Origin of the sequence: Hydrobacter penzbergensis (assembly GCF_900106985.1) — a bacterium.
GTDB lineage: Bacteria > Bacteroidota > Bacteroidia > Chitinophagales > Chitinophagaceae > Sediminibacterium > Sediminibacterium magnilacihabitans.
This window is the reverse complement of the sequence record NZ_FNNO01000014.1, coordinates 1-108,990: the sequence shown is the minus strand read 5'-3', so window position 1 is coordinate 108,990 and position 108,990 is coordinate 1. Positions and strand designations below refer to the sequence as shown.

Below are 108,990 nucleotides of genomic sequence, written 5' to 3'. Positions count from 1 at the left end.
GTATGATAACCTATATCTTTTTATTCACCTCCATTGTGCACAAACCCACCCTTAAAAATAAAAAGAGGCTGCCCTTTTGAGACAGCCTCTTTTATATCGTATCTCTATTGATTTTTATTCTGCTTCAGCAACAACTTCTTTCACTTCAGGAATCATGCGCTTCATCATGCCTTCAATACCGGCTTTGAGCGTGATCATAGAAGAAGGGCAACCACTACAGCTTCCCTGCAGCATCAGGTTCACCACACCATCGTTGTAGCTTTTGAACTGTATCGCACCGCCATCCATTTCAACAGCGGGCTTCACATAATTTTCCAGCAATTCTTTTACGCGCTTTACTACATCATCGTCATCGGCGCTTACCGCATTGCTGGCTTCGTGTTTTACTTTCGCTACTTCTTCTTCGTTCACCACTACACCGCCGTTCTCCAGGTATTCTTTCAGGAATGTTTTGATGGTAGGTATAATATCCTGCCATTCTTCTGTATCGGTTGTTTTAGTAAGCGTTACGAAATTGCTGGCAATGAAAACACTTTTAATGAAAGGAAAACTGAACAGCTCTTTCGCCAAAGGAGACGGAGCTGCTTGTGACTCATCTGCAAAGTCAATGCTCTTGCCCGGATACAACAATTTGTTGGCCACAAACTTCATGGTTTCGGGGTTGGGCGTCATTTCAGTATAGATACTGATCACCGGGTTGCCTGTCTTAATCATACACTTCAATTTTATGGTGTGCAGGGAGCTTATCGAAGTACAAAAATAAACAAAAACCGCGGCTTCGCTGAGGCTGCGGCTCGCGGAAATCAGTGTACATGCCTTTTTTTCGCAAATCGTAAGCTCTTACACGCTTATTGCAATGGCAAAATACATATATGAAAACAGAAAAAATGTAAGCTGCTCAACGATATTACAGGCGTATACCAGCGCTAACCGTTACGTAGAACATGTTCTGTCCGCGCTCTGTAAGGTCGGGCCTTCCGGCTACCGTTGCCAGGTTCTGCGGCATCACATAGGCGGGAATAACGGCCGCATTGAATTTACCCACTACCAGCACCACAGGCATAGAAGCCTCGTAAGACAGGATGTTGAACTGGGTAACATGTTCTGTTACATTTTGCTGCGAAACAGGAAATCCAAAAACATTTTCTTTCTGCAGGTACGTATTGCTGAATTGTTGCGTGCCCGCATAGGCATAAATAGAAGGATCTATTGCGATGGCTGAATTCTTCATCATGCCCTTTGTGATGATAAAGAGATGATCAAGCCCAAAAGTAGCGCCAACGTCTGTTTTGTCGCTGAACTTCAAATCACCTCCAACATTGATGTTGAGTATTTTGTTGGTGTACGCCAGGTTGATCCCGGTCTGCGATTTCAGCGCCGATTGCACCAATGCGCTCTTGTCTTTATAAAGGAACTGGGTATAAAAAATATTCCCGGAAAAATGATCTGACTGAGGAAAGCGGTAACCGCCTTCTACGGTAGCACCTGTGTAAGTTGTCGGCTGGGCACTATTCTGAACAAATATGAAGTTTCCTTGCGCATACAAGCCGCTCTTGTGGCGGAAGCCAACGGTAGGAAAAATACCACTGCTCTTCAAACTATCTGTTCGCCCAAAGTAATGTAAATAAGACTGGTAATTGATTGCAGCATTGAATTCGTTCTTGGGTGCCTGTTTGCTACCGGCAGATGGTCCCTCTTGTGCCCGGGAAAATACCGGTAAGCTTATTGCCATCAACCATAACCATTTCGTGATAATTCTTTTCATACCTGTCTGATTTATCATGTCATTCTAATCCCAGCCAACAACTTACGTATGGTGCCTTAAAAAAGGATACTGGAGTTTAACTGTGCTATAAACAGCACTATATATTGGATATAAAAATTACTGCTTATTGCTTGCTTTCACTTTTCCCTGTGCTTTTACTTCTGTGCTTGCACTCACTTCGGGTTTAGCTTTTTCTTTTGCTTCTTTCATTTCATGGTGAACGGCTGCTTTTGCCCTGTCGGTTTTCGCTTTTACTCTTGCATTGGTCTCATCGGCATCTTCTTTCATTTCTTTTGCTTTGCCTCTTGCATCTACATTCGCGTCTCCATGTACTTCAGACTCTGACCTTTCAGCTGCCCTTACCTGTCCTTTGTCTTCACCACCGGCATTGGAATTGGCATTTGCTTTTGCTCTAACTTTTATGTGGTGATCCTTGTCCTGGTCCTGGCCTTGTGCATTGTCGGCATCTCCATGTACTTCAGATTCTGACCTTTCAGCTGCCCTTACCTGTCCTTTGTCTTCACCGCCGGCATTGGAATTCACATTTGTTTTTGCATTAACGCCTACTCCTGCATTTAACTGTGTATTGCTTTGCAATTTGGAGGCGGTATTAACGGTGGTATTAACAGCTGCATTCGTAGCGTGTGTAGCAGCGGCGGACGCTTTTGCGGCGGCATTGGTGCTTGCATTCACCGCATTGCTGGTAGCTGCTGATGTACGGGCTGCTACCTGGCTTGCCGCACTTGCTGCCTTTGAAGCATTTACTGTGGCGTTGGTAGTTGTTTTAAGTCCTGCCGCAACCTGGGCCTGCGCCGCATTGAAAAATAAAACTACTGCCAGTGCTGCTGAAGACTTGATAATGGTTTTCATGTTGAGTTGAAATTTTGTTTTACAATCTGATTTTAAAAAAACATTTCAAGTTCCGTGCCAATCTGTTCACCTCCAGATAAATCTTTTGATAACTGGTTGTATATAAGTTGTTTATGTTATGCTAATGGTAAAACGTACCTTGTAATTCATGTTATCGATTCCGCCTTACCAACTGCGCAGCATCGGCGATCATGCCCTGCTCATCGACTTCGGTCAATGCATCGATGAACATATCCACCAATGGGTCATGGCCATCTACGACTATTTTCAGCAGGAGCCGCTTGCCGGACTGCTCGATTGTATTCCGGCATACAGCAGTGTCGCATTTGTTTATGATTTGGTATTTTGGCGGAACAAAACAGGCAACTCAACTGTTGTTGATTACCTGGGCAGGATCATCCTCGAAAGGCTCTCCCATGTACAACTGTCCGCCCGCCGGAAAATAAACAGGGTGGATGTTCCCGTCTGCTACGATCCTGCCCTGGGCATCGATATCATCAACCTGGCTGCTGCTCATGGATTAACAGTTGAACAGGTGATCAATATGCACGCTTCAAAATCTTACCACGTATATATGCTGGGATTTCTTCCCGGCTTTGCATATATGGGTAAGGTAGATCCCCGCATCGCCACTGAACGGTTACAGCAGCCAAGAACCCTTGTAAAAGCAGGTAGTGTAGGTATTGCAGGCGAACAGACCGGCATCTACCCGGTTGATTCGCCGGGTGGGTGGCAACTGATCGGACAAACACCTTTGCGGGTATTTGATCCGCGCAAAAAAAATCCCTGTTTTTTCGCACCGGGCGATGAAGTGCTGTTCTATCCCATTACCCTTTCCGAGTTCCAAAAAATCAAAGAGCATGAGTCTGCACATCGTTAAAAAAGGCATACTCGACAGCATACAGGATGCAGGGCATTATGGCCGGCAACACCTGGGTATTGGTCCGGGCGGGGTGATGGACTTTATCGCTTTCCGTACTGCCAACGCACTCGTAGGAAACAGCAAGGGTGAAGCCGTGCTGGAAATGCATTTCCCCGGCCCTGTTATCCACTTTACAGCAGATTGTTTGATTGCACTGAGCGGAGCCGATTTTGGCGCCGTGATCGACGGGGTAGACATCAACATCAACCAGCCACTGGTAGTGAATAAAGATTCCATACTTCGCTTTCAACAAAAAAGAAACGGGGCGCGTTGCTACCTGGCGGTCAGGGGCGGACTGAATAATGAATTGTTCCCTTATCATTTTTCCGGTGAAAATGAAGTGGTGGCTTTACCCTGGAAAGCCGATCTGTGCGGACTGTACAACAATGACCGCATTCGATTCGTTCAGGGTTCTTTTTTTTGTCAACTCTCCGAATCGAGCCGGCAGCATTTCTGCAACAGCCCTTTCAGTATCACAACCCAAAGCAACCGTATGGGTTACCGGTTGAAAGGAGAAGCTTTGCAATTAACAGAAAAACAGGAGCTGGTTTCCGCTGCCGTAACAAAAGGCACCATCCAGTTATTGCCCAATGGTCAGCTCATTGTGCTGATGGCCGATCACCAGACTACCGGCGGATATCCTTGTATCGGTCACGTGATCAGCGCCGATATTCCTTCACTCGCACAGTCAGACAGCGGCCAGGCGCTTGCTTTTGAATCCGTTTCCATTGCCGAAGCAGAAACGCTGCGACTCCACCAGGAGCAACATTTGCAACAACTGCAATATTCCTGTACCTTCCGTATGCAAGAATATTTTTCATTGTAATGATGACCATCGACCTCAATTGCGACATGGGCGAAGGTATGCCGCATGATGCCGGACTGATGTCTTTTATCAGCAGCGCCAATATTGCCTGCGGCTATCATGCCGGCAATGCCGATACCATGAAACGCACTGTTGAACTGGCTTTGCAGCATGGGGTGGCCATCGGCGCCCATCCGGGTTTCAAAGACGCGGCTAATTTCGGCAGGAACGAAATGCATTTACCGGAACAGGCGTTGTATGAATTAGTAGGCGAACAGTTAATGCTGTTGAATCGAATAGCCTGGAATTTGGGAGCCCAACTGCATCATGTGAAGCCGCACGGAGCACTTTACAATATGGCGGCCAAAGATCTTTCCATGGCTGAAACCATTGCAAACGCTGTTAAAATGGTGGATGCCTCCCTGGTATTATACGGACTCAGTGGTAGTAACCTCATTTCGGCAGCACGTGCGGCAGGATTGAAAACAGCGAGTGAAGTGTTTGCCGATCGCAGCTACCAGGACGATGGGAGCCTTACACCCAGGAGCCGCTCCGGCGCTATGATCAAATCAGAAGAGGAGGCGGCAGCACAAGTGCTGCAGATGGTGCGGCAACAAACCGTTACCAGCGTGAACCGCAAACCCGTTACCATCCTGGCAGAAACCATTTGCATACACGGCGATGGCGAGCACGCCGTTTCTTTTGCAAAACATATTCATCACGCGTTAGAACAAAACAACATTGAGATCCGGAAAATTTAAACCCACTTTATTCAGCGGCGTTGGCCTGGGCGCGGCATTTCTCATGGCCAACTCTTCTATCGGACCGGGTTTCCTCACCCAAACAACTGTTTTCACCCAGCAGTTGTTGTACAGTTTTGGTTTTGTGATACTGGTCTCATTATTACTCGACATCGGCGCGCAACTGAATACCTGGCGCATTCTTACCATCAGTGAATTAAGGGCGCAGGACCTGGCCAACAGGTTGCTTCCCGGTCTCGGCTATTTGTTGTCTGTGCTGGTGATATTGGGAGGCTTCGCCTTTAACATCGGCAATATTGCCGGATGCGGACTCGGCGTTAACGTGCTCACCGGGCTTTCTTTTCAACACGGCGCTATCATTAGTTGCGTGGCTGCATTGGTGCTTTTCTGGATACGCGAAATCGGAAAAATGCTCGATCATTTCACGAAGATCGTGGGATCAATTAAAATACTACTGACCCTTTTTATCGCCTTCAGTGCGCATCCGCCGCTATTGCAAGCGATTCATCGTACTTTCATTCCAGAGACCATCAGCTCACAGGCCATTGTAACCATTGTGGGCGGTACAGTGGGCGGTTATATCACATTCTCCGGCGCACACCGGCTGCTCGATGCCGGTATCAAAGGGAAAGAAAGCATGCAGGAAGTGAACCGCAGTGCAATGAGCGGTATCATTATATCAGGACTCATGCGTTTCATTCTCTTCCTCGCTACAGTGGGCGTATTGGTACATGGTGCGGTACTTGAGCACGATAATCCTCCCGCGGGTGTATTCCGTTTTGCAGCAGGCGAATTCGGTTACAGGGTATTTGGTGTTGTATTGTGGAGCGCAGCTATTTCTTCCGTCATTGGCGCTGCATATACTTCTGTTTCTTTCATGAAAACCTTTCACCCTTTGCTGGCAAAATATGAACGCCTTTGTATTTCCATTTTCATCCTGTTGTCAACCGCTGTATTTGTTTTCATTGGCAAGCCAAGGCAGTTGTTGCTTTTTGCCGGTGCCATCAATGGGTTCATCCTACCACTGGCACTCGCCATCATATTGGTTGCCGTTACACGAAAACGGTTGATGAATGGCTACCGGCACCCGCTCTGGATGCAGGCAGCCGGTTGGCTGGTTGTACTGGCCATGGGGTGGATGAGTGTCGACGCTTTTATCAGTTGGGTCAGGTAAACTTTCTAACTTCGTATCAGCAGCTATGAAAACATTATTGGTTATCCGGCACGCAAAAAGTAGTTGGGATAATGCTTCCCAGGACGACTTCGACAGGCCCCTCAACAGCAGGGGTCACTACGATGCACCTGAAATGGCCCGGCGGCTGCTCGCAAGACAAATGCAAATAGACACATTCATTTCCAGTACTGCCGTTCGCGCTTTTACCACAGCTACCTATTTTGCAAAAGCTTACCGCTTATCCGAGAAGAAGATCATCGCTGTTCCGGAGTTGTACCATGCATCTGTTGCAGTTCTCTTCCGTACCATTTCACAGATCGATAATCATTATCAGTCTGCCGCTATTTTTTCGCATAACCCCGGTATCACTGCATTCGTTAATGAACTCTGTTCCGTGAAGATCGACAACATGCCTACCTGCGGCATTTTTGCCGTAGAATCCGATACCTTACAGTGGAAGGATTTTCAATGGGCCGAAAAATCTTTTTTGTTTTTCGATTATCCCAAACTTTAGGCGCGCTTTCTGTTTACCAGGTACACTCCGGAAAAGATCAATGCAGTTGCTGCGGCTTTTATCAAAGTAAAATGATCTCCCAGGAAAAGAATGGAAACAATAGCCGCAAAAACAGGTTGCGTATAGATATAGCTCCCTGTAGCAGATGGCCCGATGATGGAAAGCGCATACACGCTCATCAAATAACCAAGGAAAGTGCCTGCAACTCCCACAAAGCCCAATGCCAGCCAATGACTTGCATGAAATGCCTGCCAGTTGGTATGCACAAATGGTCCCCATCCTATAGGCAAAATGCCCAGCGCACCTATTGTAAGTACCCACCTGGTAACATGCAGTGCGCTGTATGATTGCATCAATGGTTTTGCCAGCACCAAGTAAAAAGCATAAGCGATAGCTGCCATCAGCGCCAACATATCTCCCAGCATATTATTTGTATTGTTGCCGGTGGTATCCTTGATCATAATCAGTATAGCAGCGCCACTGATACCGCAGGCGAGTCCTGCTAACCTGGTCAGGTTCATTTTTTCTTTCAGCAACCAAACAGCGAAGATGCTGATGAAAATGGGTGTTCCCAGGGAAAGCATAGCGCCATGAAAAGAAGAGGTCATGGAAAGCCCTTTGATCAAACAGACCTGGTTCAGTGTAATGCCGGTGAGGCCGCAGAGAATAAAACGGGGAATGTCTTTTTTCTGAATGCCGGCGGCGGTACCGGGCTTCATGAGAAACAATGACCAGAACAGCGAAACGCTTACCAACACCCTTACCACATTTACCGCAAGGGGTTGTATATAAGACGGTGTAACGTATTTGATAATGGCATAATTAATACCGAAAATAAAATTGGCTCCCAATCCGGCCAGGTGCGCTTTGGTGTTCTTGGTCATCGCTCCGGTAAAATTAATCCCTGCGATTGATTTAAAGTGCCGTTTTCAAAAGGTCTGGCAGATCTTTTTCGCAGAACCTGTGCAATACCGGCCATTGATAAGGAAAAGCCGCTGATGCACGGAGAGCATCAGGCAAGCGAAAATCTGTTTGTTTTTCACTGTAGGCGTATTGCTTCTCTTTCAACAACCCGGCCAGGTATTCCTGTTCTGTTTGACCAGGTGTGGGAATCAGTATCGATTTTTTTTGCAAGACCATCAGTTCCATGATGGTGGTATAGCCACTCCTGCATATAATCACGTCGCTTTGCAATATAGCAGCCTGCAATGCAGTAGTAGACAGATGGTTTTCTATCCTCACGCCATTGATCGGCGCTAATTTTTCATCGTTGCCCGGTTTTCCACGAAGCAACAGCGTTTCGCCGCCGAGCGCTGTCAGACCCGGCAAGATCTGTTGTTCCAGCAGGCTGCGCTGGGGTTCGGGGCCCGACAAAAGGATGCAGCGATCATACCTGTGTTCTGTCTGCGCCGCCTCAAAACGGGTAAGCAGGCCAATATAATGAACCGGTATCCGTGGCAATTTGCGGGGATGGGATAAACTGCCGCCAATATTGTTCTCTGAAGCATCATCCGGCACCCAGCAAGTTTTGAACCGTTCAATATAATGGTAGTTGATCTTTTGTATCAGCGATTCCAGCCAATTATAAGGCGCTTTGATCCGCAACTGGTGCGTCATGAACACACAGGGTACGCGATTACTGTAAAGGCCATACCGGTTATCAGCTATCACCAGGTCTATCGCATGCGTTTCAACAACCTGTTCCAACCACCGGTGTTCCCGTGCAATGGTCTGCAATAACCCTGGCAGTTGCGCCAGCAGTTTAAATGGCAACCAGCTCATTTTCCTGCTGTACCGCACACGATAGCCTTTGAGTGGGAGCATCGTCAGTTCCGGGAATTCTTTCTCCAACAGCGCTCTTTGTGCGCCTTCCGCTGCTATGAATACCTTAAAACCCTGCTTGTTCAATGCATCAATGATGGGTATGCAACGGGTAGCATGTCCCAGGCCCCAATCGAGCGGGGCCACCAAAACCCGTTGTATGTTAAAAGTTCCCGGCACGCTGTCCGATTTGATTTATTTTAAACTGTAAAGTAGTAATTTAGATGTCAGATTATGCAAAGGAAAATAAACCGGTTATTCATTTTACTGTTATTGATAACGGTGATGGGCTCATGTGGTGTGTTCAATAAAAACAAGAAACCCGCATTTTGTGGTTGCCCTTCCGCACACAGGTAATCAGCGTGATTAATGAAAAGCGTCAACAGAGATATCCTTGTCCTCACCAATCAGTCGCACCTCAGCCGGCAAGAACTGGAGTTGCACGTTGCACAATTGAACGCGCTTTTATATCATGTAGAAAGCTGGAATAATTTCTGCACTGCTAACGAGATCATTGATATCAACCATCGGCGCATCCTTTGCAAACCACACCTGATTCAAAAAGCCATCCGGGATACCATTGCTGTTGATAAACCCTTTGTGTTCATAAACAATAAAAACTGAACTTACTTCAGCGCAGCAAGGGCTTTTTCCAGTTTTTCAAACACTTCCCCAATCTCCTCTTTCTTACAGGTTCCTACGCTCAGGCGATACCAGGGACTGTCGGCTCCTGCGCCAAATGCAGAAAAAGGAACCACTGCCAGTTTGGCTTCGTGCAGTATATAAGAAGTAACGTCTGACTGTTTTTGTAAAACAGCGCCCGCAGTTGTTGTTTTACCTGTAAGATTTATTTTAACGGTAAGATAAATCGCAGCCTGTGGTGCAACAGCATCTACCGCGTATCCTTTTTCTTTCAGTGCAATGAACCCTGCATATATTTTTTGAAGCCGTTCATTGATCTCTGCTTTAAAATGAGCGAGATAATGATCGATGGCTTCTTTCTCTCCCAGGAATTTCGCAACAGCGTTTTGCTCGGGCATGGGCGCCCATGCGCCGAGGTGACTCAGGATCGCTTTCATTTTTGCAATAACGGAAGCGGGTCCCATAGACCAGCCCACGCGCACACCTGTTGCCGCAAATGCTTTTGAAATACCATCTACAAAAACAGTATAGGCTTTCATTTCGGGCCTCAACGTTATGGGGTTGTAATGCCGGGTATTACCAAAAGTCAGCGTCCAATACATCTGGTCGAACATCAGGTACAATTTCTTTTCGCCTGCAGCCCTTTGTTTGTTTTCTTCCAGCACCAAATCACAGATCTCTTCCAGCGCCGTTTTGGTAAGGGTGGTACCGGTAGGGTTCTGCGGGGTGCAAATGCAAAGCAGCGCTGCACCTTTGATATGGGGTTTGATATCGGCCGCCGTAGGCATGAAATCATTCTCGGGATGGCATTCGATCACACAATGCTCGCCGGCCGTCATATGGGCATAGTGATTGTTATTCCAGGAAGGAACGCCATAGATCACTTTATCGCCTTTGTCTACAATCGCCCTGAAAATGGTATAGATCAATGGCCTGCCGCCCGAAGCTACCTGTATTTCCTGCTCGGTATAATCAAGCCCTTCACGTTCTTTCAAAAACAAACTCACCGCCTTGCGCAGGTCCAGTATCCCTTCCGCTGCAGGATAGTTGGTGTAGTGTTCCTTGTAGCAGCGGATGATCTCTGCTTCCAGTGCTGCCGGAATGGGAAAGATAGCCGGGTCGAAGTCCCCGATGGTAAAATTGTAAATTTTTTCGCCTGCCCTGATCCTTTCGCTGATGGCATTGCCCAGCTTCACGATCTCACTGCCGATGAGTGTCTCTGCAAGGTGGCTCAGTTTCGGTTGATTCATACGTATCATTTAAAATGTGCCCGCACGCAAAGTAACTCATTATTTATGCACCATCGTTTTACTCGGATTTCTTTTTCTCGGTATAGTGCTTCTCCGCTTCTTTCGCCTTTTCAAAATCAAGCACCACGCCATTGATACAATAACGAAGACCGGTGGGCGGGGGACCATCTTCAAACACATGGCCCAGGTGCGCTTTGCAGCGGCCGCATTCCACTTCGGTACGGCTCATACCCAGGCTATTATCCGGTAAATAAATAACGGAACTTTTGCTGATGGGCTCGTAAAAACTCGGCCATCCGCAACCGCTTTCGAATTTGGTATCGCTTTTAAACAGCGCATTGCCACATGCTGCGCAATAATAAGTGCCCACTTCTTTCAGGTTTTCAAACTTGCTGCTCCAGGGTCGCTCAGTACCCTTTTGCCTCGCGATATAATATACTTCGGGTGATAATACGCGTTTCCAATCTTCATCTTTCATCACCGCTTTACCTGTATCTGTTCTCGAATAAACAGGGTTATCGTTTTTCTTGTGCTGGTCCATATCGGTCTTTTGATTGTTTTGAGAATAACAACCTTGCCCCAACAAGCAGGCCAAAGTCAATGAAAATATCCATTTCATTTGATGTGAATTTGATACGTTAAAGTTACGAGTCATGCCCCGTTATGGTTTACTCCTGTGTACAAACAATCGTTTGTTTCACGCCAGGATTCAGTCTTTTCAAAGGTTTTCGTGATCTGTTAAACATTTTTTAAAACACACATACTATCTTTGCTCCTCACTCAAGGTTAGCACTTACATGTTTAATATTATTTTGTTCGGTCCTCCCGGAAGCGGAAAAGGTACACAAAGTGAAAAACTGATCGCTGCTTATGGATTGAAACATTTGTCAACCGGAGATCTGTTGAGAAGTGAAATTGCCGGCGCCACTCCATTGGGACTGGAAGCCAAAAAATTCATGGACAGAGGGGAACTGGTACCGGATGAAGTGGTCATTGGCATGATCAGCGCAGCGCTGGACAATAATCCCCAGGCCAAAGGCTTTCTTTTCGACGGTTTTCCCCGTACCAGGGCGCAAAGTGAGGCCCTTGACCAGCTATTGACGCAAAAACACACTTCTATTGGTGTGGTACTGGCGCTCGAAGTAGGTGAGGAAGAGCTGGTTAAGCGGTTACTCAACCGGGGACTCACCAGCGGCCGGAGCGACGATAACAACGAAACCGTGATCCGGGCCCGGATCGTAGAATACCATAAAAAGACTTCCGCAGTAGCCGATTATTACCAGGCTTTTGATAAAGTGGTGAAAATCAAGGGAGAAGGAACTGTAGAACAAATATTTGACGCTCTTTGCAGCGAAATTAACAAACGGTTGTCTTAAATATAACAAATGGTTTAAACAACCAATAACCAACTGCAATCCCGCCAAGTACCCTATGGCGGGATTTTTTTTGTAATATCTGAACGATTTGTTAAAGGAAACCCCATATTTCCCCTTTTCCCGTTTCGGTCTTATTTTTGCTGCCCACTTGGGGACTATTAAATAACCACTACCCGTTTTCGAACAATTCTACTTAGTTCATCTTTTATTCATTCACCGATCAAACGTTGTAATTGCATGGGTAGATCATTCATCCGGTCTTTCGGGGTATTTGTGTTGATTATTTCGGCCTCCCTGGCCTTTATGAGTTTTGTTGTTGCAAACAGCAGCGGCAGTCTGCTTCGGGTATCCGCTCCAGATACAGTTCCGGTTATTCAATTCACGGCAAACGAAGGAGATGCCCGGCTTTCCCTTTACGAAAAGCTGGCGCTCGATTCACTGGGTCTCTCACACGAAGCATTTGAATATGCTTTGAAAGGGCATGACCAGCTACAGAGCGATGGAAAAATTGAAAAGGACAATCTGCTTTCGATCATCGACTTTTCCCTTCCTTCCGGTAAAAAACGGCTTTTTGTTATCGACCTGGAATCGGAAGAGCTTTTGTTCAATACCTACGTAGCACATGGCAGGAATTCTGGTAAAGACATTGCCACCAAATTCTCTAACAAACCCAACAGCTTCAAAAGCAGTCTCGGGTTTTATGTAACCGGCGATACCTATACCGGCAAACATGGCTACTCTATGCGTCTCAACGGTGAAGAATCCGGTATCAACGACAGAGCAGAGGGCAGGGGCATTGTAATGCACAGCGCCGCTTATGCCAATGAAAATTCCATAGAAGAACGTGGCTTCATTGGCCGCAGCCTGGGCTGCCCGGCCATTCCGAAAAATGTACACCGGCAGATCATTGAAACCATCTGCCACGGCAGTTGTTTATTTATGTACAGTCCGGATGCTTATTATTTAAGTCATTCAAAACTGATTTGATAAATCACTGAAATAAAAAGCCTCCCGCAACACAATTACGGGAGGCTTTTTTATAGCGGAACAATTTATTTTTTCGTCTCCAGTAATTTAAAGAACTGGTCGAGTTGCGGAAGAATAACAATCCTTGTTCTGCGGTTAGCAGCACGTCCTCCGGCGGTGTTGTTATCTGCAAGAGGCAGGTATTCACTTCTTCCTGCTGCAGTCATGCGTTTAGGATCGAGACCATAGGTATTTTGCAGGATGCGCACCACGCTGGTAGCGCGTTTTACGCTGAGGTCCCAGTTATCAACAATACCCGCGCTGTGAATAGGGTTTGAATCGGTATGGCCTTCCACCATGAACTCGATCTCAGGCTGGTTCTGCAACACTTTGGCTACTTTGCCCAGTACTTCCTTCGCTCTTTCCGTAACATCATAGCTGGCGTTTTTGAAAAGGAGCTTGTCTGAAATATCTACATATACCACCCCTTTATCTACTTTGATATTAATGTCTTTGTCATCCAGGTTGCCGATGGCTCCCTTGAGATTCATCACCAGCGCCATGGCAAGGGAATCCTTACGTGCAATAGAACCCTGGAGGTCTTTGATGTACATGTCTTTCGCCCCGATATTGTCCAATGATTTGCGGATGCTTTCTGCCTGCGCATTCGTTACCACCGACATATCCCTCAATTGGTTCAATACCGTATTATTGTTCTGTTTGAGGTAATCGATCTGTTTTTTGAGATCATCTACCTGTCCATCTGTGTTTGTTTTCGCGGACTGCAATGCTGCATTTTTGTTGTTGGCTTTGTTCAGTTCGTCCTGCAATGCGCGGTATTTCGACTGCAGATCGAGGTAAGTACCGCTAAGCTGGTCGTACTTGGCTTGCGACTCTCTTAATTTTTTTGGACTCACACAGGAAAACAATACCGCTGAACTCAATAGCGCTGTTAAGTAAATCTTTACTTTCATAATTGATGCTGTTAAAAATTAAAAAATGACGGACTCCTAACGTTGGAGCCGCTAAAAAATTGTATCTGCGCCAGAGTGTAGAGGGGTAAAGAGGCGTAAAGGTAATAAACAAAGCGCTCGCAAACTCAATGCTGTGGGCACTTTGCTTTTATTAATCCGTTCTTAATAAATTTATTTCCAAACTACGCGGAAGTTGCCGTTCCTGGTATTGGTTGATGTAGTAGCAGAAGTAACCGTTACCGCTACGGTACAAAATACTTGTCCCATTGGAAGCGGTGAAACCGTTACGCTGTTCACAGCTGTAGACGAACTGAGGTCCTGCGTAAAAACAACCGTACTGTTGTCTTCTCTTTTCGCAGTGATATTGATCTTAACGCCGGCTGCGGGCATTCTGCTCAATACTTCTACCGTGAACTGGTAAGAACTGCTGGTAGAGGTGGCGGGGTTAGCCGTATTCAATTTTATATTCAGGTTTTCTTCCGATGGTGCTGTGTCGGGCCCTTTGCCACAAGAGATGAGACTGGTTATACAGAGAAGGAAACAGCATATAGTTAACAGCTTGCGCATTACGGTTACTTTATATTCGGTACAGGTTTTACACTGGCTAATATAAGATTATTCCTTCAATTCCGTCTTTACCTGATCGCTTCCAGTTCTTTTTGCAGCCTGAACATTTCATCGCGCAGGCGGGCCGCCTCAATAAAGTCCAGATCGCGGGCTGCTTTTTCCATTTCTTTCCGGGTCTTTGTAATGGCTTTTTCGAACTGGGGAATCGTTTGATAGGTCTCCTGTTCCTCCGCCGCTTTCGATACAAAAGGATCTTCGGTCTGCACGGCATACGCGTTCGAAGGATCATACCCTTTGATATCAAGTACCGATGTTTGTGCAAAAACCTGCTCTTTGCTCTTGCTCACCGTTTGCGGAATAATACCATGTTCCTGATTATACGCTAACTGTTTTTCTCTTCTGCGGCCGGTTTCATCAATTGTGCGTTGCATGCTCATCGTCATCTTATCGGCATAAAAGATCACCAATCCATCCACATTACGCGCAGCGCGTCCTGCCATCTGGGTCAGCGACCGCTCATTACGCAGGAAGCCTTCTTTATCGGCATCCAATATGGCCACCAACGATACTTCGGGCAGATCGAGTCCTTCCCGCAGCAGGTTCACCCCAACCAGCACATCTATCACACCCAATCTTAAGTCGCGCAGTATTTTCACACGTTCCAGCGTATCCACATCACTGTGTATGTATTTCGATTTGATGTTGATGCGCGCCAGGTACTTGTCCATCTCCTCCGCCATACGTTTGGTAAGCGTGGTCACCAGCACACGGTCGCCCTTTTTCACACGCTTGTCTATTTCATCGAGCAGGTCATCAATCTGGTTCACACTCGGACGTACTTCTATCGGTGGGTCCAATAAGCCTGTAGGTCTTACTACCTGCTCCACCACTACACCGCCTGTTTTCTCCAGCTCATAATCACCGGGGGTAGCGCTCACAAAAACGGTCTGGCCCACGAGCGACTCAAATTCCTGGAAGCTCAGGGGCCTGTTGTCGATCGCACTCGGTAACCTGAAGCCATATTCTACCAGCACCAGTTTACGGCTGCGGTCTCCTCCGTACATACCCGCGATCTGCGGTATGGTCTGGTGGCTTTCATCGATCATACATAAAAAATCTTTGGGAAAATAATCCAGCAGGCAGAAGGGCCGCGTGCCGGGTTTGCGCCTGTCGAAAAACCTGGAGTAGTTCTCAATGCCATTACAATAACCCAGCTCACGGATCATTTCAAGGTCGTATTCCACCCGCTCTTTGATGCGATGCGCTTCTTCGTTTTTTCCAATGCCCTTGAAATACTCCACCTGCGCCATCATTTCATCCTGTATCTCATAGATCACCTGTTGTATGATATCGCGTGGCGCCAGGTAGAGGTTGGCGGGGAAGATGGCGGCATTCTCCATCAGTCCCATCCGTTTGCCCGTATCCGTATCGATGCTTTCTATCTCTTCTATTTCATCCCCCAAAAAAGTAACGCGGTAACCGAAATCAACATAGGGCAGGTTGATGTCAACCGTATCGCCCTTTACCCTGAACGTACCCCTCGTGAAGTCGCCCTGGCTTCTGTTATACAATGAATTCACCAGGCTGTGCAGGAATTTTTGCCGCGGTATCACCTGTCCCTTTTCTATCCTGATGATCCCGTTCTCATACTCCGTAGGGTTACCCATACCGTAGATGCAGCTTACACTTGCCACCACAATGATATCGCGCCGGCCACTCAGCAGTTGCGATGTAGCTTGCAAACGCAACTTGTCCAATTCTTCATTGATGCTCAGGTCTTTTTCTATATACACATTCGTCACCGGCATATAAGCTTCCGGCTGGTAATAATCGTAGTAGCTCACAAAATAACCAACGGCATTCTCCGGGAAGAACTGTTTGAACTCGCCGTACAATTGCGCCACCAGTGTTTTATTGTGTGTGAGTACCAGGGTAGGCCTTTGCAGCTCCTGTATCACATTGGCCATGGTAAACGTTTTACCACTGCCTGTTACGCCCAGCAATGTCTGAAACTGTTCGCCGCTTTGTATTCCGTCGATCAGCTGGCGTATGGCCGAAGGTTGGTCTCCGGCCGGTTCGTATGTTGTGTGAAGTTTGAATGGCATGATGCAAACAGGCAAATGATGCGGACCTGTTTGGCGAAGTTAACAACAAAATCAGGGCATCACTTCAAAGAGGAAAAGCTGTGTTTTTTCCAGTTGGGAAAAATTATTGTCCGACACCATCAAAAGGGTTCTGTGGCCATTGGGAAGTGTGGGGCCGAAAGTCATGCCCTCCACATTATCCACATAAATACCCAAGTCATCCATGTTCAGCAATAATTTTTTCTGCAAGGGCCTGGTTGGTGGTTTTCGTTTCAGTGAATTCACTTTGGAAATATCTTCCGCTTTACTGCAATCTGTTAAGAAAATTTTGATGGTACAAGGCATGCGGCCGGTTGAAAAAGACCTTTCCATTACCAGTAACCTGGTTCCTCCGGCAGAAAGTATATCGGGTATTCCGTTTATTTTAAATGCATCCGCAGGAAATGCCGGATAAGCAATGGGTTCCAGTTTATAGGCATACTGCGCGGTGTTTCGCAAGCTCTCCCTATTGAAACGGTAAATTCTCACCCATGCATCATTCGGTCGGATATCTGCACGCTCGCCATCTTCATAGCGGGGTTCTTCGAGACTTACATAAAGGGTTTTATAGCCATTTGCATACGTGATGCCTTCCAATACACCATTACGTCTCGGACCCTTCTCGGTTGCATGCATCCATAAATTGCGCGGCAGCGGAATACTATCAATAAATTTTCCGTCAGGCTCAATGAAATGGATAGAAGGGTTTTCCAATACCGTGTCTTTGTTTGAAACAATCCTTTCCCCCTCGCTTGTCCACACCATTTGTTTTCTCACCGGGTCGTAGCGCAGCGCTTCCGGGTCGGGCGTATGTGCGGGATCCTGCTGGGTGTTGGGAAAGGGATAACCATCGGGTTGGCGTAGCGTAACTACATCCGTTATACGTAAGCTGTCGAATCCCTGGTTATTAAGGTAGACCTTCATCGTATAGAACCTCGCCGGCTGAAGCGCCGATCTGTCGTCGCTGATAAGATAATATGATTGTTGTGTGCTGTCATAATCGATGCCAGAGAGTCCGCCTACCGTAGTTCCTTTAAACCGGGCATCATAAGGTATTTCCTGAACCGCCAACAATTTCAATGCACTGATCGGGGTGATGGGCGTTGTGTGTGTTTGCGCAGAACAGGCCGTCATCATTCCGGTGAGCACTATCAATCCAATACTTTTTCTCACTATTGTTTTTTATGTTTCTTTTTATTGGAAAACAACCAGGGCAATAATTTGGGTTCTGCAAATGCCGCATCCCAACTGTTATGGTTGAGGTTGGGGTACTCTGTATACATCACGTGCTGGTCGCCCGATGTCATCAACGCTTTGTAAAGCTCGCGGTCGGCAATCGGCGGAACTACATTATCCTGGGCTCCATGAAAGATCCAGAGTGGCAGGTTCCTGGCTTTTTGCATCATCTGCGGAATATCTGCCACCCCGCAGATCGAAAAGGCCGCAGCGAAATAATCCGGATAACGGGTGATCATATCATAGGTACCAAAGCCACCCATGGAAAGACCGCCGATATATATTTTGCGTGTATCTACTACGCCGCTCTCCGATAAGCTATCCAATAATTGCTTCAACAGTCTCTGAGTTAAAGGTGGTTCCGCTTCTGTAATGATGTTAAAGTTGCCCGATTTCGGGTGATGGTCCCTTTTATAGTGCGACCAGGTACTTCCGGCAGGACATTGCGGAAAAACAACGATTGCCGGGAAATAATGCCTGATAGCTTCCCTCGTAAAAATCTCTCCGCCATGTGCGAGCTGGGCGTTGTTGTCGTTTCCTCTTTCGCCCGAACCATGCAGGAAAACCAGCAATGGGTATACTCGGTTGGGTTTGAATTTTTCGGGAAACATAACCCTGTAACGCAATGTATCATTCCCGCGGATGAACCATTTCTTTTCGTACAGGTTGAGGTTTTGTGCGGCAAGCTGTTGTAATGCGCACAACAGACACAGTATCAGGAGGAACTTTTTCATCTGCTGTTTTTTTCTATGCGGGGTTCAGTCTTGCTATTTTAAAGATACAAAACAAGGGATGATTTGTGATGGTTTATTTGAATTGTGGCGGATGCATTTCATCCCAGGGTGTTTGATCCTGATAAGCTTTTGCAACAGCCAGCAATGTGGCTTCGTCGTATAATTTTCCTATTAAAGTAATACTGGTGGGTAAATGATACTGTTTATCGAACCCGGTAGGCATACATACAACAGGATGACCGGTCAGGTTGGTGATGGCCAACTGGTTGCCGCTGCCACGGGTGGGACAAATCAATACATCCACTCCTTTCATGGTCTCATTCACTTGCTGCATCAGCAGGTAACGGTGCCGGTTGGCATTGATGTATTCCACCGCTGGTATCAGTCGCGATACCCTGAAAGTATTCGGCCAGTCGTTTTTTCCCTGCCTGGTCATTTGATCATCCAGTCCGCTCCTGGTAAATTCGTCGAATGCGGCAGCACATTCGGCGCTGATGATCACTTCCATCATGTTGAAACGATAAACACCACTGTCTGGGAAATCAATGGGAATAAGGGTTGCACCCATTTTTTTATAGGCTTCCAGCACCTTCCATTCGTTCCTGGATGTATCGGTTATCTTGTCGAAATAGTTTTTAGCATAGCCTATTCTCAACTTGGGTATTGATACTTTGTTTTGATAGTTGAACGGCCTGTTCACCGCACTGCCATCGTATCCGTCTGTTCCATGGATGCACGAAAAGACCACGGCGGCATCTTCTGCATTACGACAAATAGGGCCTACTTTATCCAGGCTCCAGCTCAATGCCATGGCGCCGGTTCTGCTGATGCTTCCGAAAGTGGGACGCAAGCCGGTAGCGCCGCAGGTGGAAGATGGTGAAACGATCGATCCCCAGGTTTCTGTTCCAATGGCAAAAGGAATGAGCCCTGCAACGGTGGCCGATGTAGAGCCGGCCGATGAGCCCGAAGAGCCGAACTGGGTATTCCACGGATTCCTGGTTCTTCCACCATACCAATAATCACCCATGGCCAATGCCCCGAGCGTAAATTTTGCTACCAGTACAGCGCCGGCCTCTTTCAGTCTTTGATAAACATACGCGTCTTCTTCTATCACCTGGTCTTTATACGGCGCAGCACCCCAGGTTGTTTTGGTACCTTTTACAGCGAAGAGGTCTTTCAGTCCGTAAGGAATACCATGCAGCGGCCCGCGGATTTTTCCGGCAGCGATCTCTGCATCTGCTTGTTCCGCTTGTTGCATCGCAATAGATTCTGTCAGCGATATCACACACTGCAGACTGTCGTCATATTTTTTGAGCCGGTCGATGAAAAAGCGGGTCAGCTGTACGGAGCTGATCTTTTTATTCCTCAGCAGGGATGACAGTTGAAGCAGGTTATAATAAGCAAGATCATTGAGATCTTTCGGTAATTGGATATTAGGAATATAATTCCATTTGATCTCCGCCTGTTTTTGATCGAGGCGCATATTCGGTAATACCGGGTTTTGCCACAAACTCATCGGAACACTGTTGTTGAGCGATTGTTTGTGTTGCAGCTGGTATATCAACCAATTGTCTTTCACACCATCATACATGCTGTCTATCTCGCTGGGGGTAAAGCTAAGATCCTGTATCCTGGCGGCGGATTGTATATCCTGCTTAGACAACGTATCCTGTGCAAAGGATGTGATGGCTAATAGCAACGCAACTGAGGAAAGTAATTTTCTCATAACAACAGTTTAATAAGTGAAGCATGTTTGTTATTTGCTACTCAGAGGTCAGGCGCATTAAAAGTATCGCCCTGGTTAAGATCACCGGTATCGTATCCTTTTTTAAACCAGTACATTCTTTGCTTCGATGTGCCATGTGTAAAAGCATCCGGCACTACGCGTCCCTGTGCCTGTTGCTGCAGCCTGTCGTCACCAATCGCATTGGCAGCATTGAGCGCCGATTCAATATCTGCATCGTCCAGGTTCTTTTTCATCTGTTGGGTATAATGTGCCCACATGCCCGCGAGGAAGTCGGCTTGCAGCTCCAGCTTCACAGACATTTTATTGTATTCCGTTTCACTCATCCTGGCCCGCAGTTGTTCCATCTTGTCAGATATGCCCATTAGTTTTTGGATATGATGGCCTACTTCATGTGCAATCACATAAGCCATGGCAAATTCACCCTCCACTTTGAACCGTTGTTGCAGCTCGTTGAAAAAAGAAAGGTCGAGGTATAGTTTTTCATCGGCCGGACAATAGAATGGGCCGGTGATGGCACTCGCAAATCCACAACCCGATTGTGTTGATTCTGTGAATAAAACCAAAGTAGGCTTACGATAATTTTTTCCTGATGCGTGGTACAGTGAATCCCATACGTCTTCCGTATACCTCAGTACCACTTTGCTGAAAGAAGCAAGATGTTCTTCTTCAGGGCTCCGGTTTGCGGTGGTTGTTTGTTGCTGTTGCTGGAACGACTGCGTTTGTTGCAGCACATCGGATGGGTTTCCGCCCAACAATACGTAGATGATGCCGATGATGATGGCGCCAATACCACCACCTGCGGCAATGGTTCCGCCACTGATGCCACGGCGGTCTTCTACATTATCGCTTTCCTGGTCACCTTCCCAACGCATAAAAATGATTTTACGATTAAATATATACAAAGCCCGCTAGAAATTATTTTTCTTCTTTGATGGGGCGCTTGAGATATCCCGTATAATCCGGAAGTAGTGCGTCATAGGGTTCGTGCATGAATGGAGAGGTGATCAGGAAATCTGCCGTGGCCCTGTCACAGGCCATGGGGAGGTTCCATGCAACACAGAGACGTAGTAAGGCTTTCACATCGCTGTCGTGCGGCTGCGCTTCCATCGGATCCCAGAAAAATATCACCATGTCTATTTCTCCGTTCGCAATCATCGCGCCAATTTGTTGGTCACCACCAAGCGGACCGCTTAACAATTTAGTAACGGGTCTTCCCAATGATTTTTCCAGCATTTTTCCCGTTGTCCCCGTAGCAACCAGGCTATGTGATGAAAGAACGGTTTTATTGAAAACCGCCCAATCGATCAGGTCTTTCTTTTTATAATCGTGCGCAATCATTGCGATGCGTTTATCCTTACCGAGGCTCTTGATATTTTCCATTTTCAGGTCTATTTTTAAAAGGGTAAGGTAAGCATTGTACCGCATACCAGGCTGCAAGCAGGTGTAATAAAATCATCAACACTATCCACGTGAACGGTAAGTGCAAAAAATGAAACAGCCAGGTGATTAACAATAAATAAACAGGGTATAATAATAATATGGTTGTAAAAAGCACAGAGTCATAAAAAACAGTATTCCTGGTCTTGTTGTGTACTATTTTTTGAATTATGCTATAGGGCAAAATGTACAGTAAACAAGCAACAATAGAAATCAGCTTGGCTCCAAGATTAAGTTCTTTTGAAAGTGGCCTCGTTCTCTTCTGCAAAACCCCATTGATATAATTAAAAAGCGCTTGGTTAAAATATTGGATATTCTGCGGAGCATTATTTTGGAAAGGCAAGAGCGCTGTTTCCGGTAGGATCGTTCCAGCTTCAAGGCAAACAGTTTTTCCTGGTCCGTTCAGAGAATCGTAAGTAATTACAATGGGCAAAACAGAAAGCGGTATCTTTTTTTCCTGGCAGCGAAGCGCAATCCTCGCGGCAGTCTTTTTAAAGGGTTGCAGTTCGTGTTTGTTCACACAAATGCCTTCTATAAAAACAAGTAGTATTCCGTTTTGTGAAAGAATTGCTTCTGCCTGTTCAAACGAATGGTTGTTCAGTTCCTTGTTTTTTTTTCTTTCATTCTGTTTGAACACCGGCATCATGTTCAGCAGACGGAGTAATTTATATTGCCAGGGTTTTGAAAAAAAATCGCCTCTTGCCAGGAAATACACACGGTGTTTACAATATGCAGCAATGATGATGGCGTCGAGGAATGCGTTGGGATGGTTGGCTGTGATCAACATGGGACCCTTGCTAGCTAACGCTTCTTTATTCCGTATTTGTATTTGTTTACAGAATAATGGCAGTCCCAGCCTGACAAATATTTTCAGCAACGCGTACAACAAGATGTCAAAGGGTTTTCCCAAAGTAAAGCATTACCTGATAATCTTCATCATGTTCACAGCATGCAGGTGTATAAAAAGCGAAAAGCCACGCGCTATTCGTGACTTTCCATACTTACTAACCCATCAAAAAAACAAGTATCTCGATAATCTTTGTTATACTTCTGCGGCGGCTTTTACTTCCGATACCTTGGCCCGTATTTTAGCTTCCACTTCGTTGGCCAGTTCGGGATTATCCTGCAACAGTTTCTTTACTGCATCCCTGCCTTGTCCCAGTTTGTTGTTATCATAGCTGAACCAGCTTCCGCTTTTCTGTACGATACCCAGTTCAACACCCATATCGATGATCTCTCCCAGTTTGCTGATACCTTCACCGAAAATGATATCGAATTCTGCGGCGCGGAAGGGTGGCGCCACTTTGTTTTTTACCACTTTTACCTTCACGCGGTTACCAATGGCTTCGTCTCCGTCTTTGATCTGTGTCATGCGGCGTATATCCAGCCGAACGGATGCATAGAATTTCAAAGCATTACCCCCGGTGGTGGTTTCCGGGTTTCCAAACATCACCCCGATCTTCTCGCGCAACTGGTTGATGAAAATACAAACCGTATTGGTTTTGTTGATCGTAGCGGTGAGCTTACGCAATGCCTGGCTCATCAACCTGGCCTGCAGACCCATTTTACTGTCGCCCATCTCACCCTCCAGTTCTCCTTTGGGCACCAATGCCGCTACAGAATCTATCACTACTACATCCAATGCGCCTGAAAGAATAAGGCGGTCGGCAATTTCAAGAGCCTGTTCTCCATAATCCGGTTGAGAGATCAGCAGGTTATCCACATCTACACCCAGTTTCTGGGCGTAAGAACTATCAAAAGCATGCTCGGCGTCAATGATGGCGCACATGCCTCCTTTTTTCTGCGCTTCGGCAATTACATGTATCGCAACGGTTGTCTTACCAGACGATTCAGGGCCGTATATTTCCACGATCCTTCCCTTGGGCAGTCCTCCTACACCCAGGGCCGTATCCAGCCCTATAGAGCCCGTAGAAATCACTTCCATCGGCTCCTGGCTCCGCTCATTCATCAACATCACACTGCCTTTGCCAAAATCCTTGTCTATCTTATCGATCGTCAGCTTAAGCGCCTTCAGTTTTTCTACGTTACTCATGTTTTCTGTTTTATACTTTGAAGTTAATGGTACATAAAGGTAAAAGGTATTTTTGGAATAAACTAATTTATTTAGTATTTTTTAGCTAAATCGGTTAGTTTATTAAATACGGTCTCTTTCCGCAGCTAAAGTAGGGCTTCCTCCCGAGGTTTTTCAAGGGTATTAATACCTGATTTTGAACATTCAGGTCACATGCTTATCAACCAATCAATCCGGCAGCTTTGCTGATCTCCATCATGCGGTCCATCGGCTTTTTGGCCGCCAGCCTTAATTCCTCATCCATGAGAATTTCGGGCTTTTCATACATCATGCACAGGTAGAGCTTTTCGAGGGTGTTCAGCTTCATATGCGGACAATCATTGCAAGCGCAACTATTATTCGGCGGAGCGGGGATAAATGTTTTTCCGGGCATAGCCTGCTGCATCTGGTGCAGGATACCCGTTTCAGTGGCCACAATATATTCCATCGCTGTATCGGTCTGCGAGTACTTAAGCAATTGGGTAGTGCTGCCAATATAATCGGCAATCGCCAGCACGGGTTCCTCACATTCGGGGTGCGCAATCAATTTGGCATTCGGGTGGCGCATTTTCAGTTTGGTGATCTTTTCCAGGCTGAATATCTCGTGCACCATACAGGCGCCATTCCACAATACCATGTTACGGCCTGTTTTCTTGTTGAGATAGGCACCCAGGTTCCTGTCGGGCGCAAAAATGATCGGCTGGTCCTTCGGAACGCTTTCAATGATCTTCTCTGCATTACCCGAAGTACAGATAATATCAGACAAAGCTTTGATCTCCGCAGTACAGTTGATGTAGGAAATAACGATATGATTGGGGTGCTTCTCTTTAAAAGCCCTGAAAGGAGCAGCAGGCGCACTATCGGCCAGGGAACAGCCGGCCTTGAGATCGGGCAGGAGTACTTTTTTGGAAGGGTTCAGGATTTTAGCAGTTTCCGCCATGAAATGAACCCCGGCGAAAACAATGATATCAGCATCGGCCTGCCGGGCTTTCTGGGCAAGCCCCAGGCTATCCCCAATATAGTCCGCCACATCCTGTATATCAGGCTCCTGGTAATAATGCGCCAGCAAGATCGCGTTCTTTTCCTTTTTAAGCCTTTCAATTTCCGCAAAAAGATCCAGCTTCACATCTACTTCCAGATCGAGGAATCCTTTCTGCTCAATATTTTTTTCCGCTTCTTCAATGTTCATAATCATCGTAATAGTATTTAATAATACCTATTTATATAAATCACCTACTATTATTAGGGGTGTGTATATCGGGATAACTTACTTATCCCCACCATGCAAAGTTAATCAGCCCACCCGTATCCACAGTTATCAACAATTATATTAACAGATGAAATCTTTGTAACGACTGTAAATAATTGTGTTTTGAACAGTTGGGGATAGTCTATTCCACAACCCCTATTTTTAACAATCCACTTTTCATGCACTGTTGATCAACATGGATAAAGGAGTCGCGCCGGACTGGTAAAGTGCCAGTAGCATACCAACGAGTGAAATTTATTCGAGCGCTTTCCACAGTTAAAAGGTCAAAAACCTGGGTTTTCCACCTGAAATGGAGGTTGTTCACAAGCCGGTGTTAATTGTTCAAACCCTTTACCTGCCGGATATTGAACCTGTTTTCCACAATTTGTTCTAATGTAGGTTTACCCCTATTTTTGCCTCCCGCGAAAAGCTGGACTAAAAACTCATTCTAATTACATTATTATGTCTGTCATTCAAAGAATTCGTGACAAAGGAGCCTGGATCGTGTTTGCCATCATCGCCCTGGCTTTGATCGCCTTTATATTACAAGATGGTGTGGGACGTGGAAGCCGCGCTTTTTCCAGCAATACAATCGGTAAAGTGAACGGTGAAAAAATTACCCGTACCGAGTTTGAAGAGAAATTGAATATGCAGGAACGTTATGCCGCACAACAAGGCATGGGCAGGGAACAGCTGGTTACTGCCGTATGGAACCAGGAAGTGGAAAGACTGGTGTTGAACCAGGAATTCGATAAACTGGGACTCCAGGTGGGGGCCAAAGAACTGAGCGATATTCTCTTTGGTGAAAATTCACCCCTTCGCCAGGAATTCACCGATCCTAAAACCGGTGTATTCAATGCCGATGATGCACGCAGGGCTTTTGCACAAATCAAGAAAAGCAGGAACAAAGAGCAACTGGCGATGATCCAGAACGGATATATCGATCCTACGATCGAAAGTGCGTTGAGGAATAAATACCAGGCCCTGGTTCAACAAGCAGTCTACATACCAAAATGGCTGGTAGAAAAACAGGAGGCAGACAATAATGCGATTTCCAACATTTCTTATGTATATGTACCCTATGCTTCTGTGTCCGATAGCCTGGCAAAGGTTTCAGACGATGATATGATGGCTTATGAGAAGAAGCACAGCAAGCAATTTACAAAGGATGAAGAAAGCAGGTCTATCAGTTATGTTAGTTTCAGCGCCGCGCCGAGTTCGGCTGATTCAGCAGCAGTATTAGGACAAATAACAGCATTAAAGAATGATTTTGAACATGCTGAAGATGTTGGCGCATATATCAGCAGGGTAGGAAGTGAAATTCCGTTTTACAATTCCTATTTCAGCAAGGCGAAAATGCAGCAGCCCAATAAAGATTCTTTAACTAAGATACCGGTAGGGTCTGTATACGGTCCGTATATCGATGCACAGAATTATACACTGGCTAAAATGGTAGGGATCAAACAGTGGCCCGACAGTGTGAAAGTTCGCCACATACTCATTGCCACCGCAGATCCCCGCGCAGGCCAGGTGATCAGAGAAGATTCTGTTGCAAAGAAACTGGTTGACAGTATTGAAACCGCCGTAAAAGGAGGAGCAGATTTCAACGCCCTGGTACAAAAATATTCCGATGATCCGGGAAGCAAAGAAAAAGGCGGCGTTTATGAATATTTCCCACAGGGTCAAATGGTTGTTCCATTCAATGATTATGTATTCGATCATCCCGTAGGAAGCAAAGGCGTGGTAAAAACAGATTACGGATACCATTATATAGAAATACTGGGTCAGAAAGGAATGAATCCTGTTTACAAAATTGCCTACCTGTCAAAAGCCATTGTTGCCAGCAATGAAACGGTAAGTAACGCCAACACACACGCAGCGCAGTTTGCAGCGAGCAGCAAGAACGGAAAGCAATTCAATGAAAATGCGTTGAAGTCGGGTCTTTCTATCATGCCGGGAAATGATATCAAACAGAATGATTTTGCTGTACCGGGCGTGGGGCAGAGCAGACAACTGGTTCGCTGGATCTATGAACATGGTGTTGGCGATGTGTCTGATCCTACAGAAGTAGGAGACCGTTATGTGGTTGCGATCGTAACTGCAGTTAACAAAGCGGGACTGATGTCGCCAACAGAAGCAAGGGCTTTTGGCGAAGGACTGGTGCGCAATGAAAAGAAAGCAGCGCAGATCATCAGTACTAAATTCAAAGGCAATAGCCTGGAATCTTACGCCAGCAGCGCAGGAACAACCGTAATGAAGGCAGACAGCATCGGCTTCAACGCGCCGTTCATTCCGAATATTGGAAATGAACCTAAGATCGTTGGCGCTGCATTCAATAAATCATTGAATGGTAAAGCAAGTGAGCCCATCGCAGGCGGGACTGGCGTATTTGCTGTACAGGTAGTGAATAGTGGAGCAAGGGCTGGTGTGATGGATCCTGCTGCTATCAGGCAGAACCTGTTGCAGGGTGCAAGAATGGCTGCCTACCGTAGCCTGGAAGCACTAAGAAAAGCGGCGTCTATTAAAGACAACCGATCCAAATTTTATTAATCAGCATTTTATATTGTTATGATAGAGGCCCGGTAAATTATGCCGGGCCTTTTTCTTTGCCCCTGGATTAAGCCAGGGGCAAAGGTTTTTCATATACAGAAAATGAATGTTGCAGGATAGTGCTAATTTTGTGTAGTAAATAGATATAGTATGTCAGATCTGATTGTGAATAAAGTGGTAGAAAGCGGACTGATCAGCATGGACCTTGAAATATATTATCCCAAAGAGGAAATAAAGGTCTTTGACCTGAAGGACCATCTTTTTATGGGATTGATATTGAAAGAAAAAGATTTCCGTGCAGCGCTGCAAGCGATGGATTGGAGCAGCTACGCGGGGGTAAATGTTGCAGTTACCTGTTCGGCAGATGCTGTGATCCCTATGTGGGCATATATGCTGGTAGCAAGTTATTTACAGCCGGTGGCAAAAGCTGTTGTTTTGGGAAATGAAAAACAAACGATCGAAAACCTTTTGCTCAGGAACCTGGAAACGATAAAGGGAGAAGAATATACAGATAAGCGGGTGGTGATCAAAGGTTGTGGCGAGTTGCCCATTCCAGAAAGTGCATACCTCACCATTACAAACAAACTAAGGCCATTTGTAAAAAGTATCATGTATGGTGAGCCGTGTAGTACTGTGCCCATTTATAAAAAGAAATGATTTGAGCAAAAAAAAGCGACCGTGAAATTTACGGTCGCTTTTTTAATGATTTATTTGAGCAGTGTGTTGTCAAACAATTTGAGGATTCGTTTGTACTCATCGGTCCAGCTGCTGGGTTCTACAAAACCATGGTCTTCCATGGGATAGGGCGCTAATTCCCAATTGTCTTTACCGAGTTCAATGAGGCGTTGTGTGAGACGAACGGCATCCTGGAAATGAACGTTCACATCTACCATTCCATGACAAATGAGCAAATGATTTTTCAAACCGCTTGCAAAATTGATGGGCGATGAACGCGCGTAAGCGATACTGTCGGTAAAAGGTTCATTCAATATATTGGAAGTATAACCATGATTATAATGCGCCCAGTCGGTTACGGGTCTTAATGCGGCGCCGGCCTTGAACACATCGGGTTTGGTAAACAACGCCATCAGCGTCATGAAGCCACCATAGCTTCCACCATAGATACCAATTCTTCCCGGATCAATGCCTTTTTGATTCACCAGGAATTTTGCTGCATCTACATGATCGTCGATATCTTTACCGCCCATAAAACGATAGATACCGGTGCGCCAGTTTCTTCCGTATCCGCTGCTGGCGCGATAGTCGATATCGAGTACAGTGTATCCTTTATCGGCGAGCAGGTTGTTGAACATGTATTCGCGGAAATACTGGCTCCACCAATAATGTACGTTTTGTAAATAACCTGCGCCATGAACGAAAATAACGGCGGCGTTATTTTTTTTGTCACCGGCAGGTTCGTAAATCCTGGCGTACACCTGTTCACCGTCGCTTGCGGGAATAGTAATGATAAGGGGCTCTTTCCAAGGATAAGCTTTGAATGCATCACTCATTGATTTAAACGTAACCTGTACGGGTTGTTTGCCCGGCGCATTTTCCTGTACGTATAATTCCCATGGTTTGTTGATATAAGAGTAACGATAAGCAATCCACTTTTCATCGGGAGAAAGACTCACGTCATACCCGCCAGTCATGGATGTGATCTTTTCTTTTTTCGATCCATCGGTTTTAATGCGGTACCAGTTTTGTTTTCCGGGATGCTCTTCGTTGGTAAGCAGGTAAAAGAAATCTTTGTTCTTGCTGAGTACAAGATCCTGTACTTCATACTTGCCGGATGTCAACGCATTTTTAGTTTGTGTAAGCGTGTTGTAAGTATAGAGATGTGCGTATCCGGTTGCTTCACTCTGGAAATAAAACAATGCATCGTTGATCCATCCGAGCCTGGCGCCGTATCCAACGCCGGGCCCGCCAATCCAGGCTTCATCACGTTGCCGGTCGATCAGTTTCAATTTTCCGGTAGCGGCATCGAGTTGCATCAACCAGCGATCTTTATTGTCCTGAGAACGGATATCAACAATTGCATAAGTCCCTGCTTCATTCCAGTAAGGTCCGTTGACATACACAGCGCGTGGAACAGGTTTTTTGTTTGCGTATTTTGAAGGATAATCTTTTACATAATCAGGCAGATCTGTGATGCCGGGTATGGAATCAGTGAGCACCTGGTAAACAGAGTCCCTGGATTTGTCGAAAACAAAAAATTCATACTTGCCCATAGGCGCGCCTACTTTTGTTCTTCCGGGGATCGCTGCTGTGAAACCGCTTTCGGTAACATATTCCGGAACGATTGTATTTTTTGAATTTGCAGGAGGCTGATACAAGCGATACGTAACATAACGGCCGTCCGGACTGATCTGTATATTTTGCAATCGCTTTTCTCCTATAACTATATCTTTTAGTGTGTCAACCTCTTTATTTAATGCAGTGAAAGCATCGCGTTGTTCTTTTTTGTGTTTGCGTTCTTTGAGTACCTGCATTAATTCGAGCTGCTGCTGTTGCAGCCAGGGTTCCTGATGATTCTTGTCAGAAGATAGATGTGCCGGTGCATTTTCAGTTGATTTAACAAAGTTGGTCAGTTGCCTGGTAACACCGGATTTGATGCTCCATGCATAAAGGTTTTGATTGCGTAAATAAACCACCCATTCGTCTTTTTGTAGGAAGCCGGGATTGCTTTCGGTTTCTTCTGTTTGTGTAATGCGGGTGATGTTTCCGGATTTGAGATCCTGCAAAAAAATATCGCCATGATGGGTATAGAGTAAAAGTGTGCGGGAAGTATTATAAACCCCGTTGTTGCGGGAGACTAGCATTTGTGATTCGAGGAATGAAACTTTCGTTATTAATTGTGGTCCAATTAAATACGAATAAACAGAATCAGATATGTTTTTATCAGGATTCCAGTCAAAATAGACTTTCTTACTATCGGTACTCCAGAATACATTGGAAGGAGAAGTGCCGATCCATTTGGGATCCTGCATGATTTTTTCAACAGTCAGGTTTTGTTGTGCATGTACAAAGCATGCAAAAGACAAGCAAATAGACAGTAGCCGTATTTTCATTCGTACAGTTTTATCGGATAAATCTATCACAATGTGGCGAAGGGAAAAACAACCAACTAGAGATTTTGATGAGCGGATCGGTATTTACCGGTAATAATGATTCCTTTCAATTTCTTCACGCACTTTATCGTGAACAAGGTAATGGATGGATTTGCCGGATTTGATATTGTCGCGAATGACTGTAGCAGACAGCTCGAGCAATGGAGCATCCAGGATCGTTACCCGGGCATCTTGCGGTGGGGTTACATCGAACCTGGGTCTTTTATAAATAATGAAGGAATAGTGCTTGATCAGTAGTTCATAATTTTTCCAATGTTGCAAATTGGAGAAACTGTCGCTTCCCATCACAATGGAAAACTGATGCTGCGGATATTTTTCCTGGAGATAAGTAAGGGTGTCAATAGTATAGGAGGGACGCGGCAACCGGAACTCTACATCCGACACCCGCAACCTGGGATCATCATCGATGGACAGGTGTACCAGGTGTAAGCGCTGGTGTTCATTCAACAATAGGGCCGAAGGCTTCAATGGATTCTGGGGTGATACCACAAACCATACCTGGTCAACCCCGCCATGATTCGCAACATGACTGGCAATGATCAGGTGCCCGATGTGAATGGGATTAAAAGAGCCGAAGTAGAGACCTATTTTCATCTATTTTATATCTGAAGGTCTACAAAGATACTGTTGGCCTCGTTCAGGCGCAGGCTGAGGTGGTAACCGGCAACCGATATGGAGATGGGGTCTCCCAAAGGCGCTACCTGTTCTACCGTTACCAGCTCTCCGGGAACACATCCCATTTCCATGAGCTTGATAAAAATATCGTCTTTCTCAAAAGAATGGATTACCGCTTTCTGTCCTGTTTCCAGCTCTGACAGTCTTATCATAACCAAAGATGAATGTACAGGGTAAAGGTAGGTGGCTAAACGGTGACTGGGTTACGAATTTTGGAGTATTCGCCTGAATTAGAGAGACAATATAAATGGCCTTTTCACGTTATCCATTCTTGCAGGAAAAGAAAAACCATGGTATCATTTCACTCGGCAGACAGGACCCTTACATTAAAGGGAAGAACAAAACTGAAGCCTTTCATAGAAGGGATCTTCAAAAGGGAGGGGAAGAGGCTTTCCCTCATCAACTATGTATTTTGTTCGGATGACTATCTCCTGCAGATCAACCGGGACTTCCTGCAGCATGACTACTATACCGACATCATCACATTTAGCCTTTCTGCTCCCCGTGCCCCCATCGAAGCGGAAGTCTATATTAGCATAGATAGGGTAAAAGACAACGCCCAAACCCAGGATACTACATACCAGGAAGAATTGCTCCGGGTAATCTTCCATGGAGCCCTCCACCTCTGCGGATACAAGGATAAGACCGGGAATCAAAGCAAAATAATGCGGGAAAAGGAGGATCAGTACCTCAAACTATTCAAAAAGCAGGGACAATAGGTTCCACGAATCCCAGTTTCTCCCCGAAACACACAAATAGTTAAATGTTCCACGAATCCCAGTTTCGGGAAGGAACATGCTTAGCTTTGCAGTATGGCAAGAAAGAAATGGACACCCCAAACGGAGGTAACGGAATCCCTGCTGAAATTCAGGGAGAAAAGAAAATGGCAGTTGGGATACCGCAGGTATGTACTGGAGGGTAAGCCCAGCGAAGCCTATGCCCGGTACTTTGGTCTCAGCGCCGCCCAATTAAGGGAATGGTTTGAGTTGCAGTTCAGCGAAGGACTGAACTGGGAGAACTTTGGCAAAGCCTGGCAGTTCGATCATATTGTGCCAGCCACCTACTTCGACTATTCCAATGAAGAAGACCTTTTCTTGTGCTGGAACTTCATCAATATGCGGGTAGAAAGGATTGATGAAGCACCGGGCGTTGCCCGTAGTGGTAAAGGCGATCTGCTGGCCGCCAGGGCGTATTTTCAGAACCTGCACCAAAAGACCGGCTTCTCTCTTTGTAGTAAAATGCTCGACAAGATTGAAAGCATAGAGGCTGCTGGCATAGAAACCAATCCCAGATCCGAGGTTTTCATCAAACAGAATATTGACTGGCTGGAAAAAATGCGCGACTTGAACGCAGAAGAATTCTCCAAACTGAACAATGGCATGAGCGTGTCGGATATTTTGCTGGAAAGAGAAATCCTGAAGAAGTTCGGTAAGGAAGCGCTTCAATAGGGAATGTTATAACTTTACAATAAGATGCTTACAAAAGAGACAATATTAGATACCATAAAGGTCCATATGCCCTATTTCAGGGAATCACTGGCGTACGCAGTATTGGCTTATTTGGTAGTTATGCCAATGGATATATGAAGGAGACCAGCGATGTAGACTTGTTGATAGATATGCCTGCCGATTTCTCGAACGAACCTATGTGCTGTAAGGAATTTGTTGGAGCAAGAATTTAATACAAAGGTTGACTTGGTAAGACGAGGATCTCACCTGCGGTCCTCTTTTTTGAATGTGATTGAAACAGAGATCATTTATGCGTGAAGGGATTATCCTTGAAAGGCTGAATGGTATATCTGAGCATATACAGCCGCTAAAAAAAGGCGTTGGTCAGTATCTTGATCGAAACAAGACGAGCTAAAATCTATGAACTATCTTTGCGCATTCATTTAACAGAGTGTACATGTTTCCTGAGTATGATGTGATCGTTGTGGGGGCCGGACATGCCGGGTGTGAGGCTGCAGCTGCGGCTGCCAACCTTGGCAGTAAGGTATTGCTGGTAACCATGAACATGCAAACCATCGCCCAGATGAGTTGCAACCCGGCCATGGGTGGTATTGCGAAAGGACAGATCGTTCGTGAGATTGACGCATTGGGTGGATACAGCGGTATGGTGAGCGACCTGAGTACAATACAGTTCCGCATGCTCAACCGCAGCAAGGGCCCGGCTATGTGGAGCCCCAGAACACAGAACGATCGTATGCTCTTTGCCGCCAAATGGCGGGAGATGCTGGAGAATACCCCCAATGTTGATTTTTACCAGGACATGGTAAAGTCCATCATCATGAAAGATAACAGGGCTTGTGGCGTGGTAACCGGCTTGGGCCACGAGATCAAATCGCGCTCGGTAGTGGTAACCAGCGGCACATTCCTCAATGGCATCATTCATATCGGCGAAAAACAGTTTGGTGGCGGAAGAGTAGCAGAAAAAGCGGCAACGGGTATTACCGAACAACTGGTTTCCTTAGGGTTTGAAAGCGACCGGCTGAAAACCGGTACACCGCCGCGGGTAGATGGACGTAGCCTGGATTACAGCAAGATGGAAGAACAGAAGGGCGACGACGAAATCATCGGGTTTTCTTATACCAACACACCACGCATCCGGGCGGACAAACAACTGAGCTGTCACGTTACCTATACCAACGATACTGTACACGAGATGCTGAAAACAGGTTTCGATCGCAGTCCCATGTTCCAGGGCAGGATTGAAGGTCGCGGACCCAGGTATTGTCCGAGTATCGAAGACAAGATCAACCGCTTTGCCGATCGCGACCGGCACCAACTCTTTATCGAACCCGAAGGATGGAATACCGTAGAGATCTATGTCAACGGGTTCTCTACCTCCTTACCGGAAGAAGTGCAATACGAAGCTATTCGTATGGTGCCTGGATTTGAAAATGTCCGCTTTTTCCGTCCGGGTTACGCAATCGAATACGATTTCTTTCCGCCTACGCAGCTGAAATATTCACTGGAGACCAAACAGATCAGCCACTTGTTTTTTGCAGGCCAGATCAATGGTACCACAGGATATGAAGAAGCGGCTTGTCAGGGTTTGATGGCCGGCATCAATGCACACCAGAAAGCACGCGAACTCGAACCCTTTGTATTGAAACGCAGCGAAGCTTATATCGGCGTGCTGATCGATGACCTGATCAGCAAAGGAACCGATGAACCTTATCGTATGTTCACGAGTCGTGCTGAATTCAGAACCTTATTGCGCCAGGACAATGCCGACCTGCGTTTGACAGAATTGAGCTACCGCCTGGGCCTCGCTTCGCAGGAACGCATGGACGCAGTGATCGCGAAGCGCGAAGGTGTTGCCGAAGTAAAAAACATACTCAAAGAATTCAATATCGAGCCCGATGAAGTGAACGGCTATTTCAACGACATTGCATCGGCGCCGCTCACAGAAAAACAAAGAGCAGCGAAGATCGTGTTGCGTCCGAATGTAACACTGGAAGATCTCTCCAAAGCAGTACCACGCCTGGCTGAAGCGCTTGCCGCCATTCCTGCCCAAACCCGTGAGCAGGCAGAGATACAGATCAAGTATGAGCGCTACATAGAAAAAGAACAGGAGATCGTTGATCGCATGAGCCAGCTCGAAAACCTCGTCATTCCCGATAGTTTCGATTACGATCGCGTAGCTGCTTTGTCGAACGAAGCGCTACAGAAATTCAAGCGCATCAAGCCCCGTACACTGGGACAGGCCAGTCGCATCAGCGGCGTCAATCCCAGTGATGTGCAGATACTCATGGTATATATGGGCAGATAACCTTTTGCCATAGCTTCTCCAACCATTCATCAAAAAAAACACACCAGTTTTTTTGCACGATAGGCTTATTCAGTAGCTTTAAGACTTTTCAACATTAACTGAACACAATGAGAAAAATCAAGCTGCTGTTATCCGGGCTCTTGCTGGCTTCCCTGCTGCAAGCACAGGAAACATTCCCCGTGAACGGGTTGGCCGACAAGCGCAACGGATGTTACGCTTTTACCCATGCCACCATTGTACAGAATGCACAAAACAGTTTACAGAATGCAACCCTTGTTATCCGCGAGGGTAAAATCGTTGCTGTAGGCGCCAGTGTAACTGTACCCCAGGATGCCGTAGTGATAGACTGTAAAAACAAGTACATCTATCCTTCCTTCATCGACATCTATACCGATTATGGTATCACCACACCCCAACGGCAGCCTTTTGTTTTCAACTACAATGCACCTGCACAGTTGAATTCCAACACCAAAGGCGCATACAACTGGAACCAGGCGATCAGGCCTGAAGTGAATGCGTATCAGCAATTCACTGCCGATGACGCCAAGGCCAAAACTTTCCGTGAGCTGGGCTTCGGTACTGTTCTCACGCATGTGAAAGATGGTATCGCACGCGGAACCGGCGCCGTGGTTTTACTGGGAAAGGATAAAGACAACCTGATGCTGGTTAAAGAAAGAGCATCTGCACATTATTCTTTCAACAAAGGCAGTTCTACACAATCATATCCGAGCAGCCTGATGGGAAGCATTGCACTGTTGAGACAAACTTATCTCGATGCACAATGGTACAAGAACAAACCTTCAACAGAAGGGGTGAATATTTCTCTACAAGCTTTTAATGATAACCAGAACCTGCCGCAGATCTTTGAAGCGGAAGACAAGTGGAATGATGTTCGTGCCGATCGCATCGGCGACGAGTTCGGCGTGCAATACATTCTCAAAGGCGGTGGCAATGAGTACCAGCGCATCAAAGAAATGGCTGCCACCAAAGCGGCTTTTATCCTGTCGCTCAATTTTCCCCAGGCCATGGATGTGGAAGACCCGGCCGATGCAAGGTTGGTATCCTTGTCGGACATGAAAAATTGGGAACTCGCACCTACCAATCCCGGCGCTTTGGAAAAAGCCAACATTCCTTTTTGTTTAACCACTGCCGACCTGCACGATACCAAACAATTTTATACCAACCTGCGCAAAGCGTTTGAGAATGGTCTTTCCGAAGCCAAAGCCCTGGAAGCCCTGACCAAAACGCCGGCTACCTTGTTGGGTGTATATGATAAAGTAGGCAGTCTCGAAACCGGAAAGCTGGCCAACTTCATCATTACCAGCGATTCTGTTTTTTCTGAAAAAGCAGTGATCCTGCAGAACTGGATACAGGGAGCAAAATATGGTGTGAAAGAAGATGCCTGGAATGATATCAAAGGCGTGTATAACCTGGTGCTCAACAGCGAAAACGGCACTTCTAATTATACACTGGATGTAAAGAATAACAACACTGCAAATGTGATTGGAAAAGATACCCTCACCGGTAAATTCAGCTACGATGGCAAACTGGTGAAACTCAGTTTCTCTGCAACACCGGCTAAAAAGCCGATGGTAGCTGCCATAGGTGGCATGAATAATGGTGTTGGTGCGCAGTATCGGCTGAGCGGTACCATTAACGGCGACACCTGGAATGGACTCGGAGAAGATACCGCAGGAAACAGGATCACCTGGACAGTAACATTTGTCCGCGCAGCGGCCCCGGATACTGCGAAGAAAAAAATGACACCGCACCAACAACTGGGCAAAGTAACTTATCCCTTCGATGGTTATGGATGGGAAGAAGCACCTAAGCAGGAGAACCTGCTGATCAAAAATGCGACCGTATGGACCAATGAAAAAGAAGGCAAACTGGAAAATACCGATGTACTGGTGAAAGACGGTAAGATTGCCAAAGTGGGAAAGAACCTGAGCGATGGCTCTGCAAAAGTGATCGATGCTACCGGTAAACATGTTACGGCAGGTATCATAGACGAACACTCGCATATCGCAGCTATGTCCATCAATGAAGGCGCGCAATCTGTTACTTCCGAAGTGCGCATTGCCGATAACCTCAACCCCGAAGACATCAACATCTATCGCCAGTTGAGCGGCGGCGTAACATCATCACATATTTTGCATGGATCGGCCAATACCATTGGCGGACAAACCCAGCTGATCAAATTGCGCTGGGGTGTGGATGATGAAGCGCTGAAATTCAAAGGCGCCGATCCTTTCATCAAATTTGCATTGGGTGAGAACGTGAAGCGGACAACTTCGATGGCCAACAACCGTTTCCCCGATACGCGGATGGGTGTGGAAGAAGTGTTGAACGATGCTTTTACCAGGGCAAAGGATTACGAGCGTGAAATGAAAGCAGATCCCAAAACAACCAGGCGCGACCTGGAACTGGATGCGCTGGTAGAAATACTGAACAAGAAAAGGTTCATCACCTGCCACTCTTATGTACAAAGCGAGATCACTGCCGCCATGCGTATCGGTGATAAATACGGTTTCACATTCAACACCTTTACGCATATCCTGGAAGGATACAAAGTGGCGGATAAAATGAAAGCGCATGGTTCCAATGCATCTACCTTCTCCGACTGGTGGGCTTACAAAACAGAAGTGCAGGATGCGATTGCTTACAATGCAGCCATCATGTACAAAGTGGGACTCAATGTTTGTATCAACTCAGACGATGCCGAGATGGCGCGCCGCCTGAACCAGGAAGCCGGCAAGACTGTGAAATACGGTGGTGTTCCCGAAGAAGATGCATTGAAAATGGTGACCCTTAACCCGGCCAAAGCCCTGCATGTAGATAATAAGGTAGGAAGCATCAAAGCGGGTAAAGACGCAGACCTTGTGATCTGGAGCGATCATCCGCTGAGCATCTATGCAAAATCTGAAAAGACGATCGTAGATGGTATTGTTTATTTCGATCGCGAAAAAGACCTGGAACAACGCAGGAAGATCACAGCAGAACGTACGCGGCTGATCAACAAACTACAGGCTGAGAAAAGAAGCGGCGCTCCTATGAGACCCGCTGAACCCAGCTACCAGGTATTGTTGGGCTGCGGCGACCACAGTGAGCGCGGAGGCCTGATCACGATTGAACAGGATGATATCGAAACCCTTAACCAGTAAAAGCATTAGCAATGAAAAAATTTGTCACTCCTATAACAGCTCTCTTACTGTTCACCGGTTTTGCAAAAGCACAGGAAACAGTATATCCCACAAAAGAATACAAAGGCCAGCTGTTCATAACCAACGGCACGGTGCATGTAGGTAACGGACAGGTACTGGAAAACGCCACTATTGAAGTTAACAATGGAAAAATTGTGCGTGTTGGAACAGATATACCTGTTTCGCAAAACAATGCAAAACTGATCGACGCGAAAGGGAAACAGGTATATCCCGGACTGATCTTACCCTCCTGCGATCTCGGACTCAAAGAGATCGCCAATGGTGTAAGAGGCAGCAACGATTATTACGAGCTGGGCGATTACAATCCCAGCGTTCGCTCCATTGTTGCTTATAATACCGACTCCAAGATCACCGGCACATTGCGCGCCAACGGCATATTGCTGGCCAGCATTACACCCGAAGGCGGTGTGATCAGCGGTTCTTCTTCGGTAGTACAACTGGATGCGTGGAACTGGGAAGACGCCGCGTATAAAATGGACGGCGGCATTCACCTTAACCTGCCCAGTTTTCTTCCCCGTCCAACGGGCCGCAGGGCTTTCTTTTTTCCCGGCGCTCCTCAACCGGCAGATCCTGTTAAACAGGCGCTGGACAAGGTAGATGAGATCAAAACCTTTTTCCGCGAAGCCAAAGCATACGAGCAGGAAACAACCCATAAACAGACCAACCTCAAGTTGGAAGCGGTAAAAGGGTTGTTCAATAAAACACAGAAACTCTTTGTACACGGCGACCAGGTAAAGCAAATGCTGGTGGCCATTGATTTTGTAAAAGAGTTCGGATTTGATGTGGTGATTGTAGGCGGAAGCGAAAGCTACCAGATTGCCAACCTGCTGAAGCAAAACAATATTGCCGTGATATTGGGTTCGGAACACGAGCTTCCATCGATGGAGGACGACGATATCGATCAGCCGTTCAAAACACCGGCTGCTTTGCAAAAAGCAGGCGTACTGTTTGCGTTGAATGATGCGTTTACCGAAGCCCGTTACCGCAACCTTTCATTTAATGCAGGAACGGCTGCAACATACGGGTTGAGCAAAGAACAGGCATTGCAGGCCATCACGCTGAATACAGCCAAAATATTGGGCATCGATGACAGGACCGGTTCACTGGAAGCCGGCAAAGATGCCAATATCGTTGTATGCGACGGCGATATACTGGATATGAAGAGCAGCAATGTTTCCTATGCCATTATACAAGGCAGGAATGTGAGTCTCGATAACAAACAAAAGCAATTATACGAGCGGTACCGTTATAAGTACGGCATTCAATAATCAGCCTGAGGTATAACAAGGGAACCGCCCGTCCGGAAAATTCCGGGCGGGCGGTTTTTTTGTAAAAGGGCCCTTCTTTAAAACCGTTCATAAACCCCGGTTTCCGCTTATCTCGCTTTTTTCAATTTAACAATGTTCTGCATGTAACCTTTCTACCTTTACTACGTTATGCTTCGTACATAATGTACCGTACCGCTATGAAAAAACTAATGCTGAGTATCTGCGTTTTAGGAATAAGTCACCTGGCAATGGCACAGAAAGAGCAGATTGTAAAAAAAGTACCGGCTGTTCGTACCACGCAGAAAATTGTAATTGATGGAGATATCAGCGATGAAGCCTGGAAATCTGCGCCGGTTGCTACGGATTTTGTGGAATGGAGGCCTTCTTATGGCACGCATGAACGCAACGACAACAGAACGGAAGTCCGCATATTGTACGATAACAATGCCATTTATGTAGGCGGATATTGCTACGAACGCCGCGATAGCATTTCAACCGAACTGGTGGGCCGCGATGTGATCAACTCGAATGATTTTGTAGGGATATTGTTCGATACTTATAAAGACAAGATCAACGGTTTCGGGTATTATGTTACCCCGCTGGGTGAGCAGTACGATGCAAAATATTCTTCCACCGGAGAAGATGCAAGCTGGAACAGCGTATATGAATCGCAGGCGAAGATCACAGACAGCGGCTGGACCTTTGAAATGCGCATTCCTTATTCGGCTATCCGTTTCAGCAATAAGAAGACACAGGACTGGGGATTGAATATCACGCGCAGGAGAAGCAAGAGCGGAAAGCAATTGATGTGGAACCCCACCGATCCTACTTTCGGGGGAAACTTTTTTGCACTTTTTGGTGAATGGACCAGCATACAAGACATCAAACCACCGGTAAGGCTGTCTTTTTCGCCGTATCTCTCTACCTACGTAACCCATTATCCATACAACGACCCCACTATAAAAGATACGCGTACTACGGTGAACGGTGGTATGGATGTGAAATACGGTATCAACCAGGCGTTCACGCTGGACATGACGCTTATCCCAGATTTTGGCCAGGTACAAAGTGATAACCAGGTACTCAATCTCACGCCGTTTGAAGTGAAATACAATGAGTACCGCACTTTTTTCACAGAAGGTACCGAACTCTTCAGCAAGGGTAATCTTTTTTACAGCAGGAGGATTGGTGGTCAGCCCATCCATTATAATGATGTAGCCAGCCAGTTACAGCCAGGGGAAACCATTGCCAGCAATCCCGGAGATACCAAGCTGATCAATGCTACCAAAATAAGTGGCCGCACATCATCCGGATTGGGTATTGGTTTTTTCAATGCGCTTACACAACCACAGTATGCCTCCATTGCAAAAGACGGCAAGGAAGTACGAAAGATAGAAACGGAACCGCTTTCGAATTATAACATCATTGTGTTCGATCAATCGCTCAAACACAACTCCAGTGTATCGTTCATCAACACCAATGTTACGCGTGCCGGTGGCGACCACAATGCCAATGTAAGTGCTGCATTGTTTGATCTCTATGATAAAAAGAGTATGTGGAACCTGTCCGGCAAAGTATCAGCAAGTGAATTGGCGGGCGTTGATTCAACAAAGAAGTCCATCTTTGGTTACAACCATACAATTGGTTTTGGAAAAACGGGTGGCCGCTTCAATTTCCAGATCAACCAGGACTTTGCCGATGATAAATACAGCAGCAACGACATGGGTTATTTTACGAATAACAATTATATGAACCATTATTTGTGGCTGGGGTATAAATGGGTAAAGCCGACCAAATGGTTCAACAGGATGTATTATAATATCAACCTGAATTCATCGATGCGCTACAAAGAATGGGATTACCAGAGTTTCCGAATCAATACCAATATGAACGGCCAGTTGAAGAACCTTTGGTTTGCACTCATATACATCAACATCGATCCCGAACAACATGATTATTATGAGCCCAGGATAGCAGGAAGATTTTTTAAAACCCCATCTAACTGGCAAATAGGTGTAGCCACAGAAACCAACAATGCAAAAAAATATTCTGCTTATGTTGAATTTTCCGGAAAGTGGGCAGGTCTTTATTCGGGAACCGAGTACGATTTCTGGACCCGCAATTCGTATCGCTTCAACAATAAATTAACCATTGGTTTTAATTTCAACCCGCAGTTCAGGAACAATGATCTTGGTTTTACCACCCTGGTGAACGATAGCAGCATTTTTGCACTCCGCAAGCGTTATACGGTGGAGAATATTTTCAACGTGAAGTATAATTTCACCAACAAAATGGGGCTGAGTTTCAGGGCCCGTCACTATTGGAGTAAAGTGATCAATAAACAATATTTCAATCTCAATACCGACGGCGGACTTACTCCCATAGCAGGTGTAAGCACCAAACCCGATTACAACGTGAATTATTTCAACATCGATATGGTATATACCTGGCAGTTTGCATTGGGCAGTTTCCTGAATATCGTGTGGAAGAATTCTATCAATACCTACGACCAGAATGTTATGGATGGTTATTTTAAAAATGCGGGCAATACCTTCAATGCATCGCAGCTCAACAGTCTTTCGTTGCGCGTGATTTATTTCCTGGATTACCTGTCCATCAAAAAGAAAAAATAAGCTCGTTTAGCTTTATTACCTTAGCTATATGAGTAAAAAGTTGTTTCTGCTCGATGCCCTTGCATTGATCTATCGGGCTTATTATGCACTCATCCGCAACCCGCGTATCACATCGAAGGGAATGAATACCAACGCGCAGTTTGGCTTCACCAATACCCTTTTTGACCTCATCAATAAAGAAAAACCCACGCACCTGGCTGTGTGTTTCGATACGCATGCGCCAACGGAACGCCATACCGATTTTACCGATTATAAAGCCAACCGGCAGGAAGCGCCGGAAGACCTGCTGGCTTCTATTCCCGATATACAGCGCATCATACGCGCCTTCAACATTCCCGTTGTGGAAATGGATGGATACGAAGCAGATGATGTGATTGGCACCGTTGCCTGGCAGGCGGCAGACAAGGGTTATGAAGTGTATATGGTAACGCCCGATAAAGATTATGGCCAGTTGCTTATACATCCGCATGTGTACATTTATAAGCCACCATCTTTCGGTAACCCGGAAGAAATATTGACAGCGGAAAAAGTTTGTGCCCGCTGGGATATCCAACGGGTACAACAAGTAGTAGACATGCTGGGCATGATGGGTGATGCAGTGGATAATATTCCAGGCATACCAGGTGTGGGCGAAAAAACAGCGGCCAAGTTGCTCAAAGAATATGATACGTTGGAGAACGTACTGGAGCATGCCGATCAGATCAAGGGCGCTCTCGGCGAGAAGATCCGCAACAACAAGGAGCTGGCCATCATGAGTAAAAAACTGGCCACCATTATTACCAATGTTCCTGTAGAATTCCATGAAGAAGATTACAGGCTGAAAGAATGGAATAAGGAAGCGCTCACGGAAATATTCACCGAACTCGAATTCAAAACACTGGGTAAAAGGGTACTGGGCGAAAACTTCAATGCATTCCATTCGCCCCAGCAGGCCACACAGACCGACTTGTTCGGTAATGCGGTGGCGGCGCCAGCTGCCGGTAAATCTTCCGGCAAAAAGACTACGAAGAAAGACAGTTCAGCAGTGCCATTGCCCGACTGGACTGCTGTGGATGCAACGGAAACTGCTGCGGAAGAAAGTGGGGCCACGACAGAAACAGTGGGATTGGTTGCCAACAAAAACATTACCAATACGCCACACGATTATGAGCTGGTAGAAACAGATGAACAGATCAAGGCATTGGTAAAAAAATTGCAGCAGCAAAAAGAGATCTGTTTTGATACTGAAACCACCGGTACCGACCCTAACAATGTAGAACTGGTGGGCATGAGCTTTTCGTATAAGGCAGGGGAAGGATATTATATTCCCTGTCCGGCCGATCAAAAAAGAACGCAGCAGCTATTAGAGCTGGTAAAACCTCTTTTCAACGAACCCTCCATTACCTGGATCGGTCAGAACATCAAATACGATCTGCTGGTGTTCAAATGGTATGGTATAGAACCGAAAGGACAACTCTTTGATACCATGCTGGCACATTATCTCATAGAACCGGAAGGCCGCCGCAACATGGACCTGCTGAGTGCACAATACCTCGGCTACGAACCGGTTCACATAGATGAACTGATTGGTAAAAAAGGAAAGAACCAGGGCACGATGCGCGATGTGGAAATTGAGAAAGTAAAAGAATACGCGGCAGAAGATGCCGATATTACTTTCCAGCTCAAGCAGGTGTTTGTTCCGCTGATGAAAGAAAAAGAAGTGACCAGCGTTTTTGAAACAGTGGAAAATCCATTGGTACGGGTGCTAACCGATATGGAGTTTGAAGGCGTTAAGATCGATGTGGAGTTTTTGAAGAGCTATAGCAGGGACCTGGAAAAAGATGCGAAAAAATGCGAGGAAAGCGTGTACGACCAGGCGGGTGTACGGTTCAATCTCGCATCGCCCAAACAGTTGGGAGAAGTGCTGTTTGAAAAATTGAAACTGGATCCCAAAGCCAAGAAAACCAAAACAGGTCAGTATGCAACGGGGGAAGATGTGTTGCTGAAACTGGCCAACCAGCACAGGATTGTAGATGATATCCTCAGCTTCCGTGAACTCACCAAGTTGAAATCTACTTATGTAGATGCGCTTCCCGAAATGATCAACCCAAAAACGGGCCGGGTGCATACCAGTTATGCGCAGGCGGTGGCGGTTACGGGAAGGTTGAGCAGCAACAACCCCAACCTGCAAAATATTCCCATCAGAACAGAACGCGGAAGAGAGATCAGAAAAGCATTCATACCCCGTGAGGAAGGACGTTTGTTGATGAGCGCCGACTACTCGCAAATTGAATTGCGCATTGTAGCGGCCATCAGCGGAGACCCTAACATGTGCGAAGCGTTCAGGTTGGGAAAAGACATTCACACAGCTACCGCCGCCAAAGTATATGGCATTGCCGAATCGGAAGTAACGAAAGAGCAACGTTACAAAGCCAAGAGTGTGAACTTCGGCATCATATACGGACAAGGCGCTTTCGGTTTGGCCGATAACCTGGGCATCAGCAGAACAGAAGCCAAGCAGATCATCGATAATTATAAAAAAGAATTTCCCAACATCCAGCGTTACATGGATGAGCAGATCAACCTGGCCAAGGAAAATGGTTATGTGCAAACACTGGCCGGCAGGAAGCGCTGGCTCAAAGACATCAACAGCAGCAATTTCACGGTGCGTGGTTATGCAGAACGCAACGCCATCAACTCACCCATACAGGGCACTGCGGCCGATATGATCAAAATGGCTATGATCAAAGTGCATCATGAAATGAAGCAGGGCAAGTGGCAGTCGAAAATGATCCTGCAAGTGCACGACGAATTGGTGTTTGATGCAGTGGCTGATGAAGTGGATAAACTGGAAGAACTGATCATCCGTTGCATGACCACCGCCATGCCGTTACCCAACGATGTACCGGTGGAAGCGGAAGTAGGCAAAGGCGTTAACTGGTTGGAAGCACATTAGGAACAAGAACAGATGAACACGAACGAACAAACGATACACCGTTTTTATTCGGCCTTTCAACAAAGAGATTATGCAGGTATGAATGCCTGTTACGACGCAGAAGTGGTGTTCAGCGACATGGTATTCGGATTGCTTAACAGCCAGGAAACACGGGCCATGTGGGAAATGCTCTGCAAGAACGCAAAAGGCCTTACCATCAGGTTCGATAATATTCAACTACTGGATGAAGAGTATGCTACCTGCGATTGGGTAGCCACTTATACATTTACCCAAACAGGCAGAAAAGTAGTGAATAAGGTAAAGGCCCACCTGCGGTTGAAAGACGGACTGATCACAGAACACTCCGATGCATTTGACATATACAAATGGTCGAGACAGGCTTTTGGTTTAAGGGGCTGGCTTTTTGGCTGGACCAACTTCATGCGGAACCGGATACATATCAATGCAAAAAAACGGCTGCTTCTTTTTATGGGGCAACAGTAATACTGTTATCGGGCACACGCCAGTTGTACAATTGCAAACCGGTTTTACCCTCAACACGAATGGTTTTTTCGGCATTGCCCAACCGGAGCCTGATGTCGTTGGCTCCTTTTTTCAGCGGAATGCGCACATACTGGATATAAGCGGGCAATGATTGCCAGTTACGGGTATCTGCTTTTTCCGTTGCAGTATTGAACATGTTTACCACCAATCCGGTGACCAGGGCAGCAGCTTCTGCATTTCTTTCCTTCTTACCCTCATCTTTTTCTTTGCTGTTGTTTTTCACCGCTGCTTTAGTGGCTTCTGAAGCGCCTTTCTCCATGCCCAGTTTAAACGCCTGTCTTAATAGAGCATTGGTAACTTCCTTCACTATCCGTTCTTTCAATACCGCCGGTGCGATGGTATTGATATCTTCTGCCAGTTCTGATGAATAAGCAGCTCCATCGGCTGTAGCGGTGCCCTGCACATTATTGTAAGACCTGGGTTCGTAAATGGGAATGGCCACGCGAATGGTCCTGAAATTTTTTAATGAAGCAGAAAAGGAATTGGCAGAAGAAACATCGAAAGTACCATAGGGTCCGTTGAAAACAAAAACGCCGTTTCCATCACCGGACTGTGCAAGGATAAAGTTTTGTTCCGTTTTGGCAGGAGCCATTCCCCGTTCAAAAAACACCACCAGTTCTCCGCCGGCATTGCTGGTGTCGCGGGTTTTGTAAGTAGTGTTGAATTTTTTTCCGTAAAAATCCAGCTGGTCATTGAATCCCATCAACGCAGCGGTTCTCAATACATCCTGCTTCAATTGCGAGGGCATGGAAACACCGTAGTACCTATTGTTCGGCTCTTTGAGGTAAACATCGGCGGCATTCCGGTAAGCGATGAATGCATCATTGATCATGCCAGCAGCTTCATAGATCATTCCCTGCACATTGAGCGCAAATGCATCTTTGGTATAACGATTGGCGCCCGGTTTAAATTTATCTTCCTGCGTTTGGGTGCTCAAACTGATGCGGCGGGCTTCTACCAGGGCGTCGTCTGTTTTTCCGAGGTAGAGATAGTTGAGCGCCTTGTAATAATGAACCATGAAACGTTCAAAGTCTTCACCCAGGTAAGGAGCGGTCATTGGGTTGAGCATCAAGCTGGTAATCGCATTCCCTAACGATTTGTGTTTGTTTTCTATATAGCCGTCGGCAAGGTTCAGGAAGAGGTTGCTGCTGTCGTACAGGCCCTGCAGGTGCAACATTTGTCCCCGTTCCATATAATACAAGAGGCTGTTCCTGGGATGTTGCAGGTAACCATTCTGCTCCAGCATATGATCGGCATGCCTGTAATGCGATGCGCTTACCTGGTTGTAATAAGCAGACATTTTGCTGTTGTAAGTAGCACAGGAAAACAAAACAGGCATCAATAGCCAAGCTACCCATGCCCGTTTTATACAATGCTTCATGCGGAAAAATTAAACAGCACTTAGTTGTTGACGAATTTGGCAATCTTTTTATCGCCTATCCACACCACTTCATTGGTTTCAATGTTGGTGAGCTCCAGGTTTACCTGGTAAGTAACGGTTTTCTTCCTGCGATACGCATCTACGATGGAGTTGATAGAACCTTGCAGTATGTAATCGGCGCCACGCTCCAACCCGAATTTTTTCATGGTGCTTTGTGTGGCGTTGCTCTGCTGGTCTGCTTTTTCGGCCCGCATTTCTTCACGTTTTTTACCACTTTGCACCAATCCTACCCTGCTGGTTTGTATGAATGCACGCTCGAGGTCGTTCATGAAAGTTTCTGCTTCAATGTGTTCATGACTTTTATTGGTAACCATGCCTACCACTACTACAGGCTTTTTGCCTCCTTTGGCAGCCAGGTGATCGTTGAGCCATTTGGCATTCAGTATCTGGTTGGTCATTTCTTCCGCAGTGAGGCGGCTGTCGGTGTTGTTCCAGGTTCCGTTGATATCGATCTGTGTTGCAGGATCAATGCGGGTAACCATACGTGTTGCGCAGGAAGTAACAAAGAGAGAGAACGATAAAATTCCGGCGGCAAAAAGTAAAAATTTGCTTTTCATAGTATGCGATTGGTTTTAAAAAGAGAACCACCAATTTCCCGTGCGGAAACCGATGTTGGGTCTGAGTGCATTCCAGCTGCCCCAGTTATTGTAATAACCATACTGGTTCCAGCCGTTATAATATTGGTTGTAATACGGATAGTAGTATCCGTTGTAATAGGCAGCATACCTCCTGGCTTCTCTCCGCTCGTTGCGGCGTTCCATTTTGGCTTCGTACCAATCGTAAGCCTTATAGGTTTGCTGCACGGTGGTGTTGGAAGCAGAGAGCAGGGAGTCTTTCTGGCTCATGTATTTCTGCCTGCTGATGTTGAAGTTGGGATTTTGGTCGGGAGCGGGTGACTGGCCGGCCTCCTGTGCCATTAGGGTTGTTGCCAGGCAAATGCTCAGAAGGGTCAAAAATGAACGTATCATGATTCCTCCTTTTTTAAATTATAACCAAAGCTAATACCAAAACGATTAAAAAGAATCCTATGAATCGTTAAAATACTGTAACGGTTTTATCCTCGCCCGCAACCGTCATTTCACCAATGATGGTGTGGTAAAGACCATGCGATTTCAGTAGATCACCGGCGTCTTTTACACAGTCTTTTCCTACAGCCACCAACAACCCGCCATTTGTTTGCGGATCGGCCAGTATGGAGATGGCTTCTTCGGGTTGAATCGTATCGGCGAACTGTACTTTGTGGCCGTAACTTGCCCAGTTGCGTTTGGTGCCACCCGGTTGTATTTTTTGTTGCAGGTATGGATCGAGGCCCGGGATAACAGGAACCTCTTGTAATTGTATCTGCGCGTTCAACCCGCTTCCTTCACACATTTCAATCAGGTGACCCAGCAATCCGAAGCCGGTTACATCTGTCATAGCGTGTACAGATGCCAGTGCAGAAAGTTCTTCGCCCACTTTATTCAGTTGCATCAATTGGCGAAGCATGAGATCGTGGTGTTCGCTGCTGAGCGCATTGCGTTTTTGCGCAGTGGAAAGAATGCCCATGCCCAGCGGTTTGGTAAGGAATAAAACATCTCCTTCGCGGGCGGTGCTGTTTTGTTTGAGGCGGGGGATATCTACCAGTCCGTTTACTGCGAGGCCGAAAACGGGCTCGGGGCAATCGATGCTGTGCCCGCCTGCAAGCGGAATGCCCGCTTCGGCACAAATGCTCCGCGCGCCTTCAATAACTTGTTGAGCAACTTCTGCCGGCAATTTATCTACCGGCCATCCCAGGATGGCAATGGCCAGGATGGGTTTTCCTCCCATGGCGTATACATCGCTGATGGCGTTGGCGCCGGCAATTTTACCGAATGAAAATGCATCGTCTACGATGGGCATGAAAAAGTCGGTAGTAGAGATCAATGCCGTGCCGTTGCCAAGGTCATAAGCGGCGGCATCGTCTTTACTGCTATTGCCTACGAGTAAGTTTTGCTGATCGGGTGATGAGAGATTGGTCTTTAAAATGGTGTCGAGTACCTGCGGCGCTATTTTGCAACCGCAACCGGCGCCATGGGAATATTGCGTAAGCCTGATGGCTGTAGATTCATTGTTCATGCATGCTGTGTTTGAAGAAGGTTCACCAGTTTACCGGCATTCTGCTCGGCATCCACCTGGTCAACGGGAATTTTACAGGTAAGCGTTTCGGCGTTTTCGCGATTATACAATCCTTTGATGTAAAGCTTATCGTAGTATTTCAACAATATGCGGAAGCATTCTTTTACATCGTCTTCCAGCAGGTAATTGATGGCTGTTTTGGTTTCGAGTCCGCCCAGTCTTTTTTTGATGCGGATAATGGCGTTCACCAGTTTTTCTTTCTCAAATCCTCCGTATTCTTTTATGATGTGGTTGAGCCTTTCTTCGAAAGGAACATCGAGGAAGAAAACAGGTTTGGTGCGCATTTGTTTAAATAGTACGATGGGTATGTTGACGAGGCCGATGCGCTGGCTTTCATCTTCCATCCATATCCGCGAAGCTTGTTCGTGTTTTTGCAATTCATGCGCCAACAGGTTCTCAAACATCTCCTGGGAGGGCTGTGGTATTTTATCAAGCGCACCGAAAGCCGATCCTTTATGCAGAGCCAGCGTTTCGAGATCGATCACGGCTTCCTGTTGTTTGGTGAGCTCATGGAGCAGATCGGTTTTGCCGCTGCCGGTATAACCGCCAACAATATGAATGGGATAATTATTTTCCAACTGCGCCAACACCCAGTGGCGATAGGTTTTATAGCCGCCCACAAGGATAATCACATTGAAACCATAAAGATCGAGCAGCCAGGCCACGCCGGCGCTGCGCATACCTCCACGCCAGCAGTGCACTAGTACGGTTGGGCGTTCTGCCTCTTTGTTACGTGCGGCGCACCATTGCTCTACCTGTTCTATCATGCCCACCATTTTAGGACCGAAAAACTGCAATCCTATTTTGATGGCTTTCTGCCGGCTCTGCTGTTTGTAAGCTGTGCCGACGATCTTTCTTTCTTCGTCGGTGAAAAGTGCAAGGAGTTGGGCGCCGGGTATGTGTGCGTGCTGGTATTCACCCGGACTGCGCACATCGAGCACGAGATGGTCTTGTGCTGCTGCTAAAAAAGGCGCTATGGTGAGTTTGGTGATGGCCATATTTAGTTGTTAGTTGATAGTTGTTAGTTGTCAGATGAGCGAATCCATGTTTCTAACAACTGACAACTAACAACTATCAACTCATCGATTCATAGAGGCTAAGAACTCTTCATTGTCTCTTGTACCGCGCATGCGCTTGAGCAATTCATTCATTGCTTCTTCGGTATTCATATCGTTGATGTACAAACGAAGGATGTTCATGCGTTGCAATACTTCTTTGTCGAGCAACAGGTCGTCGCGGCGAGTAGAAGAAGCCACCAGGTCGATGGCAGGGAAAATGCGTTTGTTGGCCAGGCGGCGGTCGAGCTGCAATTCCATGTTACCGGTACCCTTGAATTCTTCAAAGATCACTTCATCCATCTTACTGCCTGTTTCAATGAGGGCAGTGGCCAGGATGGTAAGCGAACCGCCGTGCTCTATTTTACGGGCAGCGCCGAAGAACTGCTTGGGTTTTTGCATGGCGTTGGCTTCCACACCACCACTCAATACTTTACCGCTGGCGGGTGCCACTGTGTTGTGGGCCCTGGCCAAACGGGTGATGGAGTCGAGCAATATCACTACATCGTGACCGCATTCTACCAGGCGTTTTGCTTTTTGCAAAGCAATGGTGGATACTTTCACGTGTTTTTCTGCGGGTTCATCGAAGGTAGAAGCGATCACTTCTGCCTTTACGCTGCGCTCCATATCGGTTACCTCTTCAGGACGCTCATCGATCAATACCACCATGAGATAACACTCGGGGTGATTGGCGGCGATGGCGTTGGCCACTTCTTTCAACAAAATGGTTTTACCCACTTTGGGTTGGGCAACGATCAGGCCACGCTGACCTTTACCAATGGGCGTAAAGAGGTCCATGATGCGGGTGCTGTAATTGTTGGGCGTGGTAAACAGGTTCAGCTTTTCGTAAGGGAAAAGCGGCGTAAGGTAATCGAAAGGAACACGGTCGCGCACTTCATCGGGTTTCTTGCCGTTGATGGCGTCTACTTTGAGGAGCGCGAAATATTTTTCTCCTTCTTTAGGCGGACGAACAGCGCCCTGCACGGTATCGCCGGTTTTGAGACCAAACAATTTGATCTGCGAAGGAGATACGTATACGTCGTCGGGAGAAGAGAGGTAATTATAATCGGAAGAACGCAGGAACCCATAACCATCGGGCATCATTTCGAGCACGCCTTCACTGAGGATCATGCCTTCAAACTCGATATTGAAAGTAGGTTCTTTGCGGTGTTGCTTCTGCTGCTGTGCAGGCTGGGACGATTCGTGCGAAAGACCATTCTCTGCAGATTCCGCTTCGGCAGCATGTGTGGGCTCGGATGTTTCTGCCGATGTTCCGTTGAGCGATGGACCAGCCTGGGGCGCTTGTTCGGCGGGCTTCTCAGTTTTAGGCTTACGGCCGGGCGCACCACGTTTGGGCTGGGGGGGCGGCGCAGGCTTAGCTGTTTGCTGCGGCGCTTCCTGCATCACTTCCGCTTCTTCGGTAGCGATGCCGGTTTTAACAGTAACGGGTTTGCGGGCCCTGCCAGGTTTTTTCTTGCCGTCTTCTTTTGTTTCGCTGGCTGTGAGTGCCTGGCTGTCAAGGATCTTATAAATAAGCCCTTGTTTGTCAAGCTTTTTAACGCCTGCTATTTTCAACTGCTCGGCAATGTCGAGCAACTCTGGCAATAGCATGTCGTTCAATTGCAAAATGTCGTACATAAAATCAATTAATGGGGGGATTCAAATTGTCTACATCATTAAAGATCCTGTCTAAGGGATTACGAACTCAGATCCGGATAAATAAAAAAAATGTTGTGATTGGAAAGAGGGAAACTGATGTTGTCGAGAGCTATTAAGAGAACCCAATCAGTCTGGTTTCCGCTGCAATGTTAAGGCAAAATAATCAAAAAATGAAATGAAAATGTAAAAATCGGCGGACGGACCCACCAACATTATACATTAAAATTATACGTCTTTGTAATTACCTGTTTGATCACCTCATCGAGTTCCAGGGCGCTTTTGTGCAGGTGAGCAACGATTTCTTCCAGTTCCTGTGGTTTGTGTGTATTGATCATTTCGGTGAGGCCAATGATATTTGCAACAGGCCTTCTGATCTCGTGCGACTGGATCTTAGCGATCTCCCGCAGGGCTTCTGCGTGTTTCTGGATTTCCAGTTCGTTTTTTTTCCGTTGGGTGATGTTTACCGAGTTTATCACGACGCCCAGGTAGTTTCCATGTGCATCCGAGGCAGAATAATATTTCCGGAGGAGCCAAACCTTTTCTCCGTCGGGATAGGTGAAATGGTACTCGAATACATGGTTTTTAGCTTTGCTAAGCAATATGTCATCGAAATGCATGGCGGCCGTTTTCTGTTGTTCCGGCGTTAAGTAGTTCATGATCAGGTCGCCCACTTTGTAAGGTTTGCCCAGCAGGCGGCGGGCATGATGCTGCGCAGCTGTATTGGCATAAATGATACGGAATCCCGGATCTATAAAGAGCGTTATATAATCGGAGCTGTTGATGATGGCCTGGAGTGTATTCTCCGATTCATAAAGCAATGCCTGCTGTCTTTTGAGCGCTGTTACGTCTTTAGACAAACCGATGAGGTGGGTAACTTCCTGGTTATCATCCAGTATGGGAAAAGCTTCACTCAGGCTGAAGAGGGTTTCATTATTCAGTGCAATGGTTTCTTCGTAAGAAAGCGGGCTTTTGCAGTTGACGCAGGAAAACAGCTGCTTACTGACCAGCTCATATTTTTCGGCGTTGAGTATCTCTTTCAGGTCTTTGCCTATGAGTTCTTCTGCTGTGTGGGAGAATTTCCGCAGGTAGGCCGCATTGACGTATTCTATGATGAAGCGCCGCTTTTCGGCTTCCACCCGCAATATGAAAACTGCATCATTGGTTTGTTCAACAAGTGAAACGAAAAGGGAGGGGCATACCTTCTTCATAGAGAGGACATTGGCAAGCTTGTTTTTTATTATGGTACTAAAAATAAAAATACAGGATGACTCCCAAATTTCCATGAATCATGAAAAGGAATATATGAGTTCGGAAGCCCAATACGTATCTTTGCTGCCTTATGTTTAACAAAAGAACCAAGATCAAGACCTTGCTGGCCGGCGAATTCGTTGGTCAGGATGTGACGGTAATGGGTTGGGTGCGCACTTTTCGCAACAACCAGTTCATAGCATTGAACGACGGCAGCACCAATAATAATATCCAGGTGGTGGTTGCCCTGGGTATGCTGGATGATGCCACGCTCAAACGCATTACCACCGGCGCTTCCTTGAAGATCACCGGTGAGGTAGTGGCTTCATTGGGAAAGGGACAGAAAGTAGAGATACAGGCGAAGAGCCTGGAAGTGCTGGGCGACAGTGATGCAGAGAAATACCCGCTGCAACCTAAAAAGCATAGCCTCGAATTTTTGCGGGAGATCGCTCACCTGCGTTTCCGCACCAATACATTCGGCGCGGTGTTCCGCATCAGGCATTCACTGGCATTTGCCGTGCACCAGTTTTTCAATGAAAGGGGTTTTGTGTACCTGCATACGCCCATCATCACTTCCAGTGATGCGGAAGGTGCGGGAGAGATGTTCCGTGTTACTACATTGCCCATGGAAGGAGCGCCACGCAAAGAAGATGGCGGCATTGATTTCGGAGAAGATTTTTTTGGTAAGAGCACGAACCTCACAGTAAGCGGACAACTCGAGGGAGAGTTGGGCGCCATGGCGTTCAGCGATATTTATACGTTCGGTCCCACTTTCCGCGCAGAAAATTCCAACACCACCCGCCACCTGGCCGAGTTCTGGATGATAGAACCCGAGATGGCGTTTTACGATATTGAAGACAATATGAACCTGGCCGAGGAGTTCATCCAGTACCTGATTCGTTATGCCATGAAGCATAACGCAGAAGACCTGGAATTCCTTGACCAGCGGCTGGCAGAAGAAGAAAAGCAGAAACCGCAGGCCGAGCGTTCAGAGATGGGCCTGCTAGAGAAACTGCGTTTTGTGGTAGACAACCAATTCGAGCGCATCACTTATACAGAGGCCATTGATATTTTGCTGGATTCTCCTGCGTACAAGAAAAAGAAATTCAAATACGAGGTGAAGTGGGGCATTGATATGCAGAGTGAACACGAGCGTTACCTGGTAGAGAAGCATTTCAAAAAACCCGTGATCGTTACCGGTTACCCCGCAGCCATCAAAGCGTTCTATATGCGTATGAATGAAGATGGAAAAACTGTTGCGGCAATGGATATACTGGCCCCCGGCATTGGCGAGATCGTAGGCGGCTCACAGCGTGAAGAGCGATTGGATAAGCTGGAACAACGCATGAAAGACATGCACATACCCACGGAAGAAATGAGCTGGTATTTAGATACACGCCGTTTTGGAACTGTGCCACATGCAGGTTTCGGATTAGGTTTTGAGCGTATGGTACAATTTGTTACCGGCATGGGTAATATCCGCGATGTGATACCCTTTGCCCGTACTCCTAAAAATTGTGAATTTTAGGTGGATTATTGCCAGAATCCCCTATTTTTGCAACCCCGAAAGGGAAATAAAGCGGCAGAAGTGCGCCTCGCGCACCGAAGCTTCAACAAAGGTGCGGTAGCTCAGTCGGTAGAGCAAAGGACTGAAAATCCTTGTGTCGGCGGTTCGATCCCGCCCCACACCACAATCGAAAAAGAAAATCGCTTAATAATTAATAGATTAGAGCGATTTTTTTTGTGCCAAATCGAACCGTGCAAGGTATAGTGCAAGGTTTTTTAAATGGGGCAATAAATCGTCTAACTAGAATTTATTGCCATGAAGGTTAAATTTTATCTCAAATCCCCCAACAAGCCTGAATCTATTATTATAGCCCGCACGAAAGGCTACAAAAATGATAAGGCTTCAGCGGTTATGAAGAAAATTCATAGCCGCTTTTTCTTTTGGGTCGCACGAAAGAGCTTTTTTAAGTGTAGTTTATTTTTGACCTGAGATTGCTCTAAATCAATTCCATTAGAAAGAAAGAATAACGATTAAATGTCTACAGGGGCTTTTTTTCGTTCAGCAAATATTGATCCCTGAAACTGCCGATGCAGAACTTTTCTCCTTCAATACTTGTATGCCAATAGAGCCATCCGTTAAGGCTCCTTTTCTCGATGTGTCGCGCAGCACCACTTAAGTATTCAAAATGGCAATCTTTCCCATCAACGTTAACGGTAATAGAGCCGTCCAGATTGATAACCCCTTTAATGGAGGGGTTTTCACAAAAAATTTCCTGACCTGCGTGCAATAAGCCTACATCAATCAGCATTTTAAGAGTAATGCTCGTTTTTTTGAGGGTGTTTGCGGACAAGCTCATAGCATCGAAAAGTTGTGTTCTATTCAAAGATAATTTTATGCCGCCCCTGATACGTAAAGACTTACCTATATTTGAAAAAATAATTCCAAATAGCAGGAGAAACTAAAAATTTTAGTATTTTGTGGAAGGTTAATATCTTTGTGTGAACTCGCTAATAAATTTCTTTAATGAACAAAAAAGAAAACACCTAAGGCTGATGAAATATTTAGGTGGAAAAATATATCAAGGCGACTGTTTAAGGGTCATGAAGAAGGTTGAGGATCAATCTGTCGATATGATCTTATGCGATTTGCCCTATGGCACAACGCAAAACAAATGGGACAGCGTTATCCCGCTTGATAAATTGTGGGCCGAATATAAACGTATTATAAAGCCTAAGGGGGTCATTGCGCTTACCTCACAAGGAGTTTTTACAGCCAAACTCATATTAAGTAACGAAGCCTGGTTCAGATATAAATTTGTTTGGGTCAAGAGTAAGCCAACCAACTTTTTAAATGCTCGACGTCAACCCCTGCGTCAGCACGAAGATATTTGTATATTCTACGGTAGCCAGCCAGATTACAACCCGATCATGTCCCCTGGCGAGCCCTATAACAAAGGGGTTCGAAAAGCGCAGTACACAGGTAGTTATGGGGACTTTAAACCCGTTCAAGTAAAGAGCGACGGAGAACGTTTTCCGACAGATACACTTTATTGCAAGACCGCAGAAAGCGAAAGCGGTGGTCGTGTGTGGCATCCCACACAAAAGCCGGTAGCTCTGGGAAGATACTTGATCCGAATGTTTACCAAAGAAGGAGACGTTGTATTAGATAATGCCTTTGGTAGCGGTAGTTTTTTAGTTTCAGCCGCTCTGGAGCAACGTCGGTTTATTGGAATAGAACAAAATCAGGAAGTTCACTTATTCAAAGAGAAGCAGATCGACTATATCAGTGTGGCTAATGAAAGACTTGCAGAAGTAGAACAATCTATAAAAAATAATCAACCGGCACCACCACTATACTCGGAACTACAACCCTCTACAAAATCAACAAGTCTGCAAAATCGCAAAGGTATGGTGGATGTCGATGCGTTGATATCTACCAATACTAAAATAGCGATATGAATGGATTAGCTCCGAATTACAATGAGCGTTCATGGGCAATAGATTTAATCGGACACATAAAAGGCTTATGCGCCCAAGCCAATAGATCAATCAAAGATGCAGGGGGAGAACAAACCGTAAAAGCGGAAGGGGGCAGCCTGTTCCCTGATGTACTTTTATTTGGCGACCGCGCCACAGCCCGCATATTGCAGGGCTGGGAATTAAAGATGCCAGATACGCCAATCACAGACGCGGATTTCAGGGAAAACGCGGAAGAAAAGGCGCGTGCCTTGGGTCTGGATAGCTTTCTCCTTTGGAATGTTTCTCACGCTCACCTTTATATCCGCAATGCTGCAACGGGTAAATACACGCGCAGTAAAGTATGGTCAGATTTGGCCGATATCACGACCCGCGCAGGGATTACAGCGAACAGAGCCAGATGGGAAAAACTCGCAACTGATATTATCGGTCATTTGAACGCTTTGTTTGATGATGAATCACTTGAAGGACGGCAGTTTATCGAGGCGTACCGTAGCGGTGGCGTTACCAATCTTATCTTAGAAAATTCCGGCGATGTAACCGAAGCATTAAAAGCGTCAATGAACGTTGATGCACAACTACGCGCTCAAATAATTTTATGGTGGAACGTTTCAAGCGGTGAATACGCAAAAGGCAAGATGGAAGATGTGCTTGCCAGAGCAAATATTTCAAACTGGATCGGCAAGATATTATTCGCACATATCCTTCGCGAGAAAGATCAACGTGCACAGCAAGTGGCGAATATCAGTGACGATACTACGCCAGAGCAAGCTTTGGCATTATTCGCACAACTATCAGAAGACTGTAATTTCTGGACAATATTTTCCGATAACGGATTAGGACTTTCAAAAATCCCTGCAAGGGCTTGGGATCAGCTTAAACAATTCAACCACCTTCTTACCGATTTGCGCGTCGGTTCCGTTGATCAAGCGCAGTTATCCGGCGTACTGGAAGCAACTGTTGAAGTCGCAACTCGGAAACTTCGCGGCCAGTATCCTACGCCGATAGAACTCGCAAGATTGCTGACGCGTTTATGTGTTCGTGATATTACAAACGACCGAGTTCTTGATCCATGTTGTGGCAGCGGTACAATTGCCCGCGCCGCCTTGGAAATAAAATTGACCGCCGGAGTTCAAGCACTGCAAGCGTCAGAAACCATTTATGCTTCAGATCAAGATCCACAAGCTGTACAGATCGCAACTTTTGCACTTGCGAAGCCAGCCTTCATGCACATGCCGCTAAGGATGTTCCAGCGGGATGCATTCACGTTGTCACCCGGTTTAGATATTCAATTCCGCAATCCTTCAAATGGTGCTTTGTTCACTGAGCAGCTTGGTACATTCCAGACCATTACAAGCAACTTGCCCTTTGTCGCACAAGCAGGAAGAATGCAATACGGCAATGCTTTAAAGGGAACATTGGTAAATATGGGTGGAGGAAAATTTACAGGGCGAGCAGATGTTGCGGCCTACCTTCCTTTTGCCTTTTATCCTTTACTAGCGGATGGCGGACGCTTGGGTATCATTATTACTAACGCATGGCTTGGCACTGATTGGGGTAATGATTTCTATAATCGTTTAAGCCAATACTATGATCTTAAATGTGTCATTACTTCTGGTGCAGGACGATGGTTTAGAAACAGCAAAGTCGTTACGAATATTCTTATCATGGATAAGAAAACTGATCCCAACCAGCCGAGTGGAGATGTCAATTTCGTCGTCCTGACGCGACCGCTTGAAGAAATGGCCGATGATGAAGCGGTACAGATTGCAGCCGCTCAGATACAATTAGGCCAGACCCAAAACGACACGATGATGATTAGGGCCGTGAGCCAGGAAGACATGATCGCGTTTAGGGCAATAGGATTGGGAGGAAACGCGCAATTTGTGAATTGCGACTGGATATTAAACTTGCCGCTTGTTCCATTAAATACAGTCTTCGATATAAAGCGTGGAGAACGTCGCGGAGAAAATGACCTATTTTACCCGGAAGATGGTCATGACATAGAAGCAGAATACATCAAGCCTCTCGCAAAAAGCCCGACAGAATTTGACAGGCTTTGCGCCCCACCAACGAAAGAAGCATTCTCTTGTTCAAGATCACTGGAAGAACTTGAAGAATTAGGACATACCGGAGCGATCAACTGGATCAATAATTTTGCGACCCAAGAGATCATCAATAAATTATCGCGTAAAGGCAAGCAATGGTATCAAATGGATACCGATACGATGACCGATTTGGTTATGTTTATCAACTTCGGGCGGCGCCTTTTCGTAGGCCGCGTAATGCCTCGTGCGTTTGTTGATCAGCGATTAGTTCCGCTCAATCCTATTAATGAAATAGATATAGATCTACACCATGCGCTTCTGAACAGTGCGATATCAATGTTCATTATTGAAGGGATGGGCTTTGGTCGTGGACAGGGAGCCCTAGACTTAAACAAGAACAGGATTGAAGATTATATGCATATGCTTGACGCCTCACAGCTTAGCGAAGAAGGAGGCACCGCGATTAAAAATGCTTTTGCTCCACTCTTAGAGCGCGACATCCTTCCTATTGCTGATGAATTAGAACAAGCTGATAGAATTGCGTTTGATGAGACAATAATTGTAGCGTTCGGCCTAGATATTTCTAGAGCTCAAATCTATGATTCATTGTTATCTCTTGTCGAAATCAGAAGAACTGCAACAGAGTGACAAAAACGTTGCCGCTAACTTTTACGCTATAATGTCCCAATAGTTGTATTTTTTACAGTAAATCGGTTACAATCAAAATATGCATACGCTTACACTGGAAATATCTGATGCTAGCGCTCTTCTGACTTTGCAACAATTAGCAAAAAATAAAGCAATTAAAATCATTGCCAGCGATGAGGTTGATGATTCTTTATCATTGCCTGGAGCTCCGGTGAGCATGGCTGCATTTAAACAGTGGATTGCCTATGCGGAAGCGACTCCAACAATTAGTCTTAAAACTGCGAAATCCGAATGGGGACATCGTCGAAAGCGACTACTTCACGGCATCGGGAAGTAAGGATTAGCTCGCAAGCTTTTCAGAACATCAATGAAGTAACTGGCTACATTGCCTTTGTTGATCAATCTCCACTCAATGCTATTAAAGTCGGCGACGCCCTATTTCAAACCATTGATAGAATAGAACGGAGTCCGTAGACCATCAGTAATAAAAAACTTAAGGAAGATTCAGTAGGAATTAACACACGAAACAGTGAGTGGAAGTATTGGAATGGATCATGTACAGGCAAGCATATCCAACATAAGTACATGTCAAAATCGCTGAAGATCAAAAGAATAATTGATCTAATTTAGAGACCCTTACGCCAACAATTCAAGAAACGATGAAAAGACAAATGCTAATCTTTCTAGTCGCATCAATATCGGCCATTTATGGTTTTTCTCAAAAGCAAAAAACAATCGATTGGAAAAAGTTGAACGTCTTGGTGTATTCGAAAAATGGCAAGGGCTATGTTCACGACAATATTCCTTCTGCCGTGGCCGGTCTGCAAGACCTGGGCAAGAAATACGGCTTTAAAGTAGATACTTCAACTAACCCATCGGTATTTAAGAAAGAAAATTTGTCAAAATACCAACTATTGATTTTCCCAAGCACCAATAATGAAGTGTTCGACACGGAAGAGCAACGTTTGGCATTTCGGCAATACATCGAAGCGGGGGGAGGCCTGGTTGGTATTCATTCGGCAATAGCCACCGAACGCGATTGGACATGGTTCAAGCAGTTCACAGGCGGCACCTTTTCATGGCACGCACCTTTTCAAAAGTTCAAAGTGCGGGTTGTAGACAAAAATCACCCTTCGGTAGCAGGTATGCCAACAGTTTGGGACGTTGAAGACGAGTGCTATTTTGAAAAGGAACTCTATCCGTCTATTCATACTTTTTTGGTGCATGATGTAACGACTCTTAAACCGCACGATAACATCAAATCGAATATGGGCAGTTTCAAAGATTATTATCCTGCCGGCTGGCACAACTATTATGATGGTGGCCTGGCCTGGATGACAACATTGGGGCATGATAAAAAACTTTATTCAGACCCTTCTTTCATGCGGTTTATTTTACAAGGCATCGAGTTTGTAGCCACGCATCGCCCCCAAAAACTGGACTACTCGAAGGCGTATGCCAAAGAACGCAACGAACCCATTCAGTGGTAAGAGGCGTTTATTCTGAAATTGTATAACTCGTACTCCTTCCTCCGCCGGGTTCTTTCGTCAATATTGCTTTATTCACTAAGTCTTGTATATCTCTCAATGCCGTATCCTGTGATGTTTTGGTGATCTTGGCCCATTTGGAAGTATTCAATTTTCCCTCAAAACCATCCAGTAGCTTGTTCAGCATCAATTGTTGCCGTTCATTCAACAGCGTAGTAGCATGCTTTTCCCAGAACCGCGCTTTTTTCAATACCAAAGCGAGTGTTTCATCTGTGGCCGTAATAGCACGATTCAAACATTCTAAAAACCATTCCAGCCATGCTGTAATGTCTATGGACCCCTTTTGTGTGTTTTCCAAAACATCATAATAGGCGTTTCTTTCTTTCCTGATTTGCGCACTCATGCTATAGAACCGTTGAACCGATTCATCTGCGCGGGAAAGTTGCATATCTGCAATAGCACGGGCTATACGCCCGTTGCCATCGTCGAAAGGGTGGATGGTTACAAACCAAAGATGCGCAACCGCCGCCTTCAATACGCCATCCATTTTTATATCCTCATTGAACCAATGAATAAAGCGGGTCATCTCTTCATTTAACCTGTCGGCATCCGGCGCTTGGAAATGGACTTTCTCCCTTCCTGCGGCACCAGAAACTACCTGCATCGGATCCTCTTTTTGATTATCCCTCCAGGCCGCCACTACAATTTTATGCATGCCACTCCTGCCCGTAGGAAACAGGGCGGCATGCCAACCAAAAAGCCTGTCGGCAGATAATGCTTGCTTGTAATGTTGCGTAGCATCGAGCATCATTTCTACCACTCCCTCCACATGGCGGTCTGCCGGTACCAGTCCGGCGATATCCATACCCAGTCTGCGGGCAATAGAAGACCGGACCTGGTCGGCATCCAATAACTCCCCTTCAATTTCGCTTGACTTCAGTACATCCAGGGTAAGCGTTCGGAGATTCGCCTCAGCCTGCAGGCGAAAGCCCAAACCTTCCATGCGCCCCAATAACCGGCCTTGCCTGTGGCGTACTTCAGCCAACAAGGGGGCCACCAGCTCTTGCTGCCAGGTAAAATGAGGCCAATTAGATAATTGATGGATATAAACTGCCATTTTCCGCAAAATATGCGGTGAATATAAGCAATATTCTCCGCATACCAATTATTCGCCGTAAAAAATGCGGAGAATAAGCCCATTATTCTCCGCAATAAGCATATTTCAGACCTGAAGCTGAAGACATAACTGTCATTAAATGTTTACCTAATTTTAGAAGGGGTGATTGATTTTCTTTTCATTGCTGTTACAATTACCCGGTATGATGAACCTGATGGAAAAAACGTATCACCAAACTGGCAATAAAACAGACTGTATGCAAAATTTTACAAACGGGAAGACCCCTTTATTTATGTACCTCTTGCTTGTAATCTCATGGGTGTGTTGTACACCGGCAGAAAAACAAGAACATAAAAACTGGAACGTTTATGGAGGAACAAAAGATGCAATGCATTATTCCACCCTCACAGCAATTGATACAAACAACGTAAACCGCCTGGCAATTGCCTGGACCTATCATACAAACGATGCAGACACCCTGCTTCATTCCCAGATACAATGCAATCCTATTATAGTAGACGGCATACTATACGGCACTACACCCAAAATGAAAATGTTTGCGTTGGATGCTGCTACCGGAAAACAACAATGGGTCTTTGATCCCGGCGCCAAAATTTCAGCAGACACCAGCGCACAAACACGTTTGATGATGGCCTTCTCCAATACTGGTCGCGGCGTTACCTATTGGACAGATGGCAAGAACGACAAAAGACTTTTTTATACGGCCGGAGACCAACTCATCTGCTTGCAGACAACCAATGGAAAACCCGCTGCGGATTTTGGTAAAAATGGCCGTATAGATCTTCACGACGGACTGGACCGGGATGTGAAGGATAAGTTTATCACTTCCAATACGCCTGGTATCATTTACAAAGATCTATTGATCATCGGCTCCCGTGTAGCGGAAGATGCAACAGCCGCACCCGGCCATATCCGCGCTTATGATGTTCGTACCGGCAAATTGAAATGGATATTTCATACCATACCCCAGCCCGGAGAATTTGGCTACGAAACATGGGAAGACAAAGAAGCCTGGAAACACCTGGGCGGCGCCAATTGCTGGGCAGGCATGAGCCTGGATGAAGCCAAAGGCATTGTATTTGTACCAACAGGTTCTGTCTCTTTTGATTTTTATGGAGGCAAAAGATTAGGCCCCGATCTTTTCGGCAATTGTGTGCTGGCACTGGATGCAGCAACCGGCAAACTGATCTGGCATTATCAAACAGTACACCACGATATCTGGGATCGCGACCTGCCTACTGCACCGGTTTTGGTAAATATGATGAAGGATGGAAAAAAGATCGAAGCGTTGGCTCAACCAACCAAAACAGGATTTATTTTTTTGCTGGACAGAACAACCGGCAAACCTGTGTACCCGGTAGAAGAAAAACCGGTACCTATTGAATCGGAACTGGCAGGTGAAAAAGCATCTGCCACACAACCCATACCAACATTCCCGAAACCTTTTGCAAGACAATCTTTATCGGAAGCAGACCTGAACGACCTTGTCAGCGATTCATCATTCCTGGATATTAAAAAGCGGTTGGCTAGTTATAAGACAGGAAATATTTTCAACCCTCCATCCAAAGAGGGCACGGTTATTTTTCCCGGCTTCGATGGTGGCGCCGAATGGGGCGGTCCCGCCTATGATCCGGCCACAGGTATATTATATGTGAACGCCAATGAAGTACCCTGGGTATTAAAAATGGTGGAGGTGAAAGAGAAAGCAGCAAAAGAAGAAAATTATTTAGCAGCCGGTAAACGCTTATACACGCTTAACTGCATGAGCTGCCATGGTCCTGAAAGAAAAGGATCGGGGAACTATCCATCACTCATCAACGTAAATAAAAAATACAACGACGCAAGATTTCTCCAGTTGATGAGGTCGGGAAGGGGTATGATGCCGGCATTCAATCATCTTTCAGAACAGGAACAAAATGCCGTTGCCGCATATATCCTGGAGAATAAAACAGGGCAAGCAAAAAAATTCATCCATGAACAAAAAGCCGAAGATGCATATACTCGTCTACCTTATACCAATACCGGTTATAACAAATTCCTGACAAAAGAAGGATATCCCGCCGTTAAGCCACCATGGGGTACACTAACCGCTATTGACCTGAACACCGGTGAATTTGTATGGAAAGAAACGTTGGGCGATTACCCGGAACTGAAAGCAAAAGGCATACATGCAGGCACGGAGAACTATGGCGGCCCGGTAGTAACAGCCGGCGGATTATTGTTCATCGCAGCCACAAAAGACAATAAAATAAGGGCTTTCCATAAAAGAACAGGAAAACTGTTGTGGGAAGCCGATTTGCCGGCTTCGGGCTTTGCTACTCCTGCGGTATATCATGTAAATGGAAAACAATTTATTGTAATTGCCTGCGGCGGTGGTAAATTGAAGACCCGATCCGGTGATGCTTATGTGGCATTCGCATTGCCGGATAAAAACTGAAACCCCCGATCATGCAATCCGGTATCCAACTGAAAGCAAAGAAAAAATCGTCGTTGGAAAAGTTTGGCGTCTATTACCTCGACCGGTTCGACAAAAAAGACCTCACGCATCATGTGTTCGATATACCCGATGAAGTGCTCGAACAAAAGATCAGGAAGATATCTATCAAAGGCATCGTATTATCTGCTATTACCGGCCTGGTATTGGTTTGGCCAACTGTGTACATTGACTTGCTGAAACAAAACGAACCCTGGTATATCCACTATGCATGGACAGGCGGCGTAACACTGGTTTCCATTGTTATTGAATTGTACTTATTATTCCTGATCGCATTAAAAGCCGTTCACGAAGTAAGCGAACTTATCAACCTGCATGCGCATAAAAAAGATTTCCTGAAATCCGGCCCTTTCAGCATCACGAATATTCTTGCGAGAACAGCACTGGAACTGCCCGACCCGGAAATGGAAGTGTTGGGTATCGACCCTTTCGAACGGATATCGAAAAAGAACCTGTTGGTATTGGGTCTGTTGTATAAGCTGAAGATCACGATCACGAATTTTGCTGCTAAGTTCCTGTTGTTGAAAACAGTGGGCAAAACGATCGCAGGTGTTTCCATCAATTATGTGGCGCTTCCGGTGGAATGTTTCTGGAACGGTGTAGTGCTCAACCGCGTAGTGAAGGAAGCCCGCTTGCGCTTGTTTGGTTTTGCTTTGAGCAACCATATTGCCGACAATGTATTACACGATCACCTCATAGAGCGGCTCTCGCCATTGGCCAAACAAGGTTGTCTCTGCGCTATTGGCAACGCCGTGGTAATGGCGCAGAATTTTCATCCCAACATGGTGATACTGCTGCTGCGTTTCCAGCACCTGCTTCATACCGATAATAACAGTGCGGTAAAATATGATGACTGGAATGTATTCATCGATATTTTAAAACGGGTAAGTAAGGAAGAACGCAATCTCCTCCTGGATCTTTTCACCGTTGCTGTAGCGTTCGATGGTAAGATATCACAAGTAGAAGCCAAAAACATCAAAGATGCTTATGGCGCAGATTATGAATTATATCGCCCCAGACTACTGCAACTGACCGCGCACATGCGTGCAGGCAGGTTGAATGCCGCAGCGCAGTTGTGCGGTATCAACCTTGTAGCAGGATAACTACCAAACTTATTTCGAAGCACTTACCTGTCCTCTTATCTCACCAGCAGGATTAGCCGAAGTGTGTATGTTCGCATACATCTTACCACCCAAAAGATCATCATTCTGGCTGGCAGTAAGTGTAGCTGTTCCGCTCACAGTACCGCTGGCTGCAGAAGGAAAACCTGTGATAGCTACTTCCACGGCGGCGCTTGTACCTGCGGCGGCAGGACCATGAAAGTGCATGCCGGTAGCCGCCCCGGTGAGACCACTCCAGTTAAGGGTGTAAGAGAGTTTATAAGTACTTGCATCGTAAGTGCCGGTAAGGGTACCGGTACCCGTACTGTTGGTGGCAGGCACTTCCTGGGCCGCCGTAAGCGACGCACTTATAGTATAGGTGGTTGACGGCGCCGTGTAATTGTTGTTTTTGCTGCAAGACGAAAACAGGAGGCCGGTAGACACCACACACAGCAGACCAAGCTGCCTGAAAATGGATATGGATTGCATAACTGTTGTTTCAAATTATAACGCAGCTTGCAACAGAAGGGTTGCCTCTGCAACGGCTGAAACCAACATTTTAGACAATGCGCTGATAGTCAAACTTTTGTTGACAGATACCGACTTCATTCATGAATAAGACCATTCTTCTGTAATGATTTCCACATAGTGCGTTATTTTTAGACAGACAAGAAAATAAAATCATTTGACAATGAATCAACAGGGTGTCATTGGAAAAAGCATAGTTTCTCTATTGTTGCTTGGTTGGAGTATGGGCCTGATGGCCCAGTCTGCCGTACAGATCAAGGTAGATGCCGCAAAAGAAAAAGCCCCTATGACGCCCATCTGGGCCTGGTTCGGATACGACGAGCCCAACTACACTTATATGAGAGATGGCCGGAAACTGCTTTCGGAAATTGCTGCTTTGAGTCCGGTACCCGTTCATGTTCGCGTGCATAACCTCATGACTTCAGGAGATGGCAACGCCGCGCTGAAATGGGGCTCTACCAATATGTATACCGAAGACAAAAACGGTAACCCGGTGTATTACTGGAATATTGTTGACTCGATATTCGATACGTTCATACAAAGGAAAATGAAGCCATTGGCGCAGATTGGTTTTATGCCTGAAGCGTTGTCGAGCCACCCGCAGCCTTACCAGCACCACTGGAAACCCGGCGATAAGTATGGCGATATCCACACAGGATGGTCGTACCCGCCGAATGATTACAATAAATGGGCAGCGTTGATTTACCAATGGGTGAAACACTGCGTTGAACGATATGGCAAAGCTGAAGTAGAAAGCTGGTATTGGGAGTTGTGGAATGAACCGAATTCTCCTTACCTGCAGGCGCAGGACAGGTTGAAGACGTATTGCAAGATGTATGATTACGCTTCGGATGCTGTTAAACGCGCACTGCCATCTGCCAAAGTTGGCGGGCCGCATACTACCGGAGGAGGCGAAGCGTTCATGCGTGGCTTCATCATTCATTGCTTGAAAGAGATCAATGCAGCTACCGGCAAAGTGGGTGCCCCCATTGACTTCCTTGCTTTTCATGCAAAAGGTTCACCACGGATCGTCAACGACCGGGTACGCATGGGCATGTACAGCCAGTTGAGAAATATCCGGGATCATTTGAGCGTGATCGCTTCTTTCCCGGAAACCAAACATTTACCGGTGATCGTTGGCGAGTCGGACCCCGAAGGCTGTGCAGCCTGCGGTATGAAAACGGATCCGCAGAATGCGTATCGAAACGGAACCATGTATTCGAGTTATACGGCTGCATCTGTTGCACGTATTTATGATATCAATGCGCATTTTGGAACCAACCTGATCGGGGCAGTGAACTGGTCGTTTGAATTTGAGAACCAGCCCTGGTTTTACGGTTTTCGAGACCTGGCCACCAATGGGGTGGACAAGCCCGTATTGAATGTTTTTCGCATGCTGGGCATGATGTTGGGCAATCGTGTGGAAGTTTCAGGAAACTTTTCTTATGATTATCAGTCGATCATCGATTCAAGCGTGCACGGAAAGCAAACGGATATCAATGCGATTGCTGCAAAAAGCAAAAATTCATTGACCGTGATGCTGTGGAATTATCACGACGATGATATGCAGGATAATGGTTCACCGGTAATGCTTTCTTTACAGCATATCCCGGTAAAAAGAGCCAAGCTGTATCATTACCGGATCGATAGCGATCACAGCAATGCTTACGAAGTATGGAAAAAAATGGGTTCGCCTCAACAACCAACAGAGCAGCAATATCAGGAATTGGAAAAAGCCGGACAATTAGCGTTATTGTCGGTACCGAAAGAAGTTACGATGAAGAATGGAACACTCACGGTTGATATGCAACTTCCCAGGCAGTCCGTATCCTTGGTGAGACTGGTATTTTAATGAGTTATAGTATACCAATGCCCAACGCTTTTGAAACAGCGGCCGACAACACATCGATTGCGGCGTTTGCCGCATTTTGAGCGGCTACTTTTGATAAAATGGCAATAGCATGCAACTGCGATTCGAGGATCTTTTTTTCATCGCCGAGCCGGGCTAAAAAGTCTTCATCACTGATTTCATTAGATAATCGTGAGTTGGCTAATAGCCCCAACCGGCTCTTATTGTCTTGCAAGAAATTGGTAGCAGCTTCTTTTACTTTTTTCCAATCGTCTTTTACGGAGTTTTTTATAGCCGCCAGCATGTTCGAAGCGACTTCATTGATATCGAATTGCATAAGTGTAAATTTTTTCGTTAAACAGGTGGTTTTATAAGTACTTATCGCGTAACAGTTTTAGCTTTTTTCAATCCCGATTCAGCAATCAGCAAAGGCTTCCAGAGATCTTTAATATAAACCTGGTTGAGCTTGATTTCACCATCACTGAGCGTGTTTTTTGATTTGTGGTGGTTTTTGTATTTAACAAAGACGGAATCAAGGTTCCTGATGATCACCAGCATATCGTTGTTCTTTTTCCTCGTCTCGTTTTTTAGCAGGATGGAATGGATTTCCGATTCAATCTCGGCGTATTTATCTGCATACAGTTGAAAACTTCTTTTATCCGGATTCGCATCGAGCAAATTGATGTAGAGCCTATCATTCAGTTTGGCGCCTTGAACGATCTGGTTTTCCAGCTCGGCACTGTATTCCGGGACCAGAACAACCCTGCAGGAAAACAGTAAGACACAGATCCCTAATGCGGCAAATAGTATTGGTTTTTTCATACAGACAATGGTAAATGGTAAAAACGAATACTAAAGTACTCTGTGTAAAACCCCTGTGCAAGCGTTTTTTTGCGGTATTTCCAGAAAAATCTCAATAAAGAATCAGGGTAGCCGTATACAGATTTTGTAAATTCATGCACCCGATAATGCAAGCAACATGAACAAAAGAGTAAAATTCGATTTTGAAATTTATTTCACGAATGGAGGAGGCATCAAAGGCCATGATTTTCGCCTTGACATCGCCGGGGACAATATTTCAGACAAAGAACTGGCCGATTATATTGTTGACGACCTGCGATTGCTGATGGTGGGTGAAACAAAGATCCTGAACAAAGAGATCATAACAGAGCAACATAAAAGAAAACCCATCAATGAAAAAACGGGCAATGACCTGCTGATAGATCTAAGCCATACCATCGAAAATGGATTGGTAACGTATAAAGGATTGCCGGCGCCTATTATATGTGATTACCTGAGCAGGGAAGATTCGCGCAAGATATATGAAACGGGAACCGAGTTCCAGATTGGCAAAATTGAAATGGTTGCGAATACGGGAACTTATATCGATTGCCCGTTTCACCGCTTTGAACATGGGAAAGACTTGTCAGAAGTGGAATTGGCTTGCTTTACCGATCTTGAAGGCATTGTCATTAGGGTGCCCTATACAACATCACCCGAAATTACGGATAAGCACCTGCGGAATTACGAGATCAGGAACCGCGCGGTTTTAATACATACGGGCTGGGATGTTCATTGGAATACAGAACACTATTACGAGAACAACCCCTACCTTACAGAAGCGGCAGCCGTTTATTTAAGAGATTGCGGTGTGAAGCTGGTGGGGATCGACTCACACAATATAGACAACACGAACGGGAAATCACGGCCAGTGCATACAACATTATTGGGAGCAGAAATTTTGATTGTGGAGCACCTGTGCAACCTGCAGTTGTTACCGGAAGATGGGTTTACCTTCAGCGCTATTCCACCCAAGTTCAAAGGAGTGGGCACGTTCCCTGTGCGGGCAATGGCTAAACTGACCGGCGTCAATAAATAGGATAACGTTATTAGTCGTTATCCTCGAAATGCAGTTTCTGTTGACTGGCAGAGGCTGCAATGTGAAGCGCAAAACCGGCGATGGCTGTATCCTTCAACAAGTTGATGAACGCCATGGTTTTCATTTCCTTGTCGCCCGCACTAACGTAGTTGGGTATGTGGATGGTGAGAATGAAAACAATCAATAAAAGCGCCAGCACATACCCGGCCGATTTCACCATTTTATTGGTAATGAAGGCAATGGCAACCAATATAAATGCACCGCCAACAAGGTAAACCCATAAAATGCCACCAGGCAAAGAGCTGGGAATGAAAACCACCAGATCACGTGCATTCATAAAGTGATAAATCCCAAAAACAATCATTACAACAGCCAGCAGGTAAATAGCTATTCTGGAAATAATGTGATACTGTTTCATATGGGGTCATTTGATACTAAAAAGTTACAACATTTATTCCACAGATGCAAGCCCTTTTATATGCTTTTAAAAAGGATTACCATCCGTAACATTGGTGTTTTCAACAGGACCCGTGTAGTGATATCACTATAATGGAAGGCCGACTGTTCTATCTGTTTTTCATCACTTTCACTATCAGGTATTTCCGTACCTGGGCGTTTCTTTGTGATATCACATTATAAGAATGTGTTACAGTTGGAAATCCAATAATCCTTTGAAAAGATCCTTGAAAAGTTGCCAATTGATTTTTAGCGTAGGTTAATTGGTAGCGTTTTGGTTTAGTCCATGAAAAACCGTAGTTAACCGCTACACAGCCTTTGTAGGATTCGTTTCCTACAAAGGCTTTTTATTTTTTTATAAATACTCTACTATTTTAGTAGGATATTCGTATATTTGCCACCGAAACAGAAAATAATGGGCAATCTACAGAACAAATTAACCTCTTCTCCCTTGAAATATGATATTATCTGTCATACGTACTTCACGTTCCATGCTCGTATGGCGATGACCCGCAGCCTTTCCTGCCCTTTGGGGCTTTAATCATTCACCACCGCAGGCTTCGCCTGTAACCTAGCAGCAATCAGTTTAACTTTTTATCCTACTAAAATAATAGACTAATGAAGTCCAGAGCTATACTTGTACCAATTGTTTTTGCCCTGCTGGCATTGCGATCGTATTCGCAGGGCGCTTATACCATCTCGGGTAAAATTTTCGATTCGGCCCATGCCCAGCAACTGGGCGGCGCTTCAATCAGGGTAAAAGGCTCCAACCAGTTAACGGTATCTAAAGAAGACGGCAGTTTTGAATTGAAAGTTTTTCAACGCCTGCCGATTACATTGCTGGTTTCTTATGTTGGCTATCAACCGCAGGAGTTCCTGGTATCGGATAACAATGCATCGGCTGTATCGGTTTCTTTATATGCACAGAATCAATATGCAGGTCAGGTGATCGTTTCCGCTTCACGTGTATCGGAAAGTATCCTTAAATCGCCTGTTACCATTGAAAAGCTCGACCTGCGTGCCATTAAAGAGAGCCCGGCGCCCTCTTTCTTCGATGCGCTGGAGAATCTGAAAGGGGTGCAGATGACCACACTGAGTATTGGTTATAAAGTACCCAATACCCGCGGGTTTGCCGGCACCACCAATTCGCGCTTTCTTCAAATGGTGGATGGTGTAGATAATATTTCTCCCGGTATCGGCGCACCGGTGGCCAATGCGGTGGGTCCTACCGAGCTGGATATCGAAAGTGTTGAATTGATTCCCGGTGCAGCCTCGGCGGTGTACGGTCTGAACGCCATCAATGGTATTTCGAATCTCAAAACCAAGAACCCTTTTCAATACCAGGGCCTGAGTGTTTATGTGAAACAAGGGGTGAATCATATAGACGGCAAGGATCTGTCGCCCTCCCTCTACCAGGAATATGCTATCCGTTATGCCAAAGCCATCAACAAACGGCTGGCATTTAAGATCAACGGATCTTATTCGCAAGGCACCGATTGGGTTGCCAACGATAGTACCGATCAGTATTACGCGGCTGGTAATAAAACCAATGCATCGCTGGGCATTGGGAAAGCCAGCAATCCGGCTGCCGACCTGATCAACACTTATGGCGATGAATACAATAGCGATATGAAGACCCTTACGTTACAGGGCAAGACCTATGATGTAAGCCGTACCGGTTACCGGGAGCAGGACCTTACGGATTATGCTGTAAAGAATTCCAAGATAGATGCGGGGTTGTATTATAAGTTCAATTCCTCGCTTCAGGCTTCTTATGCGTACCGCATTGGTACTGTAACCAATAATTACCAGCGCGGCAACCGGGTGCGGCTCGATGGTGAGCAGATCCAGCAGCATGCACTGGAAGTGAAAAACAACGATTTCTTTATTAAAGCCTATTACACACAGGAGAATACCGGCGCCAATTCTTTCAATTTCCGTCCGCTGGCAGAGAACATCGATATGGCTTTTAAAAAATCGCCGCAGTGGTGGAATGATTACACCAACGGCTTTAACACTGCCTTTGCGGCTAATGGCGGCAACATAGCTGCGGCCCATACTGCTGCCCGCGCCTTTGCCGATAACGGCAGGTTTGTGCCCGGCACGGCTGCGTTCGACAGCGTGCGTAATAAAATCATTCATACCAATAACTGGGATACCGTTGGTGCACAGTTGTTGCTGCAATCTGCTTTCTGGCATATTGAGGGGCAATACGATTGGAGCCGTTTGATCAAAGGCATTCAACTGCTGACGGGCGGTCATTACCGCAGGTACATTGTTACGCCCGATGGCAACGAATACATCAACCCTGCCGTGCTTACCGATCCTAAAAGAGCCAACGATGATTTCTATTATTACAATTTTGGCGGCTTTGTGCAGGCTACTAAAAAAGTGCTGGACGATAAGCTGAAGCTCACCGGTTCATTACGCGTGGACAAAACCGAATATTTCGATCCGAAGATCAACCCTCGTATCGCACTGGTGTATTCTCCTGCCGAGCAGCACAATATCCGCGCTTCTTACCAGAATGGTTATCGCTTTCCCACCCTTTTCGAAGGCTTTGCCTTTGTGAACAATGGCGGTGTGCGCAGGCTGGGTGGATTAAAAGTAACGGCAGGCCCGTTGAATGTATTCGAAAACTCATACCTGAATTCCTCCGTAACTGCGTTTAAGAATGCAGTAAATGCTGATATCAGTAATGGTGTGAGCAAGAATACAGCTATTAATAATCAAAAAGGGTTACTGATACAGAGTACATACGGTTATATACAGCCGGAGCACCTCAATTCTTTCGAACTGGGTTACAAAGGCGTGCTGCTTGATAACAAACTGTTCGTTGATGCCGACTATTATTTTAACCTGTACGACAATTTTATCGGCCAACTCGATGTTACACAACCCATCAGGGGCACCATCGGTCAAACCGGCGGGTCTAACGATAGTACGGCAGCATTTGTATATGCCGGCGGTACTTCTGTAAAAAAGTATAAAATGTGGACCAACTCCAAAAGTAAGATCAGCAACCAGGGGTTTGATATTGGTCTGAACTATAACTTTTACAGGAAATTCAATATCGGCGCCAATCTGGCCTATGCCCAGTTGGTTGAAGTGCACGCTTCCGATGCATTTACACCTGCTTTTAATACGCCTAAATGGATGGCCAATGTATCATTCGGCAACAGGCAACTGTTTAAGAATACCGGGTTCAACCTGGTATGGCACTGGCAGGATGCGTTTTACTGGAACAGCCCGTTAGCCAACGGCATCGTTCCGGCCTACAATACTGTTGATGCCCAGGTGAATTACCGTTTTGCGAAAGCGAATACCACAGTTAAGATAGGTGGTACCAATATCCTCAACACGTATCACACGCAGTATGTGGGCGGGCCGGCTATTGGGGGATTTTATTATATAACCCTTGTGTTTGATGCGAACAGAGGGAAATAGGGAATAAAGAATATAAAAAAGAGAGGGAGTTTCAAAATCTGAAACTCCCTCTCTTTTTGTTAACTGGCCAGTTGTTTTCTAAACACATAATCGCCGAAATGCTCATCGGCTATTTTGCCGGTTTTGTAATCGCTGAACAGGTGATCCAATTCCTGCAGGATGGCTTTTTCATTGAGGTTCTCTTTGTATTTTTTATTCAACCGCTGACCGTAGCGGTCGCCGCCAATGTGCAGGTTATAAAGACCGGGAGCGGTTCCAATGAGTCCGATCTCTGCGGCATAAGGTCTTGCGCAGCCATTGGGACAACCAGTCATGCGCAAGACGATATCATCATCCGATAAACCGTATTGCTGCAAAAGTGGTTCGATCTGGTCAATGAGTTGGGGCAGGTAGCGTTGGGCTTCGGCCAGTGCAAGCGGACAGGTAGGCAAAGCCACGCAGGAGATCGCATTCTTACGCAGGGCAGATGCGGCATCGGTAGCCTGGATGATACCAAATTGATTCAACAGGTCTTCCACGATCTTTTTATCACTGTCTTTGATATCGCTTAAGATCAGGTTCTGGTTGCTGGTAAAACGAAAATTGGCTTTACCGGTTTGGGCGATCTCCAGCAATGCGGTTTTCAATGGCAGTTGCTCGGTATCGGTAACCCTTCCGTTCTCGATGAATAAAGTATAGTGCCAGTTGCTTTCATAGTCTTTGAACCAGCCATAACGGTCTTTTCTTTGTGTAAACTCGTAAGGCTTTGGATCTTCGATAGGGAAGCCGCAACGTTTTTCCAGTTCTTTGCGGAAGGCATCCACACCCATATTGTCGAGCGTGTATTTCATGCGCGCCAGTTTCCGGTCGCTCCTGTTACCATAATCGCGTTGGATAGTAAGGGTTTCATATACAGCCTTGAGGGTCTTCTCTTCGGTGTCGGTAAAACCAATAACAGTGGCCAGTCGCGCATAGGTATCGGCGTTGCCGTGCGTAGTAGATAAACCGCCACCTACGGCAATATTGAATCCTTTTAGTTTGCCATCTTCAATGATAGCAATCAATCCCAGGTCATTGGCCAGTACATCCACATCGTTGTTGGGCGGAATACAAATGCCTATTTTGAATTTCCGGGGCAGGTAGCGATCCTGGTATAAAGGATCGGTCTCTGTATTTTCGGCAATCTTTTCTTCGTCGAGCCATACTTCGTAAAATGCCCTTGTTTTGGGCAGTAATAGCCGGCTGATCCTGTCGGCATACGCATGAATACTTTTATGCAAAAGCGATTCGGCGGGGTGACTCGTACAGGCCACATTCCTGTTAACATCGCCGCAAGCGGCAATGGAATCGAGTTTTACTTTGCTGAAGTTTTGATGTGTAGGCTTCACATGGTTTTTCAGGATACCATGCAGTTGAATGGTTTGGCGGGTAGTGATCTTGATCACACCGGTAGTATATTCCCCTGCTACATGGTGTGCCGTGATCCATTGTTCAGGTGTCATGAGGCCACCTGGAATGCGCAGCCTGACCATGAAGGAATACAATTTATCCAGCTTCTTGGCGGCCCGCTCTTCGCGCAAATCGCGGTCATCCTGCAAGTACATGCCGTGGAACTTCACCAATGCCTGATCCTGTTCGCGGATAGCGCCTGTGATCTCGTCCTGCAAACTTTCTTTCAGTGTGCCCCGCAAGCCATGGCTGGCTGTTTTGATGTGTTCAATGGCTGATAATTTTTCCTGCTTGCTCATAATACCTGTTTTATAGGATCAATACACGTCTTTTGCGTACCGCCCTTCTGTTTTTAATTGCTCGAAATATTTTGCTGCATCTTCAGCGGACAATTTTCCTTCCCGCTCAATAACGGTTAGCAGCGCGGCCTCCACCTCCTTGCTCATCGGGTCTTTCTCACCGCAGAGATAGAGATAAGCTCCGTTCTGCATCCATTCAAACAACTCTGCGCCATGTTGCAGTATCCGGTGGTGTACGAATGGTTTGTCTGCACTGTCTTTATGAAAAGCCAGGCTCACTTTGGTGAGCACATCGGTATCGAACCAGTTTTGCCATTCGGTCTGGTAAAGAAAATCGTCTGTAAAACTGCCTTCGCCAAAGAACAACCAGTTGCGTCCGGCAGCGCCTGTTGCATCGCGTTCTGCGGTGAACGACCTGAACGGCGCAATACCTGTTCCGGGTCCGATCATGATCACATCCTTATCTGCTGCGGGCAAACGGAAGCGTTTATTCGGCTGTATAAAAAAGCTGATCTCATCTCCCGGTTTTTTACTTTCCAGGAATGAAGTACCCAGTCCATATTGTTTTTCTCCGTTCACAGTAAATACGTCCTGCAACACAGTAATGTGCACTTCACCTTCGTGTGCGGCGGGTGAAGAAGCGATGTTATAAATACGTGGAGCGGTAGCGGTGAGTCCGAGTACAATGGCTTCGAACTGTGTTGCATCCTTCAAAGGATATTTCTGCAACAGTTCCAGCAAACCTACCCTTGCTGCCGGGATATCCTGACCAACAATGCTTGCATATTGTTTAACAGATTTCTCCAACAGGTAAGTAATATTCAGTTTCTGTGTGAGCAGGTCTTTGATCGTAAACGTTTCATTTTTCCATGAAATATTTTTTGCCGGATCTGTTTGGCTGAGGGCCAGGATCTCTTCCACGATCGCAGCCGGATTTTCCGGTATGATGGCAATGGAATCGCCGGGGAGATATTCTACGCCTTCTGCTGCTATTTCAATATGGTATGTTTTCTTGTCAGACTGGTTGGCATTGAGATTAATACTGGAGAGAATAGTGCCGGTATATGTTTTTTTACCGGCCGGTTTTTTCTGATCAGCAATAACCGGCGCCGCTACAATGGCCGGAGCGCCTGCATTATCGAATGATTTGAGTAAATCTGAAAACCAGCTATGTGCGAGCTCTTCATAATCGAGGTCGCATTTTTGCAGCGGAACAATGCGGTTGCCGCCCAGCTTTTGCAACTGGCTGTCTACATCTTCTCCTGCCTTGCAAAACTGCGGATAAGCCGTATCGCCCAGTGCCAGAACACCAAATTTCAATTGTGGTATTTTAAAACCATTGTTGTGGATATGGTCGTAAAATTTTTGTGCTGCAATAGGGGGCTCACCTTCACCCTGTGTGCTGATCACGGTAATAAAATACTCTTCTTTTGGAAGATCGGTGAGGCGATACTGGTCAAGCCCCACCAGTTTGGTTTGTATCCCATTCTTTTTTGCCTTGGCGGCAAATTCTGTAGCCAGTTTTTTAGAGTTACCGGTTTCTGTTCCATAGGTAATGGTGATCTTCTTAGGCGCAGACGCAGCAACACTTACAGGAGCCGCAACGGCGGTAGCAGGCTGTGGTTGTTGCCCCAGCAATGCAGACAAATAGCCGTTGATCCAAATCAGCTCCTCTTTGCTTGACTGGCTGATCAGATCTGTCAGTAATTTGAATTTAGGCCCTGTTAACATGTTTATTATCTTTAGCTGCACCGTCGTGTATAGTGCTTACACGACCTGTCAGTGGTTTGAAATAATGTTCTTTACTGTAACTGTTGGCTATCCAGGCAAACTGCTCGTGAAGCGCCACCACTTTGCCAATGATCACCAGGGAAGGCGATAGAAACACCATTCCTTTCAGCTGGCGTTCATAATCATACAGGCTGCAAGTGTGGATGTTTTGCAATGGCGTTGTTGCCTGTTCGGCAACTGCCAGCAATTTATCGGCGCTGATCTGGTGTTGTGTAAGTTTTTCAACAACGGTATCGAGTGTTTCGGATGACATATACCATACCAGCGTATCATTTGTTTCCGCCAGCTCTTTCCACTCTTTATCCGTTACTACATCTGATTTGTAATAAGTGAGGAAGCGAACAGAAGTGGCATATCCTCTTGCCGTAAGCGGGATACCGGCATAAGCCGATGCACCGAGTGCAGCAGTAACACCTGGAACGATTTCATAGGGGATCTGATAGGCTACCAGTGTTTCCAGCTCATCCAGGATATTGGAAAATATCCCGGTATCGCCGCCTTTGAGCCGAACTACCAGCTGATTACGACCAGCATGGTGTACCAATAATTCGTTGATGGTAAGTTGCGGAGTAGAGATCCCCCTGCGGCATTGTTTACCCACATATATTACTTCTGCTCCAGGCTTCACATGCGCTTTGATGATGTCTTCACTCACGAGCCTGTCGGCCAGTACCACATCTGCCTGTTGCAAAAAACGAACAGTCTTCAGGGTCACCAGTTCCGGGTCTCCCGGTCCGGCTGCCGCCAATATCACTTTGCCTTTGGTGGGTTGATAGCTCATACAACTGGTTTTAGAACAATCCTTCAACAGAAAGATATCTTTCGCCGGTATCGTAGTTGAAGGTTAATATTTTTGATCCTTTGGGTATTTCAGAGAGTTTCTTTGCAACGCCTGCAAGCGCAGCGCCCGATGAAACACCGATGAACAATCCTTCTTCTTTTGCAGCACGCTGTGCATAGCTGAATGCTTCATCCTTACCTACGGTGATGATACCATCGAGTATATCCCTGTTCAGGATAGAAGGAATGAAGTTGGCGCCCAGGCCTTGTAAGGGGTGCGGACCAGGAGCGCCGCCACTTAATACAGGCGATAATTCCGGTTCTACTGCAAACACTTTCAGGTTAGGGAATTGTTTTTTCAACACTTCCGCTACACCGGTGATATGACCGCCGGTTCCAACACCTGTAATGATATAGTCCAGTCCGTCGGGAAAATCTGCAAGGATTTCTTTTGCAGTCGTTCTGCGATGAACCTCTGTATTGGCAGGGTTATCGAATTGCTGCGGTACCCAGGAGTTGGGTGTTTCCGCAGCCAGCTCATTGGCTTTATCAACAGCGCCCTTCATACCTTTTTCGCGGGGCGTTAATACAAACTCTGCACCGTAGAGCGCCATCAGTCTTCTGCGCTCGATGCTCATACTCTCAGGCATTACCAGGATAATCTTGTATCCTTTCACAGCTGCTACCAGCGCCAGGCCGATGCCGGTATTACCGCTCGTAGGTTCAATAATCACACTGTCTTTCTTGAGCAAGCCCTTGGCTTCTGCATCTTCGATCATCGCCAGGGCGATCCTGTCTTTGATGCTGGCGCCGGGGTTGTTTCTTTCCAGCTTCACCCATACTTCGTGATCATTGCCGAATAATTTATTGATCCTCACATGAGGAGTATTGCCGATCGTTTCTAAAATGTTAGCTGCTTTCATGCTTTTATTTTTACAGTGTTTTGAGTTAAATCACAAAATTTAAAGGTTCGGGAAAAGGGTCTTTGCCTTTGATGTGTATCTCGCTTTTATGATACACTACGGAATTCGCGGGCACGCTGTGGGTGAGCCAGATATTACCGCCGATGATACTACCGCTGCCAACAACGGTTTCACCACCCAATATGGTTGCTCCGGAATAAATGATCACATGGTCTTCAATAGAAGGATGTCTTTTTTTGTTGGCCAGTTCTTTTGCCACATTCAAAGCGCCCAATGTTACGCCCTGGTAGATCTTTACATGGTTACCGATAACGGTGGTCTCTCCGATTACAATACCGGTGCCGTGATCGATGGCAAAAGAAGATCCTATTTCTGCGCCCGGGTGGATATCGATGCCTGTTTTGCTGTGCGCATATTCAGAGAGAATGCGCGGCAGGGTTTTGATGCCCTGCAGGTGCAACTGGTGTGCGATGCGATAAATAGCCGTGGCATAAAAGCCCGGGTAAGCCACCAGTACTTCTTCGATGGACTGGGCTGCCGGGTCGAACTTCAGTACTGTTTCCGCATCCAGTAACAGCGCTTCGTAGAGTTCCGGCAGTTCGTAAAAGAAATGCCCGGTGTGTTGCTTCACCAATTGCTCATCCCTGATCAATTCAAACAGGATAGCTGAAAAAGTATTTTGCAATTCCTGGTATTCCTGCGTTAGTTTTTCGGCAGAATCATACCGGCCTTCATAAGAACCAAAAAGCAGGTTGAACAGATCATCGGTAAAACGTTCGGCCAATTCCTTATCGGGAAACCGGCTGAAGCGCTTCCTGTTCTTGTGGAATAAATGCTGTACAAAATCCTGTTTGGTCATGATGGGTTATTTTATTGGATCATGCATGCACCAACGGTAACATGACTGGTCTCGTCTATCAATATCGCTCCTCCGTTCGTTCTTAATTTTTTATAACTGTCATAAGCGATGGGCGAAGCTGTTTTGATGGTAGCTTTCACCACATCGTTCAATCCTACTTTTTCGGGGAAAGCTTCCTGCTGCAATGAGTTCACATCTAGTTTGTAGGTGATCTCTTTCACCACGCTACGAACCGTTTTGCTGTTCAATTGCAGGAGGTATTTATTTCCGGGGATGAGGGGTTTGTGGTCCATCCAACACAACAATACTTCTATCTCGTTGCCAACAGCAGGCTGGTTATCTGTTTTAACGATGATATCACCGCGGCTGATATCGATATCGTCTTCCAGGTGCAGCACAACGCTTTGCGGAGCATAAGCTTCTTTCACTTCTTTGCCGCCTACTTCAATGGCTTTGATAGCAGAAGTGGTGCCGGAAGGTAAAACGGTTACTTTATCGCCCTTGGCGTAAACACCGCTGCTGATCTTTCCTGCATAGCCACGGTAATCGTGCAGTGCATCGGTTTGAGGACGGATCACGAATTGCACGGGGAATCGTGCATCGGTATGGTTGATATCGTTCTCTACCTGTACGTTTTCCAGAATATGTAAAAGAGATGCTCCTTCATACCAGGGGAAGTCTTCACTTTTCTCTACAATATTGGCGCCGTTGATGGCGCTGATGGGAATATACGTAACATCGTTCAGGCCCAATGTTTTGGCTACTTCTGCGTAATCGATCACAATGTTATTGTACACATCCTGGGAATTGTTTACCAGGTCCATTTTGTTCACTGCCACCACCACATGGGGTATGTTAAGCAAAGAAGCGATGATGGAATGGCGGCGGGTTTGCTCTACCACACCATTGCGGGCATCGATGAGAATGATGGCCAGGTCGGCATTGGAAGCGCCTGTTACCATGTTCCGGGTGTACTGGATATGGCCGGGCGCATCGGCGATGATGAACTTGCGTTTGGGTGTGGCGAAATATTTATACGCCACATCAATGGTAATACCCTGCTCTCTTTCGGCGCGCAGGCCATCGGTCAGCAAAGCCAGGTCTATCTCTCCATCGGCTTTGTTCTTGCTTTGCTTTTCAATGGCTTCGAGCTGGTCAATCATGATCGATTTGCTGTCATATAATAAACGGCCTATCAATGTGCTTTTACCGTCGTCTACACTGCCTGCAGTTATAAATCTTAATAAGTCCATGTGTTTGTTTTTAGAAGTAACCATTTTTTTTCCTGTCCTCCATTGCCGCTTCGCTCACCCTGTCGTCTATCCTTGTTTCGCCGCGCTCACTGGTTTTGGTGGCAACGATTTCACGGATGATATCATCGATAGAGGAAGCATTTGATTCAACGGCGGCGGTACAGGTCATGTCACCTACCGTGCGGTAGCGCACCCGCTTCACCGATACTTTATCATGGGGCTCTACTTCAATAAAATCAGATATTGCAACGAGTTGTCCTTCGTGCTCCAGCACTTTGCGGTCATGTGAGAAATAGATAGATGGCAGATCGATCTTCTCGCGCCGGATATAGTTCCAGATATCGAGTTCGGTCCAGTTACTGATGGGGAATACCCTTACGTTCTCTCCTTTGCTGATCCTGCCATTGTAAGTATTCCACAATTCAGGACGCTGGCGTTTAGGATCCCACTGGCCGAATTCATCCCTCACCGAAAAGATCCTTTCCTTGGCCCTGGCTTTCTCTTCATCGCGACGAGCGCCTCCGATACAGGCATCGAACTTGAATTCTTCAATGGTATCTAACAGCGTATAGGTTTGCAGCGCATTACGACTGGCGAATTTTCCTTTGGGTTCTGTAAGGTGACGGGCCTTGATGGTGTCTTCCACTTTACGCACGATGAGTCTTTCTCCCAGTTGCTCTGCCAGTTCATCGCGGAAATCCAGGGCTTCCTGGAAATTATGGCCGGTATCGATGTGCACCAGCGGGAAAGGAAGTTTACCGGGACGAAAAGCTTTCAATGCCAGGTGCACCAGGGTAATGGAATCTTTACCGCCGCTGAAAAGCAGGGCTGGTTTTTCGAACTGACCGGCCACTTCACGCATGATGTGGATGGCTTCCGACTCCAGTTGATCTAAATAATCTGTTTTATACTGACTCATGATGTTGAATTCTGTTCTTTAATGTGTATGTAATCCGCACTCTTTTTTACTGCTGTCTTCCCACCACCACCTGCCGGCCCTGAAATCTTCGCCGGGGCGGATGGCCCTGGTACAGGGCGCACAGCCGATGCTCACGAAACCTTTATCGTGTAAAGGGTTGTATGGGATGGCCGCTTGCTGTACATAGTTGCTGACCTCTTCGGTGCTCCAATGTAACAGCGGGTGAAATTTGATGATTCCGTTGCCTTCATCCCATTCCAGCGACTGCAAGTCTTGTCTATTGGGCGAATGTTCTGCACGCAGACCGGTGATCCATACGGCATTACCTTGTAAGGCTCTTTTCAGGGGGGCCACTTTGCGAATAAAGCAGCAGCGGGAACGGAGCTCTACAGAGTCGTAGAAAGCGTTGGGGCCATTCGATTCGATGAAAGTCTCCAGTTCACCCGCATTGGGATAATAGGCTTTGATGCTGATGGAATAATGCTCCAGCGTCCTGCTCCAGGTACTGTATGTTTCAGGAAAAAGACGGCCCGTATCGAGTGTGAAAAATGAAACGGGCAGGTGGTTCTTCGCAATATGATCTGTGATAACCTGGTCTTCATTGCTGAAGCTGGTGGAAAAAGTCACAGCGCCCGGGTAGGCGGCAATAAGCGTTTCCACAGCCTCTGCTATGCTTTTGCCATTGATACTATGTTGCAGTGAAGCCAATGCATCACTTGTTGAATGTGACATACAAGAATCGGGTGTTGGTGAAACTGAAAACCTGGGTAAGTAAGTAAGGGGAGATATCAGTCATTACAACACCTGGTGGGTTGTACAGGGCAACAACAGCAACACATGAACCCTTTGGCAGGAGTGAGGAGGTTCATGATTGCCTGAACGAAAGTGGTGATGACCTGTTTCATTTTTAATCGAGTTAATGATAATGACAGGACAAAGATAAGGGCAAATTTAAATTCCCCACAATTTTGGTAGACTTTTTTGAAAAATTTTTCAGATGCCTTGGAAGCCATACCAGGCAAACGTTTGCGGGATAGTAAAAGCTAACAATCGGTCGTTTTTACGGCATTCATCACTTGATATCACAAATTGTGACTTCAAGTTGCAACCTGGATCCGTTTGATGCTGAGTTGGTAGCGCGTGTTCAGAGAGATAACAAAATCATGCTCAGTCAATAGCATCTGTACAGCAGGGTCTTCCAGTAAAATTGCGGCGAGCTCTGCAGCCAGCGGCATGCCGCCTATATGATTGGAAACCCTTCCGTTCACCAGTTCTATATCGAACTTGTATCCGGCCTTGCGGGTCATTCCTGCATGTTCGAAATCAACACGGTTAAGATCAAGTATTTGGTCTCCTACAGCTGTACGCTTGAACAATATCCTGATAACCGGTATGTATTTAATCCAAAACTGTTGATACATGCGGCGATAAATTTCTAAGGGGTAAACGAGGAACTACTACAAAATTGCATTATTCCCGGCAAATCTTATTTGCTTTTTGAGGTATTATCTTCGCCTTATTATGACAGCAATCGACAGCGTAGTACTGGAACAGGCCGTGGTGCACCAATTGGGCAATCCTACAAGGGGGGAAGAACTGAAACTTTCTGCCAACCCGCTTTCACTGAACGATCCCATTGTAAGGGGCCTGCTTACCAGGTATTTCCTGCACCCGTTCAACGAAGAAGAACAATACCGCTTCACCCATATCAGCAACCTGGAGCTGAACGAGATGTATCATTATGTGTCGGCGCTCTTTGACAAGCCCGCCAGCTTCATGGAACAAAGCGCCCTGATGGCTCATTTTCTGTATACCAAAAGCACCCATGCCAATGTGAAGCAGGGAGAACTGTATGTAACAAGGTTCTCACAGGTGCCATTCGGAACGGAATATGTAGAAGCTGTTGGGATTTTCAAAAGCGAAACCAAAGAACCTTTCCTGAAAGTATTCCCGCATGGCAAAAGCTTTGAAGTGGCTGCGGAAGATGGTATCAATATCAATAAACTGGATAAAGGTTGTCTTGTATTCCGCCAGAATCGGGAAGAAGGATATATTGTATGCGTGGTAGACAACACCAATAAACAGAACGAAGCCCGCTATTGGGTAAACGATTTCCTGCAGGTAATGCGTAATACCAACAGTTATCATCATACCGATACCGCATTAGGCATGTGTAAGCTTTTCATCCATAATGAAATGGCCGAAAAGTTCGAAGTGTCGAAAAGCGATCAGATAGATATGCTCAACCGGAGCATGGATTATTTCAAAACGAAGGACGAATTCAGAATGGATGAATTTGCCAGGGAAGTATTGCACCACGATGAAGTGATCGAAAGCTTTCACCAATATAAAAACGTTTATGAGTCTGCCAGGCAAGTGGCAATAGAAGAAGAATTTCCTATCCATCTGTCTGCCGTGAAAAAACAACAACGCTTCTTCAAGAGCGTGCTGAAGCTGGATAAGAATTTTCATATCTATATACATGGCAGAAAAGATTTAATAGAACAGGGCTATGATGAATTGATAGGGAAGCGGTTCTATAAATTGTATTTCGACGAAGAGTCGTGATACAAATGCATTTTTTAGCCGTACTTTACAGTTATGATGAGCGCCGATCCGTTAAAGCCTAATCCCGATGTCCTGCTTGAACTGGTGCGGATGAAAATGCCCTTTGGCAAATACAAGGACAGGCTGCTTTGCGATTTGCCGGTCAGCTACCTTGAATGGTTCCAGCAAAAGGGATTCCCTAAGGGAAAGCTGGGAGAGCTATTGCAAACACTGTATGTGATCAAACTCAACGGATTGGAATACCTGCTGAAGCCCCTGCGCTAGTTACTGCATTGTCTTACCAATAACCAACGCTTGTTTTATATGAAACAATTGCTGTTTTTTTTGTTATTAGCTCCTGTTGCCGGTATTGCCCAAAATTTTTCCGCAAAAGAGATCAACCGGTGGGAAGCCCGGGCGCATAAAGTAACCATCATCCGGGATACCTGGGGCATACCTCATATTTATGGAAAAACAGATGCCGATGCCGTATTTGGTTTATTGTATGCCCAGTGCGAAGAGGATTTTGGAAGGGTGGAACGCAATTACCTGGAAGTATTGGGCCGCCAGGCCGAAGCCGATGGTGAAAGCAAACTCAATTATGACCTGCAGATGCGCCTGATAGAAGACAGCGCCGATGCTGTCAGGGATTATGAACGCAGTCCAGAGTGGTTTAAAAAACTGCTCAATGCTTTTGCCGATGGCATTAATTATTATCTGTACAAACATCCGGAAGTACATCCATTGGTTTTGAAACGCTTCGAACCTTGGTTTCACCTCATGTTTACCGATGGCAGCGTATCGGCTACCAGAACAGGCGGCATAGGGCTGGATGAGATCGGCAGTTTTTATATCAATAAAGATGCAGCGAAGGCCACTGCATGGAACCACTTCTATGATGAAACGGAACTTCGCGGGTCCAATGGCTTTGCCATCGCCCCTTCGCGCAGCGCCACCAAAAACGCGTTGTTGTATATCAATCCGCATGTTCCTTTCTATTTCAGAACTGAAGTACATATGATAAGTGAAGAGGGATTGAATGCTTATGGGGCGGTTACATGGGGACAAATGTTCGTGTACCAGGGATTCAATGAGCATTGTGGATGGATGCACACCACCAGCTATGCAGATGTTGCCGATCTGTATGAAGAAAAAGTAACCCGGCAAAATAACCAATGGGTATATGCGTATGAAGAAAAACAAAAACCGGTAAGAACAAAGAAGATCTTGCTTCATTATAAAAAAGAGACAGGGATGGTAGCTGTTCCTGTAGAAGCTTTTTACACCCATCACGGGCCTGTGATGGGAAGCCGTAACGGAAAATGGCTGAGCCTGAAAGAAAACAACCGTTCGCTCAACGCCCTCATCCAGTCATGGGTGAGCACCAAGGCCAATGGTTTTGAACAGTTCAAAAAGGCCATGATGTTGTTATCCAATACAACCAATAATACGGTGTATGCAGATGACAAGGGAAATATTGCTTACTGGCATGGCGATTTTGTTCCGGTAAGAGATCCCAAACTTGACTGGACCTTACCAGTAGATGGCACGAAATCTTCGAATGAATGGAAGGGCACCCACCCGCTCGATGAGATCGTTCATCTTTACAATCCTGCCAGTGGATGGATACAGAATTGCAACTCCACTCCTTTCACTGCTGCCGGCGAGAGCAGTCCGGATAAAACCAAATATCCCGCTTACATGGCCCCCGATGGCCAGAATGCCCGGGCGCTCAATGCCATACGCCTGTTAAAAGATGCCCGCCAGTTAACGCTCGACGACCTGATAAAAATCGGGTACAACCGCTATATGTTGGCCTTTGATATTTTATTGCCTGCATTGTTCCAGGCTTATGACGCATCAACGGATCAAAACATCAAACAACAATTGAAAGAACCTGTTGAATTGCTGAAAGCCTGGAATAAAACCGCCGATGAACATTCGATGGCTACTGCACTGGCGGTTGACTGGGCAACAGGCGTTGGCCTCTTGCTGCCCAAAGCCAGAACACAGGAAGAAGCCAGTAATGCCCTGGGTCGATTCCAGGAAATGGTGAACCATACAACGGCACAACAAAAACTGGAACTGTTGATCCAAGCATTGAAGAACCTGGAACAAACATTCGGCGACTGGCGGCAGCCCTGGGGTAATATCAACCGATACCAACGGCTCGCCGGTAATCAGTTCGATGATAAGCAGCCGAGCCTTCCTTCTTCACTGGCTTCCTCGCGCTGGGGCACCTTGCCTGCTTTCGAAAGCCGCAGCGCTGCCAATACAAAAAAGCGATACGGGGTATCGGGCAATAGCTTCATTGCCGCAGTTGAGTTCGGCAAGAAGCTACGCGCGAAAACCATTGTTACCGGTGGTCAAAGTTCGCGGGTAGGCTCTCCGCATTTTACCGATCAGGCAGCAATGTTCCTGACCGGCCGGTTCAAAGATGTTTTTTTCTATAAGGAAGATATATCGCAGCACAAGGAACAGGAATACCATCCCGGCCAGTAAACGACAATGCTTGTTAACATAAGTCTGCAAAGTCCTCTTCGATAAGCATAAGAGATCATGCCGGCGATGCTCTTCACGCCCATCTTGCACATGATGCGGGTGCGGTGACCTTCCACAGTTCTTTTACTCAGGAAAAGCGTGTGTGCTATCTGCTTGCTTGTATATTCTTTACAAATGAGGTTGATGATCTCTTTTTCCCTGTCGGTAAAAAAAACATCATAGACTTTGCGGTTGCTGCGCTGCATGGCAGCAACCGATGCCTTTTTATCAGATGCCGGTCTGTAATGAGACGGGTAGGGTTCCTGTACAGTACCCACCACTTCTTCGATCTCTTCCTGGCTGGCGCTTTTGAGTATATAACCGGCTGCACCAGCCGTGATCATTTCCCATAAACTGTTTTCGTGTCCGTTAACAGCCAGGCCCACTACTTTACAATCGGGAATGAGTTTTTCCAGTTGTTTCATCAACGTTTCGCTGTTCATACCCGGCATGCCAATATCCAACAGGATCAGATCGGGGGCAGATAAAAGGGCGGTCGTGACCAACTGTTCCACACTGGTAGCTTCACCAACAATTTGCACGTTTTCAATATCGGAGAGAACGTTTTTAAGTCCCGATCTGAAAATGAGGTGTTGGTCACAGATCATCACTTTAATTTTAGTGTTTTCCATGATTTGATTTTTGCAGTATCCATATGTATATATGGAAGGGTTAATAAAGAAGTGGGAAATTGCTGTAAAAGCAAGTACGTATGTTAAGTAGTTCTACGCAATTTTATGCGACTAGCCTGTTATTTTTCCAAAATAAATTGTTTTTACAGGTATTTGATGGTGTAAACCATCGCTTAACCGAATGGTTTTTTACACTGCGATCATCTGATTAACTTGCACCCATGCAAGATTATCTGAAAGGACTGAATGAGCCCCAGTTGGAAGCGGTAACGCATATCAACGGGCCGCTGATGATTGTGGCCGGGGCAGGGAGTGGAAAAACAAAAGTGCTGACTACCCGTATCGCGCACCTCATGGCCCATGGTATTGATTCGTTTAACATACTGGCGCTGACCTTTACCAACAAGGCCGCAGCCGAAATGAAAGAAAGGGTTGAAAAAATACTGGGTAATACAGAAGCACGTAATCTTTATATAGGCACTTTCCACAGCGTTTTTGCCCGTTTGCTGCGGGCCGAAGCGCATCGACTCGGCTATCCGGCCAATTTCACCATTTACGATACCGACGATAGCCGCTCGGTGATCAAAACGGTGGTCAATGAACTGAACCTCGACGATAAACATTATAAGCCCAATATTGTAGGCAGCCGCATTTCAGCTGCCAAGAATGCGTTGATGACTCCGGCTGAATATGCACTCGATCATTTCATACAACAGGAAGACATGCGCGCTAACCGGCCCGCCATTGCGCAGATCTATGCTGCTTACGCCAGCCGCTGTTTCAAGAACGGCGCCATGGATTTCGATGACCTGCTGCTGAAAATGTATGAAGTGCTTAAACATTTTCCAGACGCACTGCACAAATACCAGCACAAGTTCAAATACATCATGATCGATGAGTATCAGGATACGAACCCTGTACAGTATCAGATAGCCAAATTACTGGCCGCCGTGCACGAGAACATTTGCGTGGTGGGCGATGACGCACAAAGTATTTACAGTTTTCGGGGCGCTACCATTGAGAACATCCTCCAGTTTCAAAAAGATTATGATGATGTGAAAGTGGTAAAACTGGAACAGAATTACCGCAGCAGCAAAAACATCATCCATGTTGCCAATGAAGTGATCAGGAATAACAAAGGGCAGATTCCCAAAAACCTGTGGACAGATAATGCCGAGGGCGATAAGATCAGGCTGGTGCGCACCATGACCGATAACGACGAAGGACGGTTTGTGGCAGATACTATCCAGGAACAAAAGCTGCGCAATCATTACCTCAACCGGGATTTTGCCATCCTCTATCGCACCAACGCACAGAGCCGTTCTTTTGAAGAAAGCCTGCGGCGGATGGGTATACCCTATCGCATCTATGGAGGAGTGAGTTTCTATCAGCGCAAAGAGATCAAAGATTTCCTGGCTTACCTGCGTGTGATCATCAATACAAAAGATGAAGAAGCGCTCAAACGCATCATCAATTACCCGGTAAGGGGCATTGGTAAAACCACGATTGAAAAATGCGTGATCATTGCCAATGAACAGAATATTCCCATGTTCGATGTGCTTACCCGCGCTGCAGAATTTGGTTTTAAAGCAGGCACATTGGAAGCGTTGCAGAATTTCGTTACCATGATCCGTTATTTTCAGAGCCTCTTAACTGAAAAGAACGCTTACGATGTAGCGGTGCAGGTAGGCAAGCATACCAATATTGTAAAAGAACTCTTCAACGATAAGACCACAGAAGGATTGGCCCGTTATGAGAACATCCAGGAATTGCTGAACTCTATCAAGGAATGGATCGAAAGTCCGGCTAATGAAGATGGAGAAGTAGGCAATAAATCGCTGGGTGCTTATCTCCAGCAAATCACTTTACTCACCGATGCCGATGACGATAAAGAAAACAGCGATGTGGTAAAACTGATGACCATACATGCTGCAAAGGGACTTGAATTCGGATGCGTATTTGTGGCCGGTGTGGAAGAAAGTCTTTTCCCCAGTGGCATGGCCATCAACACCCGGGAAGAACTCGAAGAAGAACGCCGGCTTTTTTATGTGGCGGTAACCCGTGCCAAGCAACGGTTGTGGCTAACTTATGCCAATTCGCGCTACCGTTTTGGACAGTTGGTGCAAAATGAGCCGAGCCGGTTCATTGATGAAATGCCCGAGCAGTATATCGATAAAAGCTACGCCGGAGGCGGTGCGCGGAACAGCACCGGATTTGATCAGCGGTTTGGCGGATTTGGCGCCGCGCCTGCCAGGAAAGCTCCGGTGAGCAGACAACCGAGTAAGCCCGAATACCTGCCGCCTGCGCCACCGAATAAAGTAGTGGAACACAAACCTTCGATAGATTTTGTGGCAAGCGATGTTTCGGCATTGCAAGCGGGACAAGAAGTAGAGCACCAGAAATTTGGGTTTGGCAGGATCGTTGCAATAGAAGGTTCCAATCATAATCCCATTGCCACTATTCAGTTTCAGCTGAATGGAGAAAAAAAGATCATGCTCAATTATGCAAAACTCAGGATTGTGGAGTAAATACTGGGATGCATTGCTGGCAACGGTTCTGTCGGCCTTTGCCCTTTACCTGCTGACGAAGCACAGCGGCATAGGCATCTCTCCCGATTCTGTCGAATACATCACCACGGCGGAAAACATTCGCCAGCATGGCCGCATGGCAGATTTTACAGGCTTGCTGCTGGTACTTTTTCCGGCAGGATATCCCTGCCTGCTGGCCGCCATGCAATTTATTACAGGATTATCGGTGATGGCATTTGCCCCGGTATTGAACAGCTTGTTGTTCGGTGGGGTTTTGTTCGCAACGGCAACCATCATCAACGGACTGGAAAAAACCGCCACCTGGTATAGAAGTTTGTTCCTGCTGGCGCTGGTATTGAGCCGTTGTATGTTGCAAGCCTATTCCATGTTGTGGTCCGAAACGGTTTTTGTTTTACTCATTTTGGTTTTCATCATCCAGGCGCAGCGGTACCTGCAACAAAAAACCTGGCGCTCTTTACTGCTCTTATCACTGATAACTGCCATTACACTGGTTACGCGTTATGCCGGCGTGGTATTATTGGCAGTGGGAAGTATACTGATGCTGGCCGATGAAACACTTGGCAGGAAGAAAAAGATACAACACCTGCTGGTCTTCAACCTTACCGGCGCTTCCTTGCTGGCAGCAAACCTGATCAGGAACCATTTCGTGTCGCAAAGTTTTACCGGTATCAGGGAAAGAGCGGAAAGGGGTTTATGGGATAATTTGCTCGACATCGGGAACACATTTGGTAGTTGGTTGCCATTCATGAAGGGCTATGAAAAAGCGATGGCCGTGCTGTTCATCATCGTAGTATTACTGGCACTGACTGTGGTAGTATACCGGATATTACAGCAGCAGTTTTTTCGGTCTTACGAAATGGTGCTGTCGCTTTTTTTCCTGGTGTATGCGTTATTCATGGTAACGATTGCTACGGTTTCGCGTTTTGAAGAGCTGAACAGCCGCCTGTTGTTGCCATTATATATTCCGATGTTGCTGTTGCTTACCGGCTGGTTTATCCCGGCAGTGCAAAGCGCATTCGGCATAAAAAAGATCATCCTCTGTGCTTTGATGTTCTTTTTGTATGCCTCCTTCCAATGGTACCAGTACCGGCAGAATGCCAATGCATGGGAAGACATAAAAGATGCCGGCATTCCCGGTTATACCGAAGATAGCTGGACACAGTCGGAAACCATTGATTACATACGCAAGCACAAACAGGAGCTGGGTTCGCTGGTGTATGCGAACGCCAATGACGCCATTTATTTTCTTACCGGCATGCGGGCCGACATTTTACCGCATAAGGACATACAGAAAGAGATAGAAGAGTTTTTTAGCTATCCGTCGTTTTGTGTGGTAATGTTTACCGATGGAGACAACCCCGACCTGGTCTCTATCGATTTTATACAGCGCCATAAAAAACTGCTTTGGCAAAAAAGCTTCGAAGACGGCGCCATCTATTATTTCAGCAATTGACGGACGTGATTAAACAATGAATCTGTAATTTCATTTGCTCATTCAATACCGGTTTCGCCAGATGACGAATGTTTTCAACCAATTTATCGACGGGTTACAACAAACAGGCGCGCTTGAATTCATAGCCGTATTCGCAGGTATTGCCAGCGTATGGTTCAGCCGTAAAGAAAACATACTCGTGTACCCGGTAGGGCTCATCAATACCAGCATTTATGTTTACCTGAGTGTAAAAGGTCACTTACTGGGCGAGGCCAGCGTAAATTTTTACTATACGGTGATGAGTATTTACGGGTGGATGCTCTGGGCAAGGAAAGACCAGCAGAACAAAGAAACTTTATTGCACATTACTTACAGCAGTGCACGCAACTGGATAGAACAACTGTTGTTCTTCGTGGTTTTTTATGTGGCGATCTTCGGCGCACTCACCTGGCTCAAAAAAGCATTTGCCCCCGAAGCCATTCCGTGGGCCGATGCCTTCGCCAGCGCTACGGCTTATACCGGTATGTGGCTGATGGCCAAGAAAAAAGTAGAAAGCTGGATCTGGTGGATCGCAACAAATATCGCTTCCATTCCGTTATATTTCATCAAAGGATACGTTTTCACCAGCGTGCAGTTCCTGGTATTGCTGGTGTTGGCAATAGCCGGACTCATTGAATGGAAAAGAAAAGCGCTCATCGTTACAAATCATGATTAAAAAAGTTGTTGTCATTGGGCCGGAGTCAACCGGCAAAAGCACTTTGTGCGAGTTGCTGGCACAGCATTACAATACCGAATGGTGCCCTGAATTTGCAAGGGAATACCTGTTAACACATGGTACGGAGTATACATTCGATGACCTGCTGACCATTGCAAAAGGACAGCTTGCGCTGGAAGATGAATATTTTTCACTGGTGAAACAACAATGGTCATCAACGGCAGACAAGCATTGGGTCAAGCGCAATTCGCTGATTGCTTCGCCACATGTGCCGTGCCTGTTTGTAGACACGGATATGTATGTGATGAAAGTATGGTGCGAATATGTTTTTGGAAAATGCCACCAGTTTATCCTGGACGAGATCGTTTGGCGCAAATACGATCTGTATCTTTTGTGCAACGTGGATCTGCCCTGGGTAAAAGAGGAATTGCGGGAATATCCGGATGAACAACCGCGGCAGGAACTCTATCGCATTTACAAAGACCTGCTCATTAACCAACAAGTTCCCTGGGTTGAGATCAACGGCGATTATGATCAGCGTTTACAGACAGCCATTGACGCTGTTGAGCAATGGATCCATTAACGGATGATGGCTTGTATGTCGGGATCATCTTCAATATTGTGCATTTGCTGAACAATCTGCGGATAACGCCAGGCCACGCGACGGCTCATTGGTTGTACGCTGAACCGCTTGGGGTTGGGCAGACAGGCGATGATCATGGCAGCTTCTGCGCGGGAAAGATTACGGGCGCTTTTTCCAAAATAGGCACGGGATGCGGCTTCCACTCCAAAAATACCCGGTCCCATTTCAATCACATTCAGGTACACTTCCAATATGCGTTGCTTACCCCATATCCATTCGATCATTTTGGTAAAATAGAGTTCCGGCACTTTGCGAATAAAGCGGTCGAAACCGCCCCCCTGCCATAGAAAAACATTCTTGGCTGCCTGCTGGGTAATGGTGCTGGCGCCGCCACCCAAAGGGATCCTGGTTTTCTTTCCTTTCTTTTTGGGACGCAGGCTTTTTTCAATGGCATCCCAATCGAACCCACTATGATCGGGGTAAGTCTGGTCTTCACTGGCAATAGCTGCCAGCTTTATATTATAAGAGATATCGTTCCAGGATACATAATCTCGTTTCAAGCCGTAACCGAAAGCATTTACTGCCTGTGTAAGTGTAATGGGCGGCATGACCCATTTGCAGAGAATGATGTAGACCAATGAAGAAAGGAACATAATGAACAATGCTCTCCTGATCCATCGCCCTATTTTTCCCAGGCGGGAAGATTTTTTCTTTACCATTTTCCTATCCTATTTTATTTCCATAGGTCAATATACCCCAGCAAAGTGCAATGCCAAAACCGATGAGGATCAGTCCGGATATTTTATTGATGAGATGAAGATTGCCCGGTGTGAGCTTGGGCCTCAACTTACCGGCCAGCATCACTTTGAGCAGATCGGAAAACAGTACGAATGCCAGGCAGGTGCCGAACACAATGGTCCTGTATTCTATGGGATGGACCGCCGTTTGCGAATCGGCCAGGATGGCTGCTGTCCAGGCAAACCAGAAAATGAATACCGCCGGGTTCAGCATGTTCATAAAAAAGCCGGAAAAAAAGATGGCCAGCAGATCGCGTTTCCTGAACTTTTTATCGACGATATTATTGCTTTCATCCGTATGTACTTTTTTGAAAAAAAGCGTGTAAATGCCTACTGCTACCAGGAAAGCGCTTCCTGCCACTGCAATGAAAGTGCGGTGGTTGAGTGCGGTAGTGAAGAGTGAAGTAAAAAAATTGCAGACCAACACCAGTAAAATATCACTGGCCGATACGCCTGCCACAAAAAAATACCCGGCTTTGTGACCGTTGTTGATGCTTTGTTTAATAATGGCAAAGATCACCGGCCCTACCGAAATACTCAATATCACACCTAAAATCAAACCCTTGATAAGCGGAGCAATCATGCTTGATAATTATTTACCGGTCAACAGATCAGTTTCATCAACAATTATTCGAGAATGGTGGCAACAATGATTTTATCCAATCCCGGGAAATGTTGATAGAAGTATTGATTGCCGTGAAGATAAACAGAATCCTGGTGTGCGAGCGTGCTTCTTCCATAAGCGTCATAAAAAGATGCCACAACTTCCATTCCTTTTATAACCCTGGCAACGGGCGTATATCCTTTTACCCCATTGCGAAAAATGGTATCCAGTTTGTGGTTGTCGGCCATATTAATGAAGAGCTGCGTGGCGCGGTTATTGGCGCCATCGCGGGCAAAAGAGATCACGGCTTTCTCATTGTTGAATTTTGCGGGTTCATCGGATATTTTACGCGTATCCCAAAAGCGGTTCACTTTGGGGTTGTTGGCTATCCCAAACTGGATCACGTAATTACGCTGTACCCTGAACAGCACGGAATTATTGTAAAAGCCCGATCTGATGAGCTGGTACAGTCGGTCGGCACCCAAGGGCGACCAATTGCGGTAAACTTCAATGACGAATGCACCTTTGGTGGTAGTGAACCGGGCTTTGAAAGTATCGGGCGCTCTTAAATGAAGTATGGCCTGGTCGGGTACCTGCGCTTTCGGCCATAAACAGGAAAGCAGCAGAGAGCAGGCGAATATGCCCTTCAGCAGAACCGGTTTAAGCATGTACAGTGGTTAGTTCACTTTTAAGAAAGCGTTGCCAGTCTTCCAGCATGCGACCTTTTAATACACGGGGGAATTTGTGTTGTCCGCCTACTTTTCCTTTGCAGCGCATGAAATCCATGAACTGTTGTTCGCTGAGCACTTCTACGAAGACCTCTTTCAAAGCGCTGTTTCTTTCAACAGCATAATCATCGTTCAGCATCTTCAGCTTTTCATCGATTTTGGCAGCCAGTTTCTTTCCATCCACATGATCGTTACAGGCCACATACCACTGGTGTGCAAAGAAATTGCCATGGGGTATGCCGGCAACGGTAAATTCAGGGATGCAAATATTCATTTCATCGCTGACAAGCTGTATGGCTTTGTTCATATTCTCCACACTCAGGTGTTCACCTACGAGGCTGAGGAAATGTTTGGTGCGGCCGGTGATCACGATCTCGCAACGTTCTTTGTCAACAAACCGTATGGTATCACCGATGAGGTATCGCCAGGCGCCGGCAGCTGTGCTGATGAGCAGTGCATAGTCTTTGCCTTCCTCCACTTCATGGATCATGAGCGCTTCAGGATTGCTGACTATTTCTCCATCGGCATTGAAATTTTTGGAATCAAAGGGAACGAACTCCATAAAAATATGTTCGCCGGTAACCAATCGCATGCCGGTGCTGTACTGGCGGTCCTGGTAAGCGATGAACCCTTCACTGGCAAGATAGGTTTCGATATAGGTGATGGGTTTACCCAATAGTTTTTCAAACCCTTTCTTATAAGGTTCGAAGCTAACGCCCCCATGCACGAAGAAAGCCAGGTTGGGCCACATTTCATGAATGTTATTGAGTTTATAGCGTTCGATGATCATTTCAACACACATCTGTATCCAGGCCGGCACGCCTACCAGGAAACCGATATCCCAGTGCGGAGCTTTTTCAACGATCTCTTCGATCTTCTTGTTCCAGTCTTTCTCCTTGGCAATCTTTTTACCGGGCTTATAAAAAGGCTGGAACCAGAAGGGGGCGTTTTTAGCGGTGATGCCGCTCAGGTCGCCGGCATAATAGCCAGATCCTTTCTGCAGATCGGTACTGCCACCCAGGGTAAGCCAGCCTTTGCTCACAGAACTGTACGGGATATCTTCATAATTCCGCAGGCTCAGGAGCTGTTTGATCATGACGATCTTATTGCCCCTCAACAGGTCGTTGGTTACGGGAATGTATTTGCTGGCGGCCTCACTGGTGCCGCTGCTGAGGGCATAATACCGGATTTTGCCGGGCCAGCAGATATCGGGCGTTCCTTCAAGGGTGGTGTGCCACCAATCAGTGTATATCTTATTATAGGTGAAAACCGGCACCATTTCCTGGAATTTTTTCCCGGGATGCTTGCTCAGCAATACTTCATCGAACCGGTATTGCTGGCCAAAAGAGGTGAACCTGGCTTTACGGAGTAATTTCTTCAATACTTTGATCTGCTGTCTCCGGGGATTGTTCTGTGGTAACCGGAGGGCCTTGAGTATAGAATTAGGTAGCTTGATATCAAGTATTGCCATCGTTAGCGCAGGTTTATCAATTTGAATATACAAAATTAACGCAAATGAGCTGAAATAGGGAATTTGACATAAGGAATTGGGTACTTTTGCGCCATGTTGAAACAAACCTTATTGCAGGCCGTCGAGGCAGGCGCCGCACAATTACGGCATTTTTTTAATGGCCAGTTTGAAATCAGTCACAAAGAAGGGATCAATAACCTGGTAACCGAAGCAGATCATGCCGCAGAAAAAGCCATTTTCGAAGTGATCAGGCAGCAATTTCCCGATCATTTCATTTTAAGTGAGGAAACGGGCGAGATCATCCAGGATTCCTCCTATAAATGGATCATCGACCCCATCGATGGTACGGTGAATTTTGCCAATGGCATCCCCATCTGCTGCGTGAGCATTGGCATTGAGCAGAACGGCGAAATGATCCTCGGCGCAGTATATAACCCTTTCATCGGGGAAATGTTCTTTGCGCAAAAAGGTTTCGGCGCTACACTGAATGATAAAAAAATAACGGTGAGCCAGAAGACCGAAGTGATCAAAAGCTGTCTGGTAACAGGGTTCCCTTATACCTATCTGGATATGCCCAATGGGCCGTTGCAGGTATTTGAAAAGTTGATCAGAAAGGGCGTACCGGTAAGACGGCTCGGCAGTGCAGCGATTGACCTTTGCTGGGTAGCGTCTGGCCGTTTCGACGGGTTTTACGAACACAAATTACAGGCATGGGACAGCGCCGCCGGATTCCTCATCGTAGAAGAAGCGGGCGGTAAAGTGACCGACTTCAAAGGCCATGCTTATTCGCCCTACCAACCGCATATTATAGCCACGAATGGTAAAATTCATGATGAGCTGCTGGCCGTAGTGAATGGCGCATCGATATAACAAACCTGATATGGAACAAAGAACAGAAATAGGAGAACTGGGAGAGTTTGGATTGATTGAACACCTGACCAGGAATTTTGAAATACAGAATGCTTCTACCGTAGTGGGCGTGGGCGATGATGCTGCCGTGCTGGATCATTTTGGTAAACAAGTGGTGGTTACCACCGACCTGCTGATCGAAGGCATTCATTTCGATCTGATGTATACACCGCTCAAACATTTAGGCTACAAGGCCGTTATGGTGAACCTGAGCGATATCTATGCGATGAACGCCATCCCCACACAGATCACCATGAGCATTGGCGTAAGCAACCGCTTCAGCCTGGAAGCATTGAGTGAATTTTATGAAGGCGTGCACGTTGCCTGTGAAAAACATGGCGTTGATTTAGTAGGAGGAGATACTTCTTCATCGCAAAAAGGATTCATTATTTCTGTCACTGCCATCGGAGAAGTGGCGCCGGACCAATTTGTAAAAAGAAGTACGGCACAGCAGGGCGATCTGATCTGTGTGAGCGGCGATTTGGGCGGCGCCTTCCTGGGCCTTACCCTGATGGAACGTGAAAAAAAGATCTTCCTCGAAAACCCGCAGGTGCAGCCCGACCTGGAGAACGAGAATTATATTGTTGGCCGTTTGCTGAAACCGGAAGCACGGAAAGACATCATACAGTTTTTAGCTGCACAGAACATCGTTCCTACAGCCATGATGGATGTGAGCGATGGTGTGAGCAGCGAGGTATTGCATCTTTGCAGGCAAAGCAACCTGGGTTGCCGTATCTATGAGGAGAAATTACCTGTATCGGAAGACAGCAGGAAAGCCGCGTATAAATTTGGATTAGATCCCACCGTTTGCGCGCTGAATGGAGGGGAAGATTATGAACTGATCTTTACGCTGAAGCAGGAAGACTACGATAAGATTACCCTGAATGAAGAGATAAGTGTGATCGGATATATGACAGCTATTGAAGAAGGCTGTAAACTGCTCACCAAGGGCGGCAATAGTTTCGATATTACTGCGCAGGGATGGAATGCTTTTCAGAAATGATACCGGCACGATGGTAAAAAGAAGATTGTTCTTATGGCTGTTTTTGTTTTGGCTGTCAGGGCCTAACAAGCTAATGGCACAAAGAGCTGATGCTATATTACCTAAAATGCCAGCCAGCCGTTTACGTGAAGATGTTATCCTGCTGAAAAAAATACTCGAAGCCAACCATCCCAGTCTCTATTGGTACACGCCGAAAGACAGCATGGACCAGTATTTCAGGTACACCATCAACAGTATTACCGATTCGCTGAATGAAGTGGCATTCAAGAATAAGGTTGCGTGGCTCGTGAGCAAGATCCGGTGCGGACATACCACGGTCCGTTTTTCAAAAGCATATGGTAAAATAGCGCCGCTGTTCAGGTACCCCTTATTCCCGCTGGCATTGAAAGCCTGGAACGACAGCCTGGTAGTGCTGGGAAGTATCTGGCCCCGCGACACGGTTTTTAAAAGAGGTACCATCATCACTTCCATCAACGGGCGAAGCAACCGGCAGGTGCTCGATTCTATTTTCCAGTTCATCAGTACCGATGGTTATGCAGATAATTACAAGAACCAGTTGGTCAGTGGCAATTTTCCCGCCTGGTATAAAACCATATTCGGTACAGACAGTGTATACACCATTACCTACATCGACACTGCAGGCAGGGAACGATCTACATTGGTGAAAGCTTTCATTCCCCAAAAGGATAGCATTGGCACTAAAAAACCATCAACGGACAAGCGCGATGAGCAGATCAGTGGCAGGCCAACAAGGAAGATGCGACTGATGAATAAAAGAGTAATGGTCATTGATACGGCCAGCAGCACAGCCTTCATGCGCATCACCAGTTTTTCGGGAGGAAGGCTCAAACCTTTTTTCAAACGATCTTTCAAAACCATTGGGCAGCAGCGCTTGCAACACCTGGTAATTGATCTGCGGGAAAACGGAGGCGGCACGGTTAGTAACAGTGTAGACCTCACGCAATACCTGGCGGCAAAACCGTTTAAGCTGGGCGATAGCGTGGTAGCCATCAGCCGGAAATTCAGGTATGGAAGGTATATCCATCCAGCCTGGCCATATTGGTTGGTGATGAATCTTGCCGCCACCAAAGAAAAAGATGGGCTGATACATTTCGGTCATTATGAGCAACACTATTTCAAGCCCCGGAAAAGATTCCATTTTGATGGTGATGTTTACTTAGTGCAGGGGGGACTGACATTTTCTGCCGCCAGTATGATGGTAGCCACTTTGAAAGGACAGAAAAATATAACAGTGGTAGGAGAAGAAACCGGGGGAGGGTATTACGGCAACTCAGCTATGCACATACCCACGATCAGGTTACCTTATTCGGGTCTGCAGGTGAGCCTGCCCATGTACCGCCTGGTCATCGACAGCAGCCACCCTAAAGGACATGGCATTGTGCCCGACCTCGAAGTAAAGCCTTCTTCCGGGGCCATCAGGAAAGGGATTGACCCTAAAATAGAAGATATTCGGGCGCTCATACAGCGTAAAAGCCGTTGAACGAATCTTTGCAAAACGGTAAGAACACGTGATTTTCCCGGAATCAAAAATCACTAAATTGCGCTATCGAATAGAATGTTACTCAAACCCAGGGCAAAATATCGGTTCGTCTATCCTAAGGCAAGCTTTGTAAGCTTGGTTTGTTTTTTGGTGATCGGTGGTACCTGTGCTGCACAGGATACCACGGTAGTTCATTCAAAGGACAGTGCGGTAATTCATGCAAAAGACAGCACAGTGCTGATGAACGATTCCATCATTGTTGCAACGCACCACAGGCTTTCACTCAAACCCACCGGAGATTTTGACCAGCGCTTCTCTTTTATCGAAGACCAGGGCGTGAGTATATGGGGCTACCGCATAGGATTGCTGTTCAACGACAAATTCAAACTGGGCATCGGTGGATATTTCCTCGATCAGAATACCGCCAGTGTGAAGCTGGATAAAAAAGGCATACCGTTACGCCAACTGACCAAGCGGCTTTATTTCGGAACAGTTTATTATGAGCCCTTCCTTTTCAGGAAGAAAAGATGGGAAATGAGCATGGTGTTTGAACTCGGTTATGGTAAAGCGGTACTGGATTCGGTAAACAAAATACGCGGACGGTTTGTAACTACTACCCAATACCAGGATTTTGTTCCGGGTGGTTTTGGTTTCTCAGCCAACTTCATCATGCCTGAAATAAAACACATGCATTTCCTTACCTACATGGGCGTTAATACGATGATCGGTGTACGCAAAATGATTTTCGAAAGTGATCTCCGGTATAATTACGACGGCTGGTACTGGAGCATCGGAAGCGCCATTTTCATTGACAGGATATTTACCGATATCTTCAAAAGACATAAACGGGAAACTACCCGGTAACCACCTGTTCTATTTCCAGCGCTTCATTCATACATACAAGGTTGGCGTCGTATCCTTTTTCTATTTTTCCCATCCGGTGTGCTTTTCCCATCACCTGAGCGGGGTACAGGCTGGCCATTCGCAATGCTTCTGCCAACGGTACATCGACACGATGCACCAGGTTTTGCACGCATTTGAGCATGGTGAGGGCAGAACCGCTGAGTATATTGTTCGACTCGTATTTGTAGCCCGCCAACTGGTGCGGGTAAGGGCCTTCCGTAGTAGTGGTAACGGCATCGGTGATAACGAAAAGCCGTTCTTTCATTAAATCCTTGGCAATGCGCAACACGGGGAAATCAACATGATAACCATCCGGTACGATACTCGACATTACCCCGGAGTGATTGAAAATGGCGCCCACCATACCCGGTGCACGATGTTGTAAAGGGCTCATAGCATTGAACAGATGGGTAGCCGCCGGGATACCGTTATTGAATGCGGCCATAGCTGTTTCATAAGTAGCGTTGCTGTGACCCGCCGAAATAACAATATCGTAAGAACGTATCAGGTCGATCACATCCTGGCCACAGGTTTCGGGTGCCAAAGTGATCATCGTAATAATGTCCTTGCCATAGTCGAGCAAGGGTTTTATTTTTTCAACGGATGGCGTATGGATGAAAGATTCGATATGCGCGCCGCGCTTGGCCGGGCTAATCCAGGGACCTTCTATATGCAGTCCCAGGCAGCCTTTGCCTCCCTTTTTCCAATAGTCGCGAACAGCGTCGATGCATTGGTAAAACACTTCGTAACTGTTAGTGGCCACCGTAGGTTGAAAATAGGCGGCGCCACCTTTGCTGCAATAATCATACAGTAGGTCCAGCGTATTGGCTTCGGGGTAAACAGCCAGTAGCCGGTTGTGCGCACCGTAAATTTGTATGTCAACAAAAGCCGGTGCAATAATGGCATGTTGCAAGGTTTCACCCGAAGGAAGCGCTGTGGAAGGAAGTATATCTGTAATGGCGCCTCTTTCGATAACTACGGCATGGTGATGCAGCCACTCAGTACCGGTAAAGACGCGGTTGGCTAGATAAATCTGTTGGTTTTTCATGCAGCTTTGATATGTTCATGATTGACTGATATGGAAATGATCGGCATCCTTCCAGAAAGGGAAGCGCGACCGTACTTCATCCAGTTTTTCCCTGTCGATCGTAATTGTATGGATGGCTTCTTCGTGCGCCTTGTGGAACAACACTTCACCCAACGGGTCAATCACCATGCTGTCGCCACTGTGATAAATACCATTCCCGTCATTACCCACCCTGTTTACACCCATGACATAACATTGGTTCTCAATAGCCCTGGCCGTAAGCAGTGTTTTCCAGGCGTGACTGCGCCTTTCGGGCCAGTTGGCTACATAGACCAGCACATCGTATTCAGGTTGGCTATTGGGTCCGTTTTCCAACTGCTGCCTGGCCCATACAGGGAACCGGAGATCGTAACATACCTGCAGGTTGATCTTCCAGCCCTTTACCTGGGCTATCAGCCTCTTTTTACCTGGTGTATATTTTTCATCCTCACCCGCAAAGGCAAAGCGGTGGCGTTTGTCGTAATAACCCACGGTTTGATCGGGCAATACCCAAAGCAGGCGGTTGTAATAATGCCGCCCGTCCTCAATGATGACACTGCCTGTGAGCGCAATCCTTTTCTTGTGCGCCCAGTCCTTCATCCATTGTACGGTAGGCCCTTCCATATTTTCTGCAAGTTTTTCCGGCTGCATGCTGAAACCGGTGCTGAACATTTCGGGTAGTATTACAATTTCTGTTTTGGTGGTGATGCTTTCCAGGAGCTGACCGAGATGACCGAGGTTGGCGGTCTTGTCTTCCCAGGCAAGGGAGGGTTGTATCAGTGAAAAAGTCAAAGACGACGACATGGGGAACAACTTTCTTGATTGCAAAGATGGTCAATAAATGGCAGCTATCACTTCCTGGATAAGGTTATTTTCATAGCCTTTGCGTAAAAGGAATGCAGTGGTTCTGGCGTGGCGGCCAGCCGGACTTTCAGCTTTCAGGCTTGCCCATTTTTCCAGGGCAAGTTTGGAAAGTACTTGCAGGTAATCTGCTTCGTTGATCTCTTTCAAAGCCGCCTTTATGTTGTAATCACTAACACCTTTTTGTTGCAATTCAAACCGGATCTTTATTTTACCCCATTTTTTAAGGCGGAAATGACCGCCTGCAAACTGGATGGCATAGCGGGCTTCGTTGAGATAATCTTCCTCGATGAGCCGGGTAATTAATGTTTCCACCTCTTTCTTGAACAAACCCATTCCATAAAGTTTTTCACGCACTTCGTAATGATTGCGTTCCTGATATGCGCAATAATGTTTAATTTTCTGGAAGGCTTTTTCTGGTGAGAGGCTGGTTTTCACAAGTTTGCATTAAAAATGGATTATAATGTAGATTTGTCCTTTAAGGCGTCAGACTTTTCAAAGCAAAATAACCAATATCCACTGTCAGATTACTATGAAATATACCGTTTGTCTCATAGACGATGATCCCATTTACCAGTTTACCGCCCGGAAGATCCTGGAGTCTACCGATCTGGTAAAGGAAGTGCATTCTTTTAATAATGGTGCTGAAGCACTGGTCCATTTTGAAAAGCTTGCCGGCGCCGGCAAAAAGGATTTCCCCGATATCATTTTTCTTGATATCAATATGCCGGTACTGGACGGTTGGGAATTCCTGACATCCTACGAAAAAATGCAACTGCCCGTTGTATCACCTCCGCTATATATGGTGAGTTCATCCATCAACGAGGCAGATATACAACATTCAGCCACTTTCCATACGGTAACGGGTTACCTGGTAAAACCAGTGCCCAAGACCAGGTACCGCGAACTGCTGGAAGCTTTGGGAAATGGCCACTAACTCATTATACACTGTTTATGCGGCAGGCGTGCAAATTTCTGTTTACGAATATTAACATTTTACACTAGGTTTGTTGCGAACCTAAATGATCGAGAATGAAATTCATTGTTTCCTCTTCCTCTCTTTTGAAACACCTGCAGCAGATCAGCGGTGTGATCAACGCAAATACCGTATTACCGATACTGGAAGATTTTTTATTTGAAATACAGGACAAAAAACTGAATGTGGTTGCTACGGACCTGGAAACAGTGATGCGTGTGCAGATGGAAGTAGAGAGTAAGGTCAGTGGCAAAGTATGTATCCCGGCTAAGATTCTGCTGGATTCGCTGAAAAACATCCCCGACCAGCCACTTACTTTCAATATCGACAAAAATTTTGCTGTTGAGATCACCAGCGACAATGGTAAGTACAAGGTGATGGGAGAAAACCCCGATAATTTTCCGAAGGAACCTCCGGCCGATGATACTACCGGTTTTACCATGACCAGCAGCGCCCTGCTGACTGCTATCAACAAAACACTTTTTGCAGTGAGCAATGATGACCTCCGGCCTGCTATGACCGGCGTATTTTTTGAACTGACAAAAGAGGGGGTACAGTTTGTGGCAACGGATGCCCACCGCCTGGTACGCTACAAGCGCCTCGATACCAAAGCCAGCAAGAACGATTCTTTCATCGTTCCCAAAAAACCCCTGAACCTGTTGAAGAATGCGTTACCGGATAACGATGATGAGCTGACCATCAGCTATAACGGTAATCATCTTTTTGTGAACCATGGTTCAACACAAATGATCTGCCGGCTGATCGATGCGCGCTTCCCCGATTATAAAGTGGTGATACCTGTCGATAATCCTTACAAGCTGATCGTTAACAAAGGAGATTTTCAGAATGCCCTTCGCCGGGTGAATGTGTTCAGTAACAAGAGTACCAACCAGGTGGCGCTGAGTATCAGTGGCAGTGAACTGCAGATGGCAGCGCAGGATGTGGACTTCAGTTTTGAAGGTAACGAAAGGATGAGCTGCCAGTACGATGGAGGCGACCTGCAGATCGCTTTCAATGCCAAATTTCTCATTGAGATGCTGGGCGCAGCCGATACGGAAGAGATCAGGATGGAATTGTCAACATCTACCAAAGCGGGCCTTATCAAACCCAGCGAGCAGGCAGAAGGAGAAGACCTGCTGATGCTGGTAATGCCTTTGATGCTGAATAATTAATATCATATCGAATAATTTCATAAACGCCCCTGGATAAGGGGCGTTTTGCATAACAGGAACAACCCGTTCGCGAAATAATTTGTAAATTGATAAAGCTATTTCGTTTGCTATGCTTGAAAACCTCGTTCATTATTTCAATCATATTCCCAGCCTCCACCGCACCCTGATACTGGCAGGCGGTATTAGTTTTTTTTGGCTGCTCGAAGGCATCATACCACTATTCAGATTCAGGTACAACAAATGGAAGCATGCCCTGGTGAACATTTTTTTTACCCTCACCACAGCGGTAGTCAATTTTCTTTTTGCCGTACTGATCGTTAAAACGAGCGACTGGGCCACCGCGCACCACTTTGGTATTTTGTACCTGGCTACAATGCCCTTGTGGCTTACACTATTACTGGGATTATTGTTGCTGGACCTCATCGGCGCCTATTGGATTCATTATATAGAGCATAAGATCAAATGGATGTGGAAGTTCCACATGGTGCACCATGCCGATACGCATGTGGATACAACTACTGCCAACAGGCATCATCCCGGCGAGAGTGTTTTCAGGGCGGTATTTACTTTGCTCGCCGTATTTGTTTGCGGAGCGCCAGTTTGGCTCGTGATGGTGTATCAGAGCATGAGTGCACTGCTCTCGCAGTTCAATCATGCGAATATCCGTTTTCCCCGTACGCTCAACCGGGTCTTGAATTGGGTGATCGTTTCTCCCGATATGCATAAAGTGCATCATCATTATGTAAGGCCGCAGACAGATAGCAATTACGGTAATATTTTTTCCATCTGGGATCACCTGTTCGGCACTTACAACAATACAGCAGTTGACGGGTTGCATTACGGACTGGATGTGCTGGATGAAAAGCGCGATGAAGAATTGAGCTACCAGATGGGCCTTCCTTTCAATCAAAAAATAAAAACCGATTATTAACGATCTCCCGTGATCTTTGCAGGAAACAGCGTTCATGAAAAAGATAGCCATGATCCCGGCGCGTTATGCTGCTACCCGTTTTCCGGCCAAGCTCATGCAGCAACTGGGCAGGAAAACGGTGATAGGGCATACTTATGATAATACGGTGGCAACAGGGTTGTTCGATGAAGTATATGTGGTAACAGATAGCGAGATCATTTTCAAAGAGATTGAACAAAACGGCGGGCAGGCCATCATGAGCAGGAAGGCGCACGAAAGCGGCAGCGACCGTATTGCGGAAGCGGCCGAACACCTCGATGTGGAGATCATTGTGAATGTACAGGGCGATGAACCTTTTGTAAAGAAAGAACCACTCGAAAAACTATTGCAGGTATTTGAAGGGGAAGCGGGAAAAAAAGTGCAGGTGGCTTCCCTGATGCAGGTAATGAAAGAAGCGCAATTCATCAACGATCCCAATTATGTAAAAGTGGCGGTTGACAAACAGATGAATGCGCTGCTATTTTCCCGCAGTGTGATACCTTATCTGAGAAATACAGCAACAGCCGCGGTTTATTACGAACATATCGGTGTATATGCTTTCCGGAAGGAGGCGTTGATGCGCTTTACTCAATGGGAAATGACTCCGCTGGAGACCGCCGAAAAAATAGAATGCCTGCGTTACCTCGAAAACGGCATTACACTAAAGATGGTAGTTACCGATTATATGGGTATTGAAATAGATACACCGGAAGACCTGCAACGCGCAGCAGGATTATTCTCATAGCCGTTTCATATATTTATTCTGCAATCAATACCGAGGTATGGCCGGAACCAATAACTATGATTTGAGCTTACTGGAACAGTTAGACGATAAAAGCGCTTTGCTGGATGTGTTAGACCTGTTCTTAAAAGATACACCTGAGCAGGTGCGGCAATTAGCGCTTAGTACCAGGGCCGGGGAATGGGAATCGGTTTCAGAGCTGGCACACAAGCTGAAAGGCTCCCTGTCTATGCTACAGGCAAAATCATTGGTGAACCAGCTGGCATCAATAGAAAAAACGGCCAAATCTGCTGAAGATAAGACCCCCATTGCAGGCTGGGTTGTAGAAGTGGAGGCCACTTTTGAGGTTTTCAGGGCAGAATTGACGAAAGAAGTAAATATGATACGCAAAGAAATAGGCTGACTGCGGTTAAATGGCTATTTTTATAACGGGTATTTCATAAAATCCCCCCACTATGAAAATCTTGGTTGCAGAAGATGAACCAATGCTATTGAAAACAATTGAATTGAAACTGAAGAAGGAAGGTTACGAAGTAATTGCTACCGGAGATGGCCGAGACGCCATCGCAAGAATTGAAAAAGACAATCCCGATCTTGTCATCAGCGATATTATGATGCCCTACGCATCCGGGCTCGAAGTTGTTTCATTGGTAAAACAACCGGGCCGCAAAACGATTCCCATTATTATTCTTTCAGCCATGGAACAGGAAAAAATAGTCATGGAAGCATTTGAGCTGGGTGCAGATGATTATATTACCAAACCTTTCAGCCTGAATGAACTGTCGATCCGGGTAAAGCGCCTGATGAGCAGGATAAACAACAAGAATTGAGCTATCAATCATCGGTCTACGGTTTTTGTTTTCACTTTTATTTTATTCAATGCTGGTATTGTCTGCTTACTGCATGCTGCAAAAAAAGCGGCGAATGCAGGGTAAATCTTATTGAAATCACCTTGATCTAAAGTAGGTTTGCGAATCAAATACCGAAGATTATGAGTTTTCGCAATTTCAAGATGGTGAGTTATGTTGTATACGGACGCGGCAGTTTCAACCAGTTGGATGAGATCCTGGCACCGCATCGCAAGGGCGATGCCCCGATGATATTCCTGCTGGATCATTTTTTTGAAGGGAAACCATTGGCAGGCCGGGTACCGTTAAGAGGAAAGGATCAACTGATTTTTGCCGATGTTACTTATGAACCGAAGACAACACAGGTAGATGCATTGGCCAACCAACTGAAAGAAAAATTCGGAACAGTAAGCGGCATCATTGGCATAGGCGGCGGATCGGTGATGGACCTGGCGAAAGCGGTTTCATTGATGATGAACAATCCGGGCTCATCGGCCGATTACCAGGGATGGGACCTGGTAAAACATGCAGGCGTTTACAAAGTGGGCATACCCACCCTCAGTGGTACAGGCGCCGAAGTAAGCAGGACCACCGTATTAACGGGCCCTACGCGCAAACTGGGCATGAACAGCGATTTCACACCATTCGATCAGATCGTGCTCGATCCTGAACTGACCAAAGATGCGCCGGCGAACCAGCGTTTTTATACCGGTATGGACTGCTATATCCATTGCATAGAAAGCCTCGAAGGCACTTACCTGAACGAGTTCAGCAAAAGCTATGGAGAGAAAGCGCTGCAACTCTGCCAGGATATTTATGTAAAACGCAGCGGATGGGATGAGACCTGCGATGATAAACTGATGATGGCTTCTTATGCCGGCGGTATGAGCATTGCGTACTCACAGGTAGGTGTGGCGCATGCAGTGAGTTATGGATTGTCTTACCTGCTGGGCACCAAACATGGTATTGGCAATTGCATTGTGATGAACCACCTGGAAGAATATTACCCTGCAGGCGTGAAGGAATTCAAATACATGGTAGAAAAGAACCAGATCGATATCCCCGCCGGTATCTGCAAGGGCCTGACCGATGAACAGTTTGACGCCATGATCAATGTATCTCTGGGTATGAAACCCTTGTGGGAGAACGCGTTAGGGAAGGATTGGGAAAAGCAGATGACCCGCGATAAACTCAGGGCATTGTATGAAAAGCTGTAGTGCGGCCTATTCAGCTATCTTTGCGTACTAAAGATTTAAAACGATTCATTAACGTTTCGTCTTAATTAAAAGAATTTCAACTGATTATCTTTTTGCTCTTTGAAATTTTGTTGTATGGGTTCAGCGAATAGTTCGTGTAGA

98 protein-coding genes and 1 tRNA gene are annotated in these 108,990 nt (G+C 46.2%); 48 read left to right on the top strand and 51 right to left on the bottom strand.

Annotated features, from left to right (window positions below):
- Positions 1-114: 114 nt before the first annotated feature.
- The 3 genes from BLU98_RS14105 to BLU98_RS14095 all read right to left on the bottom strand — a co-directional run bounded on the left by BLU98_RS14105 (position 115) and on the right by BLU98_RS14095 (position 2,635).
- Positions 115-714, bottom strand: coding sequence for a NifU family protein (locus BLU98_RS14105; protein WP_026768562.1), 600 nt, complete (start codon positions 712-714; stop codon positions 115-117).
- 193 nt (positions 715-907) lie between these two features.
- On the bottom strand, positions 908-1,765 hold the full coding sequence (locus BLU98_RS14100; RefSeq protein WP_092725802.1) for a hypothetical protein: 858 nt from the start codon (positions 1,763-1,765) through the stop codon (positions 908-910).
- Positions 1,766-1,882: 117 nt separating this feature from the next.
- Positions 1,883-2,635: a hypothetical protein gene (locus tag BLU98_RS14095; protein ID WP_092725800.1), complete on the bottom strand. Its 753-nt coding sequence runs from the start codon at positions 2,633-2,635 to the stop codon at positions 1,883-1,885.
- 148 nt (positions 2,636-2,783) lie between these two features.
- Between BLU98_RS14095 and pxpB the strand changes: the two genes are divergently transcribed.
- From pxpB to BLU98_RS14070, 5 genes are read left to right on the top strand one after another with little or no spacing between them, the layout of a single operon-like run.
- Positions 2,784-3,515 (top strand): 5-oxoprolinase subunit PxpB, encoded by a 732-nt coding sequence (gene pxpB / locus BLU98_RS14090; RefSeq protein WP_092725797.1) that lies wholly within the window; start codon positions 2,784-2,786, stop codon positions 3,513-3,515.
- Positions 3,496-4,383 carry a 5-oxoprolinase subunit C family protein gene (locus BLU98_RS14085; RefSeq protein ID WP_257575002.1) on the top strand — a complete coding sequence of 296 codons (888 nt, stop codon included), beginning with the start codon at positions 3,496-3,498 and terminating at the stop codon, positions 4,381-4,383. The genes pxpB and BLU98_RS14085 overlap by 20 nt, the downstream gene beginning before the upstream one ends.
- Positions 4,383-5,123 carry a 5-oxoprolinase subunit PxpA gene (locus BLU98_RS14080; RefSeq protein ID WP_092725790.1) on the top strand — a complete coding sequence of 247 codons (741 nt, stop codon included), beginning with the start codon at positions 4,383-4,385 and terminating at the stop codon, positions 5,121-5,123. The genes BLU98_RS14085 and BLU98_RS14080 overlap by 1 nt, the downstream gene beginning before the upstream one ends.
- Positions 5,104-6,297: an NRAMP family divalent metal transporter gene (locus BLU98_RS14075; RefSeq protein WP_257575001.1), complete on the top strand. Its 1,194-nt coding sequence runs from the start codon at positions 5,104-5,106 to the stop codon at positions 6,295-6,297. Before BLU98_RS14080 ends, BLU98_RS14075 begins: the two co-directional genes overlap by 20 nt.
- A gap of 25 nt (positions 6,298-6,322) precedes the next feature.
- The gene (locus tag BLU98_RS14070) at positions 6,323-6,811 is read left to right on the top strand and encodes a SixA phosphatase family protein (protein ID WP_092725788.1); all 489 of its coding nucleotides are present in this window, start codon (positions 6,323-6,325) and stop codon (positions 6,809-6,811) included.
- Here BLU98_RS14070 and BLU98_RS14065 read toward each other — a convergent pair.
- Positions 6,808-7,695, bottom strand: a complete 888-nt coding sequence (locus tag BLU98_RS14065; RefSeq protein WP_092725786.1) for a DMT family transporter — start codon at positions 7,693-7,695, stop codon at positions 6,808-6,810. The two genes, BLU98_RS14070 and BLU98_RS14065, sit on opposite strands and share 4 nt — an antisense overlap.
- A gap of 31 nt (positions 7,696-7,726) precedes the next feature.
- Positions 7,727-8,812: a glycosyltransferase gene (locus BLU98_RS14060; protein ID WP_092725783.1), complete on the bottom strand. Its 1,086-nt coding sequence runs from the start codon at positions 8,810-8,812 to the stop codon at positions 7,727-7,729.
- Positions 8,813-9,001: 189 nt separating this feature from the next.
- Here BLU98_RS14060 and BLU98_RS14055 point away from each other — a divergent pair, with 189 nt between their 5' ends.
- Entirely contained in the window at positions 9,002-9,256 is a 255-nt protein-coding gene (locus tag BLU98_RS14055) for a hypothetical protein (protein ID WP_092725781.1), read from the top strand.
- 2 nt (positions 9,257-9,258) lie between these two features.
- Here BLU98_RS14055 and BLU98_RS14050 read toward each other — a convergent pair whose 3' ends face one another.
- Entirely contained in the window at positions 9,259-10,524 is a 1,266-nt protein-coding gene (locus BLU98_RS14050; RefSeq protein ID WP_092725823.1) for a pyridoxal phosphate-dependent aminotransferase, read from the bottom strand.
- Positions 10,525-10,582: 58 nt separating this feature from the next.
- Entirely contained in the window at positions 10,583-11,143 is a 561-nt protein-coding gene (gene msrB / locus BLU98_RS14045) for a peptide-methionine (R)-S-oxide reductase MsrB (RefSeq protein ID WP_092725779.1), read from the bottom strand.
- A 178-nt stretch (positions 11,144-11,321) separates the two neighbouring features.
- On the opposite strand from msrB, the gene BLU98_RS14040 reads away from it, so the two are divergent.
- Positions 11,322-11,900, top strand: a complete 579-nt coding sequence (locus BLU98_RS14040; RefSeq protein WP_092725776.1) for an adenylate kinase — start codon at positions 11,322-11,324, stop codon at positions 11,898-11,900.
- A 237-nt stretch (positions 11,901-12,137) separates the two neighbouring features.
- Positions 12,138-12,887, top strand: coding sequence for a murein L,D-transpeptidase catalytic domain family protein (locus BLU98_RS14035; RefSeq protein WP_092725774.1), 750 nt, complete (start codon positions 12,138-12,140; stop codon positions 12,885-12,887).
- Between the two features lie 65 nt (positions 12,888-12,952).
- Here the strand turns inward: BLU98_RS14035 and BLU98_RS14030 are convergent, their stop codons facing one another.
- The 11 genes from BLU98_RS14030 to nadA all read right to left on the bottom strand — a co-directional run bounded on the left by BLU98_RS14030 (position 12,953) and on the right by nadA (position 24,950).
- A complete protein-coding gene (locus tag BLU98_RS14030) occupies positions 12,953-13,840 on the bottom strand; it encodes an OmpA family protein (RefSeq protein ID WP_092725771.1) in 888 nt (295 codons plus the stop codon).
- A 171-nt stretch (positions 13,841-14,011) separates the two neighbouring features.
- Positions 14,012-14,407 (bottom strand): hypothetical protein, encoded by a 396-nt coding sequence (locus tag BLU98_RS14025; protein ID WP_092725769.1) that lies wholly within the window; start codon positions 14,405-14,407, stop codon positions 14,012-14,014.
- Between the two features lie 68 nt (positions 14,408-14,475).
- Positions 14,476-16,512: an excinuclease ABC subunit UvrB gene (uvrB, locus tag BLU98_RS14020; protein ID WP_092725767.1), complete on the bottom strand. Its 2,037-nt coding sequence runs from the start codon at positions 16,510-16,512 to the stop codon at positions 14,476-14,478.
- Positions 16,513-16,563: 51 nt separating this feature from the next.
- Positions 16,564-17,703: an esterase-like activity of phytase family protein gene (locus BLU98_RS14015; RefSeq protein WP_092725765.1), complete on the bottom strand. Its 1,140-nt coding sequence runs from the start codon at positions 17,701-17,703 to the stop codon at positions 16,564-16,566.
- Entirely contained in the window at positions 17,703-18,500 is a 798-nt protein-coding gene (locus BLU98_RS14010; RefSeq protein WP_092725763.1) for a carboxylesterase family protein, read from the bottom strand. Before BLU98_RS14010 ends, BLU98_RS14015 begins: the two co-directional genes overlap by 1 nt.
- Positions 18,501-18,573: 73 nt before the next feature.
- Positions 18,574-20,226 (bottom strand): amidase, encoded by a 1,653-nt coding sequence (locus tag BLU98_RS14005; RefSeq protein ID WP_092725761.1) that lies wholly within the window; start codon positions 20,224-20,226, stop codon positions 18,574-18,576.
- 41 nt (positions 20,227-20,267) lie between these two features.
- Positions 20,268-21,119 (bottom strand): KPN_02809 family neutral zinc metallopeptidase, encoded by an 852-nt coding sequence (gene ypfJ, locus BLU98_RS14000; protein ID WP_026774583.1) that lies wholly within the window; start codon positions 21,117-21,119, stop codon positions 20,268-20,270.
- 43 nt (positions 21,120-21,162) lie between these two features.
- Positions 21,163-21,627 (bottom strand): methylglyoxal synthase, encoded by a 465-nt coding sequence (locus BLU98_RS13995; RefSeq protein ID WP_092725759.1) that lies wholly within the window; start codon positions 21,625-21,627, stop codon positions 21,163-21,165.
- Entirely contained in the window at positions 21,602-22,561 is a 960-nt protein-coding gene (locus BLU98_RS13990; RefSeq protein WP_257575004.1) for a 1-acyl-sn-glycerol-3-phosphate acyltransferase, read from the bottom strand. Before BLU98_RS13990 ends, BLU98_RS13995 begins: the two co-directional genes overlap by 26 nt.
- 165 nt (positions 22,562-22,726) lie before the next feature.
- Positions 22,727-23,737, bottom strand: coding sequence for a recombinase RecA (recA, locus tag BLU98_RS13985; RefSeq protein WP_026768584.1), 1,011 nt, complete (start codon positions 23,735-23,737; stop codon positions 22,727-22,729).
- A gap of 199 nt (positions 23,738-23,936) precedes the next feature.
- Positions 23,937-24,950 carry a quinolinate synthase NadA gene (gene nadA / locus BLU98_RS13980; RefSeq protein ID WP_092725753.1) on the bottom strand — a complete coding sequence of 338 codons (1,014 nt, stop codon included), beginning with the start codon at positions 24,948-24,950 and terminating at the stop codon, positions 23,937-23,939.
- A gap of 516 nt (positions 24,951-25,466) precedes the next feature.
- Here nadA and BLU98_RS13975 point away from each other — a divergent pair.
- Positions 25,467-27,554: a peptidylprolyl isomerase gene (locus BLU98_RS13975; protein ID WP_092725751.1), complete on the top strand. Its 2,088-nt coding sequence runs from the start codon at positions 25,467-25,469 to the stop codon at positions 27,552-27,554.
- Between the two features lie 150 nt (positions 27,555-27,704).
- Positions 27,705-28,211, top strand: a complete 507-nt coding sequence (locus BLU98_RS13970; protein ID WP_092725749.1) for a DUF2480 family protein — start codon at positions 27,705-27,707, stop codon at positions 28,209-28,211.
- A gap of 50 nt (positions 28,212-28,261) precedes the next feature.
- Here BLU98_RS13970 and BLU98_RS13965 read toward each other — a convergent pair whose 3' ends face one another.
- The 3 genes from BLU98_RS13965 to BLU98_RS13955 all read right to left on the bottom strand — a co-directional run bounded on the left by BLU98_RS13965 (position 28,262) and on the right by BLU98_RS13955 (position 31,512).
- The gene (locus tag BLU98_RS13965) at positions 28,262-30,625 is read right to left on the bottom strand and encodes a S9 family peptidase (protein WP_092725747.1); all 2,364 of its coding nucleotides are present in this window, start codon (positions 30,623-30,625) and stop codon (positions 28,262-28,264) included.
- Positions 30,626-30,709: 84 nt separating this feature from the next.
- On the bottom strand, positions 30,710-31,279 hold the full coding sequence (nadD, locus tag BLU98_RS13960) for a nicotinate (nicotinamide) nucleotide adenylyltransferase (protein ID WP_092725745.1): 570 nt from the start codon (positions 31,277-31,279) through the stop codon (positions 30,710-30,712).
- 5 nt (positions 31,280-31,284) lie between these two features.
- Positions 31,285-31,512: a FeoA family protein gene (locus tag BLU98_RS13955; protein ID WP_026768590.1), complete on the bottom strand. Its 228-nt coding sequence runs from the start codon at positions 31,510-31,512 to the stop codon at positions 31,285-31,287.
- A gap of 138 nt (positions 31,513-31,650) precedes the next feature.
- Here BLU98_RS13955 and ybeY point away from each other — a divergent pair, with 138 nt between their 5' ends.
- The 9 genes from ybeY to BLU98_RS13910 all read left to right on the top strand — a co-directional run bounded on the left by ybeY (position 31,651) and on the right by BLU98_RS13910 (position 45,677).
- Positions 31,651-32,079, top strand: coding sequence for an rRNA maturation RNase YbeY (gene ybeY, locus BLU98_RS13950; RefSeq protein WP_092725742.1), 429 nt, complete (start codon positions 31,651-31,653; stop codon positions 32,077-32,079).
- Between the two features lie 93 nt (positions 32,080-32,172).
- On the top strand, positions 32,173-32,808 hold the full coding sequence (locus BLU98_RS13945) for a hypothetical protein (protein WP_092725740.1): 636 nt from the start codon (positions 32,173-32,175) through the stop codon (positions 32,806-32,808).
- A gap of 44 nt (positions 32,809-32,852) precedes the next feature.
- Positions 32,853-33,041, top strand: coding sequence for a nucleotidyltransferase family protein (locus BLU98_RS18140; RefSeq protein WP_139173950.1), 189 nt, complete (start codon positions 32,853-32,855; stop codon positions 33,039-33,041).
- 224 nt (positions 33,042-33,265) lie between these two features.
- A complete protein-coding gene (mnmG, locus tag BLU98_RS13935; protein WP_092725736.1) occupies positions 33,266-35,134 on the top strand; it encodes a tRNA uridine-5-carboxymethylaminomethyl(34) synthesis enzyme MnmG in 1,869 nt (622 codons plus the stop codon).
- A 107-nt stretch (positions 35,135-35,241) separates the two neighbouring features.
- Positions 35,242-38,298, top strand: coding sequence for an amidohydrolase family protein (locus tag BLU98_RS13930; RefSeq protein WP_092725733.1), 3,057 nt, complete (start codon positions 35,242-35,244; stop codon positions 38,296-38,298).
- Positions 38,299-38,309: 11 nt separating this feature from the next.
- Positions 38,310-39,626 carry an amidohydrolase family protein gene (locus tag BLU98_RS13925; RefSeq protein WP_092725731.1) on the top strand — a complete coding sequence of 439 codons (1,317 nt, stop codon included), beginning with the start codon at positions 38,310-38,312 and terminating at the stop codon, positions 39,624-39,626.
- A gap of 197 nt (positions 39,627-39,823) precedes the next feature.
- On the top strand, positions 39,824-42,259 hold the full coding sequence (locus tag BLU98_RS13920) for a DUF5916 domain-containing protein (protein ID WP_257575000.1): 2,436 nt from the start codon (positions 39,824-39,826) through the stop codon (positions 42,257-42,259).
- A gap of 28 nt (positions 42,260-42,287) precedes the next feature.
- A complete protein-coding gene (polA, locus tag BLU98_RS13915) occupies positions 42,288-45,194 on the top strand; it encodes a DNA polymerase I (RefSeq protein WP_092725726.1) in 2,907 nt (968 codons plus the stop codon).
- A 12-nt stretch (positions 45,195-45,206) separates the two neighbouring features.
- Positions 45,207-45,677 (top strand): nuclear transport factor 2 family protein, encoded by a 471-nt coding sequence (locus BLU98_RS13910; protein WP_092725723.1) that lies wholly within the window; start codon positions 45,207-45,209, stop codon positions 45,675-45,677.
- Here BLU98_RS13910 and BLU98_RS13905 read toward each other — a convergent pair.
- The 7 genes from BLU98_RS13905 to BLU98_RS13875 all read right to left on the bottom strand — a co-directional run bounded on the left by BLU98_RS13905 (position 45,661) and on the right by BLU98_RS13875 (position 53,254).
- The gene (locus BLU98_RS13905; RefSeq protein ID WP_139173944.1) at positions 45,661-47,118 is read right to left on the bottom strand and encodes a COG3014 family protein; all 1,458 of its coding nucleotides are present in this window, start codon (positions 47,116-47,118) and stop codon (positions 45,661-45,663) included. The two genes, BLU98_RS13910 and BLU98_RS13905, sit on opposite strands and share 17 nt — an antisense overlap.
- A 20-nt stretch (positions 47,119-47,138) precedes the next feature.
- On the bottom strand, positions 47,139-47,735 hold the full coding sequence (locus tag BLU98_RS13900; RefSeq protein WP_092725719.1) for a penicillin-binding protein activator LpoB: 597 nt from the start codon (positions 47,733-47,735) through the stop codon (positions 47,139-47,141).
- 15 nt (positions 47,736-47,750) lie between these two features.
- The gene (locus BLU98_RS13895; RefSeq protein WP_257574999.1) at positions 47,751-48,146 is read right to left on the bottom strand and encodes a hypothetical protein; all 396 of its coding nucleotides are present in this window, start codon (positions 48,144-48,146) and stop codon (positions 47,751-47,753) included.
- A 67-nt stretch (positions 48,147-48,213) separates the two neighbouring features.
- Positions 48,214-49,272, bottom strand: a complete 1,059-nt coding sequence (gene selD, locus BLU98_RS13890; RefSeq protein ID WP_092725716.1) for a selenide, water dikinase SelD — start codon at positions 49,270-49,272, stop codon at positions 48,214-48,216.
- Positions 49,269-50,330, bottom strand: a complete 1,062-nt coding sequence (gene mnmH, locus BLU98_RS13885) for a tRNA 2-selenouridine(34) synthase MnmH (protein ID WP_092725714.1) — start codon at positions 50,328-50,330, stop codon at positions 49,269-49,271. Before mnmH ends, selD begins: the two co-directional genes overlap by 4 nt.
- Before the next feature lie 81 nt (positions 50,331-50,411).
- Positions 50,412-52,025 (bottom strand): transcription termination factor Rho, encoded by a 1,614-nt coding sequence (gene rho / locus BLU98_RS13880; protein WP_092725712.1) that lies wholly within the window; start codon positions 52,023-52,025, stop codon positions 50,412-50,414.
- Positions 52,026-52,258: 233 nt separating this feature from the next.
- Positions 52,259-53,254, bottom strand: a complete 996-nt coding sequence (locus tag BLU98_RS13875; RefSeq protein WP_257574998.1) for a PAS domain-containing protein — start codon at positions 53,252-53,254, stop codon at positions 52,259-52,261.
- A gap of 131 nt (positions 53,255-53,385) precedes the next feature.
- Between BLU98_RS13875 and asnS the strand changes: the two genes are divergently transcribed.
- Both asnS and BLU98_RS13865 read left to right on the top strand, forming a co-directional pair.
- Positions 53,386-54,822 carry an asparagine--tRNA ligase gene (gene asnS, locus BLU98_RS13870; protein WP_092725708.1) on the top strand — a complete coding sequence of 479 codons (1,437 nt, stop codon included), beginning with the start codon at positions 53,386-53,388 and terminating at the stop codon, positions 54,820-54,822.
- A 90-nt stretch (positions 54,823-54,912) separates the two neighbouring features.
- Positions 54,913-54,985, top strand: a tRNA-Phe gene (locus BLU98_RS13865).
- A gap of 354 nt (positions 54,986-55,339) precedes the next feature.
- On the opposite strand, the gene BLU98_RS13860 is transcribed toward BLU98_RS13865, so the two are convergent.
- Entirely contained in the window at positions 55,340-55,657 is a 318-nt protein-coding gene (locus BLU98_RS13860; RefSeq protein ID WP_139173941.1) for a restriction system modified-DNA reader domain-containing protein, read from the bottom strand.
- 196 nt (positions 55,658-55,853) lie between these two features.
- Here BLU98_RS13860 and BLU98_RS13855 point away from each other — a divergent pair, with 196 nt between their 5' ends.
- The 4 genes from BLU98_RS13855 to BLU98_RS13840 all read left to right on the top strand — a co-directional run bounded on the left by BLU98_RS13855 (position 55,854) and on the right by BLU98_RS13840 (position 60,963).
- Positions 55,854-56,759 carry a DNA-methyltransferase gene (locus BLU98_RS13855; protein ID WP_092725703.1) on the top strand — a complete coding sequence of 302 codons (906 nt, stop codon included), beginning with the start codon at positions 55,854-55,856 and terminating at the stop codon, positions 56,757-56,759.
- Complete coding sequence (locus BLU98_RS13850; protein ID WP_092725701.1) at positions 56,756-59,473, top strand: N-6 DNA methylase; 2,718 nt, start codon at positions 56,756-56,758, stop codon at positions 59,471-59,473. Before BLU98_RS13855 ends, BLU98_RS13850 begins: the two co-directional genes overlap by 4 nt.
- A gap of 79 nt (positions 59,474-59,552) precedes the next feature.
- Positions 59,553-59,810, top strand: a complete 258-nt coding sequence (locus BLU98_RS13845) for a hypothetical protein (protein ID WP_092725697.1) — start codon at positions 59,553-59,555, stop codon at positions 59,808-59,810.
- Between the two features lie 424 nt (positions 59,811-60,234).
- Positions 60,235-60,963, top strand: coding sequence for a ThuA domain-containing protein (locus BLU98_RS13840; RefSeq protein ID WP_257575003.1), 729 nt, complete (start codon positions 60,235-60,237; stop codon positions 60,961-60,963).
- A gap of 7 nt (positions 60,964-60,970) precedes the next feature.
- Here the strand turns inward: BLU98_RS13840 and BLU98_RS13835 are convergent, their stop codons facing one another.
- The gene (locus BLU98_RS13835; protein WP_092725692.1) at positions 60,971-62,077 is read right to left on the bottom strand and encodes a Fic family protein; all 1,107 of its coding nucleotides are present in this window, start codon (positions 62,075-62,077) and stop codon (positions 60,971-60,973) included.
- A gap of 256 nt (positions 62,078-62,333) precedes the next feature.
- Between BLU98_RS13835 and BLU98_RS13830 the strand changes: the two genes are divergently transcribed.
- Both BLU98_RS13830 and BLU98_RS13825 read left to right on the top strand, forming a co-directional pair.
- Positions 62,334-64,535, top strand: a complete 2,202-nt coding sequence (locus tag BLU98_RS13830) for an outer membrane protein assembly factor BamB family protein (protein WP_257574997.1) — start codon at positions 62,334-62,336, stop codon at positions 64,533-64,535.
- Between the two features lie 11 nt (positions 64,536-64,546).
- Positions 64,547-65,695, top strand: a complete 1,149-nt coding sequence (locus tag BLU98_RS13825; protein WP_092725689.1) for an LBF_2804 family protein — start codon at positions 64,547-64,549, stop codon at positions 65,693-65,695.
- Positions 65,696-65,704: 9 nt separating this feature from the next.
- On the opposite strand, the gene BLU98_RS13820 is transcribed toward BLU98_RS13825, so the two are convergent.
- A complete protein-coding gene (locus tag BLU98_RS13820) occupies positions 65,705-66,181 on the bottom strand; it encodes a CHRD domain-containing protein (protein WP_092725686.1) in 477 nt (158 codons plus the stop codon).
- Between the two features lie 202 nt (positions 66,182-66,383).
- Between BLU98_RS13820 and BLU98_RS13815 the strand changes: the two genes are divergently transcribed.
- Positions 66,384-68,072, top strand: coding sequence for a GH39 family glycosyl hydrolase (locus tag BLU98_RS13815; protein ID WP_092725684.1), 1,689 nt, complete (start codon positions 66,384-66,386; stop codon positions 68,070-68,072).
- A gap of 4 nt (positions 68,073-68,076) precedes the next feature.
- Here BLU98_RS13815 and BLU98_RS13810 read toward each other — a convergent pair whose 3' ends face one another.
- Together BLU98_RS13810 and BLU98_RS13805 are read right to left on the bottom strand one after the other, a co-directional pair.
- Positions 68,077-68,406, bottom strand: coding sequence for a hypothetical protein (locus tag BLU98_RS13810; RefSeq protein ID WP_092725681.1), 330 nt, complete (start codon positions 68,404-68,406; stop codon positions 68,077-68,079).
- Positions 68,407-68,447: 41 nt separating this feature from the next.
- Entirely contained in the window at positions 68,448-68,891 is a 444-nt protein-coding gene (locus BLU98_RS13805) for a hypothetical protein (RefSeq protein ID WP_092725678.1), read from the bottom strand.
- A gap of 157 nt (positions 68,892-69,048) precedes the next feature.
- Between BLU98_RS13805 and BLU98_RS13800 the strand changes: the two genes are divergently transcribed.
- Entirely contained in the window at positions 69,049-69,948 is a 900-nt protein-coding gene (locus BLU98_RS13800; protein WP_092725676.1) for a cyclase family protein, read from the top strand.
- A 10-nt stretch (positions 69,949-69,958) separates the two neighbouring features.
- On the opposite strand, the gene BLU98_RS13795 is transcribed toward BLU98_RS13800, so the two are convergent.
- Complete coding sequence (locus BLU98_RS13795) at positions 69,959-70,366, bottom strand: DoxX-related protein (protein ID WP_092725674.1); 408 nt, start codon at positions 70,364-70,366, stop codon at positions 69,959-69,961.
- A 656-nt stretch (positions 70,367-71,022) separates the two neighbouring features.
- On the opposite strand from BLU98_RS13795, the gene BLU98_RS13790 reads away from it, so the two are divergent.
- Entirely contained in the window at positions 71,023-73,851 is a 2,829-nt protein-coding gene (locus BLU98_RS13790; protein WP_092725670.1) for a TonB-dependent receptor, read from the top strand.
- Between the two features lie 59 nt (positions 73,852-73,910).
- Here BLU98_RS13790 and cysI read toward each other — a convergent pair whose 3' ends face one another.
- The 9 genes from cysI to BLU98_RS13745 all read right to left on the bottom strand — a co-directional run bounded on the left by cysI (position 73,911) and on the right by BLU98_RS13745 (position 83,524).
- A complete protein-coding gene (gene cysI / locus BLU98_RS13785) occupies positions 73,911-75,578 on the bottom strand; it encodes an assimilatory sulfite reductase (NADPH) hemoprotein subunit (RefSeq protein ID WP_092725668.1) in 1,668 nt (555 codons plus the stop codon).
- An 18-nt stretch (positions 75,579-75,596) separates the two neighbouring features.
- On the bottom strand, positions 75,597-77,309 hold the full coding sequence (locus BLU98_RS13780; protein ID WP_092725666.1) for a diflavin oxidoreductase: 1,713 nt from the start codon (positions 77,307-77,309) through the stop codon (positions 75,597-75,599).
- Positions 77,293-78,150: a uroporphyrinogen-III C-methyltransferase gene (gene cobA, locus BLU98_RS13775; RefSeq protein WP_092725664.1), complete on the bottom strand. Its 858-nt coding sequence runs from the start codon at positions 78,148-78,150 to the stop codon at positions 77,293-77,295. Before cobA ends, BLU98_RS13780 begins: the two co-directional genes overlap by 17 nt.
- A gap of 10 nt (positions 78,151-78,160) precedes the next feature.
- Positions 78,161-79,072, bottom strand: coding sequence for a cysteine synthase A (gene cysK, locus BLU98_RS13770; RefSeq protein WP_092725660.1), 912 nt, complete (start codon positions 79,070-79,072; stop codon positions 78,161-78,163).
- A gap of 25 nt (positions 79,073-79,097) precedes the next feature.
- Positions 79,098-79,931: a serine O-acetyltransferase gene (locus BLU98_RS13765; RefSeq protein WP_092725656.1), complete on the bottom strand. Its 834-nt coding sequence runs from the start codon at positions 79,929-79,931 to the stop codon at positions 79,098-79,100.
- An 11-nt stretch (positions 79,932-79,942) separates the two neighbouring features.
- Positions 79,943-81,184, bottom strand: a complete 1,242-nt coding sequence (locus BLU98_RS13760; RefSeq protein ID WP_092725813.1) for a sulfate adenylyltransferase subunit 1 — start codon at positions 81,182-81,184, stop codon at positions 79,943-79,945.
- A 10-nt stretch (positions 81,185-81,194) separates the two neighbouring features.
- Positions 81,195-82,103, bottom strand: coding sequence for a sulfate adenylyltransferase subunit CysD (cysD, locus tag BLU98_RS13755; RefSeq protein ID WP_026774621.1), 909 nt, complete (start codon positions 82,101-82,103; stop codon positions 81,195-81,197).
- An 18-nt stretch (positions 82,104-82,121) separates the two neighbouring features.
- A complete protein-coding gene (locus BLU98_RS13750) occupies positions 82,122-82,835 on the bottom strand; it encodes a phosphoadenylyl-sulfate reductase (RefSeq protein WP_092725654.1) in 714 nt (237 codons plus the stop codon).
- Positions 82,836-83,200: 365 nt separating this feature from the next.
- On the bottom strand, positions 83,201-83,524 hold the full coding sequence (locus tag BLU98_RS13745) for a hypothetical protein (protein ID WP_092725652.1): 324 nt from the start codon (positions 83,522-83,524) through the stop codon (positions 83,201-83,203).
- 100 nt (positions 83,525-83,624) lie between these two features.
- Here BLU98_RS13745 and BLU98_RS13740 point away from each other — a divergent pair, with 100 nt between their 5' ends.
- Genes BLU98_RS13740 through BLU98_RS13730 form a run of 3 tightly spaced genes read left to right on the top strand, consistent with a single transcriptional unit; the run spans position 83,625 to position 87,152 of the window.
- Positions 83,625-84,671, top strand: coding sequence for a nucleoid-associated protein (locus BLU98_RS13740; RefSeq protein ID WP_092725649.1), 1,047 nt, complete (start codon positions 83,625-83,627; stop codon positions 84,669-84,671).
- Between the two features lie 33 nt (positions 84,672-84,704).
- Positions 84,705-84,935 carry a DUF3820 family protein gene (locus BLU98_RS13735; RefSeq protein ID WP_257574996.1) on the top strand — a complete coding sequence of 77 codons (231 nt, stop codon included), beginning with the start codon at positions 84,705-84,707 and terminating at the stop codon, positions 84,933-84,935.
- Between the two features lie 39 nt (positions 84,936-84,974).
- A complete protein-coding gene (locus BLU98_RS13730) occupies positions 84,975-87,152 on the top strand; it encodes a penicillin acylase family protein (protein ID WP_092725647.1) in 2,178 nt (725 codons plus the stop codon).
- On the opposite strand, the gene BLU98_RS13725 is transcribed toward BLU98_RS13730, so the two are convergent.
- Positions 87,098-87,823 (bottom strand): response regulator transcription factor, encoded by a 726-nt coding sequence (locus BLU98_RS13725; RefSeq protein ID WP_092725645.1) that lies wholly within the window; start codon positions 87,821-87,823, stop codon positions 87,098-87,100. The genes BLU98_RS13730 and BLU98_RS13725 overlap by 55 nt on opposite strands.
- 221 nt (positions 87,824-88,044) lie before the next feature.
- Between BLU98_RS13725 and BLU98_RS13720 the strand changes: the two genes are divergently transcribed.
- The 4 genes from BLU98_RS13720 (at position 88,045) to BLU98_RS13705 (ending at position 93,102) form a co-directional block, all read left to right on the top strand.
- Positions 88,045-90,351: an ATP-dependent helicase gene (locus BLU98_RS13720; protein WP_092725643.1), complete on the top strand. Its 2,307-nt coding sequence runs from the start codon at positions 88,045-88,047 to the stop codon at positions 90,349-90,351.
- The gene (locus BLU98_RS13715; RefSeq protein ID WP_092725641.1) at positions 90,326-91,825 is read left to right on the top strand and encodes a hypothetical protein; all 1,500 of its coding nucleotides are present in this window, start codon (positions 90,326-90,328) and stop codon (positions 91,823-91,825) included. The genes BLU98_RS13720 and BLU98_RS13715 overlap by 26 nt, the downstream gene beginning before the upstream one ends.
- Positions 91,826-91,886: 61 nt before the next feature.
- The gene (gene pnuC, locus BLU98_RS13710) at positions 91,887-92,519 is read left to right on the top strand and encodes a nicotinamide riboside transporter PnuC (RefSeq protein WP_092725636.1); all 633 of its coding nucleotides are present in this window, start codon (positions 91,887-91,889) and stop codon (positions 92,517-92,519) included.
- Positions 92,512-93,102, top strand: coding sequence for an AAA family ATPase (locus tag BLU98_RS13705; RefSeq protein WP_092725633.1), 591 nt, complete (start codon positions 92,512-92,514; stop codon positions 93,100-93,102). The genes pnuC and BLU98_RS13705 overlap by 8 nt, the downstream gene beginning before the upstream one ends.
- On the opposite strand, the gene mtgA is transcribed toward BLU98_RS13705, so the two are convergent.
- Genes mtgA through BLU98_RS13685 form a run of 4 tightly spaced genes read right to left on the bottom strand, consistent with a single transcriptional unit; the run spans position 93,099 to position 96,702 of the window.
- Entirely contained in the window at positions 93,099-93,821 is a 723-nt protein-coding gene (gene mtgA, locus BLU98_RS13700; protein WP_092725631.1) for a monofunctional biosynthetic peptidoglycan transglycosylase, read from the bottom strand. The two genes, BLU98_RS13705 and mtgA, sit on opposite strands and share 4 nt — an antisense overlap.
- A gap of 4 nt (positions 93,822-93,825) precedes the next feature.
- Positions 93,826-94,482, bottom strand: a complete 657-nt coding sequence (locus BLU98_RS13695; RefSeq protein WP_092725629.1) for a LysE family translocator — start codon at positions 94,480-94,482, stop codon at positions 93,826-93,828.
- 44 nt (positions 94,483-94,526) lie between these two features.
- Complete coding sequence (locus BLU98_RS13690) at positions 94,527-95,171, bottom strand: peptidylprolyl isomerase (protein ID WP_092725624.1); 645 nt, start codon at positions 95,169-95,171, stop codon at positions 94,527-94,529.
- Entirely contained in the window at positions 95,164-96,702 is a 1,539-nt protein-coding gene (locus BLU98_RS13685) for a GH3 family acyl-acid amido synthetase (protein WP_092725621.1), read from the bottom strand. Before BLU98_RS13685 ends, BLU98_RS13690 begins: the two co-directional genes overlap by 8 nt.
- 93 nt (positions 96,703-96,795) lie before the next feature.
- Between BLU98_RS13685 and BLU98_RS13680 the strand changes: the two genes are divergently transcribed.
- The 4 genes from BLU98_RS13680 (at position 96,796) to BLU98_RS13665 (ending at position 100,979) form a co-directional block, all read left to right on the top strand.
- Positions 96,796-97,572, top strand: a complete 777-nt coding sequence (locus BLU98_RS13680) for an inositol monophosphatase family protein (protein WP_092725618.1) — start codon at positions 96,796-96,798, stop codon at positions 97,570-97,572.
- A gap of 10 nt (positions 97,573-97,582) precedes the next feature.
- Complete coding sequence (thiL, locus tag BLU98_RS13675; RefSeq protein WP_092725616.1) at positions 97,583-98,614, top strand: thiamine-phosphate kinase; 1,032 nt, start codon at positions 97,583-97,585, stop codon at positions 98,612-98,614.
- A gap of 73 nt (positions 98,615-98,687) precedes the next feature.
- On the top strand, positions 98,688-100,115 hold the full coding sequence (locus BLU98_RS13670) for a S41 family peptidase (protein WP_257574995.1): 1,428 nt from the start codon (positions 98,688-98,690) through the stop codon (positions 100,113-100,115).
- Positions 100,116-100,250: 135 nt separating this feature from the next.
- Positions 100,251-100,979, top strand: coding sequence for a hypothetical protein (locus tag BLU98_RS13665; protein ID WP_139173938.1), 729 nt, complete (start codon positions 100,251-100,253; stop codon positions 100,977-100,979).
- Here the strand turns inward: BLU98_RS13665 and nagA are convergent.
- Genes nagA through BLU98_RS13650 form a run of 3 tightly spaced genes read right to left on the bottom strand, consistent with a single transcriptional unit; the run spans position 100,969 to position 103,383 of the window.
- Complete coding sequence (gene nagA / locus BLU98_RS13660) at positions 100,969-102,066, bottom strand: N-acetylglucosamine-6-phosphate deacetylase (RefSeq protein WP_092725609.1); 1,098 nt, start codon at positions 102,064-102,066, stop codon at positions 100,969-100,971. The two genes, BLU98_RS13665 and nagA, sit on opposite strands and share 11 nt — an antisense overlap.
- Before the next feature lie 15 nt (positions 102,067-102,081).
- Positions 102,082-102,888, bottom strand: coding sequence for an amidohydrolase (locus tag BLU98_RS13655; RefSeq protein ID WP_092725606.1), 807 nt, complete (start codon positions 102,886-102,888; stop codon positions 102,082-102,084).
- A gap of 30 nt (positions 102,889-102,918) precedes the next feature.
- Positions 102,919-103,383 carry a regulatory protein RecX gene (locus tag BLU98_RS13650; RefSeq protein WP_092725605.1) on the bottom strand — a complete coding sequence of 155 codons (465 nt, stop codon included), beginning with the start codon at positions 103,381-103,383 and terminating at the stop codon, positions 102,919-102,921.
- Positions 103,384-103,477: 94 nt separating this feature from the next.
- Between BLU98_RS13650 and BLU98_RS13645 the strand changes: the two genes are divergently transcribed.
- The 7 genes from BLU98_RS13645 to BLU98_RS13615 all read left to right on the top strand — a co-directional run bounded on the left by BLU98_RS13645 (position 103,478) and on the right by BLU98_RS13615 (position 108,849).
- Positions 103,478-103,882, top strand: coding sequence for a response regulator (locus tag BLU98_RS13645; protein WP_092725603.1), 405 nt, complete (start codon positions 103,478-103,480; stop codon positions 103,880-103,882).
- Positions 103,883-103,977: 95 nt separating this feature from the next.
- Complete coding sequence (dnaN, locus tag BLU98_RS13640) at positions 103,978-105,093, top strand: DNA polymerase III subunit beta (RefSeq protein ID WP_092725602.1); 1,116 nt, start codon at positions 103,978-103,980, stop codon at positions 105,091-105,093.
- 109 nt (positions 105,094-105,202) lie between these two features.
- A complete protein-coding gene (locus BLU98_RS13635; RefSeq protein ID WP_092725599.1) occupies positions 105,203-106,024 on the top strand; it encodes a sterol desaturase family protein in 822 nt (273 codons plus the stop codon).
- A gap of 34 nt (positions 106,025-106,058) precedes the next feature.
- Complete coding sequence (gene kdsB, locus BLU98_RS13630; protein WP_092725806.1) at positions 106,059-106,787, top strand: 3-deoxy-manno-octulosonate cytidylyltransferase; 729 nt, start codon at positions 106,059-106,061, stop codon at positions 106,785-106,787.
- 37 nt (positions 106,788-106,824) lie between these two features.
- Positions 106,825-107,187: an Hpt domain-containing protein gene (locus tag BLU98_RS13625; protein ID WP_092725597.1), complete on the top strand. Its 363-nt coding sequence runs from the start codon at positions 106,825-106,827 to the stop codon at positions 107,185-107,187.
- A gap of 52 nt (positions 107,188-107,239) precedes the next feature.
- Entirely contained in the window at positions 107,240-107,614 is a 375-nt protein-coding gene (locus BLU98_RS13620; protein ID WP_092725595.1) for a response regulator transcription factor, read from the top strand.
- Between the two features lie 161 nt (positions 107,615-107,775).
- Positions 107,776-108,849, top strand: coding sequence for an iron-containing alcohol dehydrogenase family protein (locus tag BLU98_RS13615; protein ID WP_092725593.1), 1,074 nt, complete (start codon positions 107,776-107,778; stop codon positions 108,847-108,849).
- Positions 108,850-108,990 lie beyond the last annotated feature (141 nt).

Coding starts and splice junctions, on each gene's coding strand:
- BLU98_RS14105 (WP_026768562.1), bottom strand. CDS start 714: ATGATTAAGACAGGCAACCCGGTGATCAGTATCTATACTGAAATGACG.
- BLU98_RS14100 (WP_092725802.1), bottom strand. CDS start 1,765: ATGAAAAGAATTATCACGAAATGGTTATGGTTGATGGCAATAAGCTTA.
- BLU98_RS14095 (WP_092725800.1), bottom strand. CDS start 2,635: ATGAAAACCATTATCAAGTCTTCAGCAGCACTGGCAGTAGTTTTATTT.
- pxpB (WP_092725797.1), top strand. CDS start 2,784: ATGTTATCGATTCCGCCTTACCAACTGCGCAGCATCGGCGATCATGCC.
- BLU98_RS14085 (WP_257575002.1), top strand. CDS start 3,496: ATGAGTCTGCACATCGTTAAAAAAGGCATACTCGACAGCATACAGGAT.
- BLU98_RS14080 (WP_092725790.1), top strand. CDS start 4,383: ATGATGACCATCGACCTCAATTGCGACATGGGCGAAGGTATGCCGCAT.
- BLU98_RS14070 (WP_092725788.1), top strand. CDS start 6,323: ATGAAAACATTATTGGTTATCCGGCACGCAAAAAGTAGTTGGGATAAT.
- BLU98_RS14065 (WP_092725786.1), bottom strand. CDS start 7,695: ATGACCAAGAACACCAAAGCGCACCTGGCCGGATTGGGAGCCAATTTT.
- BLU98_RS14055 (WP_092725781.1), top strand. CDS start 9,002: ATGAAAAGCGTCAACAGAGATATCCTTGTCCTCACCAATCAGTCGCAC.
- BLU98_RS14050 (WP_092725823.1), bottom strand. CDS start 10,524: ATGAATCAACCGAAACTGAGCCACCTTGCAGAGACACTCATCGGCAGT.
- msrB (WP_092725779.1), bottom strand. CDS start 11,143: ATGAAATGGATATTTTCATTGACTTTGGCCTGCTTGTTGGGGCAAGGT.
- BLU98_RS14040 (WP_092725776.1), top strand. CDS start 11,322: ATGTTTAATATTATTTTGTTCGGTCCTCCCGGAAGCGGAAAAGGTACA.
- BLU98_RS14035 (WP_092725774.1), top strand. CDS start 12,138: ATGGGTAGATCATTCATCCGGTCTTTCGGGGTATTTGTGTTGATTATT.
- BLU98_RS14030 (WP_092725771.1), bottom strand. CDS start 13,840: ATGAAAGTAAAGATTTACTTAACAGCGCTATTGAGTTCAGCGGTATTG.
- BLU98_RS14025 (WP_092725769.1), bottom strand. CDS start 14,407: ATGCGCAAGCTGTTAACTATATGCTGTTTCCTTCTCTGTATAACCAGT.
- uvrB (WP_092725767.1), bottom strand. CDS start 16,512: ATGCCATTCAAACTTCACACAACATACGAACCGGCCGGAGACCAACCT.
- BLU98_RS14010 (WP_092725763.1), bottom strand. CDS start 18,500: ATGAAAAAGTTCCTCCTGATACTGTGTCTGTTGTGCGCATTACAACAG.
- BLU98_RS14005 (WP_092725761.1), bottom strand. CDS start 20,226: ATGAGAAAATTACTTTCCTCAGTTGCGTTGCTATTAGCCATCACATCC.
- ypfJ (WP_026774583.1), bottom strand. CDS start 21,119: ATGCGTTGGGAAGGTGACCAGGAAAGCGATAATGTAGAAGACCGCCGT.
- BLU98_RS13995 (WP_092725759.1), bottom strand. CDS start 21,627: ATGGAAAATATCAAGAGCCTCGGTAAGGATAAACGCATCGCAATGATT.
- recA (WP_026768584.1), bottom strand. CDS start 23,737: ATGAGTAACGTAGAAAAACTGAAGGCGCTTAAGCTGACGATCGATAAG.
- nadA (WP_092725753.1), bottom strand. CDS start 24,950: ATGATTATGAACATTGAAGAAGCGGAAAAAAATATTGAGCAGAAAGGA.
- BLU98_RS13975 (WP_092725751.1), top strand. CDS start 25,467: ATGTCTGTCATTCAAAGAATTCGTGACAAAGGAGCCTGGATCGTGTTT.
- BLU98_RS13970 (WP_092725749.1), top strand. CDS start 27,705: ATGTCAGATCTGATTGTGAATAAAGTGGTAGAAAGCGGACTGATCAGC.
- BLU98_RS13965 (WP_092725747.1), bottom strand. CDS start 30,625: ATGAAAATACGGCTACTGTCTATTTGCTTGTCTTTTGCATGCTTTGTA.
- nadD (WP_092725745.1), bottom strand. CDS start 31,279: ATGAAAATAGGTCTCTACTTCGGCTCTTTTAATCCCATTCACATCGGG.
- BLU98_RS13955 (WP_026768590.1), bottom strand. CDS start 31,512: ATGATAAGACTGTCAGAGCTGGAAACAGGACAGAAAGCGGTAATCCAT.
- ybeY (WP_092725742.1), top strand. CDS start 31,651: ATGGTATCATTTCACTCGGCAGACAGGACCCTTACATTAAAGGGAAGA.
- BLU98_RS13945 (WP_092725740.1), top strand. CDS start 32,173: ATGGCAAGAAAGAAATGGACACCCCAAACGGAGGTAACGGAATCCCTG.
- mnmG (WP_092725736.1), top strand. CDS start 33,266: ATGTTTCCTGAGTATGATGTGATCGTTGTGGGGGCCGGACATGCCGGG.
- BLU98_RS13930 (WP_092725733.1), top strand. CDS start 35,242: ATGAGAAAAATCAAGCTGCTGTTATCCGGGCTCTTGCTGGCTTCCCTG.
- BLU98_RS13925 (WP_092725731.1), top strand. CDS start 38,310: ATGAAAAAATTTGTCACTCCTATAACAGCTCTCTTACTGTTCACCGGT.
- BLU98_RS13920 (WP_257575000.1), top strand. CDS start 39,824: ATGAAAAAACTAATGCTGAGTATCTGCGTTTTAGGAATAAGTCACCTG.
- polA (WP_092725726.1), top strand. CDS start 42,288: ATGAGTAAAAAGTTGTTTCTGCTCGATGCCCTTGCATTGATCTATCGG.
- BLU98_RS13910 (WP_092725723.1), top strand. CDS start 45,207: ATGAACACGAACGAACAAACGATACACCGTTTTTATTCGGCCTTTCAA.
- BLU98_RS13905 (WP_139173944.1), bottom strand. CDS start 47,118: ATGAAGCATTGTATAAAACGGGCATGGGTAGCTTGGCTATTGATGCCT.
- BLU98_RS13900 (WP_092725719.1), bottom strand. CDS start 47,735: ATGAAAAGCAAATTTTTACTTTTTGCCGCCGGAATTTTATCGTTCTCT.
- BLU98_RS13895 (WP_257574999.1), bottom strand. CDS start 48,146: ATGATACGTTCATTTTTGACCCTTCTGAGCATTTGCCTGGCAACAACC.
- selD (WP_092725716.1), bottom strand. CDS start 49,272: ATGAACAATGAATCTACAGCCATCAGGCTTACGCAATATTCCCATGGC.
- mnmH (WP_092725714.1), bottom strand. CDS start 50,330: ATGGCCATCACCAAACTCACCATAGCGCCTTTTTTAGCAGCAGCACAA.
- rho (WP_092725712.1), bottom strand. CDS start 52,025: ATGTACGACATTTTGCAATTGAACGACATGCTATTGCCAGAGTTGCTC.
- BLU98_RS13875 (WP_257574998.1), bottom strand. CDS start 53,254: ATGAAGAAGGTATGCCCCTCCCTTTTCGTTTCACTTGTTGAACAAACC.
- asnS (WP_092725708.1), top strand. CDS start 53,386: ATGTTTAACAAAAGAACCAAGATCAAGACCTTGCTGGCCGGCGAATTC.
- BLU98_RS13860 (WP_139173941.1), bottom strand. CDS start 55,657: ATGAGCTTGTCCGCAAACACCCTCAAAAAAACGAGCATTACTCTTAAA.
- BLU98_RS13855 (WP_092725703.1), top strand. CDS start 55,854: ATGAAATATTTAGGTGGAAAAATATATCAAGGCGACTGTTTAAGGGTC.
- BLU98_RS13850 (WP_092725701.1), top strand. CDS start 56,756: ATGAATGGATTAGCTCCGAATTACAATGAGCGTTCATGGGCAATAGAT.
- BLU98_RS13845 (WP_092725697.1), top strand. CDS start 59,553: ATGCATACGCTTACACTGGAAATATCTGATGCTAGCGCTCTTCTGACT.
- BLU98_RS13835 (WP_092725692.1), bottom strand. CDS start 62,077: ATGGCAGTTTATATCCATCAATTATCTAATTGGCCTCATTTTACCTGG.
- BLU98_RS13830 (WP_257574997.1), top strand. CDS start 62,334: ATGCAAAATTTTACAAACGGGAAGACCCCTTTATTTATGTACCTCTTG.
- BLU98_RS13825 (WP_092725689.1), top strand. CDS start 64,547: ATGCAATCCGGTATCCAACTGAAAGCAAAGAAAAAATCGTCGTTGGAA.
- BLU98_RS13820 (WP_092725686.1), bottom strand. CDS start 66,181: ATGCAATCCATATCCATTTTCAGGCAGCTTGGTCTGCTGTGTGTGGTG.
- BLU98_RS13815 (WP_092725684.1), top strand. CDS start 66,384: ATGAATCAACAGGGTGTCATTGGAAAAAGCATAGTTTCTCTATTGTTG.
- BLU98_RS13810 (WP_092725681.1), bottom strand. CDS start 68,406: ATGCAATTCGATATCAATGAAGTCGCTTCGAACATGCTGGCGGCTATA.
- BLU98_RS13805 (WP_092725678.1), bottom strand. CDS start 68,891: ATGAAAAAACCAATACTATTTGCCGCATTAGGGATCTGTGTCTTACTG.
- BLU98_RS13800 (WP_092725676.1), top strand. CDS start 69,049: ATGAACAAAAGAGTAAAATTCGATTTTGAAATTTATTTCACGAATGGA.
- BLU98_RS13795 (WP_092725674.1), bottom strand. CDS start 70,366: ATGAAACAGTATCACATTATTTCCAGAATAGCTATTTACCTGCTGGCT.
- BLU98_RS13790 (WP_092725670.1), top strand. CDS start 71,023: ATGAAGTCCAGAGCTATACTTGTACCAATTGTTTTTGCCCTGCTGGCA.
- cysI (WP_092725668.1), bottom strand. CDS start 75,578: ATGAGCAAGCAGGAAAAATTATCAGCCATTGAACACATCAAAACAGCC.
- BLU98_RS13780 (WP_092725666.1), bottom strand. CDS start 77,309: ATGTTAACAGGGCCTAAATTCAAATTACTGACAGATCTGATCAGCCAG.
- cobA (WP_092725664.1), bottom strand. CDS start 78,150: ATGAGCTATCAACCCACCAAAGGCAAAGTGATATTGGCGGCAGCCGGA.
- cysK (WP_092725660.1), bottom strand. CDS start 79,072: ATGAAAGCAGCTAACATTTTAGAAACGATCGGCAATACTCCTCATGTG.
- BLU98_RS13765 (WP_092725656.1), bottom strand. CDS start 79,931: ATGACCAAACAGGATTTTGTACAGCATTTATTCCACAAGAACAGGAAG.
- BLU98_RS13760 (WP_092725813.1), bottom strand. CDS start 81,184: ATGGACTTATTAAGATTTATAACTGCAGGCAGTGTAGACGACGGTAAA.
- cysD (WP_026774621.1), bottom strand. CDS start 82,103: ATGAGTCAGTATAAAACAGATTATTTAGATCAACTGGAGTCGGAAGCC.
- BLU98_RS13750 (WP_092725654.1), bottom strand. CDS start 82,835: ATGTCACATTCAACAAGTGATGCATTGGCTTCACTGCAACATAGTATC.
- BLU98_RS13745 (WP_092725652.1), bottom strand. CDS start 83,524: ATGTATCAACAGTTTTGGATTAAATACATACCGGTTATCAGGATATTG.
- BLU98_RS13740 (WP_092725649.1), top strand. CDS start 83,625: ATGACAGCAATCGACAGCGTAGTACTGGAACAGGCCGTGGTGCACCAA.
- BLU98_RS13735 (WP_257574996.1), top strand. CDS start 84,705: ATGATGAGCGCCGATCCGTTAAAGCCTAATCCCGATGTCCTGCTTGAA.
- BLU98_RS13730 (WP_092725647.1), top strand. CDS start 84,975: ATGAAACAATTGCTGTTTTTTTTGTTATTAGCTCCTGTTGCCGGTATT.
- BLU98_RS13725 (WP_092725645.1), bottom strand. CDS start 87,823: ATGGAAAACACTAAAATTAAAGTGATGATCTGTGACCAACACCTCATT.
- BLU98_RS13720 (WP_092725643.1), top strand. CDS start 88,045: ATGCAAGATTATCTGAAAGGACTGAATGAGCCCCAGTTGGAAGCGGTA.
- BLU98_RS13715 (WP_092725641.1), top strand. CDS start 90,326: ATGCAAAACTCAGGATTGTGGAGTAAATACTGGGATGCATTGCTGGCA.
- pnuC (WP_092725636.1), top strand. CDS start 91,887: ATGACGAATGTTTTCAACCAATTTATCGACGGGTTACAACAAACAGGC.
- BLU98_RS13705 (WP_092725633.1), top strand. CDS start 92,512: ATGATTAAAAAAGTTGTTGTCATTGGGCCGGAGTCAACCGGCAAAAGC.
- mtgA (WP_092725631.1), bottom strand. CDS start 93,821: ATGGTAAAGAAAAAATCTTCCCGCCTGGGAAAAATAGGGCGATGGATC.
- BLU98_RS13695 (WP_092725629.1), bottom strand. CDS start 94,482: ATGATTGCTCCGCTTATCAAGGGTTTGATTTTAGGTGTGATATTGAGT.
- BLU98_RS13690 (WP_092725624.1), bottom strand. CDS start 95,171: ATGCTTAAACCGGTTCTGCTGAAGGGCATATTCGCCTGCTCTCTGCTG.
- BLU98_RS13685 (WP_092725621.1), bottom strand. CDS start 96,702: ATGGCAATACTTGATATCAAGCTACCTAATTCTATACTCAAGGCCCTC.
- BLU98_RS13680 (WP_092725618.1), top strand. CDS start 96,796: ATGTTGAAACAAACCTTATTGCAGGCCGTCGAGGCAGGCGCCGCACAA.
- thiL (WP_092725616.1), top strand. CDS start 97,583: ATGGAACAAAGAACAGAAATAGGAGAACTGGGAGAGTTTGGATTGATT.
- BLU98_RS13670 (WP_257574995.1), top strand. CDS start 98,688: ATGGCACAAAGAGCTGATGCTATATTACCTAAAATGCCAGCCAGCCGT.
- nagA (WP_092725609.1), bottom strand. CDS start 102,066: ATGAAAAACCAACAGATTTATCTAGCCAACCGCGTCTTTACCGGTACT.
- BLU98_RS13655 (WP_092725606.1), bottom strand. CDS start 102,888: ATGTCGTCGTCTTTGACTTTTTCACTGATACAACCCTCCCTTGCCTGG.
- BLU98_RS13645 (WP_092725603.1), top strand. CDS start 103,478: ATGAAATATACCGTTTGTCTCATAGACGATGATCCCATTTACCAGTTT.
- dnaN (WP_092725602.1), top strand. CDS start 103,978: ATGAAATTCATTGTTTCCTCTTCCTCTCTTTTGAAACACCTGCAGCAG.
- BLU98_RS13635 (WP_092725599.1), top strand. CDS start 105,203: ATGCTTGAAAACCTCGTTCATTATTTCAATCATATTCCCAGCCTCCAC.
- kdsB (WP_092725806.1), top strand. CDS start 106,059: ATGAAAAAGATAGCCATGATCCCGGCGCGTTATGCTGCTACCCGTTTT.
- BLU98_RS13625 (WP_092725597.1), top strand. CDS start 106,825: ATGGCCGGAACCAATAACTATGATTTGAGCTTACTGGAACAGTTAGAC.
- BLU98_RS13620 (WP_092725595.1), top strand. CDS start 107,240: ATGAAAATCTTGGTTGCAGAAGATGAACCAATGCTATTGAAAACAATT.
- BLU98_RS13615 (WP_092725593.1), top strand. CDS start 107,776: ATGAGTTTTCGCAATTTCAAGATGGTGAGTTATGTTGTATACGGACGC.